Origin of the sequence: Pseudochelatococcus contaminans, from assembly GCF_014195635.1 — a bacterium.
GTDB classification, from domain to species: Bacteria; Pseudomonadota; Alphaproteobacteria; order Rhizobiales; family Beijerinckiaceae; genus Pseudochelatococcus; species Pseudochelatococcus contaminans.
Window position 1 is genome coordinate 114,506 of sequence record NZ_JACICC010000001.1, and the last position, 115,343, is coordinate 229,848.

91 protein-coding genes (1 of these 91 cut by a window edge) are annotated in these 115,343 nt (G+C 62.2%); 48 read left to right on the top strand and 43 right to left on the bottom strand.

Annotation, left to right across the window (positions count from 1 at the left end):
• The 3 genes from FHS81_RS00555 to FHS81_RS00565 all read right to left on the bottom strand — a co-directional run.
• Nucleotides 1–728 carry the 5' portion of an ABC transporter ATP-binding protein gene (locus FHS81_RS00555; RefSeq protein WP_183750101.1) on the bottom strand. It extends 19 nt beyond the left edge of the window, so only the first 728 of its 747 coding nucleotides appear in the window; it begins with the start codon at nt 726–728; its stop codon lies off the left edge, out of view.
• A gap of 182 nt (nt 729–910) precedes the next feature.
• Nucleotides 911–2,062: an ABC transporter substrate-binding protein gene (locus FHS81_RS00560; RefSeq protein WP_183750102.1), complete on the bottom strand. Its 1,152-nt coding sequence runs from the start codon at nt 2,060–2,062 to the stop codon at nt 911–913.
• A 65-nt stretch (nt 2,063–2,127) separates the two neighbouring features.
• Nucleotides 2,128–3,405, bottom strand: a complete 1,278-nt coding sequence (locus FHS81_RS00565; protein WP_183750103.1) for an ArgE/DapE family deacylase — start codon at nt 3,403–3,405, stop codon at nt 2,128–2,130.
• Nucleotides 3,406–3,504: 99 nt separating this feature from the next.
• On the opposite strand from FHS81_RS00565, the gene FHS81_RS00570 reads away from it, so the two are divergent.
• Complete coding sequence (locus tag FHS81_RS00570; RefSeq protein WP_183750104.1) at nt 3,505–4,332, top strand: IclR family transcriptional regulator; 828 nt, start codon at nt 3,505–3,507, stop codon at nt 4,330–4,332.
• Between the two features lie 21 nt (nt 4,333–4,353).
• On the opposite strand, the gene ggt is transcribed toward FHS81_RS00570, so the two are convergent.
• From ggt to FHS81_RS00585, 3 genes are read right to left on the bottom strand one after another with little or no spacing between them, the layout of a single operon-like run.
• Nucleotides 4,354–6,033 carry a gamma-glutamyltransferase gene (ggt, locus tag FHS81_RS00575; RefSeq protein ID WP_183750105.1) on the bottom strand — a complete coding sequence of 560 codons (1,680 nt, stop codon included), beginning with the start codon at nt 6,031–6,033 and terminating at the stop codon, nt 4,354–4,356.
• The gene (locus tag FHS81_RS00580) at nt 6,030–7,346 is read right to left on the bottom strand and encodes an aspartate aminotransferase family protein (protein WP_183750106.1); all 1,317 of its coding nucleotides are present in this window, start codon (nt 7,344–7,346) and stop codon (nt 6,030–6,032) included. The genes ggt and FHS81_RS00580 overlap by 4 nt, the downstream gene beginning before the upstream one ends.
• Nucleotides 7,343–8,401, bottom strand: coding sequence for a phosphotransferase (locus FHS81_RS00585; protein WP_183750107.1), 1,059 nt, complete (start codon nt 8,399–8,401; stop codon nt 7,343–7,345). Before FHS81_RS00585 ends, FHS81_RS00580 begins: the two co-directional genes overlap by 4 nt.
• Nucleotides 8,402–8,524: 123 nt before the next feature.
• Between FHS81_RS00585 and FHS81_RS00590 the strand changes: the two genes are divergently transcribed.
• The 8 genes from FHS81_RS00590 (at nt 8,525) to FHS81_RS00625 (ending at nt 16,920) form a co-directional block, all read left to right on the top strand.
• Nucleotides 8,525–9,202 carry a GntR family transcriptional regulator gene (locus FHS81_RS00590; RefSeq protein WP_183750108.1) on the top strand — a complete coding sequence of 226 codons (678 nt, stop codon included), beginning with the start codon at nt 8,525–8,527 and terminating at the stop codon, nt 9,200–9,202.
• Nucleotides 9,203–9,712: 510 nt separating this feature from the next.
• Nucleotides 9,713–10,840: a tRNA dihydrouridine(20/20a) synthase DusA gene (gene dusA / locus FHS81_RS00595; protein WP_183750109.1), complete on the top strand. Its 1,128-nt coding sequence runs from the start codon at nt 9,713–9,715 to the stop codon at nt 10,838–10,840.
• Nucleotides 10,837–11,529, top strand: a complete 693-nt coding sequence (locus FHS81_RS00600; protein WP_183750110.1) for a thiamine phosphate synthase — start codon at nt 10,837–10,839, stop codon at nt 11,527–11,529. Before dusA ends, FHS81_RS00600 begins: the two co-directional genes overlap by 4 nt.
• Entirely contained in the window at nt 11,526–12,659 is a 1,134-nt protein-coding gene (locus tag FHS81_RS00605) for a tetratricopeptide repeat protein (protein ID WP_183750111.1), read from the top strand. Before FHS81_RS00600 ends, FHS81_RS00605 begins: the two co-directional genes overlap by 4 nt.
• A gap of 196 nt (nt 12,660–12,855) precedes the next feature.
• Complete coding sequence (locus FHS81_RS00610) at nt 12,856–13,647, top strand: inositol monophosphatase family protein (RefSeq protein WP_183750112.1); 792 nt, start codon at nt 12,856–12,858, stop codon at nt 13,645–13,647.
• 178 nt (nt 13,648–13,825) lie between these two features.
• Nucleotides 13,826–14,845: a flagellar motor protein MotA gene (locus FHS81_RS00615; protein ID WP_246374336.1), complete on the top strand. Its 1,020-nt coding sequence runs from the start codon at nt 13,826–13,828 to the stop codon at nt 14,843–14,845.
• A gap of 2 nt (nt 14,846–14,847) precedes the next feature.
• On the top strand, nt 14,848–15,879 hold the full coding sequence (locus FHS81_RS00620; RefSeq protein WP_183750715.1) for a peptidoglycan -binding protein: 1,032 nt from the start codon (nt 14,848–14,850) through the stop codon (nt 15,877–15,879).
• Nucleotides 15,880–16,008: 129 nt separating this feature from the next.
• Nucleotides 16,009–16,920, top strand: coding sequence for an alpha/beta hydrolase (locus tag FHS81_RS00625; protein WP_183750114.1), 912 nt, complete (start codon nt 16,009–16,011; stop codon nt 16,918–16,920).
• A gap of 134 nt (nt 16,921–17,054) precedes the next feature.
• Here the strand turns inward: FHS81_RS00625 and repB are convergent, their stop codons facing one another.
• The 3 genes from repB to FHS81_RS00640 form a co-directional block, all read right to left on the bottom strand.
• Nucleotides 17,055–18,053, bottom strand: coding sequence for a plasmid partitioning protein RepB (repB, locus tag FHS81_RS00630; RefSeq protein ID WP_183750115.1), 999 nt, complete (start codon nt 18,051–18,053; stop codon nt 17,055–17,057).
• A gap of 127 nt (nt 18,054–18,180) precedes the next feature.
• On the bottom strand, nt 18,181–19,431 hold the full coding sequence (gene repA, locus FHS81_RS00635; RefSeq protein WP_183750116.1) for a plasmid partitioning protein RepA: 1,251 nt from the start codon (nt 19,429–19,431) through the stop codon (nt 18,181–18,183).
• A gap of 249 nt (nt 19,432–19,680) precedes the next feature.
• Nucleotides 19,681–20,580, bottom strand: coding sequence for a hypothetical protein (locus tag FHS81_RS00640; RefSeq protein WP_343052382.1), 900 nt, complete (start codon nt 20,578–20,580; stop codon nt 19,681–19,683).
• A 1,402-nt stretch (nt 20,581–21,982) separates the two neighbouring features.
• On the opposite strand from FHS81_RS00640, the gene irr reads away from it, so the two are divergent.
• Nucleotides 21,983–22,537: a Fur family transcriptional regulator Irr gene (gene irr, locus FHS81_RS00650; protein ID WP_183750118.1), complete on the top strand. Its 555-nt coding sequence runs from the start codon at nt 21,983–21,985 to the stop codon at nt 22,535–22,537.
• A 38-nt stretch (nt 22,538–22,575) separates the two neighbouring features.
• Complete coding sequence (locus FHS81_RS00655) at nt 22,576–22,986, top strand: energy transducer TonB (protein WP_183750119.1); 411 nt, start codon at nt 22,576–22,578, stop codon at nt 22,984–22,986.
• A 33-nt stretch (nt 22,987–23,019) separates the two neighbouring features.
• Here the strand turns inward: FHS81_RS00655 and FHS81_RS00660 are convergent, their stop codons facing one another.
• On the bottom strand, nt 23,020–24,957 hold the full coding sequence (locus FHS81_RS00660; RefSeq protein WP_183750120.1) for a sigma-54-dependent Fis family transcriptional regulator: 1,938 nt from the start codon (nt 24,955–24,957) through the stop codon (nt 23,020–23,022).
• 251 nt (nt 24,958–25,208) lie between these two features.
• On the opposite strand from FHS81_RS00660, the gene adh reads away from it, so the two are divergent.
• Together adh and adhP are read left to right on the top strand one after the other, a co-directional pair.
• Nucleotides 25,209–26,726, top strand: a complete 1,518-nt coding sequence (gene adh, locus FHS81_RS00665) for an aldehyde dehydrogenase (protein WP_428982417.1) — start codon at nt 25,209–25,211, stop codon at nt 26,724–26,726.
• A 99-nt stretch (nt 26,727–26,825) separates the two neighbouring features.
• A complete protein-coding gene (gene adhP, locus FHS81_RS00670) occupies nt 26,826–27,851 on the top strand; it encodes an alcohol dehydrogenase AdhP (RefSeq protein WP_183750122.1) in 1,026 nt (341 codons plus the stop codon).
• 45 nt (nt 27,852–27,896) lie between these two features.
• On the opposite strand, the gene FHS81_RS00675 is transcribed toward adhP, so the two are convergent.
• The 11 genes from FHS81_RS00675 to olsC form a co-directional block, all read right to left on the bottom strand.
• Complete coding sequence (locus tag FHS81_RS00675; RefSeq protein ID WP_183750123.1) at nt 27,897–28,661, bottom strand: 4'-phosphopantetheinyl transferase family protein; 765 nt, start codon at nt 28,659–28,661, stop codon at nt 27,897–27,899.
• Between the two features lie 98 nt (nt 28,662–28,759).
• On the bottom strand, nt 28,760–29,578 hold the full coding sequence (pcaD, locus tag FHS81_RS00680; RefSeq protein ID WP_183750124.1) for a 3-oxoadipate enol-lactonase: 819 nt from the start codon (nt 29,576–29,578) through the stop codon (nt 28,760–28,762).
• Between the two features lie 240 nt (nt 29,579–29,818).
• Nucleotides 29,819–30,280 carry a PRC-barrel domain-containing protein gene (locus FHS81_RS00685; protein WP_183750125.1) on the bottom strand — a complete coding sequence of 154 codons (462 nt, stop codon included), beginning with the start codon at nt 30,278–30,280 and terminating at the stop codon, nt 29,819–29,821.
• 129 nt (nt 30,281–30,409) lie between these two features.
• Complete coding sequence (locus FHS81_RS00690; protein ID WP_183750126.1) at nt 30,410–31,189, bottom strand: 2,3-dihydro-2,3-dihydroxybenzoate dehydrogenase; 780 nt, start codon at nt 31,187–31,189, stop codon at nt 30,410–30,412.
• A 44-nt stretch (nt 31,190–31,233) separates the two neighbouring features.
• Complete coding sequence (locus FHS81_RS00695) at nt 31,234–35,223, bottom strand: non-ribosomal peptide synthetase (RefSeq protein WP_183750127.1); 3,990 nt, start codon at nt 35,221–35,223, stop codon at nt 31,234–31,236.
• 2 nt (nt 35,224–35,225) lie between these two features.
• Nucleotides 35,226–35,468 carry a phosphopantetheine-binding protein gene (locus FHS81_RS00700; RefSeq protein ID WP_183750128.1) on the bottom strand — a complete coding sequence of 81 codons (243 nt, stop codon included), beginning with the start codon at nt 35,466–35,468 and terminating at the stop codon, nt 35,226–35,228.
• Nucleotides 35,469–35,472: 4 nt separating this feature from the next.
• Nucleotides 35,473–36,108: an isochorismatase family protein gene (locus FHS81_RS00705; RefSeq protein ID WP_246374345.1), complete on the bottom strand. Its 636-nt coding sequence runs from the start codon at nt 36,106–36,108 to the stop codon at nt 35,473–35,475.
• The gene (locus FHS81_RS00710; protein WP_343052384.1) at nt 36,105–37,745 is read right to left on the bottom strand and encodes a (2,3-dihydroxybenzoyl)adenylate synthase; all 1,641 of its coding nucleotides are present in this window, start codon (nt 37,743–37,745) and stop codon (nt 36,105–36,107) included. The genes FHS81_RS00705 and FHS81_RS00710 overlap by 4 nt, the downstream gene beginning before the upstream one ends.
• Nucleotides 37,742–38,992 carry an isochorismate synthase gene (locus FHS81_RS00715; RefSeq protein WP_246374350.1) on the bottom strand — a complete coding sequence of 417 codons (1,251 nt, stop codon included), beginning with the start codon at nt 38,990–38,992 and terminating at the stop codon, nt 37,742–37,744. The genes FHS81_RS00710 and FHS81_RS00715 overlap by 4 nt, the downstream gene beginning before the upstream one ends.
• A gap of 135 nt (nt 38,993–39,127) precedes the next feature.
• The gene (locus FHS81_RS00720) at nt 39,128–40,285 is read right to left on the bottom strand and encodes an ABC transporter substrate-binding protein (protein ID WP_343052385.1); all 1,158 of its coding nucleotides are present in this window, start codon (nt 40,283–40,285) and stop codon (nt 39,128–39,130) included.
• A gap of 210 nt (nt 40,286–40,495) precedes the next feature.
• A complete protein-coding gene (olsC, locus tag FHS81_RS00725; RefSeq protein ID WP_343052386.1) occupies nt 40,496–41,434 on the bottom strand; it encodes an ornithine lipid ester-linked acyl 2-hydroxylase OlsC in 939 nt (312 codons plus the stop codon).
• A 259-nt stretch (nt 41,435–41,693) separates the two neighbouring features.
• On the opposite strand from olsC, the gene FHS81_RS00730 reads away from it, so the two are divergent.
• On the top strand, nt 41,694–42,650 hold the full coding sequence (locus FHS81_RS00730) for a pirin family protein (protein WP_183750130.1): 957 nt from the start codon (nt 41,694–41,696) through the stop codon (nt 42,648–42,650).
• A gap of 61 nt (nt 42,651–42,711) precedes the next feature.
• Here FHS81_RS00730 and aqpZ read toward each other — a convergent pair whose 3' ends face one another.
• On the bottom strand, nt 42,712–43,410 hold the full coding sequence (gene aqpZ, locus FHS81_RS00735; RefSeq protein ID WP_183750721.1) for an aquaporin Z: 699 nt from the start codon (nt 43,408–43,410) through the stop codon (nt 42,712–42,714).
• 441 nt (nt 43,411–43,851) lie between these two features.
• Between aqpZ and FHS81_RS00740 the strand changes: the two genes are divergently transcribed.
• The 8 genes from FHS81_RS00740 (at nt 43,852) to FHS81_RS00775 (ending at nt 52,333) form a co-directional block, all read left to right on the top strand.
• The gene (locus tag FHS81_RS00740) at nt 43,852–44,586 is read left to right on the top strand and encodes a glycoside hydrolase family 25 protein (protein ID WP_183750131.1); all 735 of its coding nucleotides are present in this window, start codon (nt 43,852–43,854) and stop codon (nt 44,584–44,586) included.
• A 206-nt stretch (nt 44,587–44,792) separates the two neighbouring features.
• Nucleotides 44,793–46,118, top strand: coding sequence for a septal ring lytic transglycosylase RlpA family protein (locus FHS81_RS19125; protein WP_281374394.1), 1,326 nt, complete (start codon nt 44,793–44,795; stop codon nt 46,116–46,118).
• Between the two features lie 75 nt (nt 46,119–46,193).
• Nucleotides 46,194–47,384 carry a D-alanyl-D-alanine carboxypeptidase family protein gene (locus FHS81_RS00750; protein ID WP_183750132.1) on the top strand — a complete coding sequence of 397 codons (1,191 nt, stop codon included), beginning with the start codon at nt 46,194–46,196 and terminating at the stop codon, nt 47,382–47,384.
• Nucleotides 47,381–48,088, top strand: a complete 708-nt coding sequence (gene tmk, locus FHS81_RS00755; RefSeq protein WP_183750133.1) for a dTMP kinase — start codon at nt 47,381–47,383, stop codon at nt 48,086–48,088. The genes FHS81_RS00750 and tmk overlap by 4 nt, the downstream gene beginning before the upstream one ends.
• Entirely contained in the window at nt 48,085–49,152 is a 1,068-nt protein-coding gene (locus FHS81_RS00760) for a DNA polymerase III subunit delta' (protein WP_183750134.1), read from the top strand. Before tmk ends, FHS81_RS00760 begins: the two co-directional genes overlap by 4 nt.
• A 21-nt stretch (nt 49,153–49,173) precedes the next feature.
• Complete coding sequence (gene metG, locus FHS81_RS00765) at nt 49,174–50,730, top strand: methionine--tRNA ligase (RefSeq protein ID WP_183750135.1); 1,557 nt, start codon at nt 49,174–49,176, stop codon at nt 50,728–50,730.
• Nucleotides 50,730–51,527, top strand: a complete 798-nt coding sequence (locus FHS81_RS00770) for a TatD family hydrolase (protein WP_183750136.1) — start codon at nt 50,730–50,732, stop codon at nt 51,525–51,527. The genes metG and FHS81_RS00770 overlap by 1 nt, the downstream gene beginning before the upstream one ends.
• Nucleotides 51,524–52,333, top strand: a complete 810-nt coding sequence (locus FHS81_RS00775; protein WP_183750137.1) for an MBL fold metallo-hydrolase — start codon at nt 51,524–51,526, stop codon at nt 52,331–52,333. The genes FHS81_RS00770 and FHS81_RS00775 overlap by 4 nt, the downstream gene beginning before the upstream one ends.
• Here the strand turns inward: FHS81_RS00775 and FHS81_RS00780 are convergent.
• Both FHS81_RS00780 and FHS81_RS00785 read right to left on the bottom strand, forming a co-directional pair.
• Nucleotides 52,323–53,285 carry an alpha/beta fold hydrolase gene (locus tag FHS81_RS00780; RefSeq protein ID WP_183750138.1) on the bottom strand — a complete coding sequence of 321 codons (963 nt, stop codon included), beginning with the start codon at nt 53,283–53,285 and terminating at the stop codon, nt 52,323–52,325. The two genes, FHS81_RS00775 and FHS81_RS00780, sit on opposite strands and share 11 nt — an antisense overlap.
• Before the next feature lie 265 nt (nt 53,286–53,550).
• On the bottom strand, nt 53,551–55,917 hold the full coding sequence (locus tag FHS81_RS00785; RefSeq protein WP_183750139.1) for a lytic transglycosylase domain-containing protein: 2,367 nt from the start codon (nt 55,915–55,917) through the stop codon (nt 53,551–53,553).
• A gap of 411 nt (nt 55,918–56,328) precedes the next feature.
• Between FHS81_RS00785 and dapA the strand changes: the two genes are divergently transcribed.
• Both dapA and smpB read left to right on the top strand, forming a co-directional pair.
• Nucleotides 56,329–57,222 (top strand): 4-hydroxy-tetrahydrodipicolinate synthase, encoded by an 894-nt coding sequence (dapA, locus tag FHS81_RS00790; protein WP_183750140.1) that lies wholly within the window; start codon nt 56,329–56,331, stop codon nt 57,220–57,222.
• Between the two features lie 141 nt (nt 57,223–57,363).
• Entirely contained in the window at nt 57,364–57,837 is a 474-nt protein-coding gene (gene smpB, locus FHS81_RS00795) for an SsrA-binding protein SmpB (RefSeq protein ID WP_183750141.1), read from the top strand.
• Nucleotides 57,838–57,876: 39 nt separating this feature from the next.
• Here the strand turns inward: smpB and FHS81_RS00800 are convergent, their stop codons facing one another.
• The 7 genes from FHS81_RS00800 to rnr all read right to left on the bottom strand — a co-directional run bounded on the left by FHS81_RS00800 (nt 57,877) and on the right by rnr (nt 67,077).
• Nucleotides 57,877–58,557, bottom strand: coding sequence for a uracil-DNA glycosylase (locus FHS81_RS00800; RefSeq protein WP_183750142.1), 681 nt, complete (start codon nt 58,555–58,557; stop codon nt 57,877–57,879).
• Complete coding sequence (locus FHS81_RS00805; protein ID WP_183750143.1) at nt 58,544–59,188, bottom strand: LabA-like NYN domain-containing protein; 645 nt, start codon at nt 59,186–59,188, stop codon at nt 58,544–58,546. Before FHS81_RS00805 ends, FHS81_RS00800 begins: the two co-directional genes overlap by 14 nt.
• Nucleotides 59,189–59,761: 573 nt before the next feature.
• Nucleotides 59,762–61,966 (bottom strand): RelA/SpoT family protein, encoded by a 2,205-nt coding sequence (locus FHS81_RS00810; protein ID WP_183750723.1) that lies wholly within the window; start codon nt 61,964–61,966, stop codon nt 59,762–59,764.
• Nucleotides 61,967–62,422: 456 nt separating this feature from the next.
• Nucleotides 62,423–62,806, bottom strand: coding sequence for a DNA-directed RNA polymerase subunit omega (gene rpoZ / locus FHS81_RS00815; RefSeq protein ID WP_183750144.1), 384 nt, complete (start codon nt 62,804–62,806; stop codon nt 62,423–62,425).
• A 111-nt stretch (nt 62,807–62,917) separates the two neighbouring features.
• Nucleotides 62,918–63,679 (bottom strand): NUDIX hydrolase, encoded by a 762-nt coding sequence (locus FHS81_RS00820; RefSeq protein WP_183750145.1) that lies wholly within the window; start codon nt 63,677–63,679, stop codon nt 62,918–62,920.
• A 111-nt stretch (nt 63,680–63,790) separates the two neighbouring features.
• Entirely contained in the window at nt 63,791–64,030 is a 240-nt protein-coding gene (locus FHS81_RS00825) for a hypothetical protein (protein ID WP_183750146.1), read from the bottom strand.
• Between the two features lie 740 nt (nt 64,031–64,770).
• Nucleotides 64,771–67,077, bottom strand: a complete 2,307-nt coding sequence (rnr, locus tag FHS81_RS00830; protein ID WP_428982423.1) for a ribonuclease R — start codon at nt 67,075–67,077, stop codon at nt 64,771–64,773.
• A gap of 194 nt (nt 67,078–67,271) precedes the next feature.
• On the opposite strand from rnr, the gene hemW reads away from it, so the two are divergent.
• On the top strand, nt 67,272–68,432 hold the full coding sequence (gene hemW / locus FHS81_RS00835; RefSeq protein WP_183750148.1) for a radical SAM family heme chaperone HemW: 1,161 nt from the start codon (nt 67,272–67,274) through the stop codon (nt 68,430–68,432).
• Nucleotides 68,433–68,500: 68 nt separating this feature from the next.
• Nucleotides 68,501–69,169: an endonuclease III gene (gene nth, locus FHS81_RS00840; protein ID WP_183750149.1), complete on the top strand. Its 669-nt coding sequence runs from the start codon at nt 68,501–68,503 to the stop codon at nt 69,167–69,169.
• A 56-nt stretch (nt 69,170–69,225) separates the two neighbouring features.
• On the opposite strand, the gene gshB is transcribed toward nth, so the two are convergent.
• The 3 genes from gshB to rsmI all read right to left on the bottom strand — a co-directional run bounded on the left by gshB (nt 69,226) and on the right by rsmI (nt 71,647).
• Complete coding sequence (gene gshB, locus FHS81_RS00845) at nt 69,226–70,185, bottom strand: glutathione synthase (RefSeq protein ID WP_183750150.1); 960 nt, start codon at nt 70,183–70,185, stop codon at nt 69,226–69,228.
• An 89-nt stretch (nt 70,186–70,274) separates the two neighbouring features.
• Nucleotides 70,275–70,658: a YraN family protein gene (locus tag FHS81_RS00850; RefSeq protein ID WP_183750151.1), complete on the bottom strand. Its 384-nt coding sequence runs from the start codon at nt 70,656–70,658 to the stop codon at nt 70,275–70,277.
• Complete coding sequence (rsmI, locus tag FHS81_RS00855) at nt 70,655–71,647, bottom strand: 16S rRNA (cytidine(1402)-2'-O)-methyltransferase (RefSeq protein WP_183750152.1); 993 nt, start codon at nt 71,645–71,647, stop codon at nt 70,655–70,657. The genes FHS81_RS00850 and rsmI overlap by 4 nt, the downstream gene beginning before the upstream one ends.
• A gap of 248 nt (nt 71,648–71,895) precedes the next feature.
• Here rsmI and FHS81_RS00860 point away from each other — a divergent pair, with 248 nt between their 5' ends.
• Complete coding sequence (locus FHS81_RS00860) at nt 71,896–73,161, top strand: penicillin-binding protein activator (protein ID WP_343052388.1); 1,266 nt, start codon at nt 71,896–71,898, stop codon at nt 73,159–73,161.
• A gap of 32 nt (nt 73,162–73,193) precedes the next feature.
• On the opposite strand, the gene purN is transcribed toward FHS81_RS00860, so the two are convergent.
• Both purN and purM read right to left on the bottom strand, forming a co-directional pair.
• Nucleotides 73,194–73,805: a phosphoribosylglycinamide formyltransferase gene (gene purN, locus FHS81_RS00865; RefSeq protein WP_183750725.1), complete on the bottom strand. Its 612-nt coding sequence runs from the start codon at nt 73,803–73,805 to the stop codon at nt 73,194–73,196.
• Nucleotides 73,806–73,876: 71 nt separating this feature from the next.
• Nucleotides 73,877–74,962, bottom strand: a complete 1,086-nt coding sequence (gene purM / locus FHS81_RS00870) for a phosphoribosylformylglycinamidine cyclo-ligase (protein ID WP_183750153.1) — start codon at nt 74,960–74,962, stop codon at nt 73,877–73,879.
• Between the two features lie 312 nt (nt 74,963–75,274).
• On the opposite strand from purM, the gene FHS81_RS00875 reads away from it, so the two are divergent.
• From FHS81_RS00875 to ppx, 5 genes are all read left to right on the top strand, one after another.
• Nucleotides 75,275–75,832 (top strand): CDP-alcohol phosphatidyltransferase family protein, encoded by a 558-nt coding sequence (locus tag FHS81_RS00875; RefSeq protein WP_183750154.1) that lies wholly within the window; start codon nt 75,275–75,277, stop codon nt 75,830–75,832.
• A 182-nt stretch (nt 75,833–76,014) separates the two neighbouring features.
• On the top strand, nt 76,015–77,124 hold the full coding sequence (locus tag FHS81_RS00880) for an AI-2E family transporter (RefSeq protein WP_246374352.1): 1,110 nt from the start codon (nt 76,015–76,017) through the stop codon (nt 77,122–77,124).
• A 1-nt stretch (nt 77,125) separates the two neighbouring features.
• On the top strand, nt 77,126–77,890 hold the full coding sequence (locus tag FHS81_RS00885) for a P-loop NTPase family protein (protein WP_246374579.1): 765 nt from the start codon (nt 77,126–77,128) through the stop codon (nt 77,888–77,890).
• A 184-nt stretch (nt 77,891–78,074) separates the two neighbouring features.
• Nucleotides 78,075–80,306, top strand: coding sequence for an RNA degradosome polyphosphate kinase (locus tag FHS81_RS00890; RefSeq protein ID WP_183750155.1), 2,232 nt, complete (start codon nt 78,075–78,077; stop codon nt 80,304–80,306).
• A gap of 64 nt (nt 80,307–80,370) precedes the next feature.
• Entirely contained in the window at nt 80,371–81,891 is a 1,521-nt protein-coding gene (gene ppx / locus FHS81_RS00895; protein ID WP_183750156.1) for an exopolyphosphatase, read from the top strand.
• Nucleotides 81,892–81,986: 95 nt separating this feature from the next.
• On the opposite strand, the gene rnd is transcribed toward ppx, so the two are convergent.
• Entirely contained in the window at nt 81,987–83,132 is a 1,146-nt protein-coding gene (gene rnd, locus FHS81_RS00900) for a ribonuclease D (RefSeq protein WP_183750157.1), read from the bottom strand.
• A gap of 187 nt (nt 83,133–83,319) precedes the next feature.
• On the opposite strand from rnd, the gene aspS reads away from it, so the two are divergent.
• The 3 genes from aspS to FHS81_RS00915 are packed head-to-tail and all read left to right on the top strand — an operon-like array spanning nt 83,320 to nt 87,135.
• Nucleotides 83,320–85,134: an aspartate--tRNA ligase gene (gene aspS / locus FHS81_RS00905; RefSeq protein ID WP_183750158.1), complete on the top strand. Its 1,815-nt coding sequence runs from the start codon at nt 83,320–83,322 to the stop codon at nt 85,132–85,134.
• Between the two features lie 4 nt (nt 85,135–85,138).
• Nucleotides 85,139–86,065 carry a glycosyltransferase family 2 protein gene (locus tag FHS81_RS00910; RefSeq protein WP_183750159.1) on the top strand — a complete coding sequence of 309 codons (927 nt, stop codon included), beginning with the start codon at nt 85,139–85,141 and terminating at the stop codon, nt 86,063–86,065.
• The gene (locus FHS81_RS00915) at nt 86,062–87,135 is read left to right on the top strand and encodes an acyltransferase family protein (protein WP_183750160.1); all 1,074 of its coding nucleotides are present in this window, start codon (nt 86,062–86,064) and stop codon (nt 87,133–87,135) included. The genes FHS81_RS00910 and FHS81_RS00915 overlap by 4 nt, the downstream gene beginning before the upstream one ends.
• Here the strand turns inward: FHS81_RS00915 and FHS81_RS00920 are convergent.
• Entirely contained in the window at nt 87,086–87,727 is a 642-nt protein-coding gene (locus FHS81_RS00920; RefSeq protein WP_183750161.1) for a CatB-related O-acetyltransferase, read from the bottom strand. The two genes, FHS81_RS00915 and FHS81_RS00920, sit on opposite strands and share 50 nt — an antisense overlap.
• Before the next feature lie 118 nt (nt 87,728–87,845).
• Here FHS81_RS00920 and FHS81_RS00925 point away from each other — a divergent pair, with 118 nt between their 5' ends.
• Nucleotides 87,846–90,161: an NADP-dependent malic enzyme gene (locus FHS81_RS00925; protein ID WP_183750727.1), complete on the top strand. Its 2,316-nt coding sequence runs from the start codon at nt 87,846–87,848 to the stop codon at nt 90,159–90,161.
• Between the two features lie 116 nt (nt 90,162–90,277).
• On the opposite strand, the gene FHS81_RS00930 is transcribed toward FHS81_RS00925, so the two are convergent.
• Nucleotides 90,278–92,215, bottom strand: a complete 1,938-nt coding sequence (locus tag FHS81_RS00930) for a hypothetical protein (protein ID WP_183750162.1) — start codon at nt 92,213–92,215, stop codon at nt 90,278–90,280.
• Nucleotides 92,216–92,515: 300 nt separating this feature from the next.
• On the opposite strand from FHS81_RS00930, the gene FHS81_RS00935 reads away from it, so the two are divergent.
• The 8 genes from FHS81_RS00935 to FHS81_RS00970 all read left to right on the top strand — a co-directional run bounded on the left by FHS81_RS00935 (nt 92,516) and on the right by FHS81_RS00970 (nt 104,685).
• Nucleotides 92,516–92,947, top strand: a complete 432-nt coding sequence (locus FHS81_RS00935; protein ID WP_183750163.1) for a hypothetical protein — start codon at nt 92,516–92,518, stop codon at nt 92,945–92,947.
• A gap of 168 nt (nt 92,948–93,115) precedes the next feature.
• Nucleotides 93,116–94,162 (top strand): dihydroorotase, encoded by a 1,047-nt coding sequence (pyrC, locus tag FHS81_RS00940; protein ID WP_183750164.1) that lies wholly within the window; start codon nt 93,116–93,118, stop codon nt 94,160–94,162.
• A gap of 119 nt (nt 94,163–94,281) precedes the next feature.
• A complete protein-coding gene (pyc, locus tag FHS81_RS00945; protein ID WP_183750165.1) occupies nt 94,282–97,743 on the top strand; it encodes a pyruvate carboxylase in 3,462 nt (1,153 codons plus the stop codon).
• A gap of 179 nt (nt 97,744–97,922) precedes the next feature.
• The gene (locus tag FHS81_RS19130) at nt 97,923–98,588 is read left to right on the top strand and encodes a cold shock domain-containing protein (RefSeq protein WP_183750166.1); all 666 of its coding nucleotides are present in this window, start codon (nt 97,923–97,925) and stop codon (nt 98,586–98,588) included.
• 827 nt (nt 98,589–99,415) lie between these two features.
• Nucleotides 99,416–100,705 (top strand): porin, encoded by a 1,290-nt coding sequence (locus FHS81_RS00955; protein ID WP_183750167.1) that lies wholly within the window; start codon nt 99,416–99,418, stop codon nt 100,703–100,705.
• Nucleotides 100,706–100,992: 287 nt separating this feature from the next.
• Nucleotides 100,993–103,059 (top strand): GumC domain-containing protein, encoded by a 2,067-nt coding sequence (locus tag FHS81_RS00960; RefSeq protein ID WP_183750168.1) that lies wholly within the window; start codon nt 100,993–100,995, stop codon nt 103,057–103,059.
• Between the two features lie 292 nt (nt 103,060–103,351).
• The gene (locus tag FHS81_RS00965; RefSeq protein WP_183750169.1) at nt 103,352–104,440 is read left to right on the top strand and encodes a COX15/CtaA family protein; all 1,089 of its coding nucleotides are present in this window, start codon (nt 103,352–103,354) and stop codon (nt 104,438–104,440) included.
• The gene (locus FHS81_RS00970) at nt 104,440–104,685 is read left to right on the top strand and encodes a helix-turn-helix domain-containing protein (protein ID WP_183750170.1); all 246 of its coding nucleotides are present in this window, start codon (nt 104,440–104,442) and stop codon (nt 104,683–104,685) included. The genes FHS81_RS00965 and FHS81_RS00970 overlap by 1 nt, the downstream gene beginning before the upstream one ends.
• On the opposite strand, the gene FHS81_RS00975 is transcribed toward FHS81_RS00970, so the two are convergent.
• Complete coding sequence (locus FHS81_RS00975; protein ID WP_183750171.1) at nt 104,675–105,958, bottom strand: O-acetylhomoserine aminocarboxypropyltransferase/cysteine synthase family protein; 1,284 nt, start codon at nt 105,956–105,958, stop codon at nt 104,675–104,677. The two genes, FHS81_RS00970 and FHS81_RS00975, sit on opposite strands and share 11 nt — an antisense overlap.
• 583 nt (nt 105,959–106,541) lie before the next feature.
• On the opposite strand from FHS81_RS00975, the gene FHS81_RS00980 reads away from it, so the two are divergent.
• The 3 genes from FHS81_RS00980 (at nt 106,542) to rpsI (ending at nt 109,490) form a co-directional block, all read left to right on the top strand.
• Nucleotides 106,542–108,296 carry a chloride channel protein gene (locus FHS81_RS00980; protein WP_183750172.1) on the top strand — a complete coding sequence of 585 codons (1,755 nt, stop codon included), beginning with the start codon at nt 106,542–106,544 and terminating at the stop codon, nt 108,294–108,296.
• Between the two features lie 226 nt (nt 108,297–108,522).
• A complete protein-coding gene (gene rplM / locus FHS81_RS00985; protein ID WP_183750173.1) occupies nt 108,523–109,002 on the top strand; it encodes a 50S ribosomal protein L13 in 480 nt (159 codons plus the stop codon).
• A gap of 2 nt (nt 109,003–109,004) precedes the next feature.
• Nucleotides 109,005–109,490: a 30S ribosomal protein S9 gene (gene rpsI, locus FHS81_RS00990; protein WP_183750174.1), complete on the top strand. Its 486-nt coding sequence runs from the start codon at nt 109,005–109,007 to the stop codon at nt 109,488–109,490.
• Nucleotides 109,491–109,680: 190 nt separating this feature from the next.
• Here the strand turns inward: rpsI and glnA are convergent, their stop codons facing one another.
• On the bottom strand, nt 109,681–111,090 hold the full coding sequence (gene glnA, locus FHS81_RS00995) for a type I glutamate--ammonia ligase (protein ID WP_183750175.1): 1,410 nt from the start codon (nt 111,088–111,090) through the stop codon (nt 109,681–109,683).
• Nucleotides 111,091–111,254: 164 nt separating this feature from the next.
• On the bottom strand, nt 111,255–111,593 hold the full coding sequence (locus FHS81_RS01000) for a P-II family nitrogen regulator (RefSeq protein WP_183750176.1): 339 nt from the start codon (nt 111,591–111,593) through the stop codon (nt 111,255–111,257).
• A gap of 587 nt (nt 111,594–112,180) precedes the next feature.
• Between FHS81_RS01000 and FHS81_RS01005 the strand changes: the two genes are divergently transcribed.
• Entirely contained in the window at nt 112,181–113,713 is a 1,533-nt protein-coding gene (locus FHS81_RS01005) for an NAD(P)H-hydrate dehydratase (protein WP_183750177.1), read from the top strand.
• A gap of 47 nt (nt 113,714–113,760) precedes the next feature.
• Here FHS81_RS01005 and FHS81_RS01010 read toward each other — a convergent pair whose 3' ends face one another.
• The gene (locus FHS81_RS01010) at nt 113,761–115,170 is read right to left on the bottom strand and encodes a multicopper oxidase family protein (RefSeq protein ID WP_183750178.1); all 1,410 of its coding nucleotides are present in this window, start codon (nt 115,168–115,170) and stop codon (nt 113,761–113,763) included.
• Between the last annotated feature and the right edge of the window lie 173 nt (nt 115,171–115,343).

Below are 115,343 nucleotides of genomic sequence, written 5' to 3' on the forward strand. Positions count from 1 at the left end.
CTCTCCCCGAGATAGAGTTCCACCACTGCCGGATTCGTCGCCACCTCATGCGGGGTTCCCGAAACCATGCGGGCGCCGCGATTCATGAAGACGGCTTCGTCCGCCAGCTCGTTGATGACCCGCATGTTGTGTTCGATGAGAACGATGGTCAGCCCGTCTGCCCGCAGGGTTTTGACGAGATCGATCAGGCCGGGGATCGACTTCATGTCCACGCCGCCGGTCACCTCGTCCATCAGCAGCAGCTTTGGCCGCGTCGCCATCGCGCGGGCCAGCTCCAGCCGCTTGCGTTGGCCGGTGGACAGGCCCTTGGCCAGCGTGTTCAGCTTGTCGCCAAGGCCGACCTTGTGGGCATAGGCCTCGGATGCCTTCCGCAGTTCCGCCATGGAGGAATGATAGGGCCGCGCCCCGACCATGATGTTTTCGGCCACCGAAAGCTGCTCGAACGGCTGCGTGATCTGGAAGGTGCGCGCCACGCCCGCCCGGCATCGGGCATCGGGCCGCAGCGCGGTGATATCCTGCCCCTGAAACAGGATGCATCCCAGGGTGGGTTTATGAACCCCGGCGATGACGTGAAAGGTGGTGGTCTTTCCGGCGCCGTTAGGCCCCATCAGGGCGAGAATCTGGCCCTGTTTGACATCGAGGGAGAGATTGTCGATGGCCACGATGCCACCAAAGATCATCGTGATGGCATCAACCTGGAGGAGCGGCGCGCTTGCCACATTCGCCATGCGTCAGACTCCGGTGAGAGTTGGACAAGTGTCTGCACGACCCGAAGCTGGTTCGGGACTGCTGCCTTTGACAGGACAGGGGGCCGGAAAAGCCGTTCGCTCTCCCGGCCGGACAGGTCAGACGGTCACTTGAATTCCGCCGTGGCGGACGTGGACGGCCACACGGCCTTGCTCACGCCATCCTACACCTGAGCCACCGCAACGGGCAGGAACTCCGGGCCGATCTTCGGCGTGTGGTTCGCGGTGTCGTAGACAAAGCGGCCCGTGTAGCAATCGAAGTCGGTCTGCGCGAACGCTTCCGACAGCTTCGCTGGCTCGTAGGTGCCGGCGCGCTTGAGGTTGTCCACCAGCATCGCGAACTGGCAATAGCCCTGCGCATGATCGCCCGTGGCGGCAACGCCCTTCGACTCCATCAGATCGAACAGCGCCTTGTGCTTCTCGTTGTTGACCGGATCGTAGAGCATCGGCGTCCAGAGCATCTTTTCGGAATCCGCGCCTACACCCTGATGAAACTCCGGCCGCAGCGGGTAATAGATAGCGACGTGCAGGGAATCGAGCCCGGTTTCCTTGATCTGCCGCGTCAGCGCGACACCCGAATTGACCGAGGTGAAGATGGAGACCAGCACATCCGGCTTGGCTCCGCGCAGCTTCGACAACTGCGGGTAGAAATCGGAGTGCCCCAGCGGCACGGCTTCATGTCCAACTTCGCTCCAGCCCGCCTCCTTGAACAGCGGCACCGCGAATTCGGTGTTGGACTTGCCATAGTCCGTATCCTCGAAGACGAAGGCGATCTTCTTGCCTTCCGGCGAGAACTTGCCTGCCGCCGTCAGACCCTCGACCGCCTCGAACACGGCCTTGGCATAGGCGTCGGAGTTCCAGCTCGCCTTCCAGAAGTTGGCGAAACGCTTGGGATCGCTTTCCACCTTGCGCGCGATCTCAGACGAAACCGGCTGGCCGCTCATCACGAACTTGCCGTAGGACGCCGCGACATCCATCAGCGCGATCGTCACCGAGGAGGCGAAAGTGTCGCCGACCAGCAGATCGACGTTGTCGCGCGTCAGCAGCTTCTGCGCCGCCGAGACGCCGATCTCTGGGCGCGAGGCGCTGTCTTCGAAAATCAGCTTCAGGGTGGTTTTTTCGCCGTTGAGGTCAATGCCGCCGGCTGCATTCACTTCATCGGCGACGAATTGATAAGCGTCGCGCATCGCGATGCCGGAGGTGGCGGCCGGCCCGGTAAGGGGGCCGACGACGCCGATTTTCACTTCCGCCGCAAAAGCTGCGGGCGAACATAGGATGGTCGCGCCCAGAAGGGCGGCATAAAGGTTTCTGGTCATTTTGGTTCCCGTCTGGTTGAACGCCAGGTCTTGTCGCCTGGCTGATCGTTTGGATGCGTAACCCTTCAGGCTGGTTCGGTTCCGCACCAGTCTGCAATGAACAGCGCCATGGCCTTGGTGACGCTGTGCAAAGAGTCCAGGCTGACGTATTCGTCGAAGCCGTGGATGTTATGGGAGACCGGCCCGTAGCACAGGGTCGGAATCCGGTTGTAGAGCGCGTAGACCCGTGCATCGAGATAGGCCGGGGTCGTGAAGGTTTTCAGCGGTGCGCCGAAAGCCTCCGCGTGGGCATGCGCCAGTGTCTTTTCCGCCTCGGAACCCGGCTTCAGATAATAACCCTCCGCATTGAACCCGTTCTGGGTGATGCGGGGCGGATTCTGGGCGAGGAATCGATCCGTGCGTGAGAATGATGATATGTGATCTGTGATCTCATGCAACTTATCTTGTGCCTTCTGGCCCGGATAGATCGAGATGCGCACCTGAAAGCGGCACCACGCCGGGACCGACGATCCCCAGTCCCCACCTTCGATAATGCCGATGTTCATGTTGATCGGCTTCGGCTCGTTCTCGAAGCCGGGGTGTTCCGCCTTCTCGGCGTTCCACTTCGCCTCGATCTCGCGCAGCGCACCAATGACGCGATAGGCGGCGTCGATGGCATTCGCGCCTTCCCCCATCTCGCGGACATGCACGGGAATGCCGCGCACCTCGACCTCGAACCACAACACACCGCCGCTGGCGCGGACCAGCATGTTGTCCTCCGGTTCGGGGATCAGGGCCGCGTCGGCGGTGTAGCCGCGCAGAAAGGTTTGCAACGCACCGTTGCCCGTCGACTCCTCCTCGACCACCGATTGCAGATAGACGGTGGCAGCCGGTTGCAGGCCAATCCGGCGCAGCGCCTCCAGCGCGAAGACATTGGCGCCCGCGCCGGCCTTCATATCTCCCGCGCCGCGGCCATAAAGGCGGTCACCAACGATTTCGCCGCCATAAGGATCGCGCTCCCACATATCGAGCGGGCCGGTCGGCACGACATCGACGTGGTGCTGAAGGATCAGCGAGCGGCCCTTTTCCTCTCTGGGATGATGGATTCCCACAACGACAGGCGCGCGCGAGTGGTCGGCTGAAAACGGCGCGCCGCCCTCGTGCGCTGTCAGTTCCGCCTCGTTCATTTCGAAGCGGTCCATCTTAAAGCCGCGGGCGGCATAGTCGTTGTAGAGAAAATCCTGAATCGTGAATTCTTCAGCCCGCTGCGAGGCAAATGACACAAGCTTGCGGGTGTAGGCGATCTGCTCGTCGAAACCATCGTCGACGGAGCGCAGAATCCTAGCGCTTAGATCAGACTGCATAATGTGTATCCCCACTTTTATTCTTTGATTCAAAGGAACCGCATTGATCCTTCCAAGTCAATAGTTGATTTTCAAGTATCATTGAGTGATACAAGAACCATGATGACGAAGAAACCTCCCTCCTCCGCCAATCCAAAATCCGACAAGGAAAACGCCGGCATGCGTGCCGTCGAGCGGGTTACCGCGATCCTGCAAAGCTTCTCCATGACAAGGCCCATGCTGAGCCTGACGGAGGTTGCCCGCGCCACCGGCCTCGACAAGAACACAACCCGCCGCCTGTTGATCGCCCTGTGCCGCACGGGCCTTGTCCGCCGCGACGAGACCGAGGGCACCTACGGCCTTGATATCGGCGTGCTCAAACTTCAGCCCGCCGTGCTCGGTCCCCGGGCGCTGCGCGAAACAGCCGCGCCGCATCTGCAATGGCTCGCCGAAAAAACAGGCATGACGTCGTTCTTCTGGATTCCCGACTCCGAAGGCGCCATCTGCATCGATCGCGTCAGGGCCAGCGGCGTGTTTCTGGATGTGCCGTGGTCGTCTCCCGGCACGGTGGTACCCTTGAACATGGCGGCGGGACCGAGGGTCATCCTCGCGCATATTTCGGAGGAGGCTCGTGCGTCGTGGCTGGCGCGATCGCAGCCGCAGTTCACGCAGTTCTCTCAAACCGACCAGTCGGAACTCCTGCGCTCCATCGAACGCATCCGTCTGCATGGTTATGAAGTCGTCCGGAACGATTATTATGTTGGCATGGCCGGGCTGGGCGTGCCGGCCCTCAACCGGGGCGGCACGTTCGTAGGCGCGATCTCCGTGACCAGCGGCAGCAGCGATTTCGACGATCCGGCCCGGATGCAGAGTGCCCTCGCCGCAGCGCGTGAAACCGCGGCGGCCATCGGCCTCAGGCTTGGCCCCGGCCTCGCGACAACGGGATGAGAGACGCCGGCGTATCACGGTTCAGCGCCCGGCCGGACTGTCGGGCCAGAACCGTGTTCCCGCCCGCGCCAGACCGCCGCCAAGCCCGATCGCAACCCCATCCGCGCGCCAGCACGCCGCACCTTCCATATCCCGATCATCGAAGGCGATTGCGTTCATGCCGCCGCCCACATGCGGCAGGCGCAGTGTCTGCCAGCCTTTCGCCTGCAACCCCGCCTCGACCGCAGGGGGAAACCCGTCTTCCAGTTCCAGCTCGGCGCCCTGCGTCCACAGGCGCGGCGCTTCCACCGCCTCTTGCAGGCTCATGCCGTATTCCAGCAGATTGACCAGCGCCTGCATGACCGACCCGAAGATGCGCAGGCCGCCGGGCAGGCCAATCGCATAACGCGGCTTGCCATCTTTGAGCACGATGGTCGGCGCCATGGAGGTGGTGACGCGCTTGCCCGGCGCGATAGAGTTGGCACGACCCGGCACGGGATCGAACAACGCCATATAATTGTTGGGAATGATCCCGGTTCCGGGAATGATGATCCGCGCACCGAAGAGCGCGTTGATCGTCTGGGTGGTGGACACGATATTGCCGTCGCGGTCGGCAACGGTGACATGCGTGGTGTGCGCTTCACCCACGGCACCCACCCCCGCCTGCCATGCCTGCGTCCTGTCCGGATCGATCCGGGCGCGCCGTTCGGCGGCATAGCCATCGGAAATCAGCCGCGCGACCGGCACTTCGACGAAGGCGGGATCAGCCGTGGCGGCGGCGCGGTCGGCAAAAGCGATGCGCAGCACTTCGGCGGTGAGATGAGCCGCCTCGATACTGCCGAACCCCATACAGGCAAGATCGAAGCCTTCCAGAATCTTGAGCATCTGGATGACGTGCACGCCGCCAGCAGATGGCGGTGGCGGCCCGACGATCTCATGGCCGCGATAAAAGCCCCGTACAGGCTCGCGGGTCACGGTCTCGACGCTGGCCAGATCCTCACGCGTCATCACCGAACCGGCGGCTTGCAGCGCATCGACGATCCGCCCGCCGAGGTCACCTGTATATAAAGCATCCGGGCCTTGCGCCGCGACGAGCTGAAGCGTCTCGGCATAATCCGCCATTACCAGACGATGCCCCGCAGGTAGCGGCGCGCCGTCATCGGTCAGGATGCGCCTTGCCTCCGCGTCCTGCGCCAGATCGTGCGCGGCCTCGGTGAGGCAGGCTGCAAGATAGGGCGTCACCGCGAACCCGCTGCGGGCATGGCGAATGGCGGGCGCCATCACATCCGCCAGCTTCAGAACGCCGAAACGCTCCAGCGCGTCGCACCAGCCGCGCAGGGTGCCGGGAGTTGCAACCGCCGTTGCGCCGTGGGTGTTGGCGCGGCCCTCCACCTCGTAGCCGAAACCTGTCGGCCGGAACATGGCCGGATGAGCTGCACCCGGCGCACGACTTTGCCCGTCCAGAACGACATGCCGCCCATCTGCCATGCGAATCTGCGCCATCCCGCCGCCGACGATGCCGACCATCATCGGCTCGACAACGGACAGGGCGAACAGCGCGGCAATCGCCGCATCGACTGCATTGCCCCCGGCCGCCAGCATTTCCGCACCCGCCGCACTGGCCAGCGGGTGATTCGTCACCACCATGCCGTCACGCGAACGGGCCGGGTGTTTCTCCGTCGCGAAGGTCACGGCGGCCTTCTGGCGCCAACTTGCGGTCATGCGGATACTCCTTCCAACACGCGCCCGAGCGTTTCGGTGAACAGATCGACTTGCGCCGCATCGATAATCAGCGGCGGGCGAATCTTCAGCACGTTGTGGTGCTTGCCGCACGAGCTGATGAGCACGCCCTCCGCCCGCATGCCATTGACGATGCGCGCCGTCGCCTCACGATCCGGCTGCCCGCCGGACCGGATCTCCGCTCCGATCATCAACCCCGCACCGCGCAGCTCCGCGAGGATCGGATAGCGGCCTGCGAGCGACCGCAGCCCCTCCATCAGCCGCTGGCCCATTGCCAGGGAGTTGGCCTGCAAACCGTCACGCGCAATCACGTTCAGGACGGCGAGCGCAGCCGCGCAGGACACTGTGTTTCCGCCGAAGGTGTTGAAATAGCGGGCATTGCGGCCAAACTCATCCACCACCTGCGGGCGCACAACGATCCCCGCTACGGGATGACCGTTCCCCATTGGCTTGCCCATGGTCACGATGTCCGGCATCACGCCATGACGCTGGAACCCCCAGAAGCGCTCGCCGGTGCGCGCAAAGCCCGGCTGCACCTCGTCAGCAACGAACAGGCCGCCGGCGCGCCGGATGGCCTCTACAGCGGGGGCAAGGAAGCCTGTCGGGCCAGCGCGCACCCCGTCCGAGGTGAACATCGTGTCGACGATCAACATGGCGGGGCGTATGCCATGCCGGCGCAAACCGGCGATGGCATATTCAACGGCTTCCGCGAAACCATCCGGCCCTTCCGCACCCGGATCGCCGGGCGCCGGAACCAGCGCCACGTGCCGGCCCAGATCAACGGACGGCCCCAGCGACGGCGAGTACTGCGCCACCGCATCGGTGATGCCGTGATAGGCGGTTTGCGTAACGACGATCCCGGTACCGCCGGAAAATCCGCGCGCGATGCGCCAGGCCAGATCGTTCGCTTCGCTGCCGGTGCAGGTCAACATCATGTGGCCGGGCTCTTCCGGCATCGTCGCCAGAAGCGTCTCGGCCAGTTGCAAGATCCCGTCCTGCAGGTAGCGCGTGTTGGTCGCCAGAATGCCGGCTTGCCGTGCGATGGCCTCCACCACCGCCGGGTGGCAATGTCCCAGTGACGTGACATTATTATAGGCGTCCAGATAGCGTCGCCCGTTCGCGTCGATCAGCCACACGCCCTCCCCTTTGACGAAGTGCAGCGGCTCCTCGTACATCAGCCGGTAGGCGGGACCGAGCAGTCGCGCACGGTCCGAGATCAGTTGCTCGGTTTGCGGGGAAAGTGGCACCTTCCCCGCGACAAAGGCGTTGGCCATCGCGGTATCGACAGGCTTCATCGGCTGTTCTCCAGGGCAAGATTGACCCACTCGGCATTGTCTTGCGGGCTTCGGCTGCGCATCTCGGCCAGCGCGACGCGCGCCGGCATGTTGTTGCGCAGGATGTAATCGGCATTCTCCGGATATCGGATGGCGCGATAGCCGGTGATGAGCAGCGTCATCGCCAGACGCGCCTCGATCAGCAGCGGCAGAAGGCGGATCTCATTGCCGGTGAGCGGCAATTGGCGGTGATAGGCGGCGATGAACTCCGCAACGTCGGCCCGCACGCCTGCAGACCCAAACTGATAGGAAGCGGCGACCGCCAGATCGTTGACGAGAGGCGCGGCGATGATATCGCCAAAATCGATGATGCCCGCTATCCGGTCCGGGTCGTAAGGATCGACCAATACGTTATGAAAGTTCAGATCGTTATAGATCACTTGACGGCGCAGATCCGGCAGAGCAGGCTTCGCCTCCCGCCTGAAATCGGTCAGCACACCCGCAACCATGGCGCGGATATCGTCGCCTTCGACATAAAGCAACAGCGGCGCGACGCGATCGAGATTGCTGATGTCCCACTGGAGATAATGCTCCTGACCGGGATGCGAGAAACCGGCGAAGGCGCGCCCCAGCCGCGCATGGCAACATGCGAGATTCCGGCGTTGCCGCGCCGAGCGCGGGGCATGAACCAGCGGCAGGCCATCCATCCACGACAGCACGCGCACGACCGAACACCGACCGTCCGACAGCCGGGCCAGAACCTCGGTTTTGCCGGAGACGCTTCGCTGCACGCGCGGCACCGGCAGATCCGGCGTAGTACGTTCGACATGGCAGAGCGCCGCCGTCTGAAAATCCGTGACCTCACGGTCTTCGGCTGAGTTGGCGACCTTCATCACCCAGCGCTGGCCGTCAGCGGCGGTAAGGCGCAGGTTCTGGTCGCGTTCCGCCGTCATCAATTCCGCCTGCTCTACAGGGAGGCCGAAAAGCGTCCGGGCCAATCGGACGGCTTCTTGCTGCGTCATTGCGGGCGGTGGCGATGCGAGCGTTTCTGTATTGCCGGTAGTGTCTGTCGTCACGCGATGGATTCCGTGCTCTAAAGGCTGACAGGAAGCGCTTGTCAGCACTGCGATGATTGGGCATTTTCGGCGCGACGTGCCGGCGCAACGCAGCCGCGCAGGACCAAGCGGATATGGGACGACATGACGGAACGCCTCGAATACAAGGCCCTCAACGATCAAGCCTACGACGCCATCAAGCAGGGCCTTATTGCGGGACGTTTCGCGCCCCGGCAGGTTTTCGTGCTGCGCAATCTGGCCGAGGTCTACGGCATATCCACCACGCCGGTTCGCGAGGCGCTGCAACGCCTCGTGGGTGAGGGCCTGCTCGAAATGAAACCGAACCGCTCGATCGCGGTGCCGGATTGGGACGCAGCCAAATTCAGCGAACTGTTCCGCATTCGCTGCGAACTCGAAGGGCTGGCGGCGGAGCTGGCGACGGCGCGGATATCGGACAAGGGCCTTGTGGAGCTTGGCGCCGTGGTGGAGATGATCGACGCGGCGCTCGCCAGCGGCGATTACAAGGATTATGTCGCGCTGAACCAGCGCTTCCACTTCACCATCTATGACGCCGCCAACTCGCCGCGGCTGCTGCGCATCATCGAAAACCTGTGGGGAGAAGTCGGCGTCTATATGAACGAGCTTTTCGCCGGCAGCGACTATGGCGCAGTCGCCAACGACGAGCATCGCCTGATCCTGAAAGGGCTCTCCGCCCGCGATGCCGGACGTGTCCGGGAAGCGATGGTGAAGGACATTACCGTGGCGGCCGACGCGATGCTTCCGCGTATCCGCGAACTGTCCGGCAAGCAGGCGCCGGCCTGACCCCCCGCGCCTGCCCGGATCGGAATCCGGCTTCACCCTCTGGCTGCTCATTTCATGTTTATCGGCAAGCATCTCTGGACCGTGCGCCGGGAGTCGTTCTGACTAATTAATTTTGTGATATCATATAACAGATATCATCGTCAATGCGACGCCTTCGAGCGCGACCGCTTCCTATGCCGCAAACCCGATGCCATTCAAATTATTGATTTATAAAGGTAATATGCAATTTTTGCGCAATCGCCGATGGTCGGCCATCAAACCGATGCAGATGGCTGCTGCCATGACCGCCCCACCCCTACCTGCCATCCGGTTTTGAACGAAAATCCCCGTCCCGGAATGGACAACGACGCCGGGACGCATTATGCGATTCTGCGCCGTGTATGATTTTCTTCCGTCCTTGAGTACTCTGTCTGATATGGTGCCCATGGTGGCGCTGTGTAATCTTGGCCGGATGCCGGCCCGCAGCGACAGCACGCCGGAATTGGTTACGACGATAGAACATGGGTTGAGATGAGACAGGACGAGGCAACGGCGACAGAGGGAAGCACCTCCCCGATCAAGCCGTTCAGCGGCGCGCGCTATGCCGTCGCGCCCATGATCGAGTGGACCGACCGCCATTGCCGCTATTTCCACCGGCTGCTGTCACGTCGTGTGCTGCTTTACACCGAGATGATTTCCACCGGGGCCATCGTGTTCGGGGACCGGGCACGGTATCTGGACTATTCTGCCGCCGAACATCCCGTTGCCATCCAGCTCGGCGGGTCCGATCCCGATCATCTGGCGCGTGCCGCGCGTATCTGCGCCGACTGGGGGTATGACGAGGTCAACCTCAATGTCGGCTGCCCGTCCGACAGGGTGCAGAATGGGCGATTCGGCGCTTGCCTGATGCGCGAGCCGGCCGTTGTCGGTGAGTGCGTCGCGGCGATGAAAGCGGCCGTGACCATTCCCGTCACCGTCAAATGCCGCATCGGCGTTGACGATCAGGACCCGGAAGAGGCGCTGGACGCGTTGGCGCATGCGGTGATCGCTGCCGGTGTCGACGGTCTGGTGGTGCATGCCCGCAAGGCCTGGCTGAAAGGCCTCAGCCCGAAAGAAAACCGCGATATCCCGCCGCTGGACTACGGCCGCGCCCACCGGCTGAAGACGAAGTGGCCAGCGCTGCCCATTATGCTCAACGGCGGCCTTGTTTCGCTGGATGCGGCGGAAGAGGCCATCGCAGGACGCGACGGTCCGGCCCTTGACGGGGCCATGATCGGCCGCGCAGCCTACCAGAATCCCGAATTGCTGCTCGGCGTCGACCCGCTCACCACCGGCGAGCCCTCCCCGCTGGCCGATGGTTTCGAGGCGGTCGAGGCCTATATGCCCTATGTCGAGGAGCAGCTGCGGCTTGGTGTGCGCCTGCATCTGCTGGCCCGCCCCCTGCTGGGGCTGTTTCCCGGCAGGCGGGGCGCACGCCTTTTCCGCCGCCATCTTTCCACCGAAACCCTGCGGGCCGATGCAGGGATAGAAGTGCTGCGCGAGGCCCTGGACAAAGTAGACCGGGCCGATACGGACGCAAGCGGTACGCAAACGCACGGTCTGAATCCGGAAACCGAGCCTGAAATATCCAATACCTCGCCGCTGCGGAGAGCCTCATGACCGACAAAGCACAAATATTCCTGATCGCCCCACCCGTCACCGATGCGGCTGCAGCGCTCGACCTGCTCGGCCCTGTCTGCGCCACGGGCGACGTGGCGGCGATTCTGCTCTCCTTCGCTAGCACCGACGAGCGCGAGCAGATCAGACAATTGAAGATCATTGCACCGGAGTTGCAGAAATCCGGCGCTGCCGTGCTGGTGGCCGCCACATCGTCTGTCGCGGCGCGCGGCGGTGCGGATGGCGTGCATGTCTCCGTGCGAAACAGCACGCGGGATTTGCAGGAGCCGGCAGCGGTGGTGAATGAATTCGTCGACGCGTTGAAGCCGGAGCGGATCGTTGGTGTGGGCGGCCTGCGCAACCGTCACGAGGCGATGACCATCGGCGAGGGCGACGTGGATTATCTGCTGTTCGGCGAACCTTACCCGGACGGGGAGCTGCCGGATTTCGACGCCACGCTGGAGCGTGTGAGCTGGTGGGCGGAAATCTTCGCGGTGCCCTGCGTCGGTTTCGTGCCGGATCTCGACAGCGTGGCTGATATTGCGGCGACAGGCGCGGAATTCGTCGGCCTTGGCGATGCAGTCTGGACTAATGCCGATGGCCCGGTCGCAGCGATTGCGAAAGCGCGGGCGATCATCGACAAGACACCCCTTGCCTCGGAAGCCAATGCGCAGGAGAACGATGCCAGATGAGCCGGGAGACGAAAGCTCCGGGGCTGGCTTTGCTCGCCGCGACCGGCATGGCTTTGGCAGCAGCGGGCTTGTCCGCGCAAACGGCAATGGCGCAGCGCGGCCGCGCAAGTGAGCCGCCTTTGAGCATTCCTTATACAGGCTTTGGCTCGGGCACCGCCAGTTCGTCGCTGGAAACCGCGCCGCGCGGCGATTCGCGTTTCCTGCCCGCACCAACTGATCGGGTGGAAAGCGCAGCCGCCGTGCCGACGCTGCCCGACCCATCGGCTGACTACGCCTTTGCCGATTATCAGCGGGGCTTTTACAAGGCAGCGTTTCAGGGCGCTTTGATGCGCGTTGGCCGTAATCCGCAAGACGGCCCGGCCATGACCCTGCTGGCCGAAATCTACTCGCGCGGCCTCGGAGTTGCCAGCGATCCTGAAAAGGCGCGGAGCTGGTATGAAAGCGCCGCCGCGCTGAACGAACCCAATGCCCTTTTCTCGCTGGCCATGCTGGTGCTGGAAGAAAGCGCCATTGCCGCCGAGCCGGACAAGGCGCGCAAACATGCGGAGGGGCTCGCGCTGCTGCAAAAGGCGGCGGATGCAGGCCACCCGCTCGCGGCCTATAATCTGGCTGTGGCCCTGATCGGCGCGCGGGACCAGCAGGATCTGACGCGGGCAGCAGACCTTCTGCGCCGCGCCGCCGACAGCGAGGTTGCCGATGCGCAATATGCGCTGGGTATTCTGCTGCGGGAAGGCCGGGGTGTTTCGCCCGATATCACCGCCGCCGCGCAGTGGATGGCGCGCGCCGCCGCCAACGGCAACACCGATGCGCAGGTGGAACTCGCCATCATGCTGTTCAACGGCTCCGGCATCACCGCAAGCGAGGAACGTGCCGCGCGGCTCTTTGCGCTGGCCGCGGCGCGGGGCAACGCCATTGCACAAAACCGGCTGGCGCGCATTCAGGCGGCAGGCCGTGGCGCTCCGCGCGATCTCGTCAGCGCCGCCGCATGGCACCTGATGGCCTCAAGGCAGGGACGGGCCGATCCGTGGCTCGACTCGGCCCTGAAAGGCCTCTCGGCCGACGAGCGGAAGCGGGCGGAAGCGCTGGCCCGCGCGCGCACCGAGGATATCAATTTCGGGCTGGAGCCTTGAGGCAACCGAAATAAGCTGCGTGTCGCGCGGCAGCCGCCGTGTCGCCTCTTGACGCCTGCCCCCCGCAGCGGGCAGATAACGACCCTCATCTTCTTCCGCCAGCGGCGGGACCAGCGCGCTTCGCGACCGACAGAAGCGCGCTCATCACGAATCTTGAGCCGGTGCCCTGCCGGCCAGTCATAAAGGCGCGCCCATCATGATCCGCTCACCCATCATTACCGTCATGACCGATGCCGTCATGAAGGCGGCCCGTTCGCTCAAGCGCGATTTCGGCGAGCTTGAAGCCTTGCAGGTATCGGTCAAGGGGCCGGGAGACTTCGTTTCCGCCGCTGATCAGAAGGCCGAAAAAATCCTGCGCGAAGTGCTGGAGAAAGCCCGCCCCGGCTATGGCTTCGTGCTTGAGGAAGGCGGTGTCGTGGAAGGCACGGACACGACCCATCGCTGGCACATCGACCCGTTGGACGGCACCACGAACTTCCTGCACGGCCTGCCGCATTTTGCGATTTCCGTCGGTCTCGAACGGCAGGGCCAGATCGTCGCGGGCGTCGTCTATGACCCGATCAAGGACGAGCTGTTCGTCGCAGAAAAGGGCGCGGGCGCTTACCTCAACAACCGGCGCATCCGCGTTTCGGCACGGCGCGACTTCGCGACCTCGCTCATCGCCACCGGCGTTCCGCATCTGGGCAAGAGCGGCCATGCCACCTTCATCAAGGAACTGGCCGGCGTCATGGTGCGCACAGCCGGGATTCGCCGCTTCGGCGCGGCGGCTCTCGACATCGCCTATGTCGCCTGCGGCCGTTACGACGGCTATTGGGAACGCGACCTGAAAAGCTGGGATATCGCCGCCGGCATCGTCCTGCTGCGGGAGGCCGGCGGTTTCATCGCGGATGCCGATGGCGGCGATGACGTGCTCGGCAAAGGCTCCATCGTTTGCGGCAACGAAGCGGTGCAGAGCGAACTGCTTGCGGTGTTGCGCGCCGCACGCTGATCGTTTGCATTCATCCACACACGCCCGGGTGGCGGCATCCGGGCGTTATTGACGCGATTCGGCTTCATAACCGGCCCGGATGCGGCGGCCGGTACAGGATAGTCATTGCTGTTTCGTAAATTTGATCTTAGCCTTCATGCCGTTTCGCCACTGCATGCCGAGGTCTGGATCCCGAACAATGACGCTCGCCGCCCCCAAACTGTCCGCGCCGCGCCTGTATCTTATCCGCGCGGCGATCTTTCTTGTGCTGATCGGTTTTCTGGTGCTGGTGCTGCAACGCCGCATCGTTGAAGCGTTTCTCGCCAACCCAGGTCTCAACGGTCTTATCATCGGCGTGCTGCTGGTGGGTATCGTGCTCGGTCTGCGCGAGATCTGGCGTCTGTTTCGCGAGGTCAACTGGGTCAACGCCTCACACCTGACGGGCGAAGGATTGGCCATCGCCCCGCCGCCGGTGTTGCTTGCGCCCATGGCTGCGATCTTCGGCGACAGACTTGAGCGCGCTTCCGCCCCTGCCCTGACCGTGCGTGCGATGCTCGATTCCCTCGCCGCCCGCCTCGATGAAAGCCGCGACATCGGCCGCTATCTTGCCGGCCTCCTCGTTTTCCTCGGCCTGCTCGGCACCTTCTGGGGCCTTCTCGAAACGGTCAGTTCCATCGGCAACGTCATTGGCACGTTGCGGACAGATGGCGATTCCGCCGTGCTGTTCGACGACCTCAAGACCGGTCTTGCCGCGCCGCTTTCCGGCATGGGCATCTCGTTTTCGTCCTCGCTATTCGGCCTCGCCGGATCGCTCGTTCTCGGCTTCCTCGATCTCCAGACCGGGCAGGCACAGAACCGTTTTTATACAGAGCTTGAGGATTTGCTGGCCCGCACCGTGACCGATAGCCCGGTTGCCGAGCCCGCGGGCGTGCCGGCCATCCGGGACATCAGCGGCGTGCCTGACGTCACCGCCCCGCAGACCGAAATCACGCAAGCGCTCGACAAGCTTTCCGCTCTCGTCAGCGAGAACCAGAACAACCGCGCCACGACACAGGCGCTGGCAAATCTTGCCGAAGGCATCCAGTCGCTCGTGGCGCATATGCGCAGCGAGCAACAGCTCATCCGGGATTGGGTGGAGTCGCAGGCCGACCAGCAGCAGGAAATCCGCCGCGCGCTTGAGCGTGTCGCGGCTGCTGCCGAAACGCCGCGGGGTGAGTGAGCATGGCCCTGTCGCGCGGGCGCCGCGAGAACCGGCGCATCGATTATTGGCCGGGCTTCGTCGATGCCCTGTCGACGCTGGTATTATCCATCGTCTTCCTGCTCTCGGTCTTCGTGCTGGCGCAATTCTTCCTGTCACAGGAACTGACCGGCAAGGATGAAGCGCTGCGCCGGCTCAATCAGCAGATTGCGGAGCTTACAGATCTGCTCGCCCTTGCCCGCGCCGAGAACAAGGGCCTGGAGGACAACCTGGCCACGCTGCAATCCACCCTGCAAACCAGTGCGGCGGAACAAAGCCGCCTGCAGGGTTTGCTCGATGCCGGCACCAACGCCAGCACATCCGCCGAAACCGAAACCAGCCGCTTGTCAGCCGCCCTCGCCGGCGAGCAGGAAGTATCGGCCCGCGCATTGGCGCAGGTAGAGCTTCTTAACCAGCAACTCGCCGCCCTGCGCCGCCAGCTCGCGGCCCTTGAGGATGCACTGGCCGCCTCCGAAGCGCGCGACAGGGAATCGCAGGAACGCATCGCCGATCTCGGCAGCCGCCTAAATGTCGCGCTCGCCCAGCGCGTACAGGAACTGGCCCGCTACCGCTCCGACTTCTTCGGCAGGCTGCGCCAGATCCTGGGCGACCGACCGGACATTCGCACGGTGGGTGACCGCTTCGTCTTCCAGTCGGAAGTATTTTTCGACACCGGCGCGGCGGAGCTGCTGCCGGAAGGCCAGCAGGAACTGGACAAGGTGGCAGGAGCCCTGCTCGAACTCTCCGAAGAAATCCCGCCGGATATTCCGTGGGTGCTGCGCGTCGACGGGCATACGGATATCCGCCCGCTTTCAGGCACTGGGGCCTTCCGCTCAAACTGGGAGCTATCCGCGGCGCGCGCCATTGCTGTCGTGCGTTATTTGCAGTCGCGCGGGCTTCCACCGCAACGTCTGCTTGCCGCCGGATTCGCCGAGTATCAACCGCTCGATCTGGCAGAAAACGACGAGGCCTTCCGCCGCAACCGCCGCATTGAGTTGAAGCTGACCGAACGGTAAACCTGCGGCAATCTTCGCTTTCGGCGGAGCTTTGGCGCGCCGTTCTTATGGCGGAATTGACGATCAGCCGCTATTCACTCGCATGCGGGAAAGTCTGACATGGATGGCATGCCTGACAGTGAGGGAGACATGAACACAGATCCGCAACCGTTTCATGTTCCCGGCGTCCGCGTGCATGTCATTCGCTCTCCGTTCGACGGCTTTGCCTATCGCATCTTCATCGCCCAGCCGGAACAGCCGCCCCCGGACACCGGCTATCCGGCTATTTTCCTGCTCGATGCCAACGCCACCTTTATGGCCACCGTCGAATCGCTGCGGATGCGCGTCCGCCGGCAGGCATCGACGGGCATCGTTCCGGCTGTGGTCGTCGGCATTGGCTACGACACCGACGATGCCTATGACACCGCCCGGCGCAGGTATGACTTCAGCCGCGAGGTTATTCCGCCAACGGAGATCGGCACCAGCACAGCTTCGGCGAAAGCCGCCAGCGTTCCAGCTACCGGTGGCGCGGCAACCATGGCGCGGCTGATCGACGACGTGGTGCGACCCCTCGCCGCCCGTGCAGCGCCGCTGGATCCCTCGCACCAGACTTTGATCGGCCACTCGCTCGGCGGCTGCTTCGTGCTATCGCAGCTGGTCCAGAATCCTGCGGCATTCGAGAGCTACATCGCCATCAGCCCCTCAGTGTGGGCGGACGAGGATTGGCTGCTGGCCCACGCGGCAACATTGAACGAGCGGTTGCCAACCGATATGCCACCGCGTCGCGCCCTGATCACCGTCGGCGAGTTCGAGCAGACTCTGGCGCCCTGGCAGACTGAACTCTCCAATCCAGAGCGCGTGCTGGCCATGCGCCAGAAACGCGCGATGCGCGACAAGGCACACAACCTCGCCCGGCGATTAGGTGTGAACGATCCCGACAGGCTGATCGTGCGCTTTGAGGAGTTGCCCGGTGAAGATCATTCGTCATCGGCCTTGGTGGGGATCAGTCGGGGACTGCGATTCGCTCTTTGGCCAGGCGCTGCCGCTTTGCGGAATATATGACCGGGCATTCCGGCTGTTTCAGCATCGCCCCATCCAGGCCTGCGTCCGGGTGGCGGAAACCAATTGCCGGCTGGCTTCCGTATGAGGACGTATCACCCATAAAAACAAATTGTTATCGGATGCGACCCAGAGCATTATCCGCGTGAACGTTCCTGCAAATAACGCTGATAGAGTGCATCGATCTCACCGACAAGGAAATCGCCGAAATCCGGCGCTGCCGCCTCATCCACAATCAGAGCTGTCTGATCCTTGCGGGTCTCGATACGAAGCACTTTGCGCCCGTCGGCATCTTGCCAGGTGCGCACCTTCGGCTTTTTGGCCGCCTTTGATCCGCTGATGGCCTTGAGCACGATGGCAAAGCGCGTGTTGCTGTCTGCCTCGGCAAACGCCTCTCCAGCAACCGCCGCATCGACATGTTTCGCCATGCCCGGGCGCTGAAGATTCTCCGCCACGACCAGCCACCGCGCCCGACCGATGCGTTCAGCCGGCCCGATTGCCTGCGCAATGGCATCCGGGATTTGACGTGCGACTGAAATATAGCGGCTGAGATCAGCCTTATCGGTGGAGAGAGCCGCCATGATCGTCGCCCGCTCGAAACCGGCATCTTCCAATCGGCGGGCGAATATCGCCTTCTCGATATAGGAAAGATCACGCCTTTCGAGGTTTTCCTTACCTTGCGCGATCACCATTTCGGCGTCTGTCAGCGGGCGTACGATTGCCTTGACATCGATGCCCAGTTCCTTTGCGGCGCGCAGGCGGCGATGACCATAGGCAACCTGATAGCGGCGCGGTTCCGTCCCCACGGGCCGGACGAGAATCGGCACCTGTTGCCCGCTCTCCCGCATACTTGCCACGAGCGCATCGAAGGATGGATCGACGGGGGGCCGCAGACGATCCGCGACAAGTCCGCTATCGATCAGGGACGGATCAAGCCTGACAACGACAGACCCCTCATCAATCTGCTCCTGCAAACGTACAGCTTGACGAGCACTTTCCGTGAGGTGCTGGAGCGACGCGCCCATTGCCGAAACAGCACCCGTCTTGACGCGCTCGCGTTCAGGATCGATGGCAGCAGGAGCGGCCGGGGCTTTCTTCTGGGTAAACAGGGCGGTGATGGTATCCTTGCGGCTCATCAGGAACTCCGACAAACGATTCTGGCGACACGTGCGGCACCAGGACCACGACCGGGGCGGGAAAAAACGTGAAGACTGCTCTTACCGTGATGCCGTTGGGAACTCCCAACATGACGGAACGTCGCCATCAGTTATCGCCCTCCGCTGTCTGGCCGGGCAAGGCGCGACCCCATCCGCCAAGAACCAGACCTTCGATTTCCCGATTGACGGCGTCCAACGACTCCATCGCCCGATCATATGTCGAGCGAGTCAGATTCTCTCGGCCGATTTCGTAGAGTGTCTGCTTCGTCAAGCCGGCATCGGAGACAGCGGCCGACTTCACCATCGGGCTCGTCAAAACATGATCGCCAAAGAGATTGCGCAGCAATGCCACCACTTTGGTCTGCGGCGCGTCCTGTGGCTCGTAACGGGTGATGAGATAGCGGATAAAATCGTAATCGAGACTCGCACCAACCTCGCGCACCACGCTGAGAAGATCGTGAGTCATGAGCAGAAACTGGCTCATGGACGCGATGTCGAGCATCTGCGGATGAACGGTGATGATCATCGCCGTCGCAGCACATAGCCCGCTGAGCGTCAAAAAGCCGAGATGCGGCGGGCAGTCGATGACAACGATATCGTATTGATCGGCAACGTCGTCCAATGCCCGAGCGATACGCGTATAAAAAATACCCTCGGCACCCTGCACGCCCGATGCCAGAGCGCGCGGCGTGTCGTGCTCGAACTCCATCAATTCGAGGTTGCCGGGGACGAGATCCAGCCCGTCAAAATGCGTTGGCCGCACAACGTCCCTGAGCGGGCGCACCTGATCATCATAGCGGATGGCAGCATATAACGTATCGTTGGCCTTGACGTCGATCTCCGGCATGACACCAAAAAGGGCCGACAAACTCGCCTGCGGATCGAGATCCACCGCCAAAACCCGGTAGCCGTGCAGAGCAAGATACTGAGCCAGATGCGCTGCCGTCGTTGTCTTGCCGGAACCGCCCTTGAAGTTGGTAACAGCCAAAACCTGCAAATGGTCATTATCCCGGCGGTGAGGCAACAAAGCCCGTGGATCGTGCCCACGCAGACTTTCCGCCAGCAAGCGGCGCAGTTCGTTGACTTGTCCCAGCGAGTAGAGTCGACGGCCATTCGCCGATACATGAGGCATCGGTCCCTCATCCGCCAGCGACAGCTTCCGCAGTGTCGAATCGGAGACGCCGATCAACCGCGCCGTTTCACCAGATGTAAACCGACGCAGGGTCTTGCGTGATGTCGGCGGAAACAGCGCATCGCTCATCGCCTGAAGCTGGCTGCTGAGCAGTTCAGCATGTTCGCCGATCGTCACGTCGACAGCCGTCCCATGCGGGCGTGTATTGGTTTGAAAATGTGTCATTGCCGATCTGTCATCACGGTTTTTATCCCGTATGCGGGAAACTTCCGTGATGATAGCAAATTTTTCCCATAACGCTATCGATATCTTCCGATTCGCTGAAAAGCCCGATCACGCCATCGCTGTCACGCTTTACAGGCGTGATAACGCAAAATGACCCGCATCCAGTTCAGTCGGATGCGGGTCATTTTGCGTTATCACGGAAAAAAGTCGTCTGGAGCGCCACTGAATTCTGTGGCGTATCAGAAAGCGTTAAACTGCAATCTGGAACGGAAGTTCGATCTGTTCCTGCTCGATCTTACGCGGAAGTGCATGTTTGTAGTGATAGCGGCGAATCTTCCGCTTGCCCGCACCGAGCAACTCGATTGTCCACTCTTTCAGGCCGCCTGCCCGGACCATATCGTCAAAAGCCTGTCGGCAATCCTTGCGAAATTGCGACCGCGTCGAATCGGTCTCGCGTTCGCCGTAAACTTCACGATCGACGAGGCTTGCCAACATCGTTTCATCGACAAACAGGTGCGTCGGCTTGGAATCGATGTAGGGCCAGAATGATTTCGCATAATCGGACTTGAGTGCGAATTGCACTTCGGCATTGAGCGAAACGAGGTTTTTGGTGCGAAAAGCCGCCAAAACCCCCCGTCCGAAACGAACTTTTACCTTGCTGTCGAGGTTAACGCCATCCCACTCCACCGTGTCGATGATACCCGTGATCATACCGCGACCACCCAAGCGACCGCGATGCAGTTTCTCCATGATCTGGTCGGGATTGCCCTCGTAGATCGTAATGACGACCTGGCGCAAGTCCTGAAAAACCTGCTTTTGCGTCAAAAGGTTATTGACGTGCTGCGTTAATCCTTGAGCCTTCAGCAACTCACGCCACGTGGTCACCACCTCGATCACCTCGAAGTGCGTGGGCACGCCATGCAAGGTTCCGTTCAGCGGAGCATCGGGGTTTGGAATGCGCAAGGTCGCCATCCGCTCCTTGAGGCGGAACAGCGCATAGATGACATCCCGATGCAAACTCCCCAGTTCGCCCCCGCGGACCTGAACAACGGACTGTCCTGGAACATAGAAAATCCGCTCAATGTTCGAGTCGATGATGCCGCGGCGCTTGGGCGCGAAAGCGGATGTCCGTGTCAGCTTCGCCGGCACAGGAGCCGGGTTGCGCCGGCCGCGCCTGTTTTGGCGGGTGCGGCGGTCGCGCTCAAGGCGCTTGCGCTCAACTTCGCTGAGTTCCCCGGTCATGTCATCCTCCGCGCTACCGCGACGAGACCCGATCATCGATCCCGGGTCACCAACGCCGTGAGCATTGGCGGGATACCCCCTCGCCGTCAAGCAAACGGGAATAGCGGTCACGGAAAACCCCCGTTTTCAACAGCCCCGCAATTCGGAATAGCGGTCACACTAACCGTAATTGCAGCCCCGCAAACAGGAATGGCGGTCACGGGAATCGGAATAGCAGTCACGGAAAGCCGGAACGCTGGTCACGGAAACGGCTTATAACCCATTGAAATATCTCAATCAGACACAGACGACTCTTTTTAAAGGATTCATATTAAGGATAATTTCTAAAGACAGGCCGCCTCAAGAAACCGCTCACTCATCGGCTATCATCGTGCATGACTGAGCAGTGAAGAAAAACAAACAAACTGGCTCTTCGCAAAAGAGAACAGCAAATGTCAATGTTCGTGCATTAGCCGTAACAGATTGTAAAAAAACACTAATCTTTGGAATGGCGGTCACGGAATCACTGGCAGAGCAGAGCACGATTCGGCGCTAACGAGAGTCACGCGGCAAAATAGCTCTCATCGATTTCATATTTATATCAATGAGATAGATCGGAACAGCGATCACGGAAACAAGACGCTATATCCAGAAACTGCCCTTTTTATCGACAGGTTTCGACGGTCCAAAAAGCAACTGGCTCGATAAGAGGGCTTAGGCCTCATTTTCTCCCCGTGATTCTTTAGGTCATTGTTTTATAAACAGAAAATTCGGAATGGCGGTCAGGAAACATCCATAACGATGTCAGATTCCGTGATTTTTCCGGGTGGCCGATTTGCACGCAAACCAGAATCAGCCTCAGATCGCCCGGCAAAATACAGGTTCCCTTTCCAAAAGGTTAACAAAAGCGACAACACGGTGATGCTGAACGTGAAATGATGTAATGGTTTGATATCAAACGATAATAAATGAACTGCGTTTGGGAATGGCGGTCACGGAATCGTATCGTGAATCGTGCGTCTGTTCTGCATCCATATATATACCGTGTAGACGCTGGATCGGGTTCCTGCGGGAATAGCAGCCACGGAATCCAACTCGCCCGTGCGCATAGATATCGAACCGCTGAGAGACTATGCCGTAAGACCCTTACTTTTCATGCATACCTAAGCATTCGACAAACCTTTCGAAGCTATGCGGATGGGCTGTTTATTATAACTATTACAATGAAATAGAAGAACTTAATCATTTACATTTAGCCATCAAGCGTTCAATAGGTATTGTTCCTTATATAAAAACGTTTCCGATGAAACACGACCGTTGAGGTTTACCCATGTCAAGCCCCTTCCGCGCGATGGCGCTTCGCGGTGTTCCTGTTCACACCGATCCTGAGACTCTCGTCCAAAACGTTACCAGTCCGGTTAAAACGGGCTGCGGCTTCCATAACGTTCGCGAAATTCTCCGTTCGGCTGGACTGCGGCCGACGAGGCAGCGCGTGATGCTTGGATGGCTGCTCTTTGGCCGCGGGCACCGTCATGTCACAGCCGAAATGCTTTATGATGAAGCCTGCGAGGCCAGAATCAGCGTCTCACTGGCCACCGTTTATAATACTCTGCATCAGTTCCGCGAGGCTTCGCTGCTGCGTCAGCTGGCTGTCGATGGCACCAAGAGCTATTTCGACACCAATGTGGCTGAGCACCATCACTTCTTCCTGGAAGATGAGCAGATGCTTGTCGATGTTCCGGATGGCCTGATCACCATCGGTGAGGTTCCGGAGGCGCCAGAGGGTTCCGAGGTTGTCTGCGTCGAGGTTATTGTACGGCTGCGCCGCAAAAACACGCGCGCGAAATCCTCGCAGCAGGCATCTCAGCAACTCACTGAAGCATGATGCGTTTGCCGACACGAAGGACAGTTGCCCTGCCGGGCATGTTTCTGAGTTTTGGCCTGCTGGTAATGACCGCAGGCCAATTGGCGCTCGTACATAGCGCTGCGGCGCAAACTGTCCAGAACGATGAAAAGGTCGAGCCGCCTCGTCCGGTTCCCGGCGATGTCATGCGGCATTGGCCCGCCTACCCTGATGATGCACGTGCTGCGGGACAGGAAGGCACCGTCGTTGTCCAGTTGCGCGTAACAGCCTCCGGAGCGCCAGAGGATATCGTTGTTCTGAACAGTAGCTCGGTGGTGTCGCTCGACGTTGCCGCTGTGGCCGCCGTCAGTCGCTGGCGTTTCGAGCCGGGCAAGCGCGGGGGCGTTGCGCAGGATATGACTGTGTCCCTGCCGATTCGGTTCTCGCTGCCTGACGAAGAACAACAACAGCCAAACAGCAAGCAGCCTTGAGAGCCCGCACCAGATCGATGGCGCGGGTTGATGTTATTGCCGCGTGATCGATCGCTGCAAATGCCGATACAAGGTGCTGCGATTGATGCCGAGTTTTCGTGCCGCCATCGATATATTGCCGCGAGCCTCCTCAAGCGCACTCCTAATCACGTCTTGCGTATGATGCTGGAGCAATCCGCGGTCAGTCTGCTCGCTGTCCAAGCGGAGCGTTGATGGTGTGCGCAGCGCCTGCGGCAGGCATTGTTCCAGCGACATCTGGTTGGCACCTCCCAACGCCGCCAATGCGCGTAGTGCGCCGACAAGCTCTCGATAATTGCCCGGCCATTCATAAGCGGCGAGCCTGTCGCGAACGTCCACGGGCAGGCGTGTCTGTCCACGGGACACCTCAGCCCATAACCGCTCGATCAATAGCCTTCTGTCAACACGCTCACGCAGCGGTGAGAGCGTGATAGTGAATTGCGCCAGCCGGTAATAGAGATCGTCCCTGAAGCGGCTCTCCCTGCTCAGTTCGCTCAAATCCTGGTTGGTGGCGCTGATGATGCGTATATCCAGCGGCACCGGGCGACCGCCGCCCAGCGGCATCACCTGCCGGTCTTGCAGCACGCGCAGCAGCCGCGATTGAAGCGGTAATGGCATATCGCCGATTTCATCAAGGAACAGCAGGCCCCCATTCGCCTCGCGCAACAGTCCCCGCGCGCCATTCTTGCGGGCGCCGGTGAAAGCGCCCTCCTCGTGGCCGAAAAGCTCGGATTCGATCAGGCTTTCCGGAATTGCCGCGCAGTTGATTGCAATGAACGGTTTGTCCGCCCGGCTGCTGCATGCATGCACGGCGCGTGCAAAGGCTTCCTTGCCAGAGCCTGTCTCTCCCTGAACAAGCAGAGGAACATCCGCATCCACGAGGCGCACGGCATGGTTGAGGCTGACGGTCGCGTGAGAATCGAACCACGGCTTGGGCCATGGAATCGGTTCCGTGACCGCAGTTCCCGAATCATGAGCGCTTCCGTCCGCTGATATTGGCTCCGGTTCCGGTTCAGCGGCACCCGGAATGGCGGTCGGAACAACGCGGCCGCCGCGCAAGTGCAGGCGGCAATGAGCGATGCCATTATCGCGGAAACGCAGTGAATTGCCAAAGACATAACCGGGAGAAGGCGCATCGAATATATCGCTGAAACGCGTGTGCCCGATATCGCCCCATTCACGGGCGATGCTTTTCAAGCCATAGCGGTTCGCCGCAACGAGGCGGTCGCCGTCGAATACGAGAATGCACTCACGCGCTGTTCCCAGCAGCGACGGATCTGTATGAAAGCGCACGACGTCGAGATCATTGAAGGCGTCGTTGAACAGCCGATGTTCAACCTGATCGATGATGAGACGCACCATCGATAACGTGGCGGGCGGCATTGCGCTGGCGTGGCTGGACAGGTCCAGCACTCCCATGATCGTGCCGGTGGGGTCGAAAATGGGGGCAGCCGCGCAACTCATGTCACGATGAGGCTCGTGGAAGTGCTCCCCGCCACGCACCATCACTGGCCGGCGCTCATGGATCGCGGTGCCGATGGCGTTTGTGCCGATCGATGCCTCGCTCCACACCACGCCGGGACGCAGCGCCATGGTGGCCGCCTTACCGGCGAATCCGACATCTCCCTCCGCGTCAAGTACCGTTCCTTCCGGATCCGACAGCACGACGATGCCGCCTGTGGCGCGTGCCCCGCGTAGCAGTGTTTGAAGCTCCATTCGGTAAAGACGGCGCAGCAGCTCATGCTGCTCTTTTCTCTCCCGTAGGTTGCGGGCTTCGAGCGGTTCGAACACCGGCGGTCGAGCCGTATCGTGGCCGAGCTGGGAACATCTGATCCATGATTTCAGGATCGTCGTGGAAACGAGCGCCTCTGGCACCTTGCGTTGAGAGAAAAACTGGTGACGTGCCGTGGTTACCTTATCCGGGGCATTGATTGCCCTTCTGTCCGCTGGCATGGGGTTTCCTCTGAATAGTGTTGTTATTTGCCGCAACCCTCCGAATAAACATGATGCATTTTGCAACGGCTTTCCAGTGCAATCATTCACTGACCAGGCGAGTATCTTGGAAAGAATATTTCTAAATTGACGGACATTTGGCTTTATTTCCCACTTTGCTGCGCCGCAAAAACGAATTGTCGCGTCGCAAGGCAAAAGTTGGCACGGTGAATGCTGCAATGACCACGGCTATAATATCCAGGAGGATCGCCGTGAGCACGCATGATACTGCCTCGTTGACCCAGACGCCGTTCAAGGAACGTTACGACAATTTTATCGGTGGCCGCTGGGTGGCCCCTGTTGATGGCCGTTATTTCGACAACGTATCCCCCATCACGGGCCGCAAGATCACAGAAGTCGCACGCTCCCAGAAGGAAGACATCGAACTGGCGCTCGACGCCGCCCATGCCGCCAAAGACGCCTGGGGGCTGACACCGGCGGCTGAGCGTTCGCTGGTGCTGAACCGCATCGCCGACCGCATCGAGGAGAACCTCGAACTCCTGGCGCGTGCGGAAACGTGGGATAATGGCAAGCCGATCCGCGAGACGCTGAATGCCGACATTCCCCTCGCCGCCGACCACTTCCGATATTTTGCCGGTGTTATCCGGGCACAGGAAGGCGGTATCAGCGAAATCGATCACGATACCGTGGCCTACCATTTCAGCGAGCCGCTCGGTGTAGTTGGCCAGATCATTCCGTGGAACTTCCCGATATTGATGGCTGCCTGGAAGGTCGCTCCCGCGTTGGCAGCCGGCAACACCGTCGTGCTGAAACCTGCGGAGCAGACGCCGGCGTCGATCCTCGTTCTTGCGGAAGTGATTGGCGATCTGCTGCCGCCGGGCGTGCTGAACATCGTCAATGGATTTGGCCTTGAGGCCGGCAAGCCGCTGGCATCCAGCCCGCGCATCGCCAAGATTGCCTTCACGGGTGAAACATCGACAGGCCGGCTCATCTCCCAATATGCCAGCCAGAACCTCATTCCGGTCACGCTGGAACTCGGGGGCAAGTCTCCGAACCTCTTCTTCGCCGATGTGGCGCAGGAGGATGATGATTACTTCGACAAGGCTATCGAAGGTTTCGTGCTGTTCGCGTTCAATCAGGGCGAGGTCTGCACCTGCCCCAGCCGTGCGCTGATTCACGAATCGATCTATGACCGTTTCATCGAACGCGCACTGGAGCGGGTTAAGGCAATCAAGCAGGGCAGCCCGCTTGATCCCGAAACGGCCATTGGCGCGCAGGCGTCTTCCGAGCAGCTCGAAAAGATCCTCGGCTATATCGACATCGGCAAGCAGGAAGGCGCCGAACTGCTCGTGGGCGGCGAGAGAAACGTTCTCGAAGGCGATCTGGCTGGTGGTTATTACGTCAAGCCGACCGTCTTCAAGGGGCACAACAAGCAACGCATCTTCCAAGAAGAAATTTTCGGCCCTGTCGTCGCCGTTACGACATTCAAAACGGACGAAGAAGCGTTGGAGATTGCCAACGATACGTTGTTCGGCCTTGGCGCCGGTGTGTGGACGCGTGACGGAACGCGCGCCTATCGCGTCGGTCGGGGAATTCAGGCCGGTCGCGTGTGGACCAACCTGTATCATGCCTATCCCGCGCACGCCGCCTTCGGTGGTTACAAGCAGTCGGGCATCGGCCGCGAGAACCACAAGCAGATGCTGAGCCACTACCAGCAAACCAAGAATCTGCTTGTCAGCTACAGCGCCAAGAAGCTCGGCTTCTTCTGAGTGAATTGACGCGTCATCGGATGAAACCAATGGCCCGGCGAGACCTCATGCTCAGTCAAAGGTCCGGGGTCAGGCGACAAAAGACGAAAGGACAGGAACATGGCCAAGACGATGAAAGCTGCCGTTGTCAGGACGTTCGGCGAGAAACTGACGATCGATGAAGTGCCGGTACCGGAGCCGGGCCGGGGCCAGATTCAGGTCAAGATTGCCGCCTCCGGCGTCTGCCACACGGACCTCCACGCCGCAGATGGCGATTGGCCGGTAAAGCCCAATCCGCCGTTTATCCCGGGCCATGAAGGGGTCGGCTATGTCTCCGGGGTCGGGGCTGGCGTCAAGCATATCAAGGAGGGGGATCGTGTCGGTATCCCGTGGCTCTACACGGCTTGCGGATATTGTACTCACTGCCTCGGCGGCTGGGAAACGCTCTGCGAGGAACAGCAGAACACCGGCTATTCCGTGAATGGCGGCTTTGCCGATTATGTGGTGGCCGATCCGAACTATGTCGGCCATCTGCCGGACAATACCGACTTCATCGACATTGCTCCGATACTGTGCGCCGGTGTCACGGTCTACAAGGGGCTGAAGGTTACGGAAGCCAAGCCCGGTGACTGGGTGGTTATCTCCGGCATTGGCGGTCTTGGTCACATGGCTGTGCAATATGCCAAGGCCATGGGGTTCAATGTCGCCGCCGTGGATATCAGCGACGACAAGCTTGCACTGGCGCAGCGCCTTGGCGCAACCTTGACGGTGAATGCGAAAAACGCCGATCCGGCTGCCGTTATCAAGAAAGAAATCGGCGGTGCGCACGGAGTTCTGGTGACGGCGGTGTCCAACATTGCCTTCGAGCAGGCTCTGGGCATGGTGCGCCGGGGTGGGACGATCTCGCTGAATGGCTTGCCGCCCGGCTCGTTCCCGCTGCCTATCTTCGGCATGGTGTTGAATGGCATTACGGTTCGCGGCTCGATTGTCGGTACGCGTCTTGATCTGCAGGAATCGCTGACATTTGCTGGCGAAGGCAAGGTGAAGGCGATTACCAGCACCGACAAGCTTGAAAACATCAATGCCATCTTTGACAGAATGAAGAAGGGTCAGATCGAAGGCCGCGTGGTCATCGATATGCAGTAATCGACATCGCGGCAACGGGCGGGCACCGGCAGGGCTCGCCCGTTGTCACGAGTCCTGACCCGGATAAAACCCGGAATAGCGGTAACGGAAAGTCGCCGCAGGCGCATTCGCGGTGCAAACCGCCGCCGATATCACGCAATCTGTCAATGCCTTGCTATCGAAGGCCCATGTCGTCGCGTCGTTTTGACCGTCAATAAGACGTGGCGGCAGATCACCCTCAAGATGAAAGCCGTAGTCCTGCATCGGCCTCGACAGGCCGACGCCGCACGCCTTCGTATACGCTTCCTTGAGTGTCCAATATGTCAGAAACTGGCGATGTCTTCGTGTTGCATCAAGCTCGCTGAGAGACGCAGCTTCGCGCGGTGTCAGGGCGATTGTCGTCAAACCACCGACATCGGACGATATTCGCAAAGGCTCCACATCAACGCCAACAGGGCCAATCCGTGTGATGGCGCAAACGGCGATATTGCCGGCGTGAGACAAGGAAAAGTGCAGACCGTGCTCTGCCATAAGTGTTGGCGTCAGCAATGGCTTGCCATTGTCGCTTCGCGTGAACCTCCAGTCCTGCGGTGCTATCCGCGCGTGACGTGATAATTCCGTCCGCAGCAGTGTGTGGGCCAGCGCAAAGACGTCGCGATCACTTGCCAATCGCAATCGTGACTGCCGTTCCCGTTCATCGGCGCTCAGGATATCCGCGCCTGGCCACGGAATTTCGGCGGAGCCTCCCAACGGGCTGTTGGGAGCTCCCAACAATGGGGGCAGGCCGACATTCGCCATGACGATTTCAATGGCAGAGCTGAGATCCGGCATTATGTGCTACTTGCCGTTTTCGCCAGCGGTTCCGGCGAGAAAGTCATGACAATAGGGGTTGACAGCGTTTCCGTGACCGTCATTCCCGGCTCCAATCATCAGAAAACACCTGCATGGCGGAAATGCCGGATGATGAGGTCGGCAAAAATCGCAGGTTGCTTGATGGACGGGATATGGCCAGCGCCTTCAATCACGGCAAAACGTGCGCCCGGGATCAGGACAGCCGTTTCGCGAACGACGTCAGCCGGGGTCGAACCGTCGCCGTCACCGACAATGCATAACGTCGGTGTCGTAATCGAGCCTGCCTGCTCCCGATAATCGGCTTGCCGGATAGCGCCGCATGCAGCCAGATACCCGTTTGCGGGTGTACGCAGGATCATATTGCGCCAGCCACCGACGTCAGCATCGTGGGCGCTGCGATAAGGCTGGGTGAACCAACGCTTAAGGATATCATCCACGATAGCCTCAATGCCACCGCCTTCCACGGCAGCCATGCGTGTCGCCCATCCCGCATCGGTGCCAATACGGGCGGCAGTTCCGCTGAGCACAAGCGCTTTGATCCGTTGGGGCACGCGGGCGGTAAAACGCTGGGCGATCAGGCCACCCATCGACAGCCCGACGACGGTGACGTCATCGATCGCCAGTGCGTCAAGCAAGCCGATCAGGTCATCCACGTAATCGTCTATGGAAAAAACACCATGCGGCGCATCGGAAAGGCCGTGGCCGCGCTTGTCATAAAGCAGAACCTGAGCATGGTCGGTCAGGTTTGCCACCACGCCATTCCAAATTCGCAAGTCGCTGCCGAGCGCGTTAATAAAGACGACGGTCGGTGTGTTCGCTGAAGAATTTGATGACGGGTGCAGGACATAATGCTGCACGATGTCGTTAGCGCGGAGAAACGTCGACGATGAAGCCATGGTTGTACCCTCTGGATGAACGCTTTGGCCTTCTATTTTAGCAGAATCCTCAAGATGATCGCCGTCCAAATTCATCAGCTCGGTTGCTACCTGGTTTCAAACGGCAGAACCTATCCAAAATGAAAAAAGGCAGCGCCGTAAAGCGCTGCCTGAAGTTTGGTCTCTGGAGAAAAACTTGGAAAATCACAATGGCAGGGTCATAGCCAAGTGCTATTCGCTCGTGTTGTTCACCACGCGTTATTAGCGAGAGAACTTGCCTTCGTACTTGAAGCCCGGTGCTGCCTTCAGCTCGTCTGCCGTCGCGTTGACGCGAGCGTGCCACTTCTTGTCGGCTTCGTCATAGGTCACCAGAACGGTTTCCGGATCGATGACAGCATAGTGCTCGCCAATTCCGAGGAAGCCGCCGACCGATACGATCACGCCGATCACCTGGTTGTTGGCGCCGAGCACCAGATCCTGGATTTCACCGACGGTTTCGTCGCCAGCGTTCAGAACGGCGAGGCCGACGAGGTTGGAGCTGAGAGCGGTTGCGTTCGTGACAGGAACGGGCGTGGCGGGCGTGCCCGGCGTTGCGGGGGTCGCGGGCGTTGCAGGCTCGACAGGGGTTGCAGGCGTGACGGGGGTCGGGGCGGTCTGTGCGAAAGCCGGAGCGGCAAGAGCAGCGGAAGAGGCCACCAGCGAGGCGATGAGAAGGTTACGCATGTCTAATCTCCCTTGAAGTTGATCACATGCAAAGAACATTTCACCGCTGTTTTGGTTCCGGCGGACATATGAATTTTCCAGCGTGTTCTGCTCCACGCGGTTTTCACGCCGTGATGTTTAAGGTGAGAATTAACCTCGCAGGGTGGCCCCGCCATCCACATAAAGGTCCGTCATTGTGATATGCCGCGCACGGCTGGACGCCATGAAGACCACGGCATCCGCTATGTCCTCAGGAGAAGCGATGCGGCCGAGTGGAATACCGGTGCGAAATGTTTCCGGCGAGCCGGCAATGACGCGGGCGGGGCCGTTGTCATCCGTCCACATGGCTTCCTGCATGGGCGTCAGGGTCGAGCCCGGCGCGACGATGTTGCAGCGGATGCCGAATGGTGCAAGCTCAAGCCCAAGGCAACGCGTGAACATGGTGGCAGCCGCCTTCGACGCCGCATAGGCGGCCATGTTGTGACGCGGAATACCGGCTGCGTTGGAGCCGACAACGACGATTGCGCCGCGCCGCCGCGGTTGCATATGCGCCGATACGGCTTTCGAGACCAGAAAGACACCGGTGGAGTTGACGGCAAAAACACGCTGCCATGCCGCAAGGTCCGTATCGGCCACGGAGGTCGTTGAGAGCGCACCGGCGACGCTGACGAGAATATCGATGGGGCCGGTCTCGTTTTCGATCCGTGTGACGCACGCGGCGACCGCAGCATCGTCAGTGACATTTAGCTGAGCGATGATGAGGCGGGGATTATTCTGGCGCTTGGCAAGCTCTTCCAGCATCGGCGTGCCAGTGTCAGTGGCAACCACCGTTGCGCCTTCTTCCAGCAAGGCCGCCACGACCGCAGCGCCAATCCCCCCGGAAGCACCAGTGACGAGGGCAATTCTGCCGCTGATGCCGTTGTCCCGCATATTAGATAGTCCTCGTTCTCAAAAATTCGAAAAAACGTTCAGAATCAATTCTCTGAACCTGTTAAACGGTGCTGCCGCAACGCCTGCGCGATCACCGGCGCGACATAGGACGTCGCGACTGCGCCGGTGAGGTGCGCATGCAGCGACGATACCTCATGCACCTCAAGCTGCTTTATATAGGGGGCCCATAAATCCGGAGAGAGGTCCGTCCCAATGTGGTCGAGCGCAGCACGAAAATAAACTGCTTTGCCGGGAAACAGTCCGTGTCGATGCTGCCTGACCAATCGGTTATTGGCGGCCACGACATTCAGGACACCGTTGAGCGCTGCGTCGGAAAGCATGCCCAGCGGGTTGCCGATGTCGCGCAGGAACCGCATCACGCGCTCACGCGTCAGCTCCACGTCGCCAAGCTCCGAAACGTCGCGGCCGGCAATTTGCACGAGCGCCTTCAGGGCAACATCCTCTGAAGGATCCGTCTGCTCACGCCAGCTATCGCTGGGGTAGGAATCGAGCATGGCGAGAAGGCCCGGGGGCTCGCCCGCCTGCGACAGTTGCACCGCCATGGCGTGCGCAATGATGCCACCGACGGACCATCCTGCCAGATGCACCGGCCCCTGCGGCTGCACAGCGCGGATCAGGCCGATGTAGTCAGCGGCAATGGCATCGATGCTTTCGGGAGGCGCTGCATCCGCGTCGAGCCCACGCGCTTGCACGCCGAAGACGGCATGTTCCGGCGCAAGTGCGCGGGCCAGTCCCGCATAGCACCACGAGATGCCACCCGCAGGATGAATGCAAAACAACGAAGATGCCGTATCGCCGCGATTGAGCCGGATGAGCTGGGCAAGACCTTCGCTGTCCGTGACGGAGAACGGCCCCACCGCTGCAAGAGCAGCGTCGATGCGTGCGGCAAGGCGCGCCACCGTGGAGTCGGTGAAAATCACGCCAAGGCCGAGGACAACCCCGGCGCGACCAGCATCTCCAGAGGCGTCATCGGCCAGAGCGGAGCCCCATTGATCGCGTATTCGCTTCAGCAGTTTTGCTGCCAATAGAGAATGGCCGCCAAGTTCGAAAAAGTCATCGTCCGCGGAGATCGTCGCGGCATCAAGATGCAGGCACTCTGCGAAGAGAGCGACAAGACGCCTTTCCGTGTCGGTCGAAGGGGCTCGCCCGGCAACGGAGGTGAAAGATGGATCGGGAAGGGCCTTGCGATCCAGCTTGCCGTTGGCGGACAGAGGCAGGCGGTCCAGTGTTACGAAGGCGGACGGCACCATATAATCAGGCACGCGGGACGCCACGGATACACGCAGGGCTTCGCTGTCGATGGGCGATCCAGGGGCGGCCACGAGATAGCCGACAAGCCGCTTGCCGCCGGCGCCGTCATCACGCGCATCGACAACAGCTTGCGCGACAGCGGGATCGGCAACGATTGCCGCTTCAATTTCACCAAGCTCGATACGCAAACCGCGCAGCTTCACCTGATGGTCCGTGCGGCCAAGAAACACCACGGCCTCATCGTCGCGAACGCGGGCAAGATCGCCGGTGCGATACATTTTTTCGCCGGCAAAGAAAGGGTCCGGGATGAAGCGTTCGTCGGTCAGATCCGGTTGACCGAGGTAACCGCGCGCCAGTTGCCGCCCGGCGAGAAACAATTCGCCGACTACATCGGAAGGCAGAGGGCGGAAGCGGGCATCCAGAACATAAAGCCGCGTATTCCACACCGGATGACCGATAGGGACCGGCCTGCTGATGTCAGTTGGCGCCGCCAGCCAGTAGCTGACGTCGACAGCCGCTTCCGTGGGGCCGTAAAGATTATGTAGTTCGCCGTCTATGAAAGCGTGGAAACGGTCGCGAAGGTCGGCCGGCAATTCCTCTCCGCTTACAAACACGCGGTGGATGGCGAGGCCATGCGTTTGTGGTTCATCAAGGAAAAGCGCCAGCATGGACGGCACGAAATGCATGGTCGTGATGCCATGTTCGCGCACAAGCGCGGCCAGTGCGTGCGGGTCTTTGTGGGCGTCAGGCGGGGCAACCACGAGTGTCGCGCCGGTGATGAAGGGCAGGAAAAACTCCCAGACCGAAACGTCAAACGTCGCCGGTGTTTTTTGCAAAATCCGGTCGCCGGGGCCGATGCCATAATGCGTCCCCATCCACAGAAGCCGGTTGACGATGGCCCGATGTTCGATGACGACGCCCTTGGGCATCCCTGTGGAGCCAGACGTATAAATGATATAGGCGGCATCTTCGGGGGCGGGAGTTTCGAAGGCTACATCGGCATCGCGCAGCACATCATTGCCCTGTCCGACAAAGAGCAGCGGCGCATCGTCCGGAAAAATTGTCTTTGCTTCAGCAGTGGTCACAATCACGCTGGGCTTGGCAGCAGCCTTAGCGGAATCAAGGATACGCTTTATCCGATCCGGCGGATGGGTCAGATCGAGCGGGAGATAAGCCGCGCCCATGCGGACGGTGGCGAGAAGCGCCACCACCAGATTCCAGGAGCGCGGCAGCGCGACCACGACGACATCGCCCTTCTTTACGCCGGCTAATCGAAGCTTACTGGCGAAGTGTGCCGTCTCGCGTTCAAGCTCCGCGTAAGTCCAGCGCCTGTCGCCATCGATGAGGGCCAGCGCGTCAGGCTGTGCCATCGCGCGCCGCGCGAGCAGATCGGCCAGCGTGGTGTCCTCAACCGGGTGCGTGCTGGATGTCTGGACTGTTTGCCAGCGATGCAGTTCTTCAGGCGATAACGTGGGAGTGTTAGCCAGCTTTTCGTGGGTGCTCGCAGCATGCAGGAAAGCGACGAACCGATGTCCAAGCTGCCGTGTCCGCTCGGCCGTGTAGAGTGTTGGATTGGTATCGAGTTCCAGCCGCATGGTTTCACCAGCGGCATCGGCGCGCAGGGTGAACGTGATGTCATCCACGGCACCGGCGCCGGGCACCCGCAAATCGGAGTCAATTCCATGCAGCCGGAAGGGCATATCGAACGGCATGATATTGATAAGCGGGCCGTAAAGCCGCCGCTCACCGCCAATCAACCCGAGATCCCGCCGCAACTGCTCGCTGCGATAGCGGCCATGGCGACGGCCGCGGATCAGCTGGCGAGCCACGCTGCTGGCCAGTTCTTCCAGAGGCACGTCCTCATCGATATGCATGCGCAGCGGCAAGACGTTCATCACCATGGCAGGCACGCGCGCCGCCACGGAGCCAAGACGCCCCATGTGGGGGACGCCAACGACCGTATCCGCCGTGCCTGTGTGGCGGGCAACGAACGCACCGGCGATGGTGGTAACAAGATCTGGCCATGCAAGCTCGGCAGCGCGGGCACGCGTGGTTATCGCCTTTGTCACCTCGGGGCCGATATCGATGGTGTAGCGGTGGAAACTGTGCACGCTCGTTGCCTCGCCCGGCGCAATGCCGATGACTTGAGGCCGGTCGGCGAAAAGCTCGTTCCAATATGCGCGTTCTTTTGTCTCGCGTTCGCTGCCCTGATAGGCGGCGTCTTCAGCCAGCAGATCGTCGAAGGACGCGAAGGCCGTGTCGGGGTCGGGAACGGCGGTCACGGTTTCATTGTATAGCGCAGCGATGCGGCGGTTGAGCAGCGAAGTGCCGTATCCGTCGATGACGAGATGGTGGATATTCTGGTTCCAGACATGCAGATCCGGCCCCGCAATCAGCAACTCCTCGGTGACGAGCAGATCATGCAGGGGATCGCGCGGCCGCGCCATGTCGCGGTCGATATGATCGAGGGCGGCCTGAAGCGGATCAGTTGCCGCCGAAAGGTCGATGATGTCGAGGCAGGCGAAAGCGGGATCGTCGAGGATCTGTTCAGGCCCGTCCGGCCCGTCGATGAAGCGCACGGCCAGCGCCGGCGCTTCCCGCAGTGCCTGTTCCACGGCGGCCTTGAAGGCCGTGCGATCCAGCGGGCCACGCAGAGTGACAATCTGCCCGGTGTTGAGAATCGGGTTGTCCGGATCGAGCCTTTGCGCGAACCATAACCCTTCCTGGGCCTGTGTCAGCCTGCGCGTGCGCCTGCCGGTCATGGTCATTCCGCCTGATGACGGCTGGCGACGGACCACCAATGTGCCAGCGTCGGCTTTTCCGCCAGTTGTGCGAAATCCAGCTTCAGACCCTTTTCGCCCCAGCGCTGGATGAGCGTCATCACACGGATCGAATCGAGCCCGAAATCGATCAGGTTGTCATCGTCGCCGATTTCGGATGGATCCTCGCCAATGATGCGGGCGACGTCGGCACGCATGGTGTCGAGGCTGATGGCAGGTGCGGTCATCTCTTCAAAGGCTTTCGAGCAATTGGGTGGTGGTGGTGGCCACGGCGCAGCGCCCGGCGGCATAGGTGACGGCAAGATCGTGGTTCTCGCGCGAGAAATCGGCCACCGCATCGGCAATGAAGAACGGCTCGATATCACGCTGGAAGGCTTCGGCCGTGGTCATCAGGCAGCCGATATGCGCATAGATGCCGGTCACGATAAGTTGGTCGCGCCCGCGCGCGCGCATCAGCGGCTCCAGATTCGAACGCTGGAAGGCGCTGTAACGCCATTTGTGCAGGATAAAGTCGCCATCCCTTGGCGCCAGCGCCGGGTGAATTGCCTGATGCTCCGGGCGGGTGCTCATGCCCGGCCCCCAGAAATCGCGCTGCAAGCCGCGGTCGCGCGGATCCTGATCGCCTTCCTGCGCGGTGTAGAACACAGGTATGCCCAGCGCATGAGCCTGCCGGCGCAGCGTATCGATGTTGGCGATCACCGGGGCAATCGGCGAGACATCGGGCGGGAAGGGTGCCAGAAAATAATTCTGCATGTCATGAATGAGCAGCGCCGTGCGGTCGCGGTGCGCACGCCAGTCCACGCGCGGCGGCGGCAGCTCGCCCGCCTGCGGCAGCGGATAGGATTGGATCGAAGGCAGGCCCATCATTCGCCCTTTCGTTCGGCGGCGTCGGCGTCCAGAAGCCGCTGGCGCAGGGTGGCGCGCAGATCCTTGCGGCTCACCTTGCCCACCGCCGTTGTGTGGAAACTGTCAACGAACACGACACGGTCCGGCACCTTGAAGGCCGCAAGGCCGCGATCGCGCACCCACTTTTTCAACTCCACCCCCTTGGGCGCAGGCGAGCGGGCAATGATGAAGGCGCACGTGCGCTCACCCAGATACTCATCCGGAATCGACACGACTGCCGCATCGAACACCTGCGGATGGGCGAGCAGATGATCCTCGATCTCCTCGGCGGAGACCTTTTCGCCGCCACGGTTAATCTGATCCTTGGCGCGCCCCTGCACGACGAGGTTCCCGTCCGGGCGAACCAGGACGATGTCGCCGGTGCGGTAGAAACCATCCGGTGTAAAGGAAGCGGCATTTGCTTCCGGCTCGTTGAAATATTGCCGGATCGTGTAAGGCCCGCGTGTCAGCAGATGGCCGGGTGTGCCGGGGGGAACGGGGTTGCCGTCGTCATCGAGAATCAGCAATTCGTCATCTGGGCTGATCGGGCGCCCCTGCGTGTGGATGACAACCTCTTCGTCGTCATCGGGGCGGGTGTAGTTGACCAGCCCCTCCGCCATGCCGAACACCTGCTGCAATACAGGGCCGAAGGCATCGAGCAAACGCCGGGCGACTTCCGGGGTGAGCTTAGCGCCGCCAACCTGCAACAGTTTCAGGCTTGAAAGATCGTGTCCGCCGCTGCGCGCCGCATCCGCCCAGATAAGGGCGACGGGTGGCACCACGCCGGTAATCGTCACCTTTTCACGCTCGATCAGCGGAAAAACCGCGTCGGGAGACGGCGAGGGGCTAAGCACGACCGTCGCCCCCGCATAAAGCGCGCCGAAGGTGCCGGGCGAACTCATGGGAAAATTGTGAGCGATGGGCAGCGCGCCGAGATATACGCCGTTTTCATCCAGCTCGCAGATGTCGTTGCTGCCGCGCAGGCTGTAAATATAATCGTCATGCGTGCGCGGAATGAGCTTCGACAGCCCCGTTGAACCGCCTGATATTTGCAGGAACGCAACATCCGACGATGCAGGCTCCGGCGGCAACGGCCCCTCATGCTTTTCGATATCGGCAAGCGGCGTGAACGGCCCAGCATCGTCGCCAGCGACGATGACATGCTCAAGCGTCGGTGCCTTCTCCTTCACCTCGGCGGCAAGGGCGCGATAATCAAAGCCATCCCAGGTATCGAGAATGACGTAAGCGCGCGCCTGCGAGCGGTTGGCGAAATGCACGATTTCTGTCACGCGGTGTGCAGGCAATGCAAAGACAGGCAGGATTCCGGCACGGAAAAGGCCGAACACCACACTGAAAAAAGGTGCGACGTTCGGCAGTTGCACGATGACACGCTCGCCGCGGCGCAGGCCAAGCGCCGTGAAACCACGCGCCAGTGCGTCGACGCGGGCGTCGAGGTCGGCGTAGGTCCAGCGCGTGTTCCCCTCGACGATAGCGGTGTGATCGGGACGGTGTTCCGCGCGCTGCCGCAGGATGCCGCCGAAGGTTTCGCCGCGCCAGTAACCGGCGGCGCGATAACGCTCGGCAAAGGCCGAGGGCCACTGCTGGATGGCTGGAATCACGGTGCTCCTCCGTTCCCGTTGACGGGTCGTTCGCCGGTGCTGCCGGTCTCGTCGATGCCGAGGGCCGACAGCAGCGCGGAAAACTTCGCCGATGTCTCGGCTACTTCGGACCATGGATCGGAGCCGGGCACAATACCTGCGCCGGCAAAAAGCCGCGCGTTTCGGCCCGAGAACTCGGCGCAGCGGATCGCCACCATCCAGCGGCCATCGCCGTTTTGATCCGTCCAGCCGACAGCGCCAGCGTAATAACCGCGATCGACCGTTTCAAGCGCTGCGATGGCTTCCCGCGCTGCCTCACGCGGCAGACCGCAGACGGCTGGCGTCGGATGAAGCGCCGCCGCCAGCTCGATAACGGGCGTGTCCCTGTCTTTCAGCGTTCCCTCAACCGTGGTGCCCAGATGCCACATCGAATCCGTGGACACCAGCGAAGGGCTTGAAGGCGCTCTCAGATCCCGGCAGTAGGGCGACAACGTATCGAGAATGGCCTCGACGACGAACGCGTGCTCGCGCAGATCTTTCTCGGAGGCAAGAAGCCCCGCAGCCGATAGTTCGTCGGCTTTCTTGTCGGCATGGCGGCGGGCGGACCCGGCCAGGGGGGCAGAGCGCACAGCAGCGCCACGCTTGTCGACCAGCAACTCCGGGGTTGCTCCGATCAACGCGCGCGGAGAGGCTCCTGATGTCGAGGGCAGGGGTGCTGCGAAGGTTGTGATGCTCCGGTCGCGGGCAAGACGCGCCAGCACCGCGTCGATGTCGATGTTTGTTGGCGCGGTTACGACGAGGCTGCGCGCCAGCACCACCTTCTGAAGGTGTTGTTCGCTGGCAAATAAAGACAGAGCTTTTTCCACCGCAGCTGCATATTCGGCTGGCGGCGGCTCAGCGGCGCTCGACCAGCCTGCACCGGCTGTCGGCGCTATGGTGCTGTCCGCTACGCGCGCGGGCCATACGGTCGTTACCGTTTCCGGTGCATAAAGATGGGCGGGCGCGGCGCGGTCGAATGGCAGAATGCCGACAATCAGGGAAACATCCGGATGCGCGGCCCGAAAAACGCGCTCCGCCTCTTTCAGGTCTTCAGCGGGCACGGGCGCCAGTGCAGCTTTGATACCAAAGCCGGCAATTGTCTCCTCCGCGCTGCCGAGCAGAAACGGCACCATGGCGTGATCGGAGCGTTCCGCTTCGGCGCGTCCGCTTCCTGGCAACACCGTGCTCAGGCCGGTATCGGACGATGCGCCTGTCCTCGCGACAATCATGGACCAGTCTCCTCGAAGGCAGCGAGAGCGTCAGACGCTCGCACGGAACCGCCTGATCGATAAAATTCTCTCAAACCCAAATCGTTAGGCTCTTCCCGCGATTTCAGGGAAAAACAGAAAGAGCCCGGCTATCCGCTATCGCAAATCGATCCAGTTCGATCCCGCCAGCGGCACGGCGAGGAAACGGTCGTTCAGTTCCGTCAGCGTGGCATCCGGATCGATATCCGCGAACAACTCCGGATGAATCCAGCTTGCCAGGCGCTCGGTCACGAGGATGTCGACGGGGGAGTTCAGCAGTTGGTGCGCCAGTCCGTGGACCTCGCCCCGCTCAACCGGCTCAAGCGATGCGATACCCGGGCGGGCCGCCATTCGTGCCAGCGAAGCCCGGGCTTCCTCGGTTGTGAACTGCGGCCCGATCACAAAGCCGCCCGCCTTGGCCGTCTGCGGGCCGCCGGTGGCGATATAGATTTCCGGATCGCTGTCGATAATGGTCTCGACGCCAAGGCGGCCAATGGCGCTGGGCAGAACATCCGCTGCGATGTTGTGGCCGCCGACGAGATCCACATAGTTGCCGATGTTGCCCTTTCCGGGCGCGTTGCAGCATTCCGTCAAGCCGGCGTGAACCTCAAGGAAAACACGCGGGCGCTTCAGGTCGGGCGTTGCCTCGATGCGGTCGGTAATGCGTTTGAGATGCGCGTTGCGGAAATCGATGAACGCTTGCGTCCGCTCTTCCGCACCGATGAGCTTGCCCAGAATGGCAAGGCTCTTTTCCAGGTTTTGCAGCGGCTGGGAGAAGAAGTCGATGAACACGACCTTGATTCCCGCCGATTCGAGCTGGCGGACCTGATCCGGCGTCGGACCCAATCCCTCGCGGAAAATCGCGACATCGGGCGCGACATCGAGAATCTGCTCAATCGACAGCGACTCCGCCGAACCGGCGATGCGCGTCTTGTTGGCGATGTCGGGGAAGCGCTTCCGATACGCTTCATATGTCGCGTCGCCGATCCGGTGCACGTCATGCGGCCATGCGGCGATGAGGGAAACGGGATCGTCCGTCATCAACGACAACGCCAGGATATAACGGGCATCGTCAATGAGGATGCGCTTGGCAGGCCCGGGCAAGGTCACTTCCCGTCCCGTGATGTCGGTGACGGAAACCGGCTCCTGCGCTGGCGTTGTATCGGCCTGCGCGTTATTACTAATAAGAATAATTACAAAGAGGAGAAAGGCAAACAGAAAGGATGCAATGAAGTTTTTCGAGTCTCGATTGGAATAATTATGCACTCCAGCCACCAGTATTAGCGTCTTATCTCCACTGTTGACATGGCTATGTAACGAAGTGCGTTGCGAGTCAATATCGGATGTGCTCAGGCATCATGCCGCCGACGCTGGACACGCCATGCGAAGACTGTCATGCCAATCCGTGCAAATTGACTGGCCGATTGTCGGCATGTCAGTGAAACCAGACGGTGAACCCGGATCGCCGCTTCAAGATCTGGCTTGTCAATCCTTGCGGTTCCGCAATGCCTCGGCCTCGGCGTAGAAGCGTTTTTCCCACTCCTTGTGGTTGCCGAGTCCCTCACGGATAAAGGGCGTGAAGGCCGCGACATTGAGCAGCAACCAGTTGACCATGTTGGCGGGAAATCTCAGCGGCTTGACGAAATCGACGAACAGAACCACCCGCGTCTTGTCGGTGTAGTTCCATGCCTCATGATTGTAGGCGTCGTCGAAAACGATGGCCTTGCCTTCTTCCCAATGCAAAATCTGGGTGTCGACGCGAATGGCGAGTTTGTCGCGCGGTTCCGGTACGATCAGGCCCAGATGCAGCCGCAGCACGCCGTTGTACGGTCCGCGATGGGCAGGCAGATGCTTGCCGGGCTCGAAGATCGAGAACATCGCCGTTTTAAGGCCCGGAATCTTCTGCACGATTCGCCATGTCTGCGGGCAGGCGGCGATGTTGCGCTCCGATTCGACGCCATAACCCGCAAGGAAGAACGTCTTCCAGTGGTTATCGGTCGATATGGTTTTGACGTCGGAGGAAATGTCCTGAAAACTTGGCAGATCCTGCTGCCGGACGAGAACGCGGTCAAGCTCCTGCCGGATCAGCGGCCACTCCCGCTCGATCTCGGCCACCCAGGGAAACACGCTGTTATCGTAGACAGGCGGGTTGCCCACACGGGTATGGCGCAGATTGAGCCGCTCCGCCCAGGCCACGATGGCCATCAGCGTACGTGTCACGATGCTCGGGCGGGACATGGGCGCGATGCCGTCGGTGCCGAAGGTCTGGGCGGTCTCGCTGTTTTTGGCGGGATGGCTGTCTTTGCCAGATTGGCTATCCTGGCCGGAACCTTTGTCCGGCGATGAGGCGGGGTCGGAGGGCACATCCTTCTCCAGCATGTCGAGGTCTTTGCCGGTTCGCAAAGAGTTTACGGATACCGACACGTCAGTTTGGCTCATCGGTTATTCACGCGCAAGTATCAGACATGGTCATGACAAACAATGAAAACAACAGCATGCAGCGGAGCCGTTTTGCCGGAAGCACATAGCGGCTTCTTCCTTCATGGCTACGCTTCCGTAACTTCGCCGCCTCGCAGGTCGCGTGTCTACAGGCATGCGTCAGATACAAAAAATCTGCTATTGTTCCTTATTATAAATCAGGCTTCGAGAAGCGCGGCCTTTGGTACGCGCGGGAGGTGTCATCATGAGCTGGAATCCTGCGCTCGCCCCCGGCTGCCCGGACGATACGGGCGCCGATGCGATAGAAACGCTGATTATCCCGCGCTCGCGCGATCTCGGAGACTTCGAGGTTCGCCGCGCGCTACCCGCGCCGCAGCGGCAGATGGTGGGGCCGTTCATTTTCTTCGATCAGGCCGGCCCGGCCGAGTTCCTGACCGGCACGGGGATCGACGTTCGCCCGCACCCGCATATCGGGCTTGGCACGGTGACTTATCTTTATCGGGGTGACTTTCACCATCGCGACAGCATCGGCAGCGACCAGATCATCCTGCCCGGCGCGCTCAACTGGATGGTGGCAGGCCGCGGAGTCACGCATTCCGAGCGGACCAGCGCCCGCGCCCGGTCCGGGGCGCATAGCCTGTTTGGCGTACAGACATGGGTTGCGCTGCCGGACGAGGCGGAGGACATTGCGCCGTTCTTCGAGCATCATGCGGCCGAGGCGCTGCCTGTGATCGAAAACGAGGGTGTGCGGCTGAAGCTCATTCTTGGCAAAGCCTATGGCGAAACCGCGCCTGCCAGCCTGTTTTCCGAAGCCTTTTATGCCGATGTCGCGCTGGCTCCGGGGGCACGATTCCCGATGCCTGACGATCATGAAGATCGCGGCGTCTACGTTCTGGAGGGATCGGTTGTCATTGCAGGACAGGTTTTCGAGGCTGGCCGCATGATGGTGTTTCGCCCCGGAGATGCGATCACGGTGGCGGCCGGCGAAACGGGCGCGCGGCTGATGATTCTGGGCGGCGCCACGCTGAACGGCCCACGTTACGTGTGGTGGAATTTCGTCGCTTCATCGCGGGATCGAATCGCTGCGGCGAAGGAGGCATGGAAAGCCGGCCAATGGGGCAGGGGGCTCTTCGATTTGCCTGTGGGCGATAGCGACGAGTTCATCCCGCTGCCGGATCCGGTACGCGTTCGAGCGGGATGAGGATGCGCTCCCCATCCCGTCGTGATGACGGAGCCGCCGGATTATCCGGCGAGCATGAGCGTCAGTTCTTGTCGTTCGACAGCAGGAATTTGTAAACCACGCCACCAAAAACACCGCCGAACAGCGGCACGAGCCAGAACAGCCAGAGCTGCTCTATCGCCCATCCGCCCTGGAACAGTGCGACGCCGGTGGAACGGGCCGGGTTCACCGACGTATTGGTGACCGGGATGCTGATGAGGTGGATGAGCGTGAGCGCAAGGCCGATGGCGATACCCGCAAACCCGGCGGGAGCGCGGGAATCGGTTGCGCCAAGGATCACGAGAACGAAGAACGTGGTCAGCACGAACTCGATGACGATGGCCGCATGGATCGAGTAACCGCCAGGCGAGTGCTCGCCATAGCCGTTTGACGCAAAACCGCTGGCGGATGCCGAGAAGCCCGCCTTGCCCGATGCGACGACATAAAGCACGAGGCCGGCAAACAGTCCGCCGATGACCTGCACGATAATATAAGGCAGCGCGTTTTTGGGCGGAAAGCGGCCGCTGACCACGAGGCCGACCGTGACAGCCGGGTTGAAATGGCCGCCGGAGATTGCGCCGAACGCGTAGACGCCGGTCAGCACCGTGAGGCCGAAAGCCAGCGCCACGCCGGCATAGCCGATGCCGATATCGGGAACCAGCGCAGCCAGAACCGCGCTGCCTGCGCCGCCCAGCACCAACCAGAATGTGCCCAGAAATTCGGCCGTGAGTGGCTTGGCCAAACCCCTGTTTGTTACCGTTGTGTTGTCGCTCATCGAAGGCTCCTGAAAAATGTCCGATAACGGCAACAGGACCCATGTCCTACGATGCCGGACGATATTAAAGCATACTGCCAAGCTATAAAAAGAACATCACCAGTTTGTTGATTCCATTATTTGTCATATGAATTGTGTTTATTCTGCCACGATCCAATTCATCGATTTGTCACGAATGAGTGCTGACGGGCTCGTGATGAGGGGATTCATATGGTTTTAACCGGAACCGGCGATGGTGCCGGAATGACGCACAACAACGCACGGCCCTTTCACTGGTCGGCAATCCGTTGTGCATCGTGAACACAGGCGAGCGGAACGGAAACCAGACAACATCCTGTATCGTCACCAGCTCTGCCATTTCAGGTTTTCGGCCATTCTCCAGTCTTGCTCCAAACGGGTCGTCTCGCCATGCATGCATCCAGTTCCGGTCGTTTTCTAAAGCCTTTGGCCGTGCTCCTGCTGGCTCTTGCCGTGGCATCATGCGCTTCGAAGGGCCGCGAGCCGGTGCCATCCGACTTCCCCGTCCATGGCATCGACGTGTCGCACTGGCAGGGTGAGATCGACTGGAACGCAGTGCGCACCGGCGGCGTCGCTTTCGCCTTTATCAAGGCGACCGAGGGCGGCGACCATCTCGACAAGCGTTTTCTTGAAAACTGGTATGCCGCCAGAGCTGCGAACGTGCCTCGCGGTGCTTATCACTTTACTTACTGGTGCCGTCCGGCGGATGAGCAGGTCGCGTGGTTCATTGCCAACGTGCCTGTGGACCCGGATGCCCTGCCGCCGGTGCTCGATGTCGAATGGAACGGCCATTCGAAAACCTGCCCGCACAAGATCCCGCGCGCCCGTGCCATCGAGAAGATGAAAATCATGCTCGATGCCATGGAGCGTCATTACGGCAAGCGCCCGATCATCTACACCGACATAACGTTCTTCGAGGATGTGATGCGCGGCGGGTTCGAGCAATATCCGATCTGGGTGCGGAGCATTCCCCGTTATCCGACCCCGCGTTTCGATGGCCGCCGCTGGTACTTCTGGCAGTACACGGCCAAGGGCACGATTCCGGGAATCAAGGGGCCGGTGGATCGCAACGCCTTCTTCGGATCTGTCCGGATGTGGGAGCGCTTCAAAGCCGGAAGGCTATGAGAACCCGACAGCGACAATATGCCCTGATCCGTGCGCGGTAACCATTCCACAGGCGCACGGATGGGGAATTCCTCATTCCCTCTTGAAAAGAGCGCCATAGTGTTGTTAACGTTCCATCAACATAGTTGGTTCCTTATCGTAATTGCAGGCAATGACGCAATGAGGCGTTGTGGCCGGTCGACATATGCCGGGCGATGAGGGCTATCATGCGGGACGGACCTATGCGGTTGACGAAACGAGCCAACATCACGAATCATCCGGAAAACGCGGATGAAGCCGATGCCTCCTCAGTCGATAAACCGCGGCACATCATCCATTTCCCACTTTCCGCGCGCACGACACTGAAAGTCGTCGCTGTTTCGGTCGTCGCGCTGGGGCTGGCCAACTGCAGCTCCGCGCCGCGCTCCACCGGGTTGACCTCCACCCAGGCGAAGGTCGATCCCAAATATGGTGTGAAGCCGAGTCCTCGTGTCGTGAAGAGCGGCAATGTGCCGAAGGGCGGTGGGCGTGCGATGGTCGGCAAGCCATATGTCGTTGCCGGCAAGAAGTTCACGCCAAACGAGAACGAGAACTACGTCGCCGTTGGCACCGCCTCCTGGTATGGTTCGCAATTCCATGGCCGCAAGACGGCGAATGGCGAAGTGTTTGATAAATACTCCTTCGCAGCCGCGCATCCGACATTGCCGCTGCCGAGCTATGTCCGCGTCACGAATTTGACCAACAAGCGCTCGATGATCGTCCGTGTCAACGATCGCGGGCCGTTTCACGGCAACCGTCTGATCGACCTGTCGAAGGGCGCGGCCGAAGCGCTTGACTTCCACCGTCAGGGAACCGCACGCGTCAAGGTTGAATATGTCGGCCGCGCGTCTCTTGGCGGCAGTGACGACCGCAAGCTGCTTGCAACGCTCAATGCCGACGCGCCCGCAACGATCCCGGCGTCGGCACCGGCCGCAGTTCCTGCTCCGGCCCCTGTGATGGTGGCCAGTGCCGAGCCGCCGGCCCCTGTTGTGACAGAGCCTGCTGCACCGCCGGCAGTGGTTCAGGAAACGGTTCGGCCCACGGCGCGCACGCTTGTTGCGCGTCCGGCAGAGCCGGAACCTTCGGCTGATACGCTGGTCGCAGGCCTTCCGGAGCCGCAGGCTCCCGCGCCCTCGCGGCGAATCGTTGCGCCACCGCAGACAATGGCCTTTGCCAATCCGCCGCAGGAAAGCCCGGCGGTCTCTCCGCTGACAGATCTGGTGCGCGAGGTCAGCACATCGGAGGCTAATGCGCCGTTGCCGCCAAGTCGTCCTGCCGAGTTGGCGCGCCGCCGCACGCTTCTGGGCACGCCGACCGCGGCGGCTTCTGAAACGCTTCAGGGTGCGCCAGCTGCCGCTCCGACGCGGCGCGCGCTCGTTGCCAATCTGGCCGCGCCGGCTCAGCGCGAAGCGACGGACAGCAGCGGTGTTTATTTCGAGCCCATGCCGCTGTCGCAGCTGACGCCGCAACGTTTCGTTGCCTTCGGCGGCACGACGAACGGCCAGCCGCAGTAAACGTTTCACGCAGGGCGGAATGTTGCTGTGGGTGCAGTGTTGGCACTGTACGGCCGCGGATGGTGGATAACGGGAATGGACCGGAACTGGCTGCGACGGCTCGCGATCCTTTTGCCGGTTATCGTCACCGCAATGGCTGTTTGCGGCCCGCTCAAGGCGCAGTCTTTCGAGACGGATCTGCCGCGTGCGCTGCTTCTTGATGTCCAGACCGGGACGGTGCTTTTCGAAACAGGCGCCGACGAGAGCTTCGAGCCCGCCAGTCTCACCAAAATCATGACCGCCGAGGTGCTGTTCCACGAGATCAGCGAGGGGCGGGTATCGCCGGATCAGCAATTTCACGTCTCGGAATACGCGTGGCGAACCGGCGGTGCGCCGTCACGGTCCACGGCCATGTTCGCTTCCGTCAACAGCGACATCGCGGTGTCGGATCTGATGCGCGGACTGGTTGTGCCTTCCGGCAACGATGCGGCGATAGTGCTTGCCGAGGGCATCGCCGGTACGGAGACCGCTTTCAGCCTCGCCATGAACCGCCGTGCGCATGACATCGGCTTGAAGGCTTCCAACTTCGTCAACGCGTCCGGTCTCGAAGCAGCGGATCAGCGGACAACGGCACGTGACCTCGCGCGGTTGGCTGTCCATGTTATTGAAACATATCCCGATCTCTACAAGGTGTTTGCGGAACCGGAGTTTATGTGGAACAAGATCCGCCAGCGGAACCGCAATCCCTTGCTGACGCTGAATATCGGTGCTGACGGTTTTCTGACCGGATACACCGAAGCCGCCGGGTTCAGTCTCGTCGGGTCGGCGGTGCTGGATGGGCGGCGGCTGATCGCGGTTGTGTCTGGCGCGAAAACCGCCCGCGACCGGGATCAGGAGGCGCGCAAGCTGCTGGATTGGGGCTTGCGGTCGTTCGAGGTGCGCCGCCTGTTTTCGGCTGGCGAAGTGATTGGCGAAGCGTTGGTTTTCGGTGGAGATAAGCAGGTCGTGACGCTTGTCGCACCGGCGGACATCGACGTGCTGGCGCTGCGTAATCCCGATGCCCGTTTGACGGCGCGCATCGTATACGATGGCCCCATTGCGGCGCCGATTGCAAAGGGCGCAGCCATTGGTCGGCTGGAGGTGCTGAGCGGGTCCACGCGAATGTTCGAAGCACCGCTGGAAACCGGCGAGGCAGTGGAGCAGGGCAGTCTTCATCGGCGCGCGTTCGATGCCGTATATGAATGGGCGACGTCGGCGGTGCGTCAGGCGTTCGAGCGGCTGATATGAGCACATCCGATTTGCAGCCGGGACGATTCATCACGCTTGAAGGCGGCGAGGGTGTGGGCAAATCCACCCAGATGCGCCGGCTCGCCGCGCGGCTGGAAGCCCATGGCCTCACCGTGGTCACGACGCGCGAGCCAGGCGGCTCACCGAAAGCCGAAGCGATTCGCGAGGCTATTCTGGCGGGCCGAACCCGTTCGTTCGGTTCCATGGCGGAGGCTCTGCTGTTTTCGGCGGCCCGCATCGATCATCTCGATACGCTGATCCGGCCAGCGCTGGCGCGCGGGGATTGGGTGATCTGCGATCGTTTCAGCGATTCGACCATGGCTTATCAGGGTGCGAGCGGCGAGCCGGATGCCGCTATTCTGCGTGCACTTGAGCGAATCGTCGTCGGCGATTCGCGCCCCGATCTCACCCTGATTCTCGACATGCCGCCGGAAGTGGGAATGGCGCGTGCGGATGCGCGGCGGCAGGCGCGCGGTGAGGCAACCGACCGCTTCGAGGGCGAGGCCCCGGCTTTCCACCGGGATCTTCGGTCGCGTTTTCTGGCCATTGCCAAGGCCGAGCCGCAGCGGTGCGCGGTGATCGACGCCGACGCATCCGAGGATGAAGTGGAGGACCGGATCTGGCGCGAAGTTGATGCCCGGTTGCTCTCGAAGGTGAGGAATAACGGGAACGACACACCCGCGCAGCCGGTAGATAAACCATGAGCACAGAGGCCGAACCGGATCAGTTTCCCGGCGCTCCCCATCCGCGCAGCCACGGTGCGCTGTTCGGGCTGGAGGAAGCCGAGCGGGAATTTCTCGATGCGTACCGTGCCGGGCGGCTGCATCATGCATGGTTGATCGGCGGCCCGCAGGGGATCGGCAAGGCGACGTTCGCCTATCGCGCGGCGCGTTTCCTGCTGTCGCATCCCGATCCGCAGGCCGATGCGGTGCGTGATGCACGAACGCTGGCGGTCAACCCCGCCTCCGGCGTGTCGGCGAAGGTTGCAGCGCTGTCGCATCCGGATCTTGCCGTGCTGCGCCGCGCGCCGGCGACGGAAAAGAAGGCGGCGTCCACAATCATCCCCGTTGATGCCGTGCGCCGCGCGTTGTCGCTGTTCGCGTCCACGGCGGGCAACGGTGGTTATCGCATCTGCATCGTCGATGCCGTGGATGACCTCAACATCGCCAGTGCGAATGCGCTGCTCAAGGTGATCGAGGAGCCACCGCCCCGCGCGTTGTTTCTGTTGGTCGCCCATTCACCGGGACGGACGCTGGCGACCATCCGCTCGCGTTGCCGCCGCATGTTGTTACGGGCCCTGCCGGAGGCGGACGTCGCCAGCGCAGTGCGCGCCCTGCCGCCGCCGTTCGGTGACGTGGATGAGGCGACGCTGCACAAGGCCGCGAGCCTGTCGCGCGGTTCCGTGCGGACGGCGCTGGGCCTGCTCGATCCGCATACCATCGCGCTGGTGGAACGCGTGCGCGCCATGCTGGAGCGGCTGCCGGCTACTGACCGCGCAGCCCTGCACGATCTGGCCGAATCGATGACAGGCCGTGAGGCCGAGGCGGATTTCGCACTGCTGCTGTCCACCGTGCACGACTGGGTGAGCGAGGTCATCCATAAACGGGCGGGGCAGGGGGCGGTTCACCTTGCACGTTTCGTCGAGGTGTGGGAGAACATCGCACGCGCGGCGCGTGAGACGCAGGTGCTCAATCTCGACCGTCGTCCGCTGGTCCTCAGCCTGTTCGATGATCTTGCGGATGCAGTCCGGCACGCGCACGCCGCATGACACCAATTTTGGCAGAGACTGATGGCCGCACCCGAAACCTTCTATATCACCACCGCCATATCCTACCCCAATGGCGCGCCCCACATCGGCCACGCCTACGAGGCGATCGCGACCGATGCTATCGCGCGCTTCAAGCGGCTTGACGGATATGACGTCTTCTTCATGACCGGCGTGGACGAGCACGGTCTGAAGATGGCGCAGACGGCGGCGAAGGAAGGCATCGGCCCCAAGGAACTTTCCGACAGGCACACGGCGCAGTTCGTCGCCATGGCGGATGCGCTGGCCATTTCGCGTGACCGCTTCATCCGCACGACGGAGCCGGCACATTATGTGGCGTCGCAGGAGCTGTGGCGGCGCATGAAGGCGGCGGGCGACATTTTCCTCGATACCTATGCCGGCTGGTATTCCGTTCGCGACGAGGCGTTCTACGACGAGAGCGAAACCACGCTGCGCGACGGCGTGCGTTATGGGCCGCAGAACACGCCGGTTGAGTGGACGGAGGAAGAAACGTGGTTCTTCCGCCTGTCCGCATATCAGGACCGGCTGCTGGCTTTCTATGAAGCCAATCCGGACTTCATTGGCCCGGACAGCCGCCGCAACGAGGTGGTGAATTTCGTCAAGGGTGGGTTGCAGGATCTCTCGATCTCGCGCACGACGCTGTCGTGGGGCGTGCCGGTGCCGGACGCGCCCGGGCATGTGATGTATGTCTGGGTCGATGCGCTGACCAACTATCTGACGGGAATCGGCTTTCCGGATGAGAACGATGCCGACTGGCGCTTCTGGCCGGCGGATGCGCATGTCATCGGCAAGGACATCACGCGCTTCCACGCCGTTTATTGGCCGGCGTTCCTGCTCTCGGCGGGATTGCCGACGCCCAGGCGCGTTTTCGGCCACGGCTTCCTGACCAACCGCGGCGAGAAGATGTCCAAGTCGCTCGGTAATGTTATCGATCCGGTTGCGCTTTCAAAAGCTTACGGCACGGACCAGTTGCGCTACTTCCTGTTGCGCGAGGTGCCTTTCGGGCAGGACGGCAGCTATAGCCATGAGGCCATCGTCAACCGTATCAATGCGGATTTGGCCAACGATCTTGGTAATCTGGCCCAGCGTTCGCTGTCCATGATCGCCAAGAATCTCGGCGGCGCGCTGCCCGCGCCCGGTCCGCTGGAGCCGGCCGACGAAACGCTGCTCGCCGCGACGGATGCGCTGCTGGCCAAGGCACGTGCGGCGATCGGCGATTTCGCCATTCATACGATCCTGGCCGATGTCTGGGCCGTGGTGGCCGACGCCAATCGCTACTTCGCCGCGCAGGCGCCGTGGGCCTTGCGTAAGACCGATCCCGCGCGCGCCGACACGGTGCTCTATGTCACCGCGGAAGTGCTGCGGCAGGTGGCGATCTTCGCCCAGATTGCGACGCCGGAAGCAGCGGGACGCCTGCTGGATCTGCTGGCGGTTCCTGAAGACGCACGCGACTTCGCCGCTCTGGGGCCTGACGGGCGCATTGCGCCGGGTGTGACGTTGCCGGAGCCTGCGGGTATCTTTCCGCGCTATGTCGAGCCGGAGGAGGGGAGCGCCTCCTGATGCTTGTCGATTCGCATTGCCACCTCGACTACTTCTCCGGGGAGCTGGACAACGTGCTCGCGCGCGCTGCTGCGGCGGGCGTCGGGCAGGTCGTGACGATCTCTACGCGGGTGCGGGAGGCGGCCACTTATCGGGCTATCGCCGAGGCGCATCCGGGCGTGTTCTTCTCCATCGGCACGCATCCGATGCAGGCCAAGGAAGAGCCGGATGTGCAGCTTGAAGAGATTCTGGCGCATACCGGGCATCCGCGCTGCATTGCCATTGGCGAGGCGGGGCTCGATTATTTTTATGAGCGAGAGTCGGCGGAGATTCAGCGGGCGGTGTTCCTCCGGCATATCGAGGCCGCGCGGATCACCGGGCTGCCGCTGGTGATCCACTCCCGCAATGCGGATGACGACATGATCGCCATCCTGACGGATGAAATGGCCAAGGGCCGCTTTACGGCGGTGCTGCATTGCTTCACCTCCGGGCCTGCCTTGGCGGAAACGGGGCTGAAGCTCGGTCTTTACGTGTCGTTCTCGGGTGTCATCACGTTCAAGAAGTCTGCCGAGCTGCGTGCGATTGCCGCCAGCGTGCCGCTGGACCGATTGCTGGTTGAAACGGATGCGCCCTATCTCGCGCCAGAACCGCATCGCGGCAAACGTAACGAGCCGGCGTTCGTCGCGCATACTGCAAAAGTGCTTGCGGACGTGCGAGGCCTCGGCGAACTGGCGTTGGTGCGCCAGACCGGGGAAAACTTCCGCCGCCTGTTCAGCAAGGTCGGGCAGGACAGATTGGCCGGAAGCCTCGCCGCATGACGTTGACGGTGACCATTCTCGGTTGCGGATCTTCGGCAGGCGTGCCGCGTGTCGGAGGCGGCTGGGGGGCGTGCAATCCCGCGAATCCGAAAAACCGCCGACGGCGCTGCTCGATTCATGTCTCACGCCGTGGCGGCAGCGGGCGCGAAACCGGCCTGCTGGTCGATACGGGGCCGGATCTGCGCGAGCAGTTGCTCGATGCGGATATAGAGCATCTCGACGCGGTGCTCTACACCCATGAGCACGCCGACCATACACATGGCATCGATGACCTGCGCGGGCTGGTGCTGCACATGCGTCGTCGGCTCGATGTATATGCGGACGATCACACGCTGGAGTTGTTGTCGCATCGTTTCGGCTATTGCTTCGAAACGCCGCCAGGCAGCAGCTATCCGCCGATTCTCGCGGCGCACAGGCTTGAGGCTGGAGAGAAGGTGGAGTTTTCGGGCGATGGCGGTGTCGTCGATGTTCTGCCGGTGCGGCTCAATCACGGCGATATCGACAGCCTCGCCTTTCGGTTTGAGGCCGATGGCAAGGCAATGGCCTATGCACCGGATGTGAAGAGCATTCCGGCCGCCAGTCTGGATCAACTGCGCGGCCTTGATTTGCTGATCGTCGATTCACTGCGCCACATGCCGCACCAGTCGCATTTCAGTGTCGATGATGCGCTGGCGCTGATCGATAATCTGCGTCCGCGCCGGGCCTTGCTGACCGATCTGCACGCGGATCTCGATTATGATGCGTTGAGCGCGGCCCTGCCCGAGGGCGTGGCCGCTGCCTATGACGGATTGCGTGTCACGCTGTGATCGTGATGCTGACGCGGTTGATGAAGCTGGCAATCGGCCCGCTGACCTCTGAATGCGTCATCACCGGCGTATGCCCCTGATCGGGAACGATGACGACTTCCAGCGTTTCGTGGCGCGCCTTCATCTCATCAAGCGTCTCTTGCCGAAGGATGTCGGACCGCTCGCCCCGCAGCGCGAGCACGGGCAGATCCTTCATCGCTTCGAACATTGGCCACAGGGGCGGCGCGGCTTTTTCCAGATCCACGCCTTCCAGCGTGTTTCGCAGGGCGGGGTCGTAGGCGAGCGTCAGCTTGCCTTCTGATTCGTACCACGTGCCGTGCGCCATCGACTCCCAGTCATGCGCGTCGAGGCTGGGAAACTGTGCGTCCTGATAGGACTTGAGAATGGCGATGGCTTCATCGTAGCTGTCCGGGATCGGCAGCTTACCCAGATAGCCACGAATACGCACAAGCCCCTGCGGCTCGACGACCGGGCCGACATCGTTGAAAACCACGGCGTGAATCAATTCTGGCGCAACGCCGACGAGGCCGAGCACCAGAAGGCCGCCGCGCGAGGTGCCGACGAAGATAGCCCTGTCGATGCCAAGCGCCGAAAGCACTTGCTGCAGATCGTCGATTTCGACGAAGGGGTTGTAGTTTGTCCAGTCCGGATCCCAGTCAGACAGCCCGCGTCCGCGATAATCCACGCAGATGACGCGATGCGGCTGCTGTATGTCGTTCGCCAGCAGCTCTGCCAGATCGTGAAAATCAGCGGCGGTGCGCGCCATGCCGGGCAGGCAGACGACGGCGGGCCGATCGGAAACGGTAGGGCCGTATTCACGCACGTGCAGTTTCAGGCCATCCTTGGCGGAAATATAGACATCACGGAAGCTCTGCGTGGCCGAAGTGTCAGCGTGGGCCGCCGCATCGGCGGCTTTCCGGGGGGCTTGCCGGGCGGTTTTCGTGGCGTCCATATCTTCCTCTCGCAATCGATAACCGATCTGTCGCCGGTTTCTGAGCCGATTTAACTTCCATAACTCTTCGCCATCTGCGTTCAATGCGACGGATCGACCGGAACGCAAACCGCTACTGCTTTAGAGCGTTTTCAGGATAATCGCTCGTCAATAACAGCATCTTTTTGGATGCCGCAAAACGAAGCTATAGCAATACCGTGTGACCACAATACTACTTGCGGCAAGCGGTTCCTTGATTTTTCTCACGCATTGCCGATGGGCGCCGTCACGGAGACGCGCGGCGGCCGCGATGCAGATCTTTCTCGATCAGGAGCGCTGTCTTTTGGTCGAGGCGCTCGCGATACACTTGAAGATTCTCAAGCACGCGCTGGACGTAATTGCGCGTTTCGCTGAAAGGAATGCGCTCGACCCAGTCGATGGCGTCGATGTTGGGCGAGCGCGGGTCGCCATAGGCTGCAATCCACTTGCGGACATTGCCCGGCCCGGCGTTGTACGAGGCGATAGCGAGCACGTAGGAGCCACCCCAACGGTCGACCAGTTCGCCCAGATGCCGCGCGCCGAGGCGAGCGTTATAGGCCGGATCGCTGGTGAGGCGGGTCACGTCATAGGGCAGCCCTGCTCCGCGTGCGGTTTCCCGCGCCGTTGCGGGCATGAGTTGCATCAGGCCGCGCGCCCCGGCATGGGACACGGCCTGGCCGTTGAAGGCGCTCTCCTGCCGGGTAATGGCGTAGATCATCGGCCCTTCTATGGCGGTGGTGTCGATGTCCGGTATGCCGAAGGTTGGGAAGGCCGGCACGTCGAACGGCTTGCCGCGATGCGCTGCGGCCTTGCCGAGAACAAGCGTGGCGCGTGCATCTGCCGCTTCCTCGACGACTTCGGCCAGCGCCGCCAGCCGGTCCGCATCGAGGGATGCGGCCATTCCGGCCAGGAAAGGCAGGATGAGTTCGGTTTCACCGGCTTTGATCAGCAATCTCACGGCCTGCGCGCTACGCATCTGCGCCAGATCGCGCCGTGCCTCTTGCGAGGGTTCGGGCAGAGGCCGCACGCCGACTTCCCCAAGCCCTAGACGCGTGCGCGCGAGCTGGCCGTAGTAGGTCGTGGTGTGCTCTGCCGCGTCATTGTAGAAACCGCGCGATGCGGCTTCATCCTTCTGCGCCTCGGCGGCCCGTCCACGCCAGTAGGCGATGCGAGCCTTCGAAATCGGCATTGTCGCGTGCGGCGTGGCTGTGGCGAAATGCTCCGCGGCGCTGTCGGCATCCTTCAGAAACCGCAAGGCAATCCAGCCGGCAAAGAAAGCAGCGTCGATCTTGTCGGCATCGCTGGTGGCGAAGGGCAGCGCGGCGATTTCGTAAGCCGCCTTGGGCTTGCCGGCGTCGAGCAATGCGCGCGCAACGAGACGTTGCTCCAGCGCCCAGCGCGGGCCAACAGCCAGCATGTCAAGCGTCGCCTGGTCCGCAGCGGGTTCGCCCGCTTCCGCGCTCGCGGGCGTCGGCGCGGCAATAACCTTGGGGGCTGCGATGACCTTGATGTCCGGTGCGCTGTCGGCTGCAGCCGCAGGAGCGGCGATGTCATCGGGTTCTGCATCGCCGGCCTGGGCCGCGTCGTTGTCGGCTTCTGCCGCAGCTTCCGTGGGGCCTTGCCGCGCGGCAAGGGTATTGGCCGCCTTGTTGGGCTCCGCCGCCTTGATCAGTGCCGAGCCGGCGGTTTCGAGTTTATCGGCTCGCCGGTCGAAACGCGCACGCGCAAGCAGATATTCCGGCCTGTCCCACAAGGCCGCAGGCACGGCATCCAGAAGCTTTCCGGCGTCTCGCGCACGCTTGGCGACGGCGGCGAAAGCATCCGCCAGCGCGGCTTCGTCGCGGCCAAGCCGTAGCGCTGTCTCCTGCGCCGCTTCCCAATTCTCCGCGTAAAGCAGCGTGCGCAAACGCGCGCGGTGGTCATCTGCCGAGAAACCGGCGCCGTGAGTGTCGAACAGGGTGCGGCGGGCCGCTGCCGAAAGCGCTTCCTCGCGCCACACGGTCCGCGCCACTTCGAGCGCACGGTCCGCTTGTCCAAGATCGGCGAGCGCCACGCTCAGCGCTATCCGGCCAGCGACGGTTGCGGGCTCCTGTGCCGAGAAAGTGCGCACGACATCTGCCGATGCGGGCCGGCTTCGCAGATATTGCGTCTCGATGCGCCGCCGCAGTGCGGCCGCGCCTGGCCAATCGGGATTGCGGCGGGCGAAGGACTGAAGGCGTGCGAGATCGACGTCCGGATTGCCAAGGCGAATCGCAATCCATTCCAGCGTATCCCGCGTCGCGAGATCGGGAATGCGCGCGGCGGCGGCATCGCCCTCGATGATGTTATTGGCGCGATAGAGGGCCAACGCCTCGCGAAACGCTTCCAGCTCCGGCTCCGGCCATCGCACCTCGATGGGCTCCGGCGCTGGTTTGGTATCCGGAAGCGCGGCGATGGGGAAAGGTTCGGCGGAGGCCGGGGGCCTGTCTGGCGGCGCGGAAGCGGGGATTTGCTCTGCCGGGGTTATCGAGCCCGTTGGCTCGGTGTCGTCATCCCGCCAGCTGCCGATCAATCCGGGGCCGAGGATAACGGCGATCACCGCCAGAGAGAGCACAAGCCCTGTTCCCAGTCGCATCAATGGGTCTCCGTGAAAATGCTCAAGCCGAGAAACCGGCTGTTGCCGTGTTTCAGGGATTGGCCAAAATGCCTCGGTGCATCGGGCGGCAACGAAACGCCGCCCCCTGGACGGGCATGCCGCTTTCCGCGCTTGCTGGCCGTCATCCGCATACTCGCCGCCAGCGATTTAAGAATTGTTAACCACCGCACCGATTGTTGCATATCATCGCGCCCGACGAACATGAAAGAAAGATGTCCAATCGCCGCTCCTCTGCAATATGAGCCTTTGCGCATCGGTATCCAAGTGTTTAAGTAGCGTTCGTCGTTCGACTCGCATTCGTATTTCAGCGGCTTTCATCGAGGCGGATCAGGGAATGCCGCTGATGACGCCACACCGGGAGAGTCCCCGTTTATCCACGGGGAGAGCATCATGGCAGCATATCCGAGATTCAAGGGTTCCTATACCGCCCTCGTAACACCTTTCCGCGATGGCGCGGTCGACGAGGACGCTTTCCGCGCGTTTGTCCAGTGGCAGATCGAGAGCGGCACGGACGGGCTGGTGCCTGTCGGAACGACCGGCGAAAGCCCCACGCTGTCGCATGACGAGCATAAAGATGTCGTGCGCTGGGCGGTCGAGGAATCGCGCGGCCGTGTGCCCGTCATGGCCGGCGCCGGCTCCAACAGCACGGCCGAGGCCATCGATTTTGCCCGCCACGCCGAGGAAGTCGGCGCGGATGCCGTGCTCGTCGTCACCCCTTATTACAACAAGCCGAATCAGGAAGGGCTTTATCAGCACTTCAAGGCCATCAACGATGCCATCGGCATTCCGATCTTCATCTACAACATCCCCCCGCGCTCGGTCATCGATATGTCGGTGGAGACGATGGCGCGACTCTATGAGCTGCCCAATATCGCCGGCGTGAAGGATGCAACATGCAATGTTGCCCGCGTCAGCCTTCAGCGGCAGCTGCTGGGGCCGGATTTCATCCAGTTCTCCGGTGAGGATATCACCACGCTTGGCTTCATCGCTCATGGGGGGCATGGCTGTATCTCGGTCACGTCGAATGTCGCGCCGCGTCAGTGCGCTGACCTGATCCACGCCGCGCTGGATGGGGATTTCGCCGCCGCGCTCACCTTGCAGGACCGGCTGCTGCCCCTGCACACGGGGCTGTTCCTCGACACGAATCCGTCGCCGGTGAAGCATGCGCTGTCGCTGCTGGGCCGGGCGCGTGACGAGGTGCGCTTGCCGATGGTGCCGGTGACGGAGGCAACCAGCGCGAAACTGCGCGCCGCACTCGTGCATGCCGGTGTGCTGAACGACTGATTCGGTGTGGAACGATCTGCGCTGATCGCCGATTGATCGAACGGGATGACGTTACGGCAGACGATGTAAGAATTTGGTACATGCCCGGTTGTTTCCGGGCATGCACTTCAGGAACTCATTCGGGAAAGTAATCGGGTTTATATGGCGCCGAAGGACAAGAACGCGCATCGCATTGTGGCGGACAACCGCAAGGCACGCTTCAACTATGAAATTGTTGACACGATCGAGGCCGGCATATCGCTGACCGGCACCGAGGTAAAGTCGCTGCGCACAGGTAAGGCGACCATCTCCGAGGCCTATGCCGGGCCCTCGGGCGAGGAATTTTTCCTCTTCAACGCCCATATTCCCGAGTATCTTCAGGCCAACCGCTTCAACCACGAGCCGCGCCGCCCCCGCCGCCTGCTGATGCACAAGCGTCAGATCAGCCGCCTCATCGGTGCTACGCAGCGCGAAGGCTTCACCGTGGTTCCCTTGAAGCTTTATTTCAACGATCGCGGCCGCGCGAAAGTCGAGATTGGCCTGGCGCGCGGCAAACAGCTTCACGATAAGCGCGAGACGGAGAAGAAACGCACGTGGGATCGCGATCGCGCCCGTATCATGCGTGAGAAGGGCTGAGGCGTTTTCTCGCCAACGCTCTGCTTGCGGGGTGTTGTTTTAATTTGGCCGATCTGCCGGGCCACGTTCGCTGCCTTCCAGATACGTGCAGATATCTGAAAAAACCGCCCGGAACATATCGGGCGTCAGCACGCGTGTACTCGTGTTGTAGCGCGAGCAGTGATAGCTGTCGTATAATCGGATATTGCTGATATCGTGATGGCCGCCGTGGCGGAAAGTGACGCGTGAGGGCGTGAGGCCGAGCGCGCGAACCGTGGTGTCGTGTGCGATTCGGCCAAGCGCCAGAATGGCCCGAAGATTTGGCATTTCAGCCATTGCGCCAGTCAGAAAGGGCCGGCAGGCGACAATTTCCGCGCCCGTGGGTTTGTTTTCCGGCGGCACGCAACGCACGCCGTTGGTAATGCGGCTGCCGACAAGCTCCAACCCGTCGTCAGGTGAAGCCGCATATACGCCGCGTGCAAGGCCGAACGTCAACAGCGTTTCATACAGCAGGTCGCCGGCATAATCGCCGGTAAACGGGCGGCCGGTGCGGTTGGCACCGCGCAATCCCGGCGCAAGGCCGACGATGAGCAGCCGCGCGTTCAACGGGCCGAACGAAGGCACCGGCGCGTTGAACCACCCCGGTTCCCGCGCCTGCCACTCGTGGCGAAATTCCGCCAGTCGCGGGCAGAATTGACAATTCGCGTCAGGCCCCGTCGCAGGAGCCTCACGCAATGTCATCGTCTTCGTTTGCCTGGTTGCGGATGCCGTAGCGGCGCTCCACCAGAGAACGGGCCTTGGCGTCATCCTGACGCCCATCGGTTTCTGGCTGCTGCCGGGGGGCGCGATCGCCATGCTCACGGCCAATCAACGGAATGAGCTGCGAGATGTCGATGAACTCGTCCGCCTGCCGGCGCAATTCATCGGCGATCATCGGCGGCTGGGTCTGGATCGTCGAAACCACGATAACCCGAACACCGCGCCGCTGCATGGCCTCTGCGAGCGAACGAAAATCGCCGTCACCCGAAAACAGGATCATTTCATCGATGAAGGGGGCGATTTCGAGCGCATCGATAGCCAGCTCGATATCCATATTACCCTTGATCTTGCGGCGTCCGGCGGAGTCGACGAACTCCTTCGTCGGCTTGGTGACGACGCGGTAGCCGTTGTAATCCAGCCAGTCCACCAGCGGGCGGATGGATGAATACTCCTGATCCTCGATCATGGCGGTGTAGTAGAACGCGCGCACCAAGCGCCCGTTGTGGTTGTATGACCTCAGCAACCGCTTGAAATCGACGTCGAAGCCCAGACTCTTCGTGGTGGCATAAAGGTTGGCCCCGTCAATAAACAAGGCGCGGCGCGTCACAGACATTACATAGGGTCTTTCACATTAAATGAATGAATGGAAACCGGCCTGGGGCCGTGAGGCTGCCTTGTGACGAACCGGGATGGTGAATAAGCCGGGGTGCGTGGCAGGCGCCCGCTGACAAAATTGGAAAATAACCTTTATCATTACAAACAGATTCGAATCACTTCAGCCTCTCACCAAATATGTAGCCCGGAAAATATCGGCGCAAAAAACCGATATGCCAGTATCATAAACTATGGAACTGCCGCGAAAGATACGCTTGAACGCTTAATCCGAAGCTTTCTTCGTTGGATAAACAATCAAGGTGTTTCTGTTCAACAGCCGGTCCGTCACCAGTTATGCAGGCTGCAAGACGTGATGTTGCCTGATACCACGGTGTCAGGTCATATTCACCGCACGCTCTGTTGCCTTACATATTACATCAGGATCATCTGATTTCAATCTGTATAACCTGCGATTTTATGAATATCGGAACATCTGTATATCCATAGGATTCAGGGTGCTTAAATATCTGTATCCATGGAAGTGATTATTGATCGATAGTGCGCGTAGCCTTGCAACGCCTTGTTCCGTTCATCAATCCGTCAGGCGCTCAACCTTGCTGACCGCGCGTGTCGTGCGCAATTCAGCCACGAGGCTGGTGAGGTGTTTGAGATCCCACACCGACAGACGGATGGTGATGTTGGAGAAGTCCGGTGTCGGCCGTTTGATCGATATGTCCTCGATATTCGCGTCATGATCGGCGATGATCTGGGTGATCTTGGCCAAAGAACCGGGCTCATTGATGACGCTGAGCACAATCAATGCCGGAAAACGCTGATTGTTACCCTCATCCACATCCCAACGCACGTCGAGCCAGCGCTCCGGCTCCTGCTCGAACCGCGCCAGCGCCTTCGACTGAATGGGGTAGATGGTGATGCCCTCTCCCGGCGTCAGGATGCCGACGATGCGGTCTCCCGGCACCGCGCCGCCCTCGGGTGCGAAGGTGATGGGCAGCTCGCTGTTGAAACCGCGCACGGGAATGGCCCGCCCGTCCGGCTTGCTGCTGCCGTCCGGCACCTTGAACTTCAGGCTTTCGCTGCCCTTGAGGCCAAACCAGCCATGGCCCGAGAGGCCATCCACCGTGGGACGGCGCTCGTCCTTGTAATCGGGGTAGACGGCCTTGACGACATCGCCGGAAAAGATTTCTCCACGACCCACGGCGGCGAGCGTGTCGTCGATGCCCGTGCGGGCAAGCCTTGGTAGCGAGGCTTTCAGCTTCTCGTCGGAATAGGCGCGTCCGGCGCGCTCGAAGGCGCGTTCGAGAATCTGTCGGCCCAGCCCGGCGTATTGGCGGCGCACAGCGTCACGCGTGGCGCGGCGAATGGCCGCCCGGGCCTTGCCGGTGACGACGAGCGATTCCCATGCCGGGGGCGGAACCTGCCCGTCGGCGCGGGTGATTTCCACTTCGTCGCCATTTTCAAGCTCTGACAGCAGGGACGCGATCTGGCCGTTGATCTTGGCGCCGACCGCGGTGTTGCCGATGTTGGTGTGCACGGCATAGGCAAAATCGATGGGGGTCGCGCGCCGTGGCAGGGCAATGAGCCGCCCCTTCGGCGTGAAGCAGAACACCTGGTCGTGAAACAGCTCCAGCTTGGTGTGTTCCAGAAACTCTTCCGGGCTGTCGCCTTCCGCCAATAGATCGACTGTGCGCCGCAGCCATTGGTAAGCGCGGCTTTCGTTGAGCAGCTTGGACGGCTGGTCCGTGCGGCCGTCCTTGTAGAGCGTGTGGGCGGCAATACCGTATTCGGCCACGCTATCCATGTCTTCGGTGCGGATCTGCAACTCGACGCGCTGATGGCCAGGGCCGATGACCGTGGTGTGGATGGAGCGGTAATCGTTCTGCTTGGGCGTGGACACATAGTCCTTGTAACGCCCGGGCACCATGGGCCACGCGGTGTGAACCACGCCGAGCGCGCGATAACAATCGTCGATGGTGTCCACGATGATGCGGAAGGCGAAAATATCCGAAAGCTGCTCGAAGCCGAGAGACTTGCGCTCCATCTTCTTCCAGATGGAATAGGGGCGCTTGCGCCGGCCCTTTACGCGCGCGGCGATGCCTTGCTCGGCAAGGCGCTGGGTGAGGTCGCGCTCGATGGTTTCGACCAGTTGACCGTTGCGGGCGCTGACATTCTCCAGCCGTTTGGCGATGGTTTCGAAGGCTTCCGGCTTGAGGTTGCGGAACGCCAGATCTTCCAGCTCGTCGCGAAGCTCCTGAATACCCATGCGGCCGGCGAGCGGGGCGTAGATTTCCAGCGTTTCCTCGGCGATGCGGGCGCGCTTGTCCTCCCGCATGAAGCCCAGCGTGCGCATGTTGTGCAGCCGGTCGGCCAGTTTCACCAGCAGAACCCGCACATCGGCGGCGATGGCCAGCAGCAGCTTGCGAAAGTTCTCGCCCTGCGTCGCCTTGCGCGAAACGAAGTCCAGCTTCTTGATCTTGGTCAGCCCATCCACCAGCGCGCCGATTTCCGGCCCGAAAAGCTGGTCGATTTCCTCGCGCGTCGCGCTGGTGTCCTCAATGGTGTCGTGCAGAACCGCTGCGACGATGGTCGCGTCGTCCAGCCTCAGGTCGGTGAGAATTGCCGCCACTTCCAGCGGATGCGAAAAAAACAGGTCGCCGGAAGCGCGGGTCTGCGTGCCGTGGGCGCGCATGGCATAGACATAGGCCCGGTTCAACAGCGTTTCGTCCGCCTCCGGGTGATAGCGTTTGACGCGCTCGACAAGCTCATACTGGCGCATCATGGGCGGCGCCTGCCTGCCCGCGGTGCGGGGTGAGGTGGTCTCGGCCTGTGTCGTCCTGTCATGGGCCTGAGCGGATTCAGTCTCCACTGTTATTTGGTCGCCGTTCGTCACCTGTATGTCCACCACATTAAAACGCCACCCGCGACCGTGGCGGAAACCTTCCGTCAGGCGCAGGTTGAAATCTTACAAAGGTCACGCAGAAAAAACAAAGCGCTTTGAACGCTTCCAGTTCCATGGCCCGATTGACACGTCTCCTGCCATGCCGGTTTGAAGGCCGGGAAGGGCGTCAGAGGCTATTGATGGCTGGATTTCATGGCTAAAATCAGGAGGCGCCAAAACCGGCGAGCGCCAAACCGGCAAGTCCTGAAACCAGAAAGGCCCGGATTGCTCCGGGCCTGATCGTGGATATATCGCCGGGACGGGGGGCGCCGCAGGGGGCGTGTCCGTCTGCCGATGTCAGTCGTCTTCGTCGGAGGCTGCCGGGGGCACGAGCCCTTCGAGGCCACGCAGCAGATCGTCCTCGCTCATGCGGTCGAACTGGATCTCGCTGTCGTCCACGGAGCCGACCGAGGTGCCGATCAACGGCACGGCGTCTTCCTCCGGCTCATCCACTTCCACATACTTCTGGAGCGAATGGATCAGCTCTTCCTTCAGATCCTCAGGCGCGAACTTCTCTTCCGCGATCTCGCGCAGGGCCACAACCGGGTTTTTATCCCGGTCACGATCGACCATCAGTTGCGAGCCGGCGGAAATCATGCGGGCGCGATGGCTCGCCAGAAGAACGAGCTCGAAACGGTTATCGACCTTGTCGATACAATCTTCGACGGTGACGCGAGCCATGGGGGCTCCTTCTCCATGCGCGCGAGACGCAAACGCGCTAAAAACAGTTGAAGCGTTCCCGCTACACGATTCCGCGCAGGAGCGCAACATTTTCCGCAACAGTCAAGGCCGTCAGAGCGTGCCGGCCACCTTGTCCCCGTGATAGAACGGCACGGGTGCTTCCTGTATGAAACCGGCGGCAAGCCTCGCCGAAAGCTCTGCGGCGACGATGCGTGTGATGAGCGGGGTGTTGATGTCGGCCGCCTTGTCGACGGCGACCCACGCAAGCTCCACCAGTTCCCCGTCCCGCTCCACCGCGCCCGGCACTGTGTGCACGATGGCCGAGGCATCGACGACGAAAAAGCGGGCATCGAACCGCCGCGGATAGTGCGGCGGGGTGATGGCGCGGGCGATGAAGTGCAGCATGTCCAGCTCCGGAAACACGCCGTGCTCCGCGAAGGCTTCCCAGCCCGGCGGGGTTTCCTCCGGCGCGCCGTAGTCCGTGGAGCCGACGAGATGGCCGGTTTCCTCGAACGTCTCGCGGATGGCGGCCAGCGCCAGCGCCCGCGCGCCGAAGGGAGAGGGGTCTGCGACATGCTGCATCAGCTTGTGCTCGGCAGCCGGATGAAGCATGCCGGCCACCACCATTTCGCTGTCGCAGGCTTCCACGCGCCCGCCCGGAAAGACATACGCGCCGGGCATGAAGACATGCCCTTCGTGCCGCTTGCCCATCAGCATGTAGATGCCTTTCGGCGTCTGATCGAGAATGATGAGCGAGGCGGCGTCGCGCGGTTCTATCGCGGCTGCGGCGGTTTCCGTCGCTTCGGCATCGGTAGCATCGGCCTGAACGTCACCAATGCGAATGTCACCGTTGCAAATGTCACCACTGGTCATGGCGTGTGGTCCCCCCCCCTCTTGTTCTTATCAAGCCTTCGGGTTTTTTAACGAAAGCCTGTCACCGCACACGCAAAGGCGGCGGTTTACGGAATGCGGATGCATGGTTCGTCATTCATCCAGCTCAATGGTCGGCCCGTTCCGTGACAATACACGGGTCTGCACGCGCCGTATGATCCGCCGTGTCGGCCTGCGGATGAACGGAGTCGTCAGCGCAACAACAGTTTCCTTAATGAAATAAACGATCCCGAGCAAAACAATGCATGTCAATAACGCCACAAACGCCTGCACCCATGGTGTGAGTTGAGCATAAAGCGTCAGCAGATTAGTGCCAAGCTGGTCTTCGGTCATGATAACTCCCCTTCGGAATGAAGAAGCCACCAGCAAAGCCAAGGGCCAGGCTGGTGGCCGGGAGAGTTAGAAAACCGCGTGTGTACGGCCGCGCTGGCCTTTAGGCGCGAGCCCTGAACATAGCCAGCGCCTCCCCGGCCATAGAGCTGGGGAGGCACCATTACGGTTGGTACCCAACCGACGCACGAGAGGTTTCTAAGCCTCAGAGACACGAGGTCGCATCTCCACCTTCAGACATAAGACGTTTGTGGGAGGAGTCAAACGGGCAGAGAAAACAGCCTGTTGGAAAAGCCGCCGCACATGCCTCGGAGGCACAAGCTCGCGCCGTCATCACACACGATATGCCTTTGCCGGCAAAGGCGAGCGGAGATGCCGAAAAGGCTGCGGCGAGCGGGCAAAGTGGTGTCCCTTCACCCGGCGTTATATGATGGGCAGCAAAGGAGCCCCGCGATGCCTGCGCCATTTGACGTAAGAGATCCTCGACCAAATGCGGAATACTCTCCCTGCTTGCGGCCCGATCCGTCACAGGTGGCTAATGCGCTGGTTTTGGATAGCGCCGAAGATTGCCTGCAACAGACCCGGCTCGTGAGCACAGCTGATGCAGCCGATTCCGAGCTTGGTTCTTTTCTTGACGCTGCTTTTGTCGATCTCGTCAATGACGCTGAGACGGCTGGGGGAGACACGACATGATAAGCAATGAAGCCTTGCTATCGGCCGTGTTTCCCCGCCTTGCCTGATTGTTACACACGCCGCCGCCGGCTGTCGCGGCTGGCTCCGTCCCTGCTCGTGCGCGCGGCCTTGCGCGCCGTGCCGCCGGAGGACAGCAGCTCGAACCGCAGCGCGCCCGCCACCGGTGCGGCTTCCATCAACCGCACTTCGACGGAGTCGCCCAGCCGGTACATCTTTCGCGACCGGCTGCCGACGAGCGCATGCTGCGACTCGTCGTAGCGGAAAAAGTCCGTGCCCAATGTGGAAGCCGGAATGAAGCCATCCGCGCCCGTATCCGCCAGCCGCACGAACAACCCGGCGCGCGTCACGCCGGCGATGCGCCCGGTGAAGGACGCGCCGATCTGATCCGCCATATAATGGGCGATCAGCCGGTCCGTGGTCTCGCGTTCCGCCGCCATGGCGCGCCGTTCGGCGGCGGAGATGCTGGCCGCCACCTCTGCCAGTTCTTCGCGCGTGGTATGGGCAGGCAGGCCGTCGCCGCCCAGTTTCAGCGCCCGGATCAGCGCCCGGTGCACGATGAGATCGGCATAACGGCGGATCGGCGAGGTGAAGTGCGCATAGCGGCGCAGGTTGAGGCCGAAATGGCCATAGTTGTCGACGGAATATTCCGCCTGCGCCTGCGTGCGCAGCACCACTTCGTTGATGAAATCGCGGTTGGGCGAATTCTCGACATGCGCCAGGATGCCGTTGAACAGCGACGGCGTGAGCGCGCCGGACTTGGGCGCCTTGAGGCCGATGGAAGCCAGCACCTCCGCCAGCGCCCGCAACTTCTCGACGGAGGGCTCGTCATGCGTGCGGAAGATGAGCGGCGATCCCGCCTGCTCCAGCGTTTCCGCCGCGCAGACGTTGGCGAGGATCATGCATTCCTCGATCAGCCGGTGGGCGTCCAGCCGCTCCGGCATGATAACACGGTCGATGGAGCCATCCGGCTTGAGAATGAGCTTGCGCTCCGGCAGATCGAGCGCCAGCGGTTCGCGGTCGTCACGCGCATCCGTCAGAGCGGCGTAGGCATCCCACAACGGCCGCAGCACGCCCTCCAGCAATGGCGCGGTGGTGTCATCCGGCGTGCCGTCAATGGCCGCCTGCGCCTGCTGGTAAGACAGTTTGGCCGCAGAGCGCATCATGATGCGATGGAAGGAGTGACGGCGCTTGCGGCCGGCGATGTCGATGACGATGCGCACCGCCAGCGCCGGGCGATCCTCGTGCGGGCGAAGCGAACCGAGATCGTTGGAAATACGCTCCGGCAGCATCGGCACCACCCGGTCCGGGAAGTAGACCGAGTTGCCACGCTCCAGCGCGTCCTTGTCCAGCGCCGTGCCGGGGCGCACATAGGCCGCGACATCGGCGATGGCGACCGTCAGCACATAGCCGCCGTCGTTGGCGGGGTCCGTGTCCCGCGCAGCATGCACGGCGTCGTCGTGGTCCTTGGCATCGGCAGGGTCGATGGTGATGAGCGGCAGCGTGCGCCAGTCCTCGCGCCGGTCCTCTTGTCGGCTCCCCTCCGTTGCAAGCGTAACAGGCTGTGCCTCTTCCGCCTCGCGCAGGGCCGCTGGCGAGAATTCGTTTGGAATGTCGTGCGTATGGATGGCGACGAGGCTCACCGCGCGTTCCGATTTCAGCGAGCCGAGGCGTTCGATCACCTTGGCCGTCGATTCGCCGAAGCGCCCGGCACGCGCCACGCTGACGCTAACAAGGTCGCCGTCCACCGCGCCGCCGCCGTCACCGGCGCGAATGGCGATTTCGCGGCCCAGCATCTTCTTGTCCACCGGCACGAGCCTGCCGCCCTCGCCATCCGGATCGGCGCGGAAGATGCCAAGCAGCCGCGCGCGGGTTTTCGTCAGCACCTTGATGACGCGGCCAAAGTAGGCAGGGCCTCGTTTTCCGGCGGAATCCCGGTCACGGTTGGCCTCAAGCCGCAACAGCACGCGATCGCCGACGCCGGGCACGGGCTGGCCCTGTTTGGGCCGCCGCGGCAGGTTCACCAGAATGCGCGGCGCGGGGTTTTCGCCGTCCCCATCATCCCATTCCGTGGGCAGGGCGATGAACTCGCCGTCCCGGTCGCGGGTCGTGATGTCCGCCACCACCACCGGCGGCAGGCTGCCGGACCGGTTCAGCGTCTTGCCCCTGCGGTCGAGCGCGCCTTCGTCCTCCAGCTCCCGCAGGATGTGCTTCAGCCAGACGCGCTGGCCGCCGCCGATGCCGAAGGCACGTGCAATCTCACGTTTGCCGACCTTGCCAGGCGAATCGGCGATGAAGGCGAGGATGTCTTCCTTGCTCGGCAGATGACCCTCCGCCGCAACGGCGGGATCCTTGCGTATTTTTGCGCGGGAAGATGATTGACCGGGCGCTGCGATGCGCGCCTGGCGGTTGCTGATTTTACGTGCCACAGTTCGTTCCAAAGCCGGGATGTCCGGCAACATTGCGTGCCGTTGTCGCACGTCGCGACGGTTTAGGAAACCCGCCGCGCCTCTCCAAGGTTGCGTTTCGCGTCAGACAGGTTCACACACGGGGCATGGTCGATCATCCTACCCGCGATGCTGGCTTTGGCGTTTACGTCCATTGGCCATTTTGCGCGTCCAAATGTCCGTATTGTGACTTCAACAGCCACGTCCGCCATCAGCCGGTGGATGAAGCGCGTTTTGCCGCCGCTTTCACGCGTGAGGTCGCCCACAGCGCCGCTCTCGCGCCGGGGCGCACCGTCACGTCGATCTTCTTCGGCGGCGGCACGCCCTCGCTCATGAAGCCCGCAACCATTGCCGCGATTCTCGACGCCATCGCCAGCCGCTGGTCGGTAGCGGCGGATGTCGAGGTGACGCTTGAGGCCAATCCTACCAGCGTGGAGGCGGACCGTTTTCGCGGTTATCGCGCTGCCGGGGTCAACCGGGTGTCGCTCGGCGTGCAGGCGCTGAATGACGGCGACCTGCGCACGCTGGGCCGCAAGCACGATGTCGCCGAGGCCCTCGCGGCAGTGAAACTGGCCGCGGAGAGCTTCGAGCGCTATTCGTTCGACCTTATCTATGCCCGCCCCGGCCAGACCCCCGCCGCATGGGCGCGGGAGCTGGAGCAGGCCATCGGCCATGCGGCGGAGCATCTGTCGCTCTACCAGCTCACCATCGAACCCGGCACGTGGTATGCGCGCCTGCACGCCGCCGGCAAGCTCGTGGTGCCGGACGACGACACCGCCCGCGACCTGTTCGACGTGACGCAGGAGGTCTGCGCCCGCCACGGCCTGCCGGCCTATGAAGTGTCCAACCACGCCCGGCCCGGCGCGGAAAGCCGCCACAACCAGCTTTACTGGCGCTATGGAGAATATGCCGGCGTCGGCCCCGGCGCGCACGGGCGGCTGGTGACAAACGAGGGGCGCATGGCGCTCTCCACCGAGCGCAATCCCGAAAAGTGGCTGGAGCTGGTGGAGCAGGACGGCAACGCCATCATCGAACGCGAATGCCTCGCGCCCGATATGCAGGCCGATGAATTTCTGCTGATGGGGCTGCGGCTTGTCGAGGGTATCGACCCGGCCCGCTACACGGCTTTCGCCGGCCGCCCGTTATCCGCTCGCAAGCTGGCGGATCTGTCCGAGCTTGGCCTGATCGAAATGGCCAACGGCCGCCTGCGCGCCACCCCCACCGGCGTGCCGGTGCTCAACGCCGTCATCGCGGATCTGGCGGCTTGACGCTGGTGTCAAGTGCGGCTGCTCTTATAAGTTCATCTGACTATAACATCTGGTAATTTGGACAAACTGTGACCCTCTCCGCCGCCGTTTCCTCTCCCCAGCCCGTCGATGCCGCCACCGTGGCGGAGATTTTTCGCCGTTTTGAGGCGGCTAATCCCGAGCCGCGCGGCGAGCTGGACTATACCAACCCGTTTACGCTGGTGGTGGCGGTGGCGCTGTCGGCGCAGGCGACTGACGTTGGCGTCAACAAGGCAACGCGGGCGCTGTTCAAGGTCGCGGATACGCCCGAGAAAATGGTGGCGCTGGGCGAGGATGAGCTGCGTGAATATATCAAGACCATCGGCCTGTTCCGCAACAAGGCCAAGAACGTCATCGCACTCTCGCAGATGCTGATCGAACGGTTCAACTCGCAAGTGCCGCGAACCCGCGAGGAACTGGAGCTGCTGCCTGGCGTCGGCCGGAAAACCGCTAATGTCGTCCTCAACATAGCTTTTGGCGAACCGACCATCGCTGTGGACACGCATCTGTTCCGGGTGTCGAACCGCATTCCGCTCAGCATCGGCAGCACACCGCTGGCGGTGGAGTTGGGGCTTGAGCGCATTATCCCTGCCCGCTACGCCCGGCACGCCCACCACTGGCTCATTCTGCACGGGCGTTACATCTGCAAGGCGCGCAAACCCGAATGCCCCCGGTGCCTTATCAACGACTTATGTCGCTTCGAGCCTAAAACCGCTTGACTCTTCACCGGGAACAACGGTCACGGAAACGGGAATCACGGTCACGGAAACACGCTTCAGGCGGTTCTTGATGCCGTGTAGCGCCGCTCGATGGCATCCCACAGAATGGCCGCGACATCCGGCCCGCCGTTACGCTTGATCGCGCGGATGCCGGTGGGCGAGGTGACGTTGATCTCGGTCAGGTAGCCGTCGATCACGTCGATGCCCACGAAGATCAGGCCGCGTTCGCGCAGGTGCGGTCCGATGGTCTCGCAGATCTCACGCTCGCGGTCGGAGAGGTCGGCAGCTTCAGCCGCTCCACCCCTTACCATGTTGGATCGTATATCGTTTTCCGCCGGAATGCGGTTGACCGCGCCGGCATAGTCACCATCCGAGAGGATGATGCGCTTGTCGCCGAACTTCACTTCCGGCAGGAATTTCTGCACCACCCACGGCTCGCGGAAGGTGACGGAGAATAGGTCGAACAACGAGCCGAAATTGCCGTCCTTTTCGTTGACCTGAAACACCGATGCGCCGCCGTGGCCGTAAAGCGGCTTCATCACCACCGCGCCGTGCTCGCGGCGGAAATCGTTGATTTCGTCCTTGTCGCGGGTGATCAGCGTGGGGGGCATCAATTCGGGAAAAGCGGTCACGAAAACCTTCTCCGGCGCGTTGCGCACCTGCGCAGGATCGTTGACCACCAACGTTTTCGGGTGGATGCGCTCCAGCAGATGCGTCGTTGTGATATACGCCAGATCGAAGGGCGGATCCTGCCGCAGCAGCACGATATCGACGGTCTCCAGATCGATGCGCGAGGGCGCGCCGACGCGGGCGTGGTCGGGGGCCGGTGCGTCGCGCACCTCCAGCGGTCCAGCCAGCGCACTGACGCGACTGTTGCGCAGGCTCAAGGAGTCGGGCGTGTAATAGAGCAACTGGTGTCCGCGCCGCGCGGCTTCGAGCAGCAGGGCGAAGGTGGAATCGCCCGCGACGTTGATATGCTCGATCGGGTCCATCTGGACGGCAACGACAAGGCTCATGGCCGAAATGCTCCGCTGGTTGAGACGATCCTTGTGTATGCGGCAGCCCGGCGTGCGCCGCAATTACAAAGTGGATCGCGTCGGGGAAGTCAGTCCAGCGAAAGCGTCATCACATCTGCGACGTGGCGGGGAAAACCGCGCCGGCCGATAAAAACGGCGTCGCAGCGCAGCGTCAACGGCATGGCCCAGCCGTTGCGTGCCAACCAGTGACGCGCGGTGCCCGCAATCCGGCGCTCCTTGGTGGCGGTGATGGCCATGCGGGCGTCATCAAGTGCGCCGCGGGCTTTCACCTCCACGAAAATGACGGTGCTGCCGCGCCGTGCAACGATGTCGATCTCGCCGCCCGCCGCAGCATAGCGGCGGTCAAGGATGCGATAACCCTTGGCCACCAGCAAGGCGGCCGCCAGCCACTCCGCCCGGATACCGGCGCGGTAGGCGGCGATTCGCCGCTCATTGCGCGGTGCGGCGGTCATTGCGGGTCCGATTCGTCCCCGGAGTGCTGCGCCGGGCCCAGTTGCAGCGCGCGCGCATAGACCTCCCGCTTGGGCAGGCCGGTCTCGGCCGAGACGATCGCGGCGGCATCCTTGACGCTGTAGTGTGCCAGCGCACGTGCGATGCGGGCGTCGAGGTCCGCCTCCGCCAGTTCCTTCGCGCCTTCCGGCGGCGGGCCGATCAGCACCACGATCTCGCCTTTCGGCGTTTCATCGGCATAGGATCCGGCCAGTTCCGGCAGGGTGCCGCGCCGCACTTCTTCGTAAAGCTTGGTCAGTTCGCGCGCGACGGCCGCGTCGCGCTCACCCAGAACCGCGGCGGCATCGGCAAGCATATCGGCCAGTCGCCGGGGCGATTCGAAGAAAACCAGCGTGGCGGGAATATCGCTCAGCGCCGCCAGCCGGGCGCGGCGAGGGCCGCTTTTGGAAGGCAGGAAGCCTTCGAAGAAAAACCTGTCGGTGGGCAGGCCCGCGACCACAAGCGCGGTGAGCACGGCAGAAGGGCCGGGATTCGACGTCACCTTGATGTCGTTGGCGAGTGCATCCTCCACCAGCCTGTAGCCGGGATCGGACACCAGCGGCGTGCCCGCGTCCGACACCAGCGCCAGCGCCTCGCCTTCCTTGAGGCGGGCCAGCACCTTGGGGCGCATCTGCTCGGCGTTGTGCTCGTGATAGCCGATCAGCGGCGTCGTGATGCCGTAATGGGCCAGCAGCACCTTGGTAACGCGCGTATCCTCGGCAAGAATGGCGTCGGCGGCGGCCAGCGTGCCCAGCGCGCGGAAGGTGATGTCCTTGAGGTTACCGATGGGGGTCGCGACAATATGCAGTCCCGGTGAGACAGGCTCTGCCTCTGCCGCCAGTCCGAAAGCCGTGAAGCGCGAGGCGCCCGGCTGCGGGGAGGGGGCCGTGATGTCGGCGGCCGCTGGCAACCGGCCTGTGGCGGGCGCGACGGGGCGCTTGTCATCACTCATCGCATATATCCCTTTATTCTTGCTGGCATGGAAAGGCGCTTGCCTGCCCGGTGCCGTCCATCATCGACTATGGCACGGATGGCACATGTTAATAAACGAGGATGGATTCTTAATATAATGCCCTCCATACCGGGCTTCCGGTGAAATGTGAATGGACGTCCTGTGCTGTTTGTCACTGCTACGTCTTGCCATTCGCTGCCATGTGGGCAATCTTGCCTGCAAACTCCATTTCGTTCAGGGAGAGTGCCGTGTCTCGAGCTTCCAGCCCCAGCCTGCTGTCGCGTCTATTTGCATCACCGGGACAGGCAACGTCCTCCCCCGGCGGCGAGGCGCGGGGTCTGCGCAAGGCGCGGGGACTTCCCGGATTTGCGGCGGTGATGGCCGCCGGGCTGCTTCTGGCAGGCTGTTCCGGCTCTGGCGGGGTGTTTGGCCTTGGCGAGTCGGAAGGAGCAAACTCCGGCCCGGCCGTTGCCGATACAACCGTCGGCGCGGGTGCGGTCAAGGTGGGCCTGCTGCTGCCGCTTTCGGCGCAGGGCGGGGCGGGCACCACGGCCCAATCGTTGCGCAACGCGGCTGAGCTGGCTATCAGCGAATTCGGGCAGAACGACATTCAGCTTCTTGTGCGTGACGACCGCGGCACCGAGGCCGGCGCCCGCAGTGCGACACGTGCGGTCCTGAACGACGGCGCCGAACTCGTGCTCGGCCCACTGTTCGCGGCGACGACACGCGCGGCGGGTTCCGTGGCCAAGCCGGCGAACATACCCGTCATCTCGTTCTCCACGGATACCAGCGTCGCGCAGCCGGGCGTCTACCTGCTCAGCTTCCTGCCGGAATCGGAGGTGGACCGCGTCATCCGCTTTGCGTCCCAGCGCGGCCGCCGCTCGTTTGCAGCGCTCATTCCCGACAATGCCTATGGCAAGGTCGTGCAGGATGCCTTCCAGCGTAGCGTCGCGGCAAGCGGTGGGCGGGTCGTTGCCGTCGAGACTTATGCGGCTGACCGCTCCAACCTTCAGCAGGCGGCGCAGCGCATCGCCTCACAGGCGGGGCAGGCCGATGCGCTGTTCCTGCCGGATAATGCCGATACGTTGCCCAGCATCGCCCAGTATCTGCGCGCCGCGAACCTCGATACCAATCGCGTGAAGCTGCTTGGCACATCGCTGTGGAACAATCCGACCGTTCTCGCGACCCCGGGTCTGCAGGGCGGCTGGTTCTCGGCTCCCGATTCGGTTGGCTTCAACGCTTTTGCACAGCGTTATCGCGCCAAGTTCGGCACCGAGCCGACGCGCATCGCCAGCCTCTCCTACGATGCGGTGCTGCTGGCCTCGGCGCTGGTGCGCACGCAGGGCTCGCAGCGGTTCTCCACCGCGACGCTCACCAACCGCGCCGGGTTCGTCGGGGCGGATGGCGTGTTCCGGTTCAACGCGAACGGCACCAATGATCGGGCGCTCGCGGTGATGGAGATCCGGCAGAACAGCGCCGTGGTCATCAGCGCCGCGCCGCGGCAGCTGCAGTAAGGGGCAGCAGTCGAGGGCAGGGTGCCGGCCGTTCAGGCCGGCACCGTAATGGCCGTGTCGGGAGGGGTCGTGTCGGCTCCGGGTGCGAATACCGCTCCCCCCTCGCGCCAACGTACCGCGCCAGAGGCAACCAGAGCCAGCGCGCGCGGATAGATGAGATGTTCCTGCACCAGCACGCGTGCGGCCAGCACGTCGGGTGTATCGCCCGGCAATACCGGCACCGCGGCCTGTGCGATGATGGGGCCGGCATCCACCTCTGGTTCGACGAAATGCGACGTACAGCCGTGCAGGCGCACGCCGGCGGCCAAGGCGCGCTCATGCGTGTGCGTGCCGGGGAACAGCGGTAGCAGCGACGGGTGAATGTTGATGAGCCGCCCGAGCCACCGCTTCACGAACCACGGCGTCAGAATGCGCATGAACCCTGCAAGGCAGACCAGTTCGATGTCATGGGTCGTGAGGCGCTCGTCCAACGCGCGCTCGAATGCCTCGCGGTCGCGGCCAAACGGCTTGTGATCGACGAAATCCGTGGCGATACCCGCAGCTTGCGCGGTCGCAAGGCCCGCCGCATCCGGACGGTTGGCGGCGACGAGCACGATTTCAGCCGGATAGTCCCCCGGTGCGGCGGCAGCCAGCAGCGCCTCCATGTTGGAGCCACGGCCCGAGATCAGCACCGCCGTACGAAGGCGGCGGTGGGCGTCCTTGCCGATGCTTGCCGTCACAGCGGCAGCCTGCCGCTGGTCGTGACGCGCGGTCCGCCATCAGCGGCCACGACTTCGCCGATCACGACGGGCGTTTCGCCCTCTGCAATCAGCGCCTCGGTCACATTATCCACTTCGCTTGCGGCGACGATAGCCACCATGCCGATACCGCAGTTGAACGTGCGGAGCATTTCGGCTTCTTCAATCGCACCAACGCGCGACAGCCATCCGAACACGCGCGGCGGCGCGATGGCAGACAGATTGAGGTGTGCGCCGGTGCCCGGCGGCAGAACGCGCGGAATGTTCTCGGTGAACCCGCCGCCGGTGATGTGGGCAAGGCCCTTGATCGCGTCGGTGCGGCGCAGGACGCCCAGAAGCTGCCGCACGTAGATGCGTGTCGGCTCCAGCAATGCCGCGCCGAGTTGCCTGTCCGGCGCGAAGGGTGCGATGGCGTTCCAGTTGAGACCCGACAGGGCGACGATGCGGCGAACAAGCGAGAAACCGTTGGAATGCACCCCCGAAGACGGCAGGCCGAGAATGGCGTCTCCCGGTGCGATGTCCGCGCGCGGCAACAGCTTGCCGCGTTCAGCCGCGCCCACGGCAAAGCCCGCCAGATCGTAATCGCCCTTGGCGTAGAGGCCGGGCATTTCGGCGGTTTCGCCGCCGAGCAGGGCGCATCCCGCCTGCCGGCAGCCGTCGACAATGCCCTGCACCACAAGCGCGCCCTCTTCAGGGTTGAGCTTGCCGGTGGCGTAATAATCCAGGAAGAACAACGGTTCTGCGCCCTGCACCACAAGGTCGTTGACGCACATGGCCACGAGGTCGATGCCGATGGTGTCGTGCCGTCCGGTTTCCACCGCCACCTTGAGCTTCGTGCCGACGCCGTCATTGGCCGCGACGAGGATCGGATCGGTATAGCCAGCGGCCTTCAGGTCGAAGAGGCCGCCGAAACCGCCGATCGATCCGTCCGCTCCCGGTCGCCGGGTGGTGCGCACGAGCGGCTTGATGGCCTCGACCATCGCATTGCCGGCATCGATGTCCACGCCTGCCTGGGCGTAAGTCAGTCCGTTAGGGTTCGGGCTCTCGGGTCCGCTCTGCGGCATCGGTCTTTTTCCTGCGAAGATTCAATTGTCCAGCCGTTATCATACATCCGGCGTTTGCGCACGCAGGCAATCGCATATTTGCCGGCGTACGCCGCAAGGCTGCCTGCCATCGCGTGTATGCCCTTCGCATGTATGCCCTTGCCGCCGCCTGCATGACGCCGCTGCCTGTATGACAGTGCGTGTCATATATGGCTTGTCGCGGCCTTGCCACCTGATATAGCTGACATGCAAAGGACATGTGCGTTGCCGCGAACGGTCGCGGCCATTCCCGGCCCGCAACGCAAATCGCGGTTACCCCTCTAAAGCTGTTCAATGACGATTCCCAACATCATCACCCTCATGCGGCTGGTGCTGGTGCCGGCCATTGTGATCCTGATCAACGATGGAAGCTGGATCGGCGCCTTCCTGCTGTTTCTTGCCGCGGGCATTTCCGACGGTCTCGACGGTTATATCGCGCGGCGCTACGACATGCGCAGCGAACTGGGTGCCTATCTGGACGCCGCCGCCGACAAGGCGCTGCTGGTTTCCATCTATGTCACGCTGGCGATCGCGGACGTTCTGCCGGGGTGGGTGGCGATTCTCGTCGTCTCGCGCGATGTGCTGATCCTGACAGCCATCATGATTTCGTGGCTGATGCAGCGGCCTGTGGATATTCGCCCCTTGCGGGTCAGCAAGATCAATACCGGCATGCAGATCGGCCTCGCGGCGCTGGTGCTGGCGCATATGGCCGCGGGCGCTGCCGGGTTCGGAGCCGGCTTTTTCGCCGCCCTTCCGTGGCTGGTGGAGGCGCTGACCATGCTCACGGCCTTGCTGACGGTGGTTTCGGCCGGTGCCTACCTGGCGTTATGGTTGCGTCACATGGCTGACTGATGCATCAGCGATAAGACAGGCTGGGCGGTGAAAACGCGCAGTCGGTAGATATGTCGCGGAAATAAACATGGCGCTTGTGGAACGATGCCGGAAAACGTGCCCGGTTTCGGGCCGGGTGTTGGCTTCCGTCCGAAACTGCGGCACCCTTGCCGTGTGGTCAGGGCTGTTTTGAGGTGTCGCATATGGGTGATTTCTCCCCCGTCGAACGGCAGATGCGGTTCTGGCTCATCGCGCTGGCCGTGCTTCTCGTCGCGCTTTATCTGCTACGCGGCATTCTGCTGCCCTTCGTGGCGGGCATGGTGCTGGCCTATATCCTCAACCCCGTCGCCACACGGCTGGAGCGGCTGGGCGTGGGGCGGCTGACGGCTTCGCTGCTGATCCTGCTGCTGTTCCTGTTGCTGTTCATTCTGGCGCTGGTGCTGTTGCTGCCAGCTGCCGTCAACCAGTTCGCCGCCCTGCTGCGCAACCTGCCCGCCACCGCCCAGTATCTGCAAGATCTCGCCAAGGAATATGGCGGCCCGCTTGTGGAACATATCGGCGGCCCCGGCGCGCTCGCCAATGCCGAGCGGTCGATGACGGATTTCGCGGGACAGGCGATGCAATGGCTCGGCACATTCGCGTCGTCGGTGTGGTCGGGCGGGCAGGCGGTCATCGGTGTGTTCGCCTTGCTCGTGGTTACCCCCGTGGTCGCCTTTTATCTGCTGGTCGACTGGGAGCGGATGATGGCGACCGTCGACAGTTGGCTGCCGCGTCGCCACGCCGACACCATCCGCAGGATCGGCGAGGACATGAACCGCGCCATCGCCGGCTTCATTCGCGGGCAGGCACTGGTCTGCGTCATCCTCGGCACGTTCTATGCCGTCTCACTGAGCATGATCGGGCTGAACTTCGGCCTGCTCATCGGTTTGCTCTCCGGCGCGCTGACGTTCATTCCTTATGTCGGTTCGTTCACCGGTTTCGTGCTGTCGGCCGGGGTGGCGCTGGTGCAGTTCTGGCCGGAGTGGCCGATGATCGTCGCCACCATCGGCATATTTCTGTTCGGCCAGTTCGTTGAGGGCAACATCCTGTCGCCCAAGCTCGTCGGCGATGCGGTGGGGCTGCATCCGGTGTGGCTGATGTTTGCGCTCGTCGCCTTCGGCTCGTTGTTCGGTTTTGTCGGCCTGCTGCTGGCGGTGCCGATTGCCGCAGCCTGCGGCGTTCTCACGCGCTACGCCCTCCAGCGTTACCTGTCGAGTTCGCTCTACCGGGGCGTGGAGACCGAGAAGAAAGCGAGGCTCCATCTCGATGTCTGACATGCCCCCCGCGCCGCGGCAATTGCCGCTGGAATGGCCTGTGGACACGCGGTTCGAGGCGGAGGATTTTCTCGTCGGTCCGTCCAACGAGCAGGCCTTCGCAATGCTCGCCAATTGGCCCGACTGGCCCGATCCGCTGTTGCGGTTGGTGGGGCCGGAAGGGGCCGGCAAGACCCATCTGGCAACGATATGGGCAACCCGCTCCGGGGCGCGGATCGTACCCGTTGACATGGTAACGGCGGATACGGTGGAGGAACTCGCGGCGCACGGTGTCATCGTTATCGAAGACGCAGATACCGGCACGCGGGACGAGCACGCCCTGTTTCACCTCGTCAACGCCGTGCGGCGCAAGGGCCTGTCCGGAGGCGCGTCCATGCTGGTAACCGCGCGCACCGCTCCGGAGGACTGGGGGCTGGCAACGCCGGATCTGCTGTCGCGCATGCGGCTGTCGCCATTCGTGGCAACCGGCGCGCCGGACGATGCGCTGCTGCGGGCGGTGCTGGTGAAACTCTTCACGGACCGGCAACTGGCCGTCGACATCAGCGTCGTCGAGGCACTGGCCCGCCGCATGGAACGCTCCTTCGCGGCCGCGCGTGCGCTTGTGGCGGTGCTCGATCGTGAGTCGCTCAGCGATGGCCGGCGTATCACCCGCAGCTTCGCGCTTGCCGTGCTGGATCGCTGGGAGGCGGCTGGCGAGGAAACCGGGGCTGCGGAACCGGGGGCTGTGGAAATACTGGGACAAGATGCAGACGAAAGCCCCACATGATATGCGGGCATCGTCTGCCGCGCGGTGCCCGGCGTCATTTTCGCGGCGTTTCTTCGCGGAACTGTCGCATAACGTTGCGACAAAGCAGGATGGAAATGCTGGCAAGATGCAAATGTTTGCGGAATGAAAGCGTTGGTAAGAAAGTGCCGGTATGCACGCCGCACATGAACGCGGGGATTGGACGATGACACAGGTCACATCGGTTTTGGGTTCGCAGGAAGAAACGGCCGGGCAGGGCGCCCGTGTATCGGAATCTGAAGTGACGATCGTCGAGGCTCCGGACGTGGACCTGCGCTATTCGCCGGCGCGGTTGGTCAACCGTGAGCTGTCATGGGTGCAGTTCAACAAGCGCGTGCTGGAAGAGGCGTCCAACAAGCGCCACCCGCTGCTGGAACAGCTGCGCTTCCTGTCCATCTCGGCGAACAACCTCGACGAATTCTTCATGGTTCGTGTCGCGGGCGTGCGCGGTCAGTTGCGCTCAGGCGTGTCGCTGGTGTCGCAGGATGGGTTGTCCCCCGCCGAGCAGCTGTCGCGCATCGGCGCGGAGGTGACGCAGCTCGCCAACGATCAGCACAAGCGCTGGCTGGAACTGCGTGACGAGCTGGTCGAAAACGGCATCGTGCTCATCGATTCGGAAGAGCTGACCCGCGCCGAGCTGAACTGGCTCGATGACTATTTTCTGCATTATGTCTTTCCGGTGGTGACGCCGCTGGCCATCGACCCGGCGCATCCATTCCCCTTCATTCCCAATCTCGGTTTCTCGCTGGCGCTGGCGTTGCATCGGCAGAGCGACAACAAGTCGCTCAATGCGCTCATCCGCATCCCCAGCAAGGTGCAGCGTTTCATCAAGCTGCCCGATTTCGCCGAGACCGGCGCAGCGCGGTTCGTTGTGCTGGAACAGGTGCTGGTGCTGTTCGTCAACCGCCTGTTCCCCGGCTATTCCGTGCAGGGCCAGGGTAGTTTCCGCGTGGTGCGCGACTCCGATCTTGAAATCGAGGAAGAGGCGGAAGATCTGGTCCGCGAGTTCGAGACCGCTCTCAAACAGCGTCGGCGCGGCGTGGTCATCAGGCTTGAGATCGAAGAGGCGATGCCGGAGGTTCTGCGCGACTTCGTCGCCAAGGAACTGAACGTGCTGCCGGATGAGATCTTCGTGTCGCCGGGCAAGCTGGCGCTCAACGAGCTGTCGCAGATCGTCAGCCTCGACCGTCCCGACCTGAAGTTCCCGCCCTACCACCCGCGTTATCCCGAGCGCATCCGCGAACACGCCGGCGATTGCTTTGCCGCCATTCGCGAAAAGGATCTGATCGTTCACCACCCATACGAATCATTTGATGTGGTGGTGCAGTTCCTCCAGCAGGCCGCGCGCGATCCCGATGTCGTCGCCATCAAGCAGACGCTCTATCGCACATCGTCCGACTCGCCCATCGTCAAGGCGCTGGCCGAGGCCGCGGAAGCCGGTAAATCCGTGACGGCGCTCGTTGAGCTGAAAGCCCGCTTCGACGAAGAGGCCAACATCCGCTGGGCGCGCGATCTGGAGCGCGCCGGTGCGCAGGTTGTGTTCGGCTTCGTGGAATTGAAGACGCATGCCAAGCTGTCGTCTGTCGTGCGGCGCGAAAATGGCCAGCTCGTCACCTATTGCCACGTCGGCACCGGCAACTACCACCCCATCACTGCCCGCATCTACACCGATCTGTCGTTCTTCACGGCCGATCCGGCGATTGCGCGGGACGTGGCGCGCATCTTCAACTTCATCACCGGCTATGCGGAGCCGGCGGAGCTGGAGCGCATGGCCGTATCCCCGCTGACCATCAAGCCGCGCATCCTCCAGCACCTGCGCGAGGAGATCGGCCATGTGAAAGCCGGGCGTCCCGGCTCGGTGTGGCTGAAGTGCAACTCGTTGGTGGATACCGAGATCATCGATGCGCTTTATGACGCGAGTCGGGCGGGTGTTCAGATCGATCTCGTCGTGCGCGGCATCTGCTGCCTGCGCCCCGGCATCCCCGGCCTGTCGGAAAATATCCGCGTCAAATCCATCGTCGGCCGCTTCCTCGAACACAGCCGTATCTACGCTTTCGGCAACGGTCATGAGCTGCCTAACCCTCACGCACACCTTTATATTTCGTCGGCGGATTTGATGCAGCGCAACCTCGACAGGCGCGTCGAGGCCATGTGCCCCATCTCGAATCCTACGGTTCATCAACAGGTTCTGGACCAGATAATGCTTGCCAACTTGCTTGATAACGAGCAGAGCTGGGCTATTCTTCCGGATGGGAGGAGCACGCGCATCACGCCCGCGCCGGGTGAGGAGCCGTTCAACGCCCATGCTTATTTTATGACAAACCCGAGTTTATCTGGCCGTGGAAAGTCTCTCAGGAATTCTCGCCCCCGCCGCCTCGCAAAGGGGCACATCGGTTGACCGGAGCGCACGGACGTATGACGCGCCAGAGCATGGTCTGGCTTTCGCCGGCAGGCGGCAGCCGATGAGGCGGTCGGAAGCTTCGGCCCCGGTCGCCATTATCGACATCGGATCAAACTCCATCCGCCTCGTCATTTACGAGGCGCTGGAGCGTTCTCCCGCCCAACTTTTCAATGAAAAGGTGCTTTGCGGTCTCGGTCGCTCCGTTCTCACCAGCGGCAGGCTGGGCGAGGAGGCGGTGGACAAGTCACTCAAGGCACTCGGCCGCTTCCGGCTTCTGTGTGAATCCGCCAAGGTCGGCAAAATCCACGTCCTGGCCACGGCCGCGGCGCGCGATGCGGCCAACGGTCCGGACTTCATTGCCGAGGCGGAGCGGATCCTCGGTCAGAAGATCGAGCTTCTGTCTGGGCGGCGCGAGGCGCAACTGTCTGCCTATGGCATTCTGTCTGGCTTCCACCATGCCGACGGCATCGTCGGTGACCTCGGCGGCGGCAGCCTCGAACTGGTGGACGTTATCGGCAATACCGTGGCGCAGGGCATCACCACCAAGCTCGGTGGCCTTGCGCTTCAGGACATCACCGGCGGGTCGATCAAGAAAGCCGTCAAGGTGATTCGCGATACGCTGGCCGATGCGGCTCCGCTCGATGCTTTGCGTGGGCGCACATTCTACGCCGTCGGCGGTACGTGGCGTTCGCTGGCAGCGCTGCACATGGCGCAGAAGGCGTATCCGCTGCACATCATGCACGGCTACAGCATCCCGGCCCGCGATGCGGTGGAATTCAGCAAGATCGTCGAGCGCGCGGATACCGATATGCTCGAATCGATCGAGTCCGTGTCGGAGGCGCGCCGGCCGCTGCTCGGCTATGGTGCGCTGTTGCTGGACGAGATCATCCGCCGCGGCCGCCCTTCGAACATCGTCATCTCGGCGCTGGGCGTGCGCGAGGGGCTGCTTTACGAGCTGCTCAACGAGCAGGAGCGGCGCATCGATCCGCTGCTCTCCGGCGCGGACGAACTCAACCGTTTGATGTCCCGCGCTCCCGGCCATGCGCATGATCTGATCGAGTGGACCGCACGTCTCTCCGCCTCGTTGCACCTTGACGAGTCGGAAGACGAGCGCCGCCAACGTGAGGCCGTTTGCCTGCTGTCGGATCTCGCCTGGCGCACGCATCCTGATTATCGCGGTGAGCAGAGCCTTAGCCTTATCGCCCATTCGGGTTTGACGGGCATCGATCATCCGGGTCGGGCGTTCATCGCGCTGGCAGTGTTTTTCCGGCATGAAGGCCTGTCGCTTGACGGCGCCAGCTCGCGGATGCGGGAGCTTGTTTCGCCGCGCATGCTCAACCGGGCGCGGATCATCGGCGGCATGCTGCGTGTGGCCTATCTGCTCTCGGCGGCTATGCCGGGTGTCCTGCCGCGCACGCCGGTTGTCGGCAGCGGCGAGAGGTTGGTCCTGTCATTGCCCACCGACATTGAGGCGCTGGCCAATGACCGCTTGTCCGGTCGCCTGCGCCAGCTTGCGCGCATCATCGGTCGCGAGCCGGCCGTGGTGACGGTGCCGGGCAGGGTGAGCGGTTCGGCCGCTTGATATCTCTCCTCGACTGGGAGATACGGTTTCTATGTAAAAAGCCGCCCGAAAGGGCGGCTTTTTCGATTCATGTCAATGATGGACCCGGCTGGGTGTTAGCGTTCGATCAACACCACGCGGCCGTCTTCAATGGCGATGGCCAGCTTGCCGTGCTTGAGGCGAAGCGCCTGCTCACCGAATATTTCACGCCGCCAGCCGGATAGCGCCGGCACATCGGCATCGTCATTCGTGGCAATCGCTTCGAGATCATCGACGGATGCCAGAATCTTGGGCGCGACGCCTGCGGTTTCCGCGATGCCTTTCAGCAGCACCTTGAGCAGCTCCAGCACCGCGCCGGTATTGGCACGGCTGCGCGGACGCTCAAGCGCGGGAAGTTTTGCGGGGTCACGCGCCAGCGCGCGCTGGACGGCTTCGAGAATCTCGCCACCGGCGCGGCTGCGCTCGAACCCGTTCGGAATAGACCGCAGTCGCCCCAGCGCCTCGACGGATTGCGGGGCGTTGACGGCGAGGTCGACGATACCGTCATCCTTCATGACGCGTGAGCGTGGCACGTCACGAGCGCGCGCTTCCCGCTCCCGCCATGCCGCAACCTCGATGAGCACGGCGAGTTCCCGTGGTTTGCGCACCCGCCCGCGCAGCTTTTTCCACGCGTCTTCGGGGTCGAGGTCGTAGGTTGCGGGGTTGGAGAGGATTGCCATTTCCTCATCCAGCCAGCCGGAGCGGTTCGATTCTTCGAGATTGGCCGCCAGCGCCGTGTAGATCGTGCGCAGATGCGTGACGTCGGAGAGCGCATAGGACAGTTGCTGATTGTCGAGGGGCCGCCGCGACCAGTCGGTGAAACGGGAGGACTTGTCGATGCGCACCCGCGCGATATCGTTGGCGAGCTGCTCATATGAAACCGAGTCGCCGTAGCCGCAGACCATCGCCGCGACCTGCGTGTCGAACAGTGGCGTGGGAATGACGTGCCCAAGCTGCCAGACGATTTCGATGTCCTGCCGGGCGGAGTGGAATACCTTGACGACGCCGGTGTCGGCCATCAACGCGAAGAACGGCGACAGGTCTATGCCCGGCGCGAGCGGGTCGATGAGCACGGCCTCCTCGGGGCTCGCCATCTGGACGAGGCAGAGCCGGGAGTAGAAGGTCGTCTCGCGCAGAAACTCCGTGTCCACGGTCACGAAGGGATGCCGGGCGAGGCGGGTGCAGACGGCGGCGAGCGCCTCGGTTGTCGCTATCAGGTCCATGATGGTTTCGCTATAACCGACACGCCGCCGCTTGTCGCGGGGGCAGCGTCGTTTTCGCCGCGTTTGGCGTACTTTTTCAGGCTGATGCTTGACAAGCGTGGCCCGTCGTGGACTTCTCCCCGCCTGCCGGCCATTATCACGGGCGGCGCGTTTCGTTTTTTCCGACACACAAGACTGGCTGTCCGTTATGCATCGCTACCGTTCCCACACCTGCGGCGCCCTTCGCGAATCCGACATCGGCGCGGAAGTGCGCCTGTCCGGCTGGTGCCATCGTATCCGCGACCATGGCGGCGTGCTGTTCATCGATCTGCGCGACCACTACGGGCTGACACAGGTGGTTGCGGACTCCGATTCGCCGGCCTTCGAGGCCATGTCGCAGGTCCGTTCCGAATGGGTGGTGCGCATCGATGGCAAGGTGCGTCGTCGTCCCGCAGGCACGGAAAACAATGAGCTGGCGACCGGGCAGGTCGAAGTCTATGTCACCGCGCTCGAAGTGCTCGGCCCGGCGGCCGAGCTGCCGTTGCAGGTGTTCGGCGATCAGGTGTATCCCGAAGAGACGCGCCTCAAATATCGCTTCCTCGATTTGCGCCGCGAGAAGCTGCATCGCAACATCGTCCGTCGTGGGCAGGTGATTGATTCGCTGCGTCGCCGCATGCGCGAGCAGAACTTCTTCGAGTTCCAGACCCCGATCCTGACGGCGTCATCGCCGGAAGGCGCGCGCGACTTTCTGGTGCCCAGCCGTCTGCATCCCGGCAAGTTCTATGCGTTGCCGCAGGCGCCGCAGCAGTTCAAGCAGCTGACGATGATCGCCGGTTTCGACCGCTATTTCCAGATCGCGCCCTGCTTCCGCGACGAGGACGCCCGCGCTGACCGGTCGCCCGGCGAGTTTTACCAGCTCGATATCGAGATGAGCTTTGTCACGCAGGAAGACGTCTTCCAGGCTGTCGAGCCTGTGCTGCGCGGTGTGTTCGAGGAGTTCGCCGACGGCAAGCCGGTGACGCAGGTCTTCCCGCGTATCCCCTATGCCGAGTCGATGCTGAAATACGGTTCGGACAAGCCGGATCTGCGCAACCCGCTCATCATCGCCGACGTGTCGCAGGAATTCGTGGCTGAGGGCGTGACGTTCAAGGCGTTCCGCGGCGTTGTGGAATCGGGCGGCGTCGTGCGCGCCATTCCGGCGCCGGGGGCTGCAAGCCAGCCGCGGTCGTTCTTCGACAAGCTGAATGACTGGGCGCGCGGCGAAGGCGCGCCAGGGCTTGGCTATATCGTGTTCGAGGAAGAGGGCGGGGCGTTGACGGCCAAGGGGCCGATCGCCAAGTTCATCCCTGCCGAGGTGCAAGCCACCATTGCGGCCAAGGCCGGTATCGGCGCGGGCGATGCCGTGTTCTTCTCCGCCGGAGAAGAGCTGAAGGCCGCCAAGCTGGCGGGCGCGGCGCGTATCCGCATCGGCGATGAGCTGGGCCTCTCGGCCAAGGACCGCTTCGATCTGTGCTGGATCACAGACTTCCCGATGTACGAGTGGAACGAGGACGAGAAGCGCATCGACTTCTCGCATAACCCGTTCTCCATGCCGAACTTCGATCACGACGCGTTTCTGGCGCTCGATCCGGCGGACGAGAAGACGATTCTCGGCATCACCGCATTCCAGTACGACATCGTTTGCAACGGCATCGAGCTGTCGTCCGGCGCCATCCGTAACCATCGTCCTGATATCATGCTCAAGGCATTCTCGATTGCCGGTTATGGCGAGGAGGTGCTGGAGGAGAAGTTCGGCGGCATGCTGCGCGCGCTCAGCTTCGGCGCACCGCCGCACGGTGGCATCGCACCTGGTGTCGACCGCATCGTCATGCTGTTGTGCGACGAGCCGAACATTCGCGAGGTTGTGCTGTTCCCGATGAACCAGCGCGCCGAGGATCTGCTGATGGGCGCGCCGGCGGAAGTGACGCCGAAGCAGCTCCGCGAGCTGCACATCCGCCTCAACCTGCCCGAAAAGCCCGCGTGATCGGATGCCGGCGGGCGTATCCGGCCTGAAAGACGAGCGGCCGGGCCGGGGTGTGGAGGCGATTGTCGTCAGTTTCGACAGCGCCCGTGTCCTGCCCGCCTGCCTCGCGGCTCTGCATCGCGAGGGAGCGGCGGTCACGGTGGTTGATAATGCCAGCACGGATGGCTCGGCTGTGTTGGCGGACAAGCTCGGTGCGCGGGTCATCCGCAATGCCCTTAACGAGGGCTACGGCCGCGCCAACAATGTGGGTGCGCGTGCGGCGACGCATCCTTTCCTGCTGGTGTGCAACCCGGATGCCGTGCTGGATGAGGGGGCGCTGGCGCTGCTGTTGGCAGCGGCTGAACGCTATCCCGATGCGGCAGTGCTGGCTCCGCGCATTGTCGAGCCGGACGGGCGGTTCTTTTTCCAGTTTCGCTCGTTGCTGTCACCATATCTGGCCAATCCGCCCGGCGTGCGCCGTTTTCCGGAGGGCGATTGCTGCGTGCCCTTCCTGTCGGGGGCAGTGCTGCTGATTCGCCGCGATATTTTTCTGACGCTGGGCGGTTTCGATGACAACATCTTCCTGTTTTTCGAGGATGACGATCTCTGCCGCCGCGTGATCGATGCCGGGCATTCGCTGGTGCATGTCCATGCGGCCATCGCACGCCACCAGCGCGGCGGGTCCAGCGCCCCTTCCCTGCGCGGCCTGTTCACCGCGCGGTGGCATATCGCGTGGTCGCGCGCTTACGTCAGCCGTAAATACGGGTTGAAAAGCCCGGCTCTTGGCATGGCTGTCATCAACGGTTTCAAGGCGCTCGGGTCCGCGCTCATTCTCAACCGCCGTTTGGCTGTACGTTATGGCGGTTCGGCGCTTGGTGCGTTCGCCTGGCTGCGCGGCCGCGATGCGCTGGCGCGGCAGGGTTTGTCCCATAACGGTCCGGGGAGTGCATGACGAGGTTCTGGGCGACGGTTTCGGTGGAAGCATCCATGGCGCGCGGCGGCGACAATTTCAGCCTGCTGCGCCACCTGCTGGCGCTTGCCGTGATCGTGTCGCATGCTTTCAGCGTCGGTACAGGCGTGGGGGCCGATGAGCCGTTGCACACGTCGACCGGCTTTTCGCTGGGGGAGCATGCGGTGAATGGCTTTTTCGCCATTTCCGGTTTTCTGGTCACGATGAGCTTCGTCCACCGCGGCCCGCTGGATTATGTCGTGGCGCGCGCGCTCCGCATCGCTCCGGCATTGATCGCGGCGGTGCTGGTCTGCGCCTTCCTGCTTGGCCCGGCGATGACCATTTTGCCGCTGTCCGATTATTTTCGTGATCCGCAACTCTGGCGCTTTATTCAGGCCACGTTGACGACGCTGAAAAGCACCGCGCCGCTGCCGGGTGTCTTCACGGAAAGCCCATTTCATTTTCCGCTCGGCACGGTCTGGACGCTGAAATATGAGGTCATCTGCTATGCTGTGGTGCTGGCGCTCGGCGTGGCCGGGGCGCTGAGGCATCGGGTGGTGGTTCTGGCGTTGGTGACGGGACTGGTGGCGGCGAGCCTGTGGCTCGACTTCCTTCATCCGGAAGCGGGAAAAGGCACGCAGACATCGATCCGCCTGCCGCTGATTTTTCTGGGTGGCAGCCTGCTTTATCTTTATCGCCAGCATGTGCCGTTCAATCCGCTCATTGCCGTGGGCCTTTTTGCGGCGACATGGCTTGTTGCGGGCACGCCGCTTTATCACACACTGCTCTTTCTGGCGCAGATCTATGGCGTGCTGTGGCTCGCGCTCGGCGCACCCGTGGCGATGCGCATGCCGCGCGCAGACCTGTCATATGGTCTGTATCTTTATGGCTGGCCGGTGCAGCAGGTGTTGTTCGTGTTCTTTCCTGCCGCGTCCGCCGCCATGATGATTGCACCGGCAATGGTGCTGTCCGCGATTGTTGCGGCATTGTCGTGGTATCTGATCGAGCAGCCAGCGCTCGCGCTCAAGGGGCGCTTGATGGCCGTCCGCGATCGTCGGATCGCAAAAGCCTGACGACAGAGACAAGCTCCGCCACGTCGCCACCCTGCAGCAGCGGCAGCAGCGATGCGATCTGCGAATCGGGCAGATCCCACCATGCGGTTTCCAGCAGATCGTCAACCAGCGCGTCGGGAAAGCGTCGGCGCACGGGTCGGGCCGGAACCCCCGCGACCAGCGTATAGGGAGCCACGTCCCGCGTGACGACGGCGCGCGCCGCGATCACCGCGCCGTGGCCGATGGTAACGCCGGGCATGATCATGGCGCCCGAGCCGATCCACACGTCGGAGCCGATCACGACATCTCCGCCGCCAGCGCGGTAGTCCGGCAGAGTGGCGCTGCCGGGCCAAGCATCCGGAAAGGCCGAGAAGGGGAAGGTCGATGCCCAGTGCAGGTGATGGCCGCCGCCCAGCAGGATTTCCACCTTGTCGGCAATGGAGCAGAAGCGGCCGATGACGAGCTTGTGCCCCTGATCGGCGAAACGCACCTTGGGGTTGCCATAACTGTGGTCGCCGATGGAAAATCCGTGGCGGCGGATGAGGCGTGCGAGAAAAACCCGCGTTTCGTTGCGCGGGTTGCGCCATCGCTTAATCAGACCGAAAGAAACCATCACCTATTCCTGAAATGCAACCCTTGCGGCTATCGCACCATTGACGAACCTCTGCCGGGAAGCCAAAACGGATGCTCGACGGCCATTCTCAGCAAAAAGTATGAAGGGCGATATACCGATGACCGGCAACATCTCTCAGGACCTCAAGGCGGGGGCTCTCTTTTATCATCGCAATCCCCGTCCGGGAAAGCTTGAGATCAAGCCGACGAAGCCGCTCGGCAACCAGCGCGACCTTGCGCTTGCCTATTCGCCCGGTGTCGCGGCCCCCTGCGAGGCCATCGTTGCCGATCCTGCCGAAGCCGATAACCTCACCGCCCGCCAGAACCTCGTCGCCGTGGTGTCGAACGGTACGGCGGTGCTGGGGCTTGGCAATATCGGTCCGCTTGCCTCCAAACCCGTGATGGAAGGCAAGGCCGTTCTGTTCAAGAAATTCGCCGGCATCGACGTGTTCGACATCGAGGTGGCGGAAACCGAGGTGGACCGCCTCGTCAACGTGGTCGCTGCGCTGGAGCCGACGTTCGGTGGCATCAACCTTGAGGACATCAAGGCCCCGGAGTGCTTCGAGGTCGAGGAGCGGCTCAAGCTGCGCATGAACATTCCGGTGTTTCATGACGACCAGCACGGCACGGCCATCATCGTCGCCGCAGCGGTGACGAACGCTCTGCAACTGGGCGGCAAACGTATCGACAAGGTCAAGATCGTCACCTCCGGTGCTGGCGCAGCGGCGCTCGCCTGCCTCAACCTGCTGGTTTCACTGGGTGCAAAGCGCGAGAATATCTGGGTCACGGATATCGAGGGCGTCGTCTACAAGGGCCGCGAGGCGCTGATGGACCGCTGGAAGGGCATTTACGCGCAGGATACCGACAAGCGCACGCTCGATCAGGTCATCAGCGGCGCGGACATTTTCCTCGGGCTCTCGGCCGGCGATGTCCTGAAGCCCGAGATGGTCAAGAAAATGGGCGTCCGGCCGCTCATTCTGGCGCTCGCCAACCCCTATCCGGAAATCCTGCCGGAAGTCGCCCGCGAGGCGCGGCCCGATGCCATTATCTGTACTGGCCGTTCGGATTATCCCAATCAGGTCAACAACGTTCTCTGCTTCCCGTACATTTTCCGCGGGGCGCTGGATGTCGCTGCATCCACCATCAACGAGGCCATGAAGGCGGCGGCTGTCAAGGCGATTGCCGAACTGGCGCGCGAAGCGCCGTCCGATGTCGTGGCCCGCGCCTATGGCGGCGAGACGCGCAACTTCGGCCCCGATTCGCTGATTCCCAACCCGTTCGATCCGCGCCTCATCCTGCGTATCGCGCCGGCAGTCGCCCGTGCCGCCATGGAATCCGGTGTGGCGCGTAAGCCGATCGAGAATTTCGACGCCTATACCGATTCGCTCAACGGTTTCGTGTTCCGGTCCGGTTTCATCATGAAGCCGGTGTTCAGCCAGGCGCGCGAGGAACCCAAGCGCGTGATCTATGCCGAGGGTGAGGACGAGCGCGTGCTGCGCGCGGCCCAGGCCATCGTGGAAGACGGCATTGCCCGCCCCATTCTCATCGGCCGCCCGGCGGTTGTGGAAACCCGCCTCAACCGCTTCGGCCTGTCACTGAAGCCGGGAATCGATTTCGATCTCATCAACCCCGATGATGATCCGCGTTATCGCGATTACGTCGCGACCTACCTCGAAGTGACGGGCCGCAAGGGCATCACGCCGGAACTCGCCCGCACGCTGATGCGCACCAACCAGACGGTCATCGGCGCGGTTGCGCTGCTGCGCGGCGATGCGGATGCGCTGATCTGCGGTGTCGAAGGCCGCTTCAACTCGCACCTGCGGCACATCCGCGCCATTATCGGCACGGCGCCGGGGGCGGACGACTTCGCCGCCATGAGCCTCGTTATCACCTCGCGGGGGCACTACTTCCTCGCCGACACCCACATCCGCGAAGAGCCGACGGCGCATGAGCTGGCGGATACGGCGATTTCTTGCGCAGCCCATGTGCGCCGCTTCGGGATCGAGCCCAAGATCGCGCTGCTGTCGCATTCCAACTTCGGTTCCAGCGATTCCGCTTCCGCCCGCAAGATGCGGGAGGTTCTGGAGTTGCTGCGCGAGCAGGCGCCGGATCTGGAAGTGGACGGCGAGATGCAGGCCGACGCCGCGCTGTCGCAGCTCGTGCGCGATCGCTCGCTGCCGTCGTCCCATTTGAAGGGTGCGGCCAACGTGCTGATCCTGCCGAACCTCGACGCGGCCAATATCGCCTATCAGTTTGCGCGTGTGTTGGCAGATGCTTTGCCCGTGGGGCCGATTCTGCTGGGCCAGGCAAAGCCGGTCCATATCCTGACGGAAACCGTCACGGCGCGCGGTATCGTCAACATGACGGCGGTTGCGGTCGTGGAAGCGCAGGCCAATGATGTTGCCTCCGGCAAAGGCGTCGCTGCCAAAGGCTGATGTTTTCAAACCGGGCAACCAAAAGCCCCGTATCGATAAAAAATGGCGCCCCGCAAGGGGCGCCATTTTCGTTTGTCACAGCTTGAATGCAAGCTGTTCTACACCTGAACACAACTTCAGTTCGATGCCTCGATGTCGAACTGCTGAAGTGTCACCGCCGGAGGTGCTCCCGATGACAGCTCCGGCAGCGGGACGCCTTCCGGATTGCGGGACTTGGCGGTGATGGTCAGCTTGCCTGGGCCGGATATGAACCGCGATGCGGCAGTGGCAAGCTGGCGCGCCACGGGCGTATCGCCAAGCAGCGCCGGGATGCTCAAGGTCGCAAGGGCGGCATATTGCTGGGTGATCTCTTCCTTGCTTCCGCCGCCCTGCGCCACCTGCTGCTGAACGAAGAGCTGGTGCAGACCGCCGTCCTCCAGCACCAGCGTCAGGTTGGCAAGGGCTGCCTGCTCCAGCGCCAGGAGGGTCAGCCCGAGGTCGCCGGAATACGCCTGCTCGCTGACGTTGTTGAGCCGGGCACTGGCGACGACACTGCCGACATCGACGCCGGACAGCGACAGCGTGTCCACCGTCAGCCGCTGTGTGGCGGAATCCCAATTGCCGCGCAACACCGATGAGAGCGTCAGCTCCTTGTAGCCGAGCGCGCGCAGCTGGCCGATCAAGTCGTCATCCTTCTCATCCGGCACCTGAATGGTGAGATCGGTCAACTCCGTTTCAAAACTCGACACACCATTGCTGACGTGGCCGCCCGTTGTCGTTTCGAACGACTTGACGGAGAAGGCGACAGGATCGGCATTATCCTCGGCGGGGTCGATTTTCACGTCGAGATCGGCAAGCGCCACCCGCCCACCCGAGGGGGCGAAGCGGGCGCTGTCAATGGCGTTGGCTTCATCCGCCGAGCCATCTTTCTTGTCGCTTTCCGGGCGGGCCAACTCTTCGGCGACACTGTCGATTGCCGCAATGGTTGGCTTGAACGACAGGTCACTGATGGTGAACTTGCCGAGCGACGCGGTGCTCGGGCGCGGGCTTCCCTCTGCGCGGCCTGAGGCAGCCAGCTTGTCGAGGGAGAAGTCCAGTTCCTGATCGACGTAGCTGAAGCCGATGGTGTCGAGGCTCAGGCTGAATTCCGTCCCGTCTTGCTCACCCTTGACCTCGACATTGATGTTGCGAGCCGTCGATTCGTCGAAATCGAAGGAGGAGAGAATGTCCGAAATGCCGGTCAGCAACGTGCGCTTTTCGGCGTTGGAGAGATCCTCATAATCGTCGTTTTTCGCCTCAAGCAGATTCAGCAACTCGGCCAGCGGCCTGCGAGGCATGCGGGCCGATATGCCTTTGCCCTCAATGGTCTCGATGGTGAAAGCAACATTCAACGGCCCCGTCTCGGCGGTGGTGGCATCGTCCACCCGCTGCGTCATGCGGTAGTCGCTGATCGAGAACGGGCCGTGGAGCAGGCGTGTCGGGCGGTCGCCGGCCGGCGCGGCGCCTTCGTTGCTGAGCAGCTCGGCGGAAAGCACGATGTCGACGGTATCCATCGTGACAGCGCCAGTCGTGCCGGAATAAACGGCTTTGGTCTCTTCGGCGCTCTTTTCGTCTTTGACCACGGTCGTTTCCGAAATGACGGAGCGCGCGGCGGTGCTGCGGGCGATGATGCCCTTGGCGATGTCGCGCAGCTCGACATCCAGATAGCGGGTGACCTGGGTGATGTTGCCGGTTTTGGTAGTGATAATGAGTTCAGGAATGGAAACGCGGGTCGCCACAAGCGCCGCCAGCCTTGCCGTCAGCGGCTGATTTGCCGGCGAAGCAGTGAACAGCGCCTTCAACTCGGGACCGGACAGGTTGCTTCCCTCGACGGTGGCGAGCGGAATATCGAGCGATATCACCTCTCCGGCGATGCGGATATCTGTAACCTGCACCGATTCGGCGGCGTGGGCCGCGGATGCAAGCTTCGCCAGGGGCGCGGTAAGGCTCGTGGCCGGAAGGTCGGTGAAAAGCGGCGCGCCCGTCAGAAGGAAGGCTCCCGCGAACAAGGCCCGCGTATTTGCGATTGGCAGCATTTATCGTTTCCCGGCTATGATAAAGCAGTTTGCGATCGAATATAGAGCGCACGGTCTGGTTTTGTCAGAACCTTCGGCACTCTGGCGGCGATGTGCGTGTGGCAGACTATCATGCCGCCTTTGCCGTTGACACCTGCGCTGTCCGAAAAGGTGTGCGTTCAAATTCAGCATCCATGCCCTTGCGTGGAACCGCCGCAGTGGCCGGACGCCTATACCTTTTCTGAGGTATATGGCGCGGGAAGGTTCATATTGCGGCGTTATTCGTGCAATCTGACTATCGAATCGCGCGAGGGGACGAACATGGCGGACGGGAATTCCAGCAACTATCAAAATGGCGCCGACCATTCGGCGGACGCGCCGGAACTGTCCTTCCATGCGGTGATCGGCGAAGGCGATCAGGTTCTGCTGACCGCAGGGTCCGTGCACGGCAAAACCGCGTTGCCGCTTTCCGGCAAACAGGCTGCCCACCTTGGGCGCGCCCTTCTCACGGCTTCGGTGGCGTTGCGCGCCGGCTCGTCACGCCCCGCGCCCGGCACACCTGTTGAAGACTGCCACTTTCCGGTGATGCGCTGGACGACCGCGCGCTCTAACCTCAACGGACTGCCGTTGATAGCAATAGAAGTGCCGGGCGGAGTGACGCTGACCTTCCAGCTCGACGATCAGACAGTGTCGCGTTGCGCCGAATCCCTCGTGCGGCTGGCGCAAACGCCTGCAACGCCTGACGACCGATAGCCGCTGCTCACCATATAATATATCCGCATAATATAACCGCCTCCGGACATCCCGCCCTTTGGCGCACTATGCGGGCCAGGCCTGGCCTGTTACAACTCGACGCCGCCGGGGGACCGATCCCGAATCCGCGGGAATGGGCCGGCTACAAGGCGCGGAATCCGTTGAAGAATGACTGACACCCTGACCATTCGCCAGCCCGACGACTGGCACGTCCACCTGCGCGACGGCGAAATGTTGCGCGCTGTCCTGCCGGCCACGGCGGCGCATTTTGGCCGCGCCATCATCATGCCCAATCTCGTGCCGCCTGTCGTCACGACGGCACAAGCCGCTGCTTATCGCGAGCGCATTCTGTCTGCCCTGCCCCCCGGCAGTCCGTTTCAGCCGCTCATGACGCTGTACCTGACCGATGACACCGATGCCGATGACATCATCGCCGGGCATCGGGATGGCGTGGTGACGGCTGTGAAGCTCTATCCGCAGAACGCCACCACCAACTCCCACTTCGGCGTCAGTGACGTCGCGCGTATTCATCCGGTGCTGGAGAAGCTGGAAAAGGCCGGCGTGCCGCTGCTGATCCACGGCGAGGTCACCGACCAGCATGTCGATATTTTCGACCGCGAGGCGGTTTTCCTCGAAACGGTTCTCGACCCGCTGGTGCGCCGTTTCGCCGGGCTGCGCGTGACGCTCGAACACGTCACGACCCGGGAGGGGGTTGATTTCGTCCTCGCGGCCCGTGAGGGGGTAGGGGCTACGGTGACGCCGCACCACCTGATGTTCAATCGCAATGCGATTTTCAAAGGCGGCATCCGGCCGCATTATTATTGTCTGCCGATTGCCAAGCGTGAGGAGCATCGGCTGGCGCTCCGCCGCGCGGTGACATCCGGCAGTTCCCGCTTTTTCCTCGGCACGGACACCGCGCCGCATGGCCGCGAGGCAAAGGAGTCGGCCTGTGGGTGCGCCGGCCTTTATGTCGCGCCGGTTGCGCTGGCCACCTATGCGCAGGTTTTCGCGGAAGAGAATGCGCTTGATCGCCTGGAAGCTTTCGCCAGCCTGAATGGCCCCCGGCATTACGGTTTGCCGGCGAATGATCGCTTTGTAACCCTGCGTCGCGTCTCGCGTTTCGTTGTTGAGGATCAGCCGGTTGAGGGGGGCGATCCGGTCCATATCTATCGCGGCGGTGAAAATGTCGACTGGACGGTGGAACCCGCTTCCTGAAAAGGCGCTTGCGAGGCTGACGGTTACTGTATAGGTCTTGCGACCACAACGCTTGACGTTGCGCAAGAACAAACATGCGCGCACATTTGTGACGCGCCAGTCGCTTTTTGGGGGAGAAGATGACGATACGCCGCCTGCTCGTTGCCAATCGATCGGAAATCGCAATCCGCGTGTTTCGGGCCGCGGCGGAACTCGGTATCGAGACCATCGCCATTTACGCGGAGGAGGACAAGCTGTCCCTTCACCGCTTCAAGGCTGATGAGGCGTATCAGGTTGGCCGGGCGCGCGATGGCGGGCGGCAACTGGGTCCGCTGGAGGCGTATCTGTCCATCGATGAGGTGATCCGCGTGGCGCGCGAGGCGCGCGTCGACGCCATTCATCCCGGCTACGGCTTCCTGTCGGAAAGCCCGGAGTTTGCCGAGGCATGTGCTGCCAACGGCATCATCTTCATCGGCCCGCGGCCGGAGACGATGCGCACGCTGGGCAACAAGGTGTCGGCGCGCAATCTCGCCATCTCGGTCAACGTGCCGGTGATGCCCGCGTCGGATCCTCTGCCGGATGACGCGGAGGAGGTGAAGGTCATCGCGCAGAAGATCGGCTACCCCGTGATGCTCAAGGCGAGCTGGGGTGGCGGCGGACGCGGCATGCGGCCAATCGAAAACGCCGACAATCTCGTCAGCACCGTCACGACTGCCCGCCGCGAGGCGAAGGCGGCTTTCGGCAAGGACGAGGTCTACTTTGAAAAGCTCGTGCGTCATGCCCGGCATGTCGAGGTACAACTGCTCGGCGATACCCATGGCGGACTGGTGCATCTGTTCGAGCGCGATTGCACAATCCAGCGCCGCCACCAGAAGGTGATCGAGCGTGCGCCCGCGCCATATCTCGACGACGCCACGCGCACGGCTCTATGCGACGCCGCGCTCAGGATCGGCAAGGCCACCGGCTATGTCGGCGCAGGCACGGTCGAGTTCCTGATGGACTCGGAGACCGGCGAATTTTACTTCATCGAGGTCAATCCGCGCATTCAGGTTGAGCATACGGTGACGGAAACCGTTACTGGCCTCGATATCGTCAAGGCGCAGATCCGTATCGCCGAAGGTGGGCATATCGGCAACGTTGCCGAGACCGGCATTCCCGAACAGTCGCAGATCAGGCTGAATGGCCACGCCCTGCAATGCCGCATCACCACGGAAAACCCCGAGAACAATTTCATTCCGGATTACGGCCGCATCACCGCCTATCGCGGGGCGTTCGGCTTTGGTATTCGCGTCGATGGCGGCACGGCCTACTCCGGCGCGGTGGTGACGCGGTTCTACGATCCGATGCTGGAAAAGCTCACGGCCTGGGCGCCGACCCCACACGAAGCCGTCTCGCGCATGGTTCGCGCGGTGCGCGAATACCGTATTCGCGGCGTTGCCACCAACCTGACCTTCCTCGAAGCACTGCTGAACCACGAACACTTCCTTGATGGCCAGTATACCACGCGGTTCATCGATGAAACGCCGGAGCTGTTCGCCTTCGGCCGCAAGCGCGATCGCGCCACCAAGCTGCTCGGCTATCTGGCGGACGTGACGGTTAACGGCCATCCCGAAACGCGTGGGCGCGCGCTGCCACCCGCCGAGGCGCGCTTCCCTGAACCGCCGCGCTTTGAAGCCGGCATACTGCCGGAGGGGTCGCGTCAGGTGTTCGAACGGCTCGGTGCCAAGGGCCTTGCCGATTGGATGAAGGCGCAGCAGCGTGTGCTGATCACCGATACGACCATGCGCGATGCGCACCAGTCGCTGTTGGCCACGCGCATGCGCACGTTCGATATCGTTTCCGTGGCTGATGCCTACACGCAGGGCCTGCCGGAGCTGTTCTCGCTGGAATGCTGGGGCGGCGCGACCTTCGACGTTGCCATGCGCTTCCTGTCGGAAGATCCGTGGGAGCGGCTGGCGACCCTGCGCGAGCGCGCGCCCAATACGCTGCTCCAGATGCTGCTGCGCGGCGCAAACGGCGTCGGCTACACCAACTATCCCGATAATGTCGTGCGCTACTTCGTCAAGCAGGCGGCTGATGCGGGCATGGATCTGTTCCGCGTGTTCGACTGCCTGAACTGGGTCGAGAACATGCGCGTCGCCATCGACGCGGTTGGCGAAGCCGGCAAGATCGTGGAAGGCGCGATCTGCTACACCGGCGATCTCGACGATCCGGCGCGGCCAAAATACACGCTGAAGTATTATATCGAGCTGGCAAAGGAGCTGGAGGCGGCTGGTTGTCACGTCCTCGGCATCAAGGACATGGCGGGCCTGCTGCGTCCGGCTGCGGCGCGCACGCTTGTATCGGCGCTCAAGCAGGAAGTCGGGCTGCCGATCCACCTGCATACCCACGATACTTCCGGTATTTCGGCGGCAAGCGTTCTGGCGGCGGTCGACGCGGGTGTGGATGCCGTCGATGCGGCCATGGACGCGATGTCCGGCCTCACCTCGCAGCCCTGTCTCGGGTCGATCGTGGCGGCGTTGCATAATAGCGACCGTGCGACCGGGCTCGATGCGGATGCCATTCGCCGCATCAGCTTTTATTGGGAAGCGGTGCGGGCGCAATATGCGGCTTTTGAAAGCGACCTGCGGTCCGGCGCGTCGGAGGTCTACCTCCACGAAATGCCGGGCGGGCAGTTCACCAACCTCAAGGAGCAGGCGCGCTCGCTGGGCCTCGACACGCGCTGGCATGAGGTGGCGCGGGCTTATCGCGATGCCAATGACCTGTTCGGCGATATCGTCAAGGTCACGCCATCGTCCAAGGTGGTTGGCGATATGGCGCTGATGATGGTGGCGCAGGAGTTGACGCCTGCGGATGTGCTGGACCCCAACCGCGAAATCGCGTTCCCGGCATCGGTTGCCGAGATGCTGCGCGGTGATCTGGGCCAGCCGCCGGGTGGCTGGCCAGAGGCGCTGCAGAAGAAGGTGCTGAAGGACGAGACGCCATCCACCGCGCGCCCGGGTTCACTGATTCCCGCTGCCGATCTGGACGTGGAGCGGCAGACTGTTGAAACGAAGCTGGATCGGCAAATCAGCGATGAAGAGCTGGCTTCCTATCTGATGTATCCGAAGGTCTTCAGCGATTTCGCGCTGACGAGCTGGAAGTACGGGCCGGTTTCCGTGTTGCCGACGCCGAACTTTTTCTACGGCATGCAGGTCGGAGACGAGATTTCGGTCGAGATCGAACGCGGCAAGTCGCTGGTCATCCAGCTTCAGGCGATTGGCGAGACCAGTGAAAGCGGACTGGTCCAGGTGTTCTTCGAGCTGAACGGCCAGCCGCGCATTATCACGGTGCCGAATCGGGCCGCCGTGGCGGACATGCCGGCAAGGCGCAAGGCGGAAGATGGCAATGACGCCCATGTCGCCGCACCGATGCCCGGCATCGTCGCAACGCTTGCCGTGCAGAAGGGGCAGGCAGTGAAAGCGGGCGATGTGCTTGTTACTATCGAGGCCATGAAGATGGAAACGGCTCTTCGGGCGGCACGTAACGGTGTCGTTGCGGAAGTTTTGGTAAGTGCGGGCAGCCCGGTTGATGCAAAAGACCTGCTGATTACCCTCGAGTAGAGATTAATTATCCGGTTTACTGAAATTCTCGCATGATCGTTCTCGCACATGGACGAAAACAAGGGTATGATGTCTCGTCGCCGGTATACTGCGATGAGCGGGGGCCGTACACGCGAGTGGTTCGCGTGACGGTAGCCTGATCGGATAACCTTGGACTACCTGTAGTTGGATCTTTCTGTATGAACCGATATGACGATTCCCGTGACGCGCGCCGGCGGGGCGCCCGTAGAGACAGTTTTGAGCCGCGCGATAGCGGGTATGGCCATTCCAGCCGTCAAGACCACGACTCCCGCGACAGCTACTACTCTTCGCCAAGCACGCCTGCCGGTCCGGCTATCGAGGCAACGGTGAAGTGGTTCAATCCCAGCAAGGGGTTTGGCTTCGTTGCCGCTTCCGATGGTTCGGGCGATGCCTTCCTCTCGCTGCGCACGCTTGAGGCCGCCGGTCACGGTGGCGCAGAGACCGGCGCTCGCGCGCTCGTCCGCCTGCGCGACGGACCCAAGGGCCCGCAGGTGGCAGAGGTTCTGGAGCTTGAGGATCTTCCTCCGCAGGATCGTCCCGCTCGCCCGCCGCGCGCCGGCGGTTTCGGCGGCGGTGGTGGCGGTGGCGGCTATCCGCCTCGCGTCGACGGCCCTTCCGAGGATGTCAACGGCACTGTGAAGTGGTACAACCGCGACAAGGGCTTTGGCTTCGTTCAGCCAGACGATGGCGGTCGTGACGTCTTCGTTCATGCTTCGACGTTGCAGCGCGCCGGTCTCACTGATCTGGCCGAAGGCCAGCGCGTGTTGATGGGCGTCGTGGCCGGGGCAAAGGGCCGCGAGGCTTCGAACATCGCTCTGGACTGAAATACCGGCGCAGCATTGCTCCGGAATGTGCCAAACGCTTTCCGGGGCTAATGTCCGTCGGCCAGCAGGAAAATCCATCGATAATGGTTATCTGCCGGCAACAGGCGGGATGAAGGGACTACGGGGATTATCGAGGACAGGTATTGAACTGTCTTGATTCGGATTTTGATTCGTCCCCCTGTCAGCTCAGGCAATGGAAAATGGTAGCGCGCTCCTTGTGAGCGCGCTTTTTTTTTGGCCTGAATGCATGGATTTTTCCCGGCAACACCGTTTCTACGCATCTGGCGGGGTCGGATGAAATCCGCTCGGGTCTCGATTCAAATCACATGATAAGTTTATTATTTCATGAATATTTATATTGACATAAATTAAACTGAAATAGTTACAAAATACACATCGGAAAATAATGTATAAAAATATAATGCATTAACAAATTTTTAATAAAAAGTAACGCAATAGCGAAATGAATGATTTTCAATATACTGACGATTATATCAGTTGTTATTTGTAATTACATCAGTATTTTTAGATATTAATAAGTCATCGCCCATTGTACGAGTGGCGTTTTCGCAACACAGGGGTCAAAACGCCGTCTTCATGCGCCATAATTATTGAATGAAAGGTTCATCTCGGTCATGTTTCGAGCGTCGGGGGCAGCCGGACAGTCACTCAATCCGCATGATGGTCGCTTAAGCAACTGTATATCGTGTGGATTGATTGGTTACCGGACGACAAAGGCGCTTCATCGGCCGATCTCTGTTGAAGGCGGCATCGTGGGACGGCCTGCTCTCGTTAAAGGGTCTCGATATCTCTCTGGAGGTCACACTATGAAGCTCGTGAAGAGCCTTCTTCTCGGAACTGCAGCCGGCTTTGCCGCCATTGCCGGCGCTCAGGCTGCAGATCTCCCCATCACGAAGGCAGAACCTGTCGAATACGTTCGCGTCTGCTCCACGCACGGCGCTGGCTTCTTCTACGTCCCCGGCACGGATAGCTGCATCCGTATCGGCGGCCGTGTTCGCGCCGAGTTCGGCTACAGCCAGCCGCAGAACACCAATGCCAACCTGTATGGCGTTGGTAATGGCCGTCGTCAGGACGCCACCGGCTTCCGCGCTCGCGGTCGTCTGGACATCGACGTCCGCACGCCGACCGATTACGGCACGGTTCGTACGTTCGTCCGCTTCCAGATCGACCAGAACTCTGGCGGCCTGTTCGGCACGAGCAATGGCGCTCTGCTTGACCGCGCGTTCATCCAGTTCGCTGGCTTCACCGCTGGTCGCACGCAGTCGTTCTTCGACTTCTACGCCAACGACCTGAACTTCGGCGGCAACCTCGATTCGGATACGAACACCAACCTGTTCGCCTACACGGCAACGTTTGGTTCGGGCTTCTCGGCCTCGCTGTCGCTTGAAGACCGCAACCGCCGCAACGTCAACGGCACCGTGTATGACGTCGCCGGTCAGCGTCTGCCCGACATCATCGCCAACCTGAAGGTCGATCAGGACTGGGGTTCGGCACAGCTCTCGGGTGCCCTGCACCAGCTCAACTCCGCCACGATCTACCAGCCTTGGGGCAACCAGTACCCGACGTGGGGTCAGCGCGTTGACACGACCTACGGCTTCGCCGTTCAGGCCGGTGCCAAGTTCAAGATCCCGGCACTCGGCAAGGGTGACGTTCTGTGGCTGCAGGCTGCTTACGCAGACGGCGCTCTGAACTACCTCGGCCTTGGCAGCAGCGACACGATCGGTCGCGTGAACTCCATCGCCGCTGACGGTGTCATCTCCAACGGCGACATCAAGAAGACCAAGGGCTGGAACGTTCTGGCCGCCGGCGTCCACTACTGGACTCCTGGTCTGCGTTCGACCCTCTGGGGTTCGTACACCGACGTAAGCTACAGCTCGGCCGTGAAGTGGGACAACAGCGCCTACCGCGACTTCAACCTGTGGCAGGCTGGTACGGCTCTGATCTGGTCGCCGGTTCGTCAGTTCGACATCGGTGTGGAAGTTCTGTACCGTCGTCTCGAAAACAACCGCAACTGGGCTGATCTGACCACGCCGTACCACATCAAGCGTTCGGAAGACCAGTTCCAGACCCGTCTGCGCGTTCAGCGCGACTTCTGATCGGACACCCGGCATCTTTGCCGTCGTATCCTGAAAGACCCCGGTGCTCCCGCACCGGGGTTTTTCTTTTGGCGGAAGCCCTTAGATCCGGGTTTTTTGGCCCCTCGGCGTTGAATGCGGTGCATCTGCCTGCCCGCAAACCCATCCAAATGAGGGCGGTTAACCGGAACTCAACCTTGACGCGTTTTTCTGATGGCGCGGTCCCCTTTGTTCTGCGCGCGTCCTGCAGAGCGGGCAGGGGGTTGCGTGTGCCGGGCCGGCGGTCGGATGGACGGGTGAGTTGAGTTATGCAGCAATCGTCAGGCATCATTGATGCTGCGCCGTTCACCGGCAGATCCGGCACGGCGGATTTACTGCGCTCCCTGTCGGTCCGTTGCGCAACCGCGCTGTTCACCGTGGGTGCTGCTGCCCTGATCGGGCTGGGCGCTGCGGCGCTTGTTCCGGAACGATACACTGCTACCACGGTGCTGGTCTTGGCGGATGGAAGGGGGCTTGCCCCGGTCGGAGACTCTCCCTCCGCCGCAGGTGCGATCATCGCTTCTCCCGGCATGGCGCGCGAGGTGATTGCACGACTTGGCTCCGATGCCGCATCCGCCATTGCCGAATCGCATTGGTTGCCAGGATTTGTCCGAGGACAAAATCAGGATAGCGCGGCGCTGGCGGCTGATGCCTTTTCCCGCTCATTGACGGTTGAGCCACGCGACGGTGCTGGCGTCCTTGCCATAGGTGCGGGCGCAGGTTCTGCGGAGGTTGCGGCACAGGCTGCCAATATGGCGGCGCAGGTTTATCTCGAACGGCGGGCTGCTGCCGTGACGGAGCGCGACCGGGCGCTTGGCGCGGCGACAGCCAACGTGGCTCAGGCGCGGCAGGAACTGGCGCAGGCGCTGGATCGGGCGTCTACGTTTCGTGCCGATCCGGCTGCCACGGATACCGCCCGGCGGGCGCAGGCAGCGCGGGACGATTTGTCACTGCTCATTGCCGAGCGCACGGCGCTTGTCGGCGAGCGCGATGCCATCACGCGGCGGCTGCTCTCCGTGGATAATCTTCAGGGGTCCGGCAACCTGTTCGAAGCGCCTTTCGAGGGTGTGCACCTGCTGCGTCATCTTGTCGAACAGCGTTTGACGCTGCGGGCGGAACTGGCGGCGGAACGCCGCATCCGCGCCGCCCGCGACTGGCGGGTGCGGGCGCTGTCAGCACGGGCTGCTGATCTCGACAACCAGATCGAATCAGCGACCGGCTCGGCGCGCGAGTGGCTTGCGTCCGAGCGTGACAGGCTCGATGAGCGAATCACCGAGGTCGAATCGGCCATTCACCTGCATCAGGCGATCCTTGCCGCCGCCACCGATAACGATCGGCGGCAGGTGGATCTCGACCATGCGGTCGCTGTCGCGCGTGACAGGCTGACATTGGCGCGTGACTGGTTTGTCGCAGAGAGCGAGCGCGTCAGCGCCGGTACGGCTGCTGCGCGCGTCATCACCATTGCCGAACCTCCGCTGCATCCTGACAGGGAGCGGCCCCTGATCGTGGGCATCGTCGTTGCCCTTCTGGCGGGGTTGGCGCTGTGGCGTTTGCTCGACAGCGGCCTGTCGCCCCGTTTGCGTCCACAACCTGCCGGCGGCGTGGCGCCTGCTCCGGTTGCCTCAAACGATGACCGTTTACAACACGATTCGGACCGGGAGGTGGAACGGCAGGCAGACGAGCAGGCCATCTTCCCGCTCGGCGGATCGCCTTCGGATACAGAGACCGCAGCCGCCTCCCTGCCGACCGTGGCGGGGTCACCGCTTGTTTCAGTACGCATCACGGACGCCGGTGATCGTGCGCTTGAGCTGCTGCTGGCGAAGCTCGCCATTTCACCGCGTGCTGATGGCGGACGTCACCTTGTGGTGACGGGGGCTGAAAATAATGCGGCTTCCGCGACGGTGGCCCGGGCGCTGGCGCAACACCTTTCCGGGCGCGAGCGCGTCGTGTTGCTCGATCTTGCCACGCCCGACGATGCGCGGCCCGGTTTTGCCGATCTGGTTGCCGGAAGGGCATCGTTCGCCGAAATCATCACGCGTGAGCCCGGCTCCCGGATGCATGTTGTCGCGCGCGGCAGGACCGATCCCGACGCCATGTCTGCCGGCGACGCCGCCGCCCTTGCGCTCGCGGCGCTGGACCAGACTTACGACTGGATTATTGAACTCCTTCCGGCGCAAGATCGTGGTGGGCTGGCAGAGCGGTTGCTCGGCAAGGCACAGGGCATCGTTCTGGTGGCGGACGGCGAAGGCGTTGATATGCAATCCTTCAGTGCCTATGAGGCCCTGCGCGAGCGAGGGGCAGCCAACATCGTCGTTGGCCTTTCCGGTAGCGAGTAACGCGGCCAGCGCTCGCATCATTTCAGTACATTGAGCATCCTGACCCCGGGCGGCTGCGGCAATCTGCGGCTTGCCTCCGGTTTGCATGCTTGCGCCGGGGGCATTATGAAGGGCGCGAGGCGTTCTTATCCATGCGCGAGCCTGCGGCAGGCCCGCCGGGATACGCCTCCTGCGGCAACTTATGCTTAATCGATTCATCGCATTGAACGCCAGTTGCGATATAATCAAAATTTGGAGCCGACGTTCTGATCGTCTTTGGGACGTCTGGCGCTCTTGTCGAATCGTTGGACCGATGACCGCTCAAGCGCTTTCTTCTTCTCCCGCTTTTTCCGCCCTGCCGGATCGTGATCGCCGCGCGGTGCGGCTCTGGCTGATGATCGTTGCGGCATTGATCGTGCTCATGGTCTTTGTCGGCGGTGCGACGCGGCTGACCGGCTCTGGCCTGTCGATCACCGAGTGGCGGCCTGTGACCGGCGCGCTGCTGCCGATGAGCGAAGCGTCGTGGATGATCGAGTTCGACAAGTATCGCGCAACGCCGCAATATCAGTTGCTCAACCACGGCATGTCGCTGGGCGAATTTCAGTTCATCTATCTCTGGGAGTGGGGGCATCGGCAACTCGGGCGGCTGATCGGCCTTGTTTATGTGCTGCCGCTGCTGTGGTTCGCCGTGCGGGGCGTGGTTCGTGGCTGGTTTCTGGTCAGCCTGCTGTTTATCGGTTTGCTCGGCGGCGGGCAGGGAGGCATCGGCTGGATCATGGTGGCGTCGGGCCTGACGCCCGGCATGATCGCCGTCGCACCCATCAAACTGATGCTGCATCTTGTTGCTGCCTGCGGGCTGTTCGTCGCGGTGGTCTGGATTGCGGTCGGCCTGCGTGCGCCGCGAGCGGAGGCCGCGCCGCCGGACAGGTTACGCGTGGTGGGCACGGTGCTGATTGCGGCACTGCTTTTCCAGATCGCGCTGGGTGCGCTGGTCGCGGGGCTCGGCGCGGGCCAGTCGTTCAATACGTGGCCGATGATGGATGGCAGCCTCGTGCCGCCGGTGTCCATGCTGCTGCCGGAATCGCCCTGGTGGCATAATCTGGCGGAATCCGTCGCCCTCGTGCAGTTCAATCATCGCAGCTTCGCTTACGTGCTGCTGGCGCTGGCGATATGGCATGCGCTCGATGCGCGCCAGCTTGTCCCGGGATCGAAAACTGCACGGATGGCGGTGGTGCTGGCAGGGCTTGTGATCCTTCAGGCCGTCATAGGCATCGTGACGCTGCTGCTCGTCGTTCCGCTGTGGGCGGCGCTGCTGCATCAGACGATGGCGGTGCTGATGCTTGGCCACGCAGTTTCCCACCGGCGCATGATGTCCCCGGCGCGGGTATCGATGGGGGCGTGATGCCCCCTGCGGTTATGCTGGACCACAAAAAAGTCTTCGCGGAGAATGTAAAAGCGGCGCGGAAAGCGCTCGGGTTGTCGCAGGAGGCACTTGCCTTCGCTGCCGGCATCGATCGTACCTATGTGAGTGGTATCGAACGCGGTCGGCGTAATCCGTCGCTCATGTTGATCGCCAAACTGGCCGAACATCTCGATACGACACCGGCGGCGCTGCTCACGCCGCCGGCCGCAGAGGTCAGTCCTTGAGCGCCTGATCGAGGTCGGCCGTCAGGTCCAGCGCGTCTTCAAGGCCGATGGACAGCCGCACCACATCCGGCCCCAGTCCGGCTGCAAGGCGTTCTTCCGGCGGCATGTTGCGATGGGTCGTGCTCGCCGGGTGGATGATCAGCGAGCGGGTTTCACCGATATTGGCCAGATGCGAGAACACTTTCACGTTGCTGATGAGGCGCTTGACCGCAGCCTCTCCGCCCTTCAACCGCGCCGTGAAGACTGCGCCCGGCCCTTCGGGCGTATAACGCTTGACCAACGGGTGATTCGGGTGGTTCTCCAGTCCCGGATAGCTCACTTCCGCCACGGCGGGATGGGCAGCGAGGTGGCGCGCCACGGCCTGCGCGTTGGAGACGTGGCGGGGCATGCGCAGATGCAGCGTTTCAGTGCCGGTGAGTGCGAGGAATGAGTTGAAGGGAGACAGCCCCGGCCCCAGATCGCGCATGCCGTAGACACGCGATGCAACGCCGAACGCCGTCTGTGGGAACTTGTCCGCCAGTACGATGCCGCCGTAATCCTCCCACGGCTGCGACAGCAGCGGGTAACGCTTGTCGCCAGCCCAATTGAACTTGCCGGCATCGACGATGATGCCGCCGATGACCTGCCCGTGGCCGCCGATGAACTTCGACAGCGAATGGAAGACGATGTCCGCGCCATATTCGATGGGCCGGATAAGGTAGGGCGTCGCCAGCGTATTGTCGACGACCAGCGGAATGTTGTGCCGCTTCGCGATGTCCGAGATGGCCGCGAGATCGACCACGTCACCCGAGGGGTTGACGATGGATTCGATGACGATGGCCTTGGTGCGCTCGGTGACGGCCTTCTCGAAGTTGTCGAGTTCGAGCGGGTTGGCGAAGGTCACCTTGAGCTGGTGGCGCTCCTCAAGGCGGCGCATCAGCCCGAGCGAGCCGCCGAAAAGCCGGTTGGCGGAGACATATTCGTCGCCAGACTGAAGCAGCGTCAGCAGGATGACGAGAAGCGCCGATTGTCCCGAGGCGATGGTGACGGCGTTCGTGCCCCCTTCGAGCGTGGCGATGCGCTTTTCCAGCACCGCGCCGGTGGGATTGCCGCCCCGGCCATAGGAGTACCCGCTCTTGCGCAGGCCGAAAATGTCGGATGCCGCCTCGGGCGTTTCGAAGGCGAAGCCGTTCGACAGGTAAAGCGGGGTGACGCGCGCGCCCGTTGCCGGGTCGGGGGCGGCTCCGGCATGGACGGCCAGGGTTGCAAAACGGTTTTTACACTCGGAAGACATGGTCGCACTTCTCCACCAGACAGCGACGGGCAGGAACGAGTTGTCAGAAACGAATCGGGCCGCATGTCAGGAAAAAATCTTTCCAGTATCGATGCGGCGCGGAAACGGTCCCGGGCAATTTCCATTTGACCGGATTGCCGGATCAGACGCAAATTGCAGAAAACTGTAAACAGGGAATGGGGCGTGTTGCCGCTGTTGTCAGCGCCAAAACATCGTCCCGATATCTCCCTGTCTTGATGCAATGTCGGCAAGAGCGGGCAATAGCCACTCTCGTCGGCATTACCTGTGGCTGGCGCCGACCGTCACCCGGTTGCGTAAGCCGCCGGTCAGGCGGTTTTCATGCCAGCGCGCGCGTGCGGATTTCGCTCAAGCGCCACGCTGGCCGGGTCAAAGACCTGAAGACAGGATGCATTCCAGTCAACAGGCCCGGCGCCCTTAATTCGTTATAACGAACGCATCGTGCGGTCAATAGTCCGCTTCATCGTATGCAAACAGCTTTCCCCCGATTGACCGGCATTCGGCCAGCGGTTACGACCATCCAACAGCCTGGGAGACACCGCCGTCATGTTCGGAGCAGCCTGCCATGCGTGATAACCTGTGGCGGCGCGTCAAGGCATTTGCACGGGCGGAAGAACTGTCCCTGTCAGTCTTCGCCGTCATCATCGGCTCGCTGGCGGGGGTTGGAGTCGCTGGGGCGCATACCGCCGTGCAGTGGCTGCACGAGGTGCTGTTCGGGCTGGATAAAGGGGCCTATCTCAGCGCCTCGCAGATGCTCGACCCCGTGCGGGTGTTCACGGCGCTCATCGTCGGCGGCCTGGTCGTGGGTCTTTATACATGGGGCGTGCGGCGGTGGCGCAAGGGCGAGGCGGTCGATCCCATCGAGGCCAATGCTCTCTATGGCGGGCGCATTTCGCTCACTGACAGTGCTCTGCTCACGGGCGGCAACGTGCTGTCCAGTGGCTGCGGGGCAGCGGTGGGCATGGAGGCAGCCTATTCGCAGCTTGGCTCCGGCATCGCCTCATGGCTGGGGCAGCGGTTCAACTTGCGACGGGCGGATCTGCGCACGCTGGTAGCCTGCGGCTCGGCAGCGGGGATCGCCGCGGCCTTCGATGCGCCCATGGCCGGGGCATTTTATGCTTTCGAGCTGGTGCTCGGCGCCTATGCCGTTGTGTCGCTGGCGCCCGTCATGCTTGCCGCGCTCACCGCGCCCGCCGTGGCGAAGCTCTTCACGCACGAACTATCGAGCCCGGTTCTCAATATCGATCTCTACTTCTCGCCCTACGATGTCGGCACGTTCGTCGGTATCGGGGTGATCGCCGGTTTCGTCGGCATCGGCATGATGAAAATGGCCACCGCCGGCGAGGTGGCGCTGCGCCGGGTGCGGTTGCCGACGTTCCTGCGTCCGGCTCTCGGCGGCCTTGGCGTTGCGGTGCTCGCGCTTTATTCACCGGCCGTGCTGGGCGCCGGCCACGGCGCGATGCAATATTTCCTCGTCCATGCCCACGGCTTCACGGTGCTGCTGGGGCTGTTCATCGCCAAGGTGCTGGCGGCGTCGCTCTCTGTGGGCACGGGTTTCAGGGGCGGGCTGTTCCATACGTCGCTCTTTGTCGGCATCCTGCTCGGCGATGTCGTGGGGCTGGGCATCATGGCGCTGTTTCCGCAACTGCCGGTGGATCGCATCGTCTATGCGCTGGTGGGAATGGCCTCCGTCGCCGCCGCGGTGATCGGGGCCCCGATCACCATGATCTTTCTGGTGTTCGAGCAGACCGGCAACATCGCCATCGCCACCGGCGTTATGATCGGCACGGCCATCGCGTCGCTGATCGTCCGGCGGGTGTTCGGTTATTCGTTCGCCACATGGCGCTTCCATGTGCGGGGAGAGGCCATTCGCGGGGCTTTCGACATCAGTTTCATCAAGGAGCTGACCGTGGTCAAGCTGATGCGCCGTGAGGCGCGCACGGCTGGCGAACACATGACCGTCGCCGCCTTCCGCAAGCGTTTCCCGCTTGGCTCGACGGAACGCGTGTTCCTGCTCGATGCGGATGGCGGCTATGTCGGCTTCGTCATCACCGCCGAAGTGCATTCCGCCGGCAACGATGAAACCGCGGAAACAATGCCCGTGGGCGACCTGCGCCACGCCCGCAACGTGTTCTTGCTGCCGCGCCAGAACATCAACCAGATCCTTGAGGCATTCGAGCGCTCGGAGACGGAAACACTGGCTGTGGTGGACGATCCGCAGTGCCGTGTGGTTCTGGGCTACGTAAGCGAAGCGCATGCATTCCGGCGTTATGCCTTCGAACTCGACAAACGCCGGCGCGAATTGAGTGGCGAACGCTGACAAAATAGCGGTATTATAATACCACTTATATTAAGATATTGATTTTTATAACGTTTCGACCTTATTGCGATATAACGGTCTCTTGACAGGATTGCGGCGTTGGCTTAGTGATCCGCCATCGCGTGCCACCTGCCTTGAGAGCTTGGTGGCTCGTTTCATTTATTGCTTCCGTCTGGGCCGGTGTTCCGGCCGTCATCGGAAGCGCATAGCGTGAAGAAGATCCAGCATGACGACCCTGACGGCCCGGACCCATGTGTCCAAGCCCGCCGACGTCGAAAAGAAGTGGGTGATCATCGATGCGTCCGGCCTTGTGGTCGGTCGTCTCGCCTCGCTCATCGCTCTTCGTCTGCGCGGCAAGCACAAGCCTTCGTTCACCCCTCACGTTGATGATGGCGACAACGTCATCGTTATCAACGCCGAGAAGGTTGCCTTCACCGGCAACAAGTATAACGACAAGCGCTACTACCACCACACCGGCTATCCGGGTGGCATCAAGGAGCGCACCGCCAAGGCCATCATCGAAGGCCGCTTCCCGGAGCGCGTTCTCGAAAAGGCTGTGGAGCGCATGCTCCCCCGCGGCCCGCTTGGCCGCCGCCAGCTCGGCAACCTGCGTGTTTACGCTGGCGCCGAACACCCGCATGAGGCTCAGCAGCCGCAGGCGCTGGACGTCGCCGTCCTCAACCGCAAGAACGTGAGGAACGCCTGATCATGTCCGACACCATCCAGAGCCTTGCCGACCTCGGCCAGATCAGCGGCCAGGTGGCCGAAGCATCCGACGCCCCGCGCTATGAGCAGAAGCTCGACGCGCACGGCCGCGCTTATGCCACCGGCAAGCGTAAGGACGCCATCGCCCGTGTGTGGATCAAGCCCGGTGCGGGCAAGATCGTGGTCAACGGCCGCCCGGTCGAGACCTACTTCGCTCGCCCCGTGCTGCGCATGATCCTGCGTCAGCCGCTGGTGCTGGTGGGCCGCGAGACCCAGTATGACGTCAACGTCACCGTCGTCGGCGGTGGTCTGTCCGGTCAGGCCGGTGCCGTGCGTCATGGCCTGTCCAAGGCGCTGACGCATTTCGAGCCGGAACTGCGCGGCCCGCTGAAGAAGGAAGGCTTCCTGACTCGCGACAGCCGTACCGTCGAGCGTAAGAAGTACGGTAAGGCAAAGGCACGTCGTTCGTTCCAGTTCTCGAAGCGTTGATTTTTGGACACGGGTTCTCCTGCCCTATGGCAGGGTGCCTTGTCTGCAAGATCGAAGGGCAGCCTCCGGGCTGCCCTTTTTGTTTGCGCTGGGATCTTCCGTTCGCGCTGGCTCTCAACGCAAAAAAACTCCGGCGGCCCGAAGGCCGCCGGAGTCGCTCCCCTCTTTATAACTTATGATTGGTCCGTCATCAGACGGAGTAGTACATTTCGAACTCTATCGGGTGCGGCGTGTGTTCGAAACGGATCACTTCCTGCATCTTCAGCTCGATGAAAGCGTCGATGAAGGTGTCGGTGAACACGCCGCCGGCCTTGAGGAACGTGCGGTCCTTGTCGAGTTCGGTCAGGGCCTCGCGCAGGCTCGCCGAAACGGTCGGGATCTGCTTCAGTTCGCGCGGCGGCAGATCGTACAGATCCTTGTCCATGGCCTCGCCGGGATCGATCTTGTTCAGGATGCCGTCGATGCCGGCGAGCGCCAGTGCCGAGAAGGCGAGGTAGGGGTTCGCGGTCGGATCGGGGAAACGCACCTCAAGGCGCTTGGCCTTCGGGTTCGTGGTCCACGGGATACGGCACGAAGCAGAGCGGTTACGCGACGAATAAGCCAGCAGCACAGGCGCTTCGAAGCCGGGAACAAGGCGCTTGTAGGAGTTTGTCGACGGATTGGTGAACGCGTTCAGCGCCTTGGCGTGCTTGATGATGCCGCCGATGTACCACAGGCATTCCTGGCTGAGGTCAGCATATTTGTTGCCGGCAAAGAGCGGCTTGCCGTCCTTCCAGATGGACTGGTGAACGTGCATGCCGGAACCGTTGTCGCCGTACACGGGCTTGGGCATGAAGGTCGCGGTCTTGCCATAGCTCGCCGCCACGTTGTGGATGGCGTACTTGTAGATCTGCATGGCGTCGGCGGTCTTGACCAGGGTGTCGAACTTGATGCCGAGTTCGTGCTGGGCCGAAGCCACCTCGTGGTGGTGCTTCTCAACCGTGACGCCCATCGCGGCGATGGCCGCCAGCATCTCGCCGCGGATATCCTGGCCTGCGTCGAGCGGGGGCACGGGGAAGTAGCCGCCCTTGGTCGGGATGCGGTGGCCGAGGTTGCCGCCTTCATATTCAGTGTCGCCGTTGGTGGGCAACTCGGCCGCGTCCAGCTTGAAGCCGGTGTTGTAGGGCGTTGCGGAGAAACGCACGTCGTCGAACAGGAAGAACTCAGCCTCGGGACCGACGAACAGCGTGTCGCCGATGCCGGTGGACTTCAAATAGGCTTCGGTCTTCTTGGCGATGCCGCGCGGATCGCGCTCATAGGACTCGCCGGTGGTCGGCTCAAGCACGTCCGCAACCACGGACAGGGTCGGAGCCGAAAAGAAGGGGTCGAGCTGTGCCGTAGTCGGATCGGGCAGCAGCAACATGTCGGATTCGTTGATGGCCTTCCAGCCGGCGATCGACGAACCGTCGAACATCGTGCCTTCCGTGAAGAATTCCTCGTCGACCATCGACACATCGAAAGTGACGTGCTGCCACTTGCCGCGCGGGTCTGTGAAACGCAGGTCGACGTAACGGATGTCGTTGTCCTTGATATGCTTGAGGACATCCTGGGCGGTCGTCATGGATAACGTTCCTTGTTGCTGTTGGCGTCGGGCCGCTTTGGCCGCGACGCTGTCAGGTCGCTGGCCACGCGGGATCGGGTTGCGGATCCGGCCGTCAACGCGGCCATGAACCGGCACGGCACACTGGCCGTGATGAAATGACTGATGCGGGAAACCGCGGTGGATCAGATGGCGTCCGGACCCGTTTCGCCGGTGCGGATGCGGATGACTTCTTCGACAGGGGACACGAAAATCTTGCCGTCGCCGATTCGGCCCGTGGCGGCGGCCTTGCGAATGGCCTCGATGGCGCGGTCCACCAGATCGTCGTTCAGCACGATCTCGATTTTCACTTTCGGCAGAAAGTCGACGACATATTCCGCGCCCCGGTAGAGTTCCGTATGGCCTTTCTGCCGCCCAAACCCTTTTGCCTCGATCACGGTGATGCCTTGCAGGCCGATTTCCTGCAGAGCTTCCTTCACCTCGTCCAGCTTGAAGGGTTTGATGATCGCCTCGATTTTCTTCATGCCCGAAGCCTCCCCATGACCCGCGTTTCTGACCCGCGTTTCTCCAGATTGATCCACCCCCGAGGTTGATTTCCCCGGGCATCCCCTCGGGAAGTTCCTGCTGGAAATCCTGCCGGAAAGTTTCCCTTGCGGTCTATGGGGCGCACCCGCCCTGAACCGCTAAAAGAATTAGCACCAATGCCGGGCTCCGGACACGGCCAAAATACGCCGATGAGGCGCAGTCTGCCTAATCCGCAGGCGAAATGTGCCTATATTTTATGCAAATGCTGTGCTGCCGCGACAGACGCCTGTTTCAATGCCTCGTTATGCAACCGATAGGCTTTTTGGATCTGGCGGAATCGTCCGGCAACCCAAACCCTCTGTTGCCCCGCGTTGCATTGAAAGGCGGATCGGGGTGGGAGTGCATTCAGAGCCTTTCGGCATTTCGTTGAAACGCCGAAAGGCTCTATCTTTTTGGTTTGACGCGTTTTCTTCACACAAAGCGGTATCCACTTTGCTTGAAAACGCTTTAGAAGCGCATTCTTCTTGCACGGGTACACTGAACTCGTCATCCTTCACGTGTGGCGAAGAAACAGCAGGGGGCGGCCATGGCGATAACGCTGATAACCACCGACGGCATGCGGGAGGGGGATCGACGCACGATCGCGGCCGGAACCTCCGGCTACACCTTGATGCAGCGCGCAGGACATGCGGTGGCGGAGCGCGCGGTGCAGTTATTGTCACGCAGCGCCAGGGTCAAGGCTTTGCCGCCGGGGGCGACGAGCCAGCAAATTGTTGTCGCGGTCCTGTGCGGCCCCGGCAACAATGGTGGCGACGGTTTCGTTGCTGCGCGCGTATTGGCGGCGCGGGGATACAGCATCCGGGTCGGCTTGTTCGGCTCCGTCGAAGCGCTGGCAGGTGATGCGGCGGAAGCGGCGGCTGACTGGTCCGGTTCCGTCGTCGCAGCAACGGACGTGGATCTTGCCGATGTTCACATCATTATCGATGCATTGCTCGGCGCCGGCCTCACGCGCGATCTGACGCCCGAATTGTCCGCAATTGTCCAGCGCATCAACGATACGCCCGCCCCGGTGCTGGCGGTGGATACGCCCACGGGCATTGATGGGGACAGCGGCGAGGTGCGCGGGGCGGCCGTCAAAGCCGACGCCACGGTCACTTTTGCCAGTGCGCGGCCGGGTCATTACCTGCATCCGGGACGCGGCCATCGGGGCGATCTTTACGTCGATGATATCGGCATTGCGGGTGCGCTTGTCGATGAACTGTCGCAGGGGCTGGCGATCAATCGCCCCGAGACGCTGCTGCGGAGTGCTTTGGTGCCCGCCGTGACGGCCCATAAATATGGCCGTGGCCATGCGCTTGTCCTGTCAGGGGGGCTGGCGCGAAGCGGCGCGGCCAGGCTGGCGGCGCGGGCAGCGTTGCGGGCCGGTGCCGGGCTCGTCACAGTGGCGTCGCCCGCAGCAGCGCTGGCCGAGAACGCGGCGCACCTCACCGCCATCATGCTGCGGGAAGTCGACTCGCCGCATGCCCTCGACGAACTGCTGACCGATTCGCGCTTCAATGCCGTCGCCATTGGGCCGGCGGCAGGCGTGGGAGAGCGAACGGCCCGGTTCGTGCGCTCTGCCGCCGCAGCGGGTAGGGCATTGGTTATCGACGCAGACGCCCTCACGAGCTTTGCCGGCGAAGTGCACGTCCTGGCTGAGGCAATCAGCCCCGCACGCCAGGTGGGCGTGGTTTTGACCCCGCATGAGGGGGAGTTTGCGAGGCTGTTCGCAGGTGAAGTGAGCATTGTCGGCCAATCGTCGAAACTGGTACGCGCGCAACGCGCCGCGGCACTCACGGGTGCGACAGTGATTCTCAAGGGGCCGGATACTGTTATCGCGGCTCCGGACGGTCGCGCCGTCATCAACGATAATGGCACGCCGTGGTTAGCCACCGCAGGTTCGGGTGACGTCCTCACGGGCCTTGTGGCCGGTTTGCTGGCTCAGGGTTTGACCGCGTATGACGCTGCACGCGGCGCCGTCTGGCTCCACGGCGCAGCAGGCGAGCGTCTGGGGCCGGGCCTCATCGCCGAAGATCTGCCCGATGCGTTGCCGCAGGTGTTGAAAACACTGCTTGCATAGCCGCGCAATCATTTGCTTGCTGCGGGAAATGATCTGGCGAGTGCCGTTCAGCTAACCTCAAACCACCCGGCCAGCCCCGTACCCAGACGGTCGAGAATGGCAGAACCGATCATCCATCGGCCGGGATTGTCAGCGAGGAAGGCGATGCGCACGGTTTGTCCCGCACGGACGGGGATCGTGTCGAGCCAGTAGGGTTCCCACCCGTCGTCGAGTCCGTGCAACTGCCGTGCGTGATGCCCGTGCAGATGCAGCACTTGCAGCACAGCCGTCGTGTTTTCGAGAGACAACACAACTGGCGTGTTGCGCGGTACGCTGAATAGCGGGCGCTCGCTGGCGTCCGGCCACGACACGCCGCCAAGCTGCCACAACCGGGAAGCCGTTTCGCCGCCCGCTAAATCCTGAGCGCCAGCGTCCGCGCCGCCGCTGATACGAATATCGAATCGCCGCGCGGCAGCGAGATCGATCGCACTCGGCAACAGCGGGTTGGCCGCCAGCGGCGTCACGCGGTCCGGCACGTCAACAGCCGGCGCCTCGCTGCCAGTCAGTTTCAACAATGGCAGGCCATCGCCCAGCTGCGCGATTATCGCCCCCGTTGCACCGCGCGGCGGCGTTGTCACCACGATGTCCACACGGTTGCCCGGCGCGAGCGTCAGCCGGTCCTGCGAAGGCGGGAACGGATCGTCGACAGGCTGACTGTCGGCGGCAATGATGTGCACGGCGAGATTGTCGAACCCAAGCGTGAGTGGCCGCGCGTTGGCCGAGTTGACAAGTCTTATCCGCAGCCTGTGACCCGGTGGGCGCGTCAGCGTTTCAGGCCCTGTGGCGCCGTTCATGAGCAGCCTGTTGCCGAGGCGGCCCGCGCCGTTATTGGCCACATTGAAATCATCCCGCACCTGCCCGTCGCCATCGAGCGCGATATCATCGAGAACAAGCACGAAGTCATCCGCATAGGGCGACTCGTCCTCGTCCACGATCAACACGCCATGAAGCCCACGCTCGACCTGCTCAGCGGCATGATCGGGAATCATCGGGCGGTAGAGAATCGTGCCGGCCTCGCGCGGCGTGAAGGCGATATCCTGGGTCGCTCCCGGGGCAACGGCATCCTGCGTCAAGCCGGCGACACCGTCTGCGGCGTTGGCAATGCGTGCGCCCGCCCAGTGAATCGACGTGGGTTGGGGCAGATCGTTTTTCAGCCGCAGAGCGATTTCCTCTCCCTGTCGCACCCGCAACACCGGGCCGGGGAAGCTGTCGTTATAAGTCCACAGGCGCAGGGGCGGCTGATCCGGCGCAAGCCGATGGGTCGAATCGCCGGCCTTCAACTCCGCCGGAAGGGACGATGACGTTTTGCCGGCGGATACCCCTGCCGCAGATGTCTGTGCGCGCACTGTGCGGGGTAGAGAGGCCGCTGCGCCGGCGGTCATGAAGGTCGCGAGCAGCCGGCGACGTGTCAGGTTCATTGAAAGTTCTTTCCCTGCAACTGGTTGCCGGATAATCAATAATTGAGAATCGACGATGCCGGTGTTCCGCACGCCATTTGTCCCCATTCATACAGGGGCCGCGAGCGCGGCGCGAGGGGCGAAGATATCGACACGCTGTCATTTTTTTGCTGCAATAGCCGCAAGCCGTGATA

What these genes read in the sequence shown, in the direction of transcription:
- FHS81_RS00560 (WP_183750102.1), bottom strand. Translation starts at nt 2,062, where the DNA reads ATGACCAGAAACCTTTATGCCGCCCTTCTGGGCGCGACCATCCTATGT.
- FHS81_RS00565 (WP_183750103.1), bottom strand. Translation starts at nt 3,405, where the DNA reads ATGCAGTCTGATCTAAGCGCTAGGATTCTGCGCTCCGTCGACGATGGT.
- FHS81_RS00570 (WP_183750104.1), top strand. Translation starts at nt 3,505, where the DNA reads ATGATGACGAAGAAACCTCCCTCCTCCGCCAATCCAAAATCCGACAAG.
- ggt (WP_183750105.1), bottom strand. Translation starts at nt 6,033, where the DNA reads ATGACCGCAAGTTGGCGCCAGAAGGCCGCCGTGACCTTCGCGACGGAG.
- FHS81_RS00580 (WP_183750106.1), bottom strand. Translation starts at nt 7,346, where the DNA reads ATGAAGCCTGTCGATACCGCGATGGCCAACGCCTTTGTCGCGGGGAAG.
- FHS81_RS00590 (WP_183750108.1), top strand. Translation starts at nt 8,525, where the DNA reads ATGACGGAACGCCTCGAATACAAGGCCCTCAACGATCAAGCCTACGAC.
- dusA (WP_183750109.1), top strand. Translation starts at nt 9,713, where the DNA reads ATGAGACAGGACGAGGCAACGGCGACAGAGGGAAGCACCTCCCCGATC.
- FHS81_RS00600 (WP_183750110.1), top strand. Translation starts at nt 10,837, where the DNA reads ATGACCGACAAAGCACAAATATTCCTGATCGCCCCACCCGTCACCGAT.
- FHS81_RS00605 (WP_183750111.1), top strand. Translation starts at nt 11,526, where the DNA reads ATGAGCCGGGAGACGAAAGCTCCGGGGCTGGCTTTGCTCGCCGCGACC.
- FHS81_RS00610 (WP_183750112.1), top strand. Translation starts at nt 12,856, where the DNA reads ATGATCCGCTCACCCATCATTACCGTCATGACCGATGCCGTCATGAAG.
- FHS81_RS00615 (WP_246374336.1), top strand. Translation starts at nt 13,826, where the DNA reads ATGACGCTCGCCGCCCCCAAACTGTCCGCGCCGCGCCTGTATCTTATC.
- FHS81_RS00620 (WP_183750715.1), top strand. Translation starts at nt 14,848, where the DNA reads ATGGCCCTGTCGCGCGGGCGCCGCGAGAACCGGCGCATCGATTATTGG.
- FHS81_RS00625 (WP_183750114.1), top strand. Translation starts at nt 16,009, where the DNA reads ATGAACACAGATCCGCAACCGTTTCATGTTCCCGGCGTCCGCGTGCAT.
- repB (WP_183750115.1), bottom strand. Translation starts at nt 18,053, where the DNA reads ATGAGCCGCAAGGATACCATCACCGCCCTGTTTACCCAGAAGAAAGCC.
- repA (WP_183750116.1), bottom strand. Translation starts at nt 19,431, where the DNA reads ATGACACATTTTCAAACCAATACACGCCCGCATGGGACGGCTGTCGAC.
- irr (WP_183750118.1), top strand. Translation starts at nt 21,983, where the DNA reads ATGTCAAGCCCCTTCCGCGCGATGGCGCTTCGCGGTGTTCCTGTTCAC.
- FHS81_RS00655 (WP_183750119.1), top strand. Translation starts at nt 22,576, where the DNA reads ATGTTTCTGAGTTTTGGCCTGCTGGTAATGACCGCAGGCCAATTGGCG.
- FHS81_RS00660 (WP_183750120.1), bottom strand. Translation starts at nt 24,957, where the DNA reads ATGCCAGCGGACAGAAGGGCAATCAATGCCCCGGATAAGGTAACCACG.
- adhP (WP_183750122.1), top strand. Translation starts at nt 26,826, where the DNA reads ATGGCCAAGACGATGAAAGCTGCCGTTGTCAGGACGTTCGGCGAGAAA.
- FHS81_RS00675 (WP_183750123.1), bottom strand. Translation starts at nt 28,661, where the DNA reads ATGCCGGATCTCAGCTCTGCCATTGAAATCGTCATGGCGAATGTCGGC.
- pcaD (WP_183750124.1), bottom strand. Translation starts at nt 29,578, where the DNA reads ATGGCTTCATCGTCGACGTTTCTCCGCGCTAACGACATCGTGCAGCAT.
- FHS81_RS00685 (WP_183750125.1), bottom strand. Translation starts at nt 30,280, where the DNA reads ATGCGTAACCTTCTCATCGCCTCGCTGGTGGCCTCTTCCGCTGCTCTT.
- FHS81_RS00690 (WP_183750126.1), bottom strand. Translation starts at nt 31,189, where the DNA reads ATGCGGGACAACGGCATCAGCGGCAGAATTGCCCTCGTCACTGGTGCT.
- FHS81_RS00695 (WP_183750127.1), bottom strand. Translation starts at nt 35,223, where the DNA reads ATGACCGGCAGGCGCACGCGCAGGCTGACACAGGCCCAGGAAGGGTTA.
- FHS81_RS00700 (WP_183750128.1), bottom strand. Translation starts at nt 35,468, where the DNA reads ATGACCGCACCTGCCATCAGCCTCGACACCATGCGTGCCGACGTCGCC.
- FHS81_RS00705 (WP_246374345.1), bottom strand. Translation starts at nt 36,108, where the DNA reads ATGATGGGCCTGCCTTCGATCCAATCCTATCCGCTGCCGCAGGCGGGC.
- FHS81_RS00715 (WP_246374350.1), bottom strand. Translation starts at nt 38,992, where the DNA reads ATGATTGTCGCGAGGACAGGCGCATCGTCCGATACCGGCCTGAGCACG.
- FHS81_RS00730 (WP_183750130.1), top strand. Translation starts at nt 41,694, where the DNA reads ATGAGCTGGAATCCTGCGCTCGCCCCCGGCTGCCCGGACGATACGGGC.
- FHS81_RS00740 (WP_183750131.1), top strand. Translation starts at nt 43,852, where the DNA reads ATGCATGCATCCAGTTCCGGTCGTTTTCTAAAGCCTTTGGCCGTGCTC.
- FHS81_RS19125 (WP_281374394.1), top strand. Translation starts at nt 44,793, where the DNA reads ATGCGGGACGGACCTATGCGGTTGACGAAACGAGCCAACATCACGAAT.
- FHS81_RS00750 (WP_183750132.1), top strand. Translation starts at nt 46,194, where the DNA reads ATGGACCGGAACTGGCTGCGACGGCTCGCGATCCTTTTGCCGGTTATC.
- tmk (WP_183750133.1), top strand. Translation starts at nt 47,381, where the DNA reads ATGAGCACATCCGATTTGCAGCCGGGACGATTCATCACGCTTGAAGGC.
- FHS81_RS00760 (WP_183750134.1), top strand. Translation starts at nt 48,085, where the DNA reads ATGAGCACAGAGGCCGAACCGGATCAGTTTCCCGGCGCTCCCCATCCG.
- metG (WP_183750135.1), top strand. Translation starts at nt 49,174, where the DNA reads ATGGCCGCACCCGAAACCTTCTATATCACCACCGCCATATCCTACCCC.
- FHS81_RS00770 (WP_183750136.1), top strand. Translation starts at nt 50,730, where the DNA reads ATGCTTGTCGATTCGCATTGCCACCTCGACTACTTCTCCGGGGAGCTG.
- FHS81_RS00775 (WP_183750137.1), top strand. Translation starts at nt 51,524, where the DNA reads ATGACGTTGACGGTGACCATTCTCGGTTGCGGATCTTCGGCAGGCGTG.
- FHS81_RS00780 (WP_183750138.1), bottom strand. Translation starts at nt 53,285, where the DNA reads ATGGACGCCACGAAAACCGCCCGGCAAGCCCCCCGGAAAGCCGCCGAT.
- FHS81_RS00785 (WP_183750139.1), bottom strand. Translation starts at nt 55,917, where the DNA reads ATGCGACTGGGAACAGGGCTTGTGCTCTCTCTGGCGGTGATCGCCGTT.
- dapA (WP_183750140.1), top strand. Translation starts at nt 56,329, where the DNA reads ATGGCAGCATATCCGAGATTCAAGGGTTCCTATACCGCCCTCGTAACA.
- smpB (WP_183750141.1), top strand. Translation starts at nt 57,364, where the DNA reads ATGGCGCCGAAGGACAAGAACGCGCATCGCATTGTGGCGGACAACCGC.
- FHS81_RS00800 (WP_183750142.1), bottom strand. Translation starts at nt 58,557, where the DNA reads ATGACATTGCGTGAGGCTCCTGCGACGGGGCCTGACGCGAATTGTCAA.
- FHS81_RS00805 (WP_183750143.1), bottom strand. Translation starts at nt 59,188, where the DNA reads ATGTCTGTGACGCGCCGCGCCTTGTTTATTGACGGGGCCAACCTTTAT.
- FHS81_RS00810 (WP_183750723.1), bottom strand. Translation starts at nt 61,966, where the DNA reads ATGATGCGCCAGTATGAGCTTGTCGAGCGCGTCAAACGCTATCACCCG.
- rpoZ (WP_183750144.1), bottom strand. Translation starts at nt 62,806, where the DNA reads ATGGCTCGCGTCACCGTCGAAGATTGTATCGACAAGGTCGATAACCGT.
- FHS81_RS00820 (WP_183750145.1), bottom strand. Translation starts at nt 63,679, where the DNA reads ATGACCAGTGGTGACATTTGCAACGGTGACATTCGCATTGGTGACGTT.
- FHS81_RS00825 (WP_183750146.1), bottom strand. Translation starts at nt 64,030, where the DNA reads ATGACCGAAGACCAGCTTGGCACTAATCTGCTGACGCTTTATGCTCAA.
- hemW (WP_183750148.1), top strand. Translation starts at nt 67,272, where the DNA reads ATGGTCGATCATCCTACCCGCGATGCTGGCTTTGGCGTTTACGTCCAT.
- gshB (WP_183750150.1), bottom strand. Translation starts at nt 70,185, where the DNA reads ATGAGCCTTGTCGTTGCCGTCCAGATGGACCCGATCGAGCATATCAAC.
- FHS81_RS00850 (WP_183750151.1), bottom strand. Translation starts at nt 70,658, where the DNA reads ATGACCGCCGCACCGCGCAATGAGCGGCGAATCGCCGCCTACCGCGCC.
- rsmI (WP_183750152.1), bottom strand. Translation starts at nt 71,647, where the DNA reads ATGAGTGATGACAAGCGCCCCGTCGCGCCCGCCACAGGCCGGTTGCCA.
- purN (WP_183750725.1), bottom strand. Translation starts at nt 73,805, where the DNA reads ATGGAGGCGCTGCTGGCTGCCGCCGCACCGGGGGACTATCCGGCTGAA.
- purM (WP_183750153.1), bottom strand. Translation starts at nt 74,962, where the DNA reads ATGCCGCAGAGCGGACCCGAGAGCCCGAACCCTAACGGACTGACTTAC.
- FHS81_RS00875 (WP_183750154.1), top strand. Translation starts at nt 75,275, where the DNA reads ATGACGATTCCCAACATCATCACCCTCATGCGGCTGGTGCTGGTGCCG.
- FHS81_RS00880 (WP_246374352.1), top strand. Translation starts at nt 76,015, where the DNA reads ATGGGTGATTTCTCCCCCGTCGAACGGCAGATGCGGTTCTGGCTCATC.
- FHS81_RS00885 (WP_246374579.1), top strand. Translation starts at nt 77,126, where the DNA reads ATGCCCCCCGCGCCGCGGCAATTGCCGCTGGAATGGCCTGTGGACACG.
- FHS81_RS00890 (WP_183750155.1), top strand. Translation starts at nt 78,075, where the DNA reads ATGACACAGGTCACATCGGTTTTGGGTTCGCAGGAAGAAACGGCCGGG.
- ppx (WP_183750156.1), top strand. Translation starts at nt 80,371, where the DNA reads ATGAGGCGGTCGGAAGCTTCGGCCCCGGTCGCCATTATCGACATCGGA.
- rnd (WP_183750157.1), bottom strand. Translation starts at nt 83,132, where the DNA reads ATGGACCTGATAGCGACAACCGAGGCGCTCGCCGCCGTCTGCACCCGC.
- aspS (WP_183750158.1), top strand. Translation starts at nt 83,320, where the DNA reads ATGCATCGCTACCGTTCCCACACCTGCGGCGCCCTTCGCGAATCCGAC.
- FHS81_RS00910 (WP_183750159.1), top strand. Translation starts at nt 85,139, where the DNA reads ATGCCGGCGGGCGTATCCGGCCTGAAAGACGAGCGGCCGGGCCGGGGT.
- FHS81_RS00915 (WP_183750160.1), top strand. Translation starts at nt 86,062, where the DNA reads ATGACGAGGTTCTGGGCGACGGTTTCGGTGGAAGCATCCATGGCGCGC.
- FHS81_RS00920 (WP_183750161.1), bottom strand. Translation starts at nt 87,727, where the DNA reads ATGGTTTCTTTCGGTCTGATTAAGCGATGGCGCAACCCGCGCAACGAA.
- FHS81_RS00925 (WP_183750727.1), top strand. Translation starts at nt 87,846, where the DNA reads ATGACCGGCAACATCTCTCAGGACCTCAAGGCGGGGGCTCTCTTTTAT.
- FHS81_RS00930 (WP_183750162.1), bottom strand. Translation starts at nt 92,215, where the DNA reads ATGCTGCCAATCGCAAATACGCGGGCCTTGTTCGCGGGAGCCTTCCTT.
- FHS81_RS00935 (WP_183750163.1), top strand. Translation starts at nt 92,516, where the DNA reads ATGGCGGACGGGAATTCCAGCAACTATCAAAATGGCGCCGACCATTCG.
- pyrC (WP_183750164.1), top strand. Translation starts at nt 93,116, where the DNA reads ATGACTGACACCCTGACCATTCGCCAGCCCGACGACTGGCACGTCCAC.
- pyc (WP_183750165.1), top strand. Translation starts at nt 94,282, where the DNA reads ATGACGATACGCCGCCTGCTCGTTGCCAATCGATCGGAAATCGCAATC.
- FHS81_RS19130 (WP_183750166.1), top strand. Translation starts at nt 97,923, where the DNA reads ATGAACCGATATGACGATTCCCGTGACGCGCGCCGGCGGGGCGCCCGT.
- FHS81_RS00955 (WP_183750167.1), top strand. Translation starts at nt 99,416, where the DNA reads ATGAAGCTCGTGAAGAGCCTTCTTCTCGGAACTGCAGCCGGCTTTGCC.
- FHS81_RS00960 (WP_183750168.1), top strand. Translation starts at nt 100,993, where the DNA reads ATGCAGCAATCGTCAGGCATCATTGATGCTGCGCCGTTCACCGGCAGA.
- FHS81_RS00965 (WP_183750169.1), top strand. Translation starts at nt 103,352, where the DNA reads ATGACCGCTCAAGCGCTTTCTTCTTCTCCCGCTTTTTCCGCCCTGCCG.
- FHS81_RS00970 (WP_183750170.1), top strand. Translation starts at nt 104,440, where the DNA reads ATGCCCCCTGCGGTTATGCTGGACCACAAAAAAGTCTTCGCGGAGAAT.
- FHS81_RS00975 (WP_183750171.1), bottom strand. Translation starts at nt 105,958, where the DNA reads ATGTCTTCCGAGTGTAAAAACCGTTTTGCAACCCTGGCCGTCCATGCC.
- FHS81_RS00980 (WP_183750172.1), top strand. Translation starts at nt 106,542, where the DNA reads ATGCGTGATAACCTGTGGCGGCGCGTCAAGGCATTTGCACGGGCGGAA.
- rplM (WP_183750173.1), top strand. Translation starts at nt 108,523, where the DNA reads ATGACGACCCTGACGGCCCGGACCCATGTGTCCAAGCCCGCCGACGTC.
- rpsI (WP_183750174.1), top strand. Translation starts at nt 109,005, where the DNA reads ATGTCCGACACCATCCAGAGCCTTGCCGACCTCGGCCAGATCAGCGGC.
- glnA (WP_183750175.1), bottom strand. Translation starts at nt 111,090, where the DNA reads ATGACGACCGCCCAGGATGTCCTCAAGCATATCAAGGACAACGACATC.
- FHS81_RS01000 (WP_183750176.1), bottom strand. Translation starts at nt 111,593, where the DNA reads ATGAAGAAAATCGAGGCGATCATCAAACCCTTCAAGCTGGACGAGGTG.
- FHS81_RS01005 (WP_183750177.1), top strand. Translation starts at nt 112,181, where the DNA reads ATGGCGATAACGCTGATAACCACCGACGGCATGCGGGAGGGGGATCGA.
- FHS81_RS01010 (WP_183750178.1), bottom strand. Translation starts at nt 115,170, where the DNA reads ATGAACCTGACACGTCGCCGGCTGCTCGCGACCTTCATGACCGCCGGC.